We start from the raw sequence: 115,343 nt of genomic DNA on the forward strand, positions 1-115,343 counted from the left end.
AAGGACTCCATTTTAGGAGTCCTTCTTTTCGCTTTATGTAAACCCTTTAGCAGTTGTTTGATGCTTGTTATATAAAACAAAAAAAGATACCCGCTCTCTTGGGTATCTTGTCATTTTTGGACACGTAGTCTCGCTAATTTTTTTACTGTTTCACTGAACATTTCATCTAATTGCGTGAAGGAGGCATACTGTTTTGGGCTATTTTTGATAAACTGAAGCCTTTCCTTACCATTCAATGGTAGTGCTTCGAGCTGTTCAATCTGTTCTTCCGGTAAATGTTGAAGACCATGGCAGTGCTGCAGAAACTCAATATATAGGCCAAATCCTTCCAATAGGTCTTCGCCTACAGTATCTTCCCTCATCGCATGTAAGGCCAACAGATCCGTTTTCATCCGTTCCCAACGATTTAAATAAACTTGAATATTTTTTGGGCAAATATTTTCCTTTTCAACAATAATCATACACGTACATCCCTATTCTTCATCCTTTTTTTGCCCTCACGGCAAACATCGAGCAAAGGACAAACGGGACATTGAGGATTTTGTGCTTTGCAGTGATAGCGTCCAAAGAAAATCATTTGATGATGAGTTTTTGACCAAAGCTCTTTTGGGGTCTTTTTCATTAATGCTTCTTCTACCTGTAAGGGCGTATCTTTCCAACGGGCAAGCCCCAGTCTTTTCGAAACTCGTTCCAGGTGTGTATCAACAGCGATTGCAGGAACCCCAAAAGCCACTGACACCACTACATTTGCTGTTTTTCTACCAACCCCAGGTAAGGTGGTTAAGACATCTCGATCTGGTGGCACTTCTCCGTTGAACTGATCTATTAGCATCAGGCTAAGCGCTTGAATGTTTTTCGCTTTATTTCGGAAGAGGCCAATTGATCGGATATCGTTTTGTAATTCTTCAATCGGTACGGAGATGTAGTCTTCCGGTTTTTTATATTTTTGAAAAAGATCTTTCGTCACTTTGTTAACCAATGCATCTGTACATTGTGCAGAAAGGACAGTCGCTATCAGAAGCTCGAATGGATTGGAGTGAACCAATTCACAATGGGCATCAGGAAACATCTTGTCCATCTCTTCAAGGCAATGCGACCATTGGGCTTTCGTCATCATCGGTAAACTCTACTCCCTTTCTTCCAACCAATTGTAAAACGGTACTGTTTTTCTCTCTTCTTGTCTTTCCTGTCGAGGTGGCACGGTGGATGTACGGAAATGTCGAGCGTGGCGTTCAGCATCCGCTACCGTTTTAACATTCTTTTTCTTCCATTCAAACAAAATTCGGTCTATGTAACGCAAACTAAGTTTTTGCGCCAATACACCTTCTTTCAGCGCAGCCTTGATGACATCAGCTGTATGTCCGTCTTGGTCGAACCACATAGCGATTGTTTCACATTCCATGGGAGATAATAGTCTGCCAAATTCCTGTTCAAACAGACGGTAAATTTCCCCTTCTTCTTCTTTTTTCTGATCCGTAAATGTTTGGTTCTCTTCCACCACTACACAATCGACCAACCGATTCCAAAGTGGCATCAAGCTAAACCGTTCAAAAAGGACACCTTTCTCGTCAATTTCCTGGACGATGGAAAGGACATTTTTTTGAATCATCCGTTGTAATCCAGAAGATACCTCGTCAAGTGTTAAATTCATTCGAGAGGAGAGGTCTTGGGGGGTGGGAAAAAAATTCCCCTCGGAAGAATAAGCGATAATATGCATCATAAGCATCGCTTCGGAGTCAGTTATACCTATTTTTTTATAGTGGTGAAAAAAAAGCTGGGAAATGATTACATTCCCCTGCTCTGTCCAAATCTGGAGCCGATCGGTTTGCATATCCGAACTCCCTTTCTTATGGGGCCAACAGCTGAATGACGCCATTGGCCGTATCTATTTTAGTAATGTTCTTAGTTGATCCATTAAGGATATAATCTGTTCAAAAGACGTGGGAATGGGATGGATTCACGTACGTGTTCAGCTCCGCTGATCCATGCGACTGTTCTTTCAAGTCCTAAACCGAAGCCGGAATGTGGAACAGCGCCTTGGCGGCTTAAATCCAAGTACCATGCATACGCCTTTTCATCTAATCCATGTTCTTCAATTCGTTGTTTCATTAAGTTATAATCATAAATCCGTTCCGAACCACCGATGATTTCCCCGTACCCTTCCGGTGCAATCAAATCTGCACAAAGTACAACATCATCACGCTCTGGGTGCGGTTGCATATAGAAAGGTTTAATACCAATCGGATAATTGACTATGAAAACTGGTTTGTCATAGCTTTCTGCAATCGCTGTTTCATGCGGCGATCCAAAATCGTCACCCCATTGGATGTCATCGAAACCTTTTTCATGCAGAAATTCAATTGCCTCATCATAAGTAATGCGAGGGAAAGGAGCTTTAATATTTTCAAGTTTAGATGTGTCTCGTTCTAATCGTTCCAATTCAAGCTTGCAATTTTTAAGTACCGACTGAACGATATAAGAAACATATTCTTCTTGTACTTTCAACGATTCTTCGTGTTCAGTGAAAGCCATTTCTGGTTCAATCATCCAAAACTCGATCAAGTGACGTCTTGTCTTCGATTTTTCAGCACGGAATGTCGGTCCGAAAGAGAAAACTTTACCTAATGCCATTGCTGCCGCTTCCATATACAGTTGACCAGATTGGGAAAGATAAGCATCTTCATCAAAGTATTTCGTATGGAATAATTCAGATGTTCCTTCTGGAGCTGAACCCGTGAGAATAGGCGGATCCACTTTAACGAATCCCTGATCATTGAAAAATTCATATGTAGAACGGATGATTTCATTCCGGACTTTCATGATGGCATGTTGTTTCCTTGAACGTAGCCATAAATGACGATTGTCCATTAAAAACTCTACACCATGCTCTTTAGGGGTAATCGGGTAATCAACTGCTTCCTGGATCACTTCAATTCCCTTCACTTGTAGTTCATAGCCAAAACTTGAACGTTCATCCTTTGTCACTTCACCGATGACATACATGGAAGTCTCTTGTGGCATTGCTTTTGCTGTAGCAAAAATATCCTCATCCACTTCGGATTTCACAACTACTCCTTGGACAAATCCGGAGCCGTCACGTAGTTGAAGGAAAGCGATTTTACCGCTTGAGCGCTTATTTGCAAGCCATGCTCCAATTTTAACTGTTTCGCCGACATGGTTCGGCATATCGATAATCATGATTTTTTCCATAATAGCCTCCAAAAAAGTACTGCGATTAGTCTTGCCATTTTGTTTTGACAAATTCATCAATTCTCTTCACTGCTTTTTCTATCAGATCCAAAGACGTTGCATATGAAAGACGGATCGTGTCCGGTGAACCGAACCCAGAACCGGGAATGACGGCAACGTTCGCTTCTTCCAAAAGTGCTTGAGCAAAGTCATCCACAGAAGTATAGCCTGTTTTTTCAGCAGCTTCTCTTACTTCCGGCAATAAGTAAAATGCCCCTTGAGGTCTTAACACGTTAAAGCCTGGAATTGCTGCTACCTTCGGATAGATTTCCTTAAGTCTGCTTTCGAAAGCTCGTCTCATTTCCTCTACTGCATCTTGAGGACCGTTATATGCTTCAATCGCGGCATATTGTGATGTAGTTACAGGATTTGAAGTAGAGTGGCTGGCCAAATCGGTCATCGCTTTTACTATTGTTTCATCCCCAGCAATATAGCCGATTCTCCAGCCTGTCATCGAATGAGACTTTGACACGCCATTAATGATGAGCGTACGTTCTTTCGCATCATCGGATAGTTGTGCAATCGAAACATGTTTCGCGTTATTATAAACGAGCTTTTCATAAATTTCATCGGAAATGACCCAAATATCGGCTTCTTTGCAAACATCAGCAATTTGTTTCAATTCCTCTTCGGAATAGATCATGCCGGTAGGATTGCTCGGCGAATTTATTATTAGAGCACGTGTTTTTTCTGTAATTGCTGAACGGATCTGCTCTGCTGTTACTTTGTATTCTTGCTCTTTTGTTCCTTCGATGAAAACTGGGGTGCCGCCTGCCAGTTTAACTTGCTCCGGATAACTAACCCAGTATGGAATCGGAATGATCACTTCATCAGATGGGTTTAAAATCACTTGGAACAATGTATATAATACATGTTTCGCCCCTACCCCGACCATAATCTCGGAAGGTTTGTATGTAAGTTTCTGGTCCCGCTCCAGCTTCGCAATGATGGCGTTTTTTAACTCAGGCAAACCACCTGCAGGAGTATACTTCGTAAAACCGGCTTCCATCGATTCAGCTGCTGCTTTTAAAATGTTTTCTGGTGTATTGTAATCAGGCTCTCCAGCTCCCAAACCAATGACATCGATTCCGGATGCCTTTAGTTCCTTTGCTTTCGCTGTAATTGCCAGAGTCGACGACGGTGTTAAAGTTTTGACTCGTTCTGCCAAAGAATACTTCAAATCGATCTCCCCTTCTACAAGTTCAGTATGCGTTTCCACCAATTCCCGTTTTCAAACAGAATATACACATAGTTCAATTTATCATTTGTGCCGATATATGAGACTTCCCATACGGGACCGACCTCTTCCAATCCAAGCCGTATGTGTAGGACTTCCTTTACGTCCATCTCACTTTGTACAAAATTCAGTGTATCCTCTTGACTAATTCCTTCTTCAAGAAGCACAGTATACACCTCATTATTAGAGTCGCCCTCCGGAATAAGAACAGCTTTTGTACGTCCTTCTTCATCTTTCCCGATAACTGTCATATTCGAGGTGAGTCCTCGATATACATACGAGTCGGTAACTGATACAACTTCCCCTTCGTCAAGAGCTGTTTGCTCAGCAACCTGTTCAGCAGTCTTATAAGGACTTCGCGCCTGTACCAAAACAATGACAGAAATGACGAGAGCTAAACTAACTAAAAATACACTTATAAAAATTATCCAGTTCTTCACTTCATCACCCTTACGTCTTGTAGATCGTAAAGATTGCTTCTTTTTGGTCTTCCGGATTCAAAGCAAGACCGAACATCAAATTCTGTTGCTTCAATGTGCGGTTTAAAGCATCAACAATCTTATACAAATCTGGTTGATAGGAGATTTTCACTGTTGAGAGAACCTCTATTTTACTTTCCATCTAATGACCCCAATCTTCTCTTATACTAATTTAGTATACCAATTTTCCAATTCCAAGACCATATCTCCCAAAGAGACTTTTTTGACCGGAACTGGCGGCAGTGAGTTGATGAAGTCCTTACCGTATGATTTTCTCTCTATTCTACGGTCTAAAACGATGAACACACCTCTATCGTTAGAGGACCTGATCAATCTTCCGAACCCTTGCCTGAAACGCAAAATCGCTTCTGGAAGTGCATAAGCGGTAAAAGGTTGTAACCCCTTTTCTGACAGCAGTTCTGCACGGGTTTTAAACACGGGTTCATCAGGTGAGGAGAATGGCAGCCTTACAACGATTACAGCAGATAATGCTTCACCAGGTACATCCACACCTTCCCAGAAACTATTCGTACCAAATAAAACCGAATTACTGAAACGCTGGAATGATTTCAGAAGTCTCATCCTGCTTCCTGATGTCATGCCTTGGGCAATCAACATATATTCTGACAAGAGTCCTGAATCTTGGATCAAATCAACAGTCTTTCTTAACATATCTTGCGAAGTGAAAAGGACGAAACAACGTCCTTCCGTAGCAAGTACCGTCTGAATAACCGCATCAGCTACGGCTTCGATAAATTCTGACTGGGGAACTTGTTGGATGTCCGGCATATCCTCAACAATATATAAGCTCGCACCTTTATAAAAGCTTTCAGGTGCCGTATATTGGACGATCGGAACTGATTCAGGAAGGCCGAGTTGATTGGCAATAAACCGCTCATTCTCAGGAACAGTCATCGTGCCAGATGTCCAGATGATTCCCGCCTGTTCACGATGCTGTCCGAACAGAGCCTTTACAGAACCCTCTACGTCGATTGGCCGTTTAACGATCACGAGGCTCCCCGGGATGCTTCGTTTATCTTCTTCAATCCAAACAGAATAGTTTTCGTCGGGATTCAAGAAGATTTCGTCCCATTCCGAAGCCTTAATTTTCATTTCCCGTAGCCAATACAGCCATTCCGATCGGATAAGTGTATTTTTAGCATTCCACTCAATTTGGCTCTTTTTAAATTTCCTTTCAAACATTTCGGCATAATCAATCCACTTGTGGATTTTCTCCACAACATTACTCAATAATTCATGGGCAGTTTCAATATCTCGCAAGAGAACAGACCGTTTTGTCATATGTCTTTTAAACGGCTTTTGAGATAGAGATTCAACTATATTATCGATGGCAAGATCAAAAGATTCGACCATCTGTACATAGCGCCGTTCCAACTCATCTAAAGTGTTTAAATTCCCAATTCCCCATAATGTAGCCAATTCACGTATGGCTCTTAATAACTGGTCATCATCAAAAGTTCCGATTTGGCCAAATAAGTACTTCCACTGTGTATAAGAAAAGACTTTCTCCTCCCTTAACACAGAAGCCGATATGAATTGGTGGGCTTCATCAATCACCCATCCATCTGCATTTTTAAGTAACGGTTCATTGCGATTTAGTTCCGTCAATAGCATCGCATGATTCGTAATGATCAGTTCCGCGTTCCTGCCTTTTTCCAATGCATGCTCATAAAAATCATGGGCTCGCTCTCTATCATCGATTTTGGTATGTGAGTACTTTCGAATTTTATCAATGAAGAACTGGCCTCCACCTGATACATTCAATTCATCTAAATCGCCTGTTTCAGTTTTATATAACCATACCAATGTCTGCATAATTGCAAATGTTTCATCATAGGATTCATCCGTTCCGGACAACAACTCAGAGAACCGTTTCAGATCCACATAATGATTCATCCCTTTTAACATTGTTAAACGAATCGGTTCTCCCAAGACTAATTCCGTTTTTTTAATTTCTTCTTGTAAGAGTTGATCCAACAAATGAGTCGTATATGTGCTAATAATCACCTGTTTTTGCTCTGTTTTTGCATAAATCGTAGCAGGTAGTAAATAGGCAAGAGATTTCCCGATACCTGTAGAAGCTTCCACGACAATTTCCTTTCGACTCGTTAACGCTTTCCATACCGAGTCCATCATTTCGAATTGTCGTTCCCTTTTTTCATACTTCGGGAAAGATTTCTGCAATAAATCCAACTTTTCTTGGTCTTTGACCGGATAGTGCAGTTTGATTGTATTTTCACGATTCAAGGTTTCTTTTTTCTTCAGAGCAATGCCTGCATAATGGTCCGTATCTTCTGATGGAATAGTCCTTCGTTCCTTTAGAGCTAAATAGAAAAGATGAGACAAGTCCGACCTCAAACTAAAAGACCTTTTATGGAGCTGCTCCAAAGTTTCAGACGGCAGCTTTCTCATTTCATTCATGCATTCAATGAACAATTTAGCGGTAGCGAGTGCATCATCGTCAGCACGGTGAGCGTTTTCTAATGGAATTTGAAGATCAGCAGCTAAATCTTGGAGTTTATAGCTATAGGATGTGGGCAATAAAATCTTTGCCAACTCCACAGTATCGACTTTTTTACTCGCTAATCCTGGGAGTTGAGAACGTTTTAGTTCCGCCTGCAAGAATGTATAGTCAAAATCGGCATTATGCGCAACGATCGTACAATCCTTTAATAACTTATAAATTTCTTCAGCGTGCTTTTCAAACGGCAACGCGTCTTTAATATCCGCGTTCGTTATATTCGTCAGTTGCTGAATGAACACCGGAATATCCTTACCGGGGTGGATGAATGTAGAATAGCTATCGATAATCGTCCAATTCTTGACAAAGACGATGGCGATTTGGATCATCCGGTCACCCTTGGAAGGGGCGTGCCCGGTTGTCTCCAAATCGACGATTGCATATGTATGGTTTTCCAAAATATCATCATCTCGCAATCATGGTTCAGTAAAAGAAATTGTATCATATTTATGAAACTGAATCATTTTCAAGCTATCCTCCCTTAAACATGATGGATAAATGAAAAGCGGGATTCATTTCGAATCCCGCTTCTTGCACAGTCAGACTTAGACCTATTTAACATTAAATAGTATCGTCGTCTCCACAGTGCATCGGACAGCCCGGTGCATTTCCGCTGTTGAACAATTCTAATTGTGTTTGAATTGCTGAAGCTGCTGCATTAGTTGTGTTATTTGCTTCAGTTGTGGTAGCAAGGAAATTGTTTGCGATGATAATTTGCGCTTCTATGAACGGACAAGTTGCTCCATTCAGAACGTTCAAGTTAGCTGCTAATAACTGTGTATACAATTGTCTGAACTGTGGTGATGGACCTACAGTTCCTGTGATGACCGCATCATAGTTTGCACTTGTCACAGTAAGACTCAATCCTTGAGCATCGTTTCCTAATACGATAGAACCGCCTGCATCCGCCAACAATTGTAATCCTAAAGTACGTTGTCTATTTGCCCATGCGCCTCTAGTGAAGGTACAAGTAGTCGGAGGAGTTGTCGGACAGTTTGCTGTATTCGAACGAGGACCACAGAAGACATCTCCAAGAGTTGCGTTTGCATCAGCACCAATCTCGATTGGTACATTTACACAAACTACTTGTGAAACTCTAAATCTACATGTGTTGTTTACAGCACGAGTAAATCCAGGTAAGTCTCGGCATCTCTGCGTAAAGCTTGGGTTACCAACACATCTAACCGTAACATCACCAGTATCCACAGTAGGTGTGATGGTAACTTCGGCTTCAACACAAACAAGTTCACTGACTGTACTGTCGCACTGATCCAAATCCTGCAGTACTCCAATTGAAGTACCATTAACTTCAGTAACAGGTGTTTCTTCACATCCGCAAGGTTGTTTTAAGTTATCTGCCATTTAATCTCACCTCCTTTTCCTTATCATCCTATTCAGGTTGATAGAGAGAGGTATAAGCTAAATGGCCTGAGCAAATTGTTCTTTTCACTACTTTTTTCTTACGTTTATGAGATTTACCTTAGCAACATGGCCTGACGGGTGAACAGTCTATTCCACACGAATCAACTTCAGCCTTTGCTCCGAAGCGAACTGGAATTGAAACACGAACAAGTTGATTAATTACATACGAACATTCATCTGAACAACTGCACATTGAATCACAAGGATCCAACGAATAATCCAAACATTCCATCCTGACTCTACCGATTGTTACCTCAGGTGAAACATTAACTCTTGCTTCGATCATGATTTCTTCCTCTAAAAATGCAACATCAGCAGGGCCACAATGTTCTGCTGGTTGAATCAGGGGTGAATAGTACTTTCGCTTCCTTTTTCTTTGCCATTCACGGCACCGTTTTCTGGACATCTCCCTCCTCCTTCCAATCCTTTATATAGTTAGTAGATGCGAATTTCATATAAATTGTGTGGGATTAACTGAGTAAAATAGTAGAGGATTAATTAAAAAGCCCTCTCCAAAATAAGAGAGGGTAATATTGTTCAATTGAGAAAAATCCATTTTCTATCTAATTACTGTCGCTTCCGGCTCGTAATGGATGATTTCGCGGATCGAATTGTCTTCATTCATTATGGCAACAGTTGGTTTATGTGACGTAGCTAACTCATTCATAACATAGACATAGGAAAGGATAATGACGATATCCCCCTTCTGTACCAACCGTGCAGCGGCACCGTTGACACAAATGACACCGCTCCCTCTTTTTCCTGAAATGATGTATGTCTCGAAACGAGCTCCATTATTGTTATTTACAATATGGACCTTCTCATTCGGCAGCATTCCAACTGCGTCGAGAATATCCTGATCGATTGTAATGCTCCCAACATAATTCAAATCTGCTTCCGTAACTACCGCTCTGTGTATTTTTCCATTAAGCATCATTCTTAACATGTTGTCATCCCTTTTTAGTCGACATAATAATATTATCTATTAATCTCACTTTTTCAAAATAAACAGCTGTTGCTAATAACACCTGTTCCGTATCCTCATTCGCTGGTTGGAGTGAAGGATAATCCAACAGGGAAACATAATCGATTTTGCCGGAGGAATTTTCTTCAATTTTGGCAGCCACAACATGAATGGTCTTTTGTACGTCTTGAGTTGTTAAATATTCTTCCATGCCTTTTGATAGGGCTTGGTATATTATCGGTGCTTCTTGACGTTCAAGATCAGTCAATCTGACATTCCGGGAACTTTTCGCAACTCCATCCCCTTCCCTTACTATAGGTACCCTTCTAATCTCTACAGGGAAATCATAATCACGTACAAACGTTTCTACTATAGCCAACTGCTGGGCATCTTTCATCCCGAAATAGGCACGAGAAGGTGATACGATATGGAACAGCTTGGCAATGACTTTCAAAACTCCATCAAAGTGGCCGGGTCTTGACGCTCCACAAAGAGCTTTGGATTGATTGCCTGCAATAATTTGTATACCACCATCAAAAGGATACATTTCCTCGGCACTCGGGTGAAAAATGATATCCACTCCGGCTGTTTCCGCCATTTTCGCATCCCTTTCAAAGTCCCTTGGGTAAGTATCAAAGTCCTCAGTAGGACCAAATTGTGCCGGATTTACGAAAATGCTCATCACTACGATTTCATTTTCTTTTCTTGCATGTTCGACCAAAGACAGATGTCCCTCATGTAGAAAGCCCATCGTAGGGACAAAACCGATCGATTTTCCTTCTCGAATCAATGAAGATATTCTGTTGCGCATGTCTGTTTTTGTTGTATAGACGTTCATTCTTTTCCTCCATATAACTGCTGAAGCTCGTCATCCTTCATCGAAAATCGATGTCTTTCTTGAGGGAAGTTGCCGTTTTTAACACCTGCTGTATATTCCATTAATCCAGCACGGATTGCGTCCCCTACCTCTGCGTATGCTTCAACAAACTTCGGTATATGATGTGTCCCATATTTGACGGTGTCATGGAAGACCAATACTTGACCGTCTGTTTCTGCACCAGCTCCAATTCCAATTACAGGAATCGTCAAACGTTCAGTGATTTCCTTAGCCAGTTGGTAAGGTATACACTCAAGTACAAGCATACAAGCTCCCGCTTCTTCGCAAAGAATTGCGTCTTCAATCAGTTTCTTAGCTGCGTCAGCGGTCTTGCCCTGTACTTTATAACCGCCTAATACAGCTGCAGATTGAGGCAACAAACCTAAATGGGCAACAACCGGGATTCCTGTACGGACCAATAGCCTGATGGAATCAATGATTTCATCGGCTCCTTCCAGTTTCAAAGCTTGTGCTCCTGTTTCTTGGAAGATACGCACAGCATTGCTTAGTGTCCTATCTTGACTGCCATGATAGGTCCCGAACGGCAGATCAACGACCAAAAAAGTACTCTTGGCACCGCGTCTCACAGCTTTTCCGTGATGAATCATATCTTCTGTAGTCACTGATGTTGTCGAATCATAACCTAATACGACCATTCCCAAAGAATCTCCGACCAAAAGAACGTCGATTCCTGCTTCCTCCGCCAATTTAGCTGACGGGTAATCGTAAGCGGTCAGCATAGCAATCTTTTCTTTTTCCTTCTTCATTTTTAACAAATGAGCTGTTGTTTTCATCCGTTTTCTCCTCTCCAGGAGTTCACCAAAAAACCCTTCTATCCAAAAATGGACAGAAGGGTAGTGTAATCAATAATTTGGTTTCCTCCGTCCCTGTCTTTGCGATCAAGGCAGAACATTTAATTGTAAAGTTACAGTTAGATCATTCTTGGTGCAGTTCATAAATGATACTGCCCTTCGACATCAATATAACAGATGCAGTGAATCCTGACAATTCAATTTTCTATAAAAATATCAGCAGAATAGATGCCATGGATTTTTCCGTCATCTGTCTGTATTTGCAGAACGCCTTCTTCCGTAATTCCTATTGCTTTACCAATGATTTCACCATTGACCATTGAAGCACGAATCCGTTTTCCAAGCGTATCTGAATAACTTTCCCATAAGATCTTTAGGGGCCTGAATCCTTGCTCAATATACAAATCCGTGTATTTTTCAATGTACTCGAAAATTTTAGCTGTTAGTACTAAGCGGTCTACATCATTGCCTATTTCTATTTTCAAAGAAGTAGCAATAGACTTTAGCTCATCTGGAAAATCCTCGGTTGTTTGATTGACATTTACACCGATCCCTAAAATGATCGACTGTACGCGGTCCGCCTCTGCCTGAAGCTCTGTTAAAATACCTGTACATTTTCTACCATTAATAAGAAGATCATTTGGCCATTTGATAGAGGGTGTAACTCCTGTTTCGTCTGCAATTGCTCTTGTAATGGCAACCGCCGCCACCAACGTGAACTGTGGTGCAAGTTGCGGTGGGATATCGGGGCGAAGAATGATACTCATCCAGATTCCTTTCCCTTTTGTTGAAGACCAATTGCGTGCCAGGCGACCCTTACCAGCTGTCTGCTCTTCGCTGATTACAACTGTGCCATCCACTGCACCATTAGCTGCTTCTTCATGTGCAATCGATTGTGTAGTCGGGCAACTGTCAAAATAGTGGATTTTCCGCCCAACCCGCTCCGTACTCGTCATAGAATCTAACATCGCAGGATGGAGGGAGTCCATTCTCTTATGAAGTAAATACCCTTTTTTCTTAACAGAAATGATTTCATACCCGTCGTCTTCTAACTGTTTGATATGCTTCCAAACTGCCGTACGGGATATTTTTAATTGATCTGCAATTTGTTGCCCTGAAATCGGTTCATTTCCACTGTTTACTAGCTGCTTTAATATTTCACTTGTTAATGAATTCACGCTGGAACCAGTCCCTTATCTCTTCTCTGTCATTCTGAACTTCTTTTAACACAATCGATTCTTCAAGCCTGTTTAACCATTGCTTTACCCATGGACCGCCTCTTTGTCCGCTCCAGCCGATTAGGTCGTTTCCATTCACCACTATTTCTGAACGAGATTGAATCGGCAAGTTACGATATCCTTCCAAAAGAATCTCATCAGGCATGCGCTGAATTGAAGGATTCAGAATTGAAGTGAAAAATTCCGCTGCTCTTATCGTTTCTTTTGAGAAGTGATAATAATTCATAGGGGACCAAAATGATTGCTGACGAATTTGAACTGCATTCGCTATAGCTTGAATAGTTCTTTTTTCAGCGTTAGATAACTTATATCCTCTAACAAGGTCTTCTGTACGTTTACAACCTGAAATTAGGTTAACGAATGCCCAACCATATGCGGAATTTCCTAAAGCGTTGAAATGCCTCCAATGTTGAAGATTTTCATTAACTCGGTCAGAGTTTAATACCGGAAAGTGTAAAGTCAATGATGTTTCCTTTAATAATCTCATGCCGATTTCAGGATATTTACTGAGAAAAATCTTGTCAAGTTCTACTTTAATACGTTCCACTGCAATGAACGTAATAGATTGAGCTAATTTACGAATCGCTCTGAGGGTTTCGTTTTCTATATCAAAATTCAATTGTGCAGCAAATCTGACCGCTCGTAACATACGTAAAGCGTCTTCTGAGAACCGTTCTTCCGGATTTCCAACACATCGGATGATTTGATGGTGAATGTCTTCTTTACCGGAGAAATAATCCATCACATGTCCGTCAGAATTAATCGCAAGGGCATTCATCGTGAAATCCCTGCGCTTCAAATCTTCCTTTAGAGACTTTACAAAGTGAACCTCATCAGGACGCCGATGGTCAGAATACGAGCTTTCTGTCCGATAGGTGGTCACTTCCACCGGATGATCCGGATGCAACACCATAACTGTGCCATGTTCGATGCCGACGTCAGCTGTCTTTTGAAAGATCTGTTTGACGATCTGTGGTTCTGCTTCAGTAGCAACATCGACATCACCCGGATCCCTTCCAAGCAACAAATCACGGACCGCCCCTCCCACAATGACAGCTTCATAACCGTGTCTTTCCAATTCATCTTGTATTGACTGGGCAGCCGCCCACTTCCTCTCACTAGTCAATAGTAATAAGCCACCTTCTGGTATAATGCCTCATATTGGTCGACTATCTGTTCAGAATTAAACCGTTCTCGGACCGATCTCATCGCCTCTTCACTGAATCGTCGATGCAACCCTTCATCCTCCAGTATTCGTAGAGCGTAAGCCGAAGCGGTATCGGTATCACCTAATGGAGCAACATATCCATTTACTCCATGCTCAATCACTTCAGGTATCCCGCCAATTGCAGTCCCTACGCAAGGTACACCACATGACATCGCTTCTAACAAAACAAGTCCAAAAGATTCCTGCTCAGATAAGAGAAGTTTTAAATGACTGATTGAATATAATTCCGGTAAATCGTCACGTTTCCCTAAAAACATGACATCCTCTTGAATTCCTGCAAGCTCGACAGCCTCAATAGCAGTGGGAAGCTCAGGTCCGTCTCCGGCCAGTAAGAGCTTTGCTTTAGTTCTCTTCCTGATTTTATGGAAGGTTTCTACGATATCAGAAATTCTTTTCACTTTCCGGAAATTCGAAACATGGATTACAAGTTTTTCGTCACGGCTTAATCCGAGTTCATCATATAAGTAATCAGCCGAGCGTTTTCTGTACACGCGTTCATCGACAAAATTATAAATGGTTTCTATTTCCTTTTTTGGTTCAATCAATCTCATAGTATCTATGGCAAGTGCGTTGGAAACGGACGTTGTCGCCGAGGATTTATTGATTGCGTATTTTATACTCCCATTTAAAGCGGGATCATGCCCTAATACTGTTATATCGGTCCCATGTAATGTTGTGACAATCCCGACATCTACCCCTGACATATCTTTTGCAAGCACGGCACAAACTGCATGCGGTACAGCGTAATGTACATGGAGAACATTCAATTTTTCCTTAAGGATGACTTCAGACATTCGGTTCGCCAATGCGATGTCATATGGCAAGTACTGAAATACTGCATAACTTGAAACTTCTACTGGATGATAGAAGATGTTCGGATAATGTTTATTTAACCGGAACGGCCTGCTTGACGTAATGATATGTATCTCATGCCCTCTCTCCGCTAACAGCTTAGCCAATTCCGTAGCGACGACCCCAGAGCCGCCTAACGAAGGATAGCATGTAATTCCGATTTTCAATTTTTCCATCTTCACACCCCATTAACTACGGCTTGAATTTGACTTGATCAGCCGCCAATCAATAAAACCTTCTGACAATCCCTTTAAAAGAACTTCCGCAGTACCCATATTTGTAGCAAGCGGAATATGATACACGTCACATAACCTCATTAAAGCTGTAATATCCGGTTCATGAGGTTGTGCTGTCAAAGGATCTCGAAAGAAAATCACCATATCCATATCGTTATTTGCTATCATGGCACCAATTTGCTGGTCACCGCCAAGTGGACCAGATTGGAAGCGATGAACCTGTAATCCTGTTTCATCAATGATGCGCTGTCCAGTCGTACCAGTAGCATATAGCTGATGTTCCCCTAATATTTCTTGATAAGCGATGACAAATTGGATTAAATCATCCTTTTTGCGGTCATGGGCAATCAATGATATTTTCAAAAGTTACTCTCCTTTAAAGTAGTTTTTCCAATCCGTAAATGAGCTTGTTCAGTTCCATCACTTTACGGATGGCTATTTTAATACCCGACATAAACGATTTCCGATCAAATGAATCATGCTTTAGTGTAAGTAATTGGCCTTCGCCGCCGAATAGAACAGTTTGATGGGCAACCAGACCAGGTAACCGGACACTGTGAATCGGGATGCCGTCATAGTTCGCTCCTCTTGCACCTTCCATCGTTTCATGCTCATCCGGATGACCTTGCTTATGGCTTTCCCGTACTTCAGAAATCATCTGTGCAGTTTTAGCAGCGGTACCGGATGGAGCATCGAGCTTTCGATCGTGATGCAATTCAATAATTTCTACCTCCGGAAGATACTCTGCAGCCATTTTAGCAAATTTCATCATAAGAATAGCACCAATTGCAAAGTTAGGAACAATAAGTGCCCCTGTCTTTTGATCGCTCGCCATGCTTTCCAGTTCCATTAGTTCTGCATGCGAAAAGCCAGTGGTTCCAATCACAGGGCGAACACCACTCTTTAAAGCAATGATTGTATGTTCATAAACAGATTTAGGCGTTGTCAGGTCAAGAAATACATCGGGAGTTGTTTCCTCTATCAACAATTTTAGGTCTGTATAGATAGGAACTTCATAATCTGTTGGAAATATAGTCAGCTCATTTAACTGAGTGCCGACTTCTTTATAATCTAAAGCGGCCACTAATTCCATTTCAGCCTCTTCCATGATTGTACGGACGGCCTCTTGTCCCATCCGTCCACGAGGTCCTGCAATTGCTACTCGTATTGGCATAGTTAATCTTCCTTTCTTGTCCAACGATCACGATCACGTACATTGAATTTCTCGATAACGGCAGTTAACGCACGATCTAATTCAATGCTCTGCGAGTTCGCGAAACACACTAATACAAAAAAAAGGTCCCCGAGCTCTTCTTCCAAGTTCTTTTCCGCTTCGGTTTGTTTTTTCTTTTTCGTTCCATATACATGTTGCACCTCTCGAGACAGTTCCCCTAATTCTTCTGTGAGACGTGCGAGCATTTCCATAGGTTCAAAATAACCTTCCTTAAACTGTGATATGTATTGATCTACATCTAATTGTAACTCATGTAAGGATTTCTTTTGTTCCATTTTGATCACTCTCCATCCCTCTCATCGTAATAAAAATATGCGGTTGTTGTCAAAATACTGAAAATGGCTGATAATAGCTGTATCATAATCGACACAACATTGAGGTGAACTGTTTGCTTGAAGGAATCAAATTAAAAAATATACTATATATCTTGTTAGGCACTGCTATATATAGTTTCGGCCTTGTGCATTTTAATATGCAGTTTGAATTGGCGGAAGGCGGATTTACTGGGGTCACTCTTATTTTATATTTTGTCTTAAAGTGGGATCCAGCGATCATGAACTTGGTGCTTAATATTCCGATGTTTATTATCGGTTGGAAATTGCTTGGGAGAAAAGTATTTATCTATACTCTCATCGCTACAGTTTCTGTATCTGTTTTTCTTAAGCTATTCCAAGTTTACCAATTCGATTTGAATCTGGAAGATGATCTTCTCCTTGTTGCGCTTTTCTCCGGTGTCTTTTTAGGGGGAGGACTTGGTATTGTATTCAGATATGGCGGGACAACTGGTGGCGTTGACATTATTGCTCGGCTTGTTCAAAAGTATGCAGGCTGGAGTATGGGAAAAACCATGTTCTTATTTGATGCGGTCGTATTAATATTATCCCGTATTACCTATTTGGATAACCGGACTTTAATGTACACGGTCGTCGTGGTGTATTTATCTGCGAGAGTGATTGACTTTATACAAGAAGGTGCGTACGCAGCACGTGGTGCGATGATCATCTCTGATTATAATGATGAAATTGCACAACGGATCACGAAAGAACTCGACCGAGGTGTAACGGTTTTAATAGGTAAAGGACACTACACGAAACAGGACCGGGAAGTGTTATACTGTGTCGTCAGTAAAAGTGAAATTTTCAGGTTAAAGAATATTATCAATTCCGTTGACCCTTTCGCCTTTGTAACATTGATGGAAGTCAATGATGTTTTGGGTGAAGGCTTCACGCTTGATGAGTACCGCCAACCTGTTTCTTAAGATGTTAGCTATCCAATGCCATATTGGATAGCTTTTTTCTATTAATAGCAACAATAAGATTACATAATAAAAATATGAGTAACTAAAAAGAAAGTCCCTCATCCATTTCGGATAAGGGACTTATTTGTGTATTCTATTCGTCTCTTCCCATACCTGTGTAGATTAGAACAAGACGAAGCAATTCAAGAACGGCAACTGCAGCAGCAGCAACATAAGTCATTGCAGCGGCACTTAATACTTTCTTCGCATGACGTTCCTCTTCGTTTCGGATAATACCAAGGCTGACGATTTGATTCATCGCTCTGCTTGAAGCGTTAAACTCAACTGGCAATGTGACGATTTGGAATACAACACCTGCAGCAAGTAGAACAATCCCCAGTAACAACGCACCGGAAAGCTGAGCAAAAATCCCAATCATTACAAAAACCCAAGATAGATTAGACGAGATATTAGCAACCGGGACAAGTGCATGACGGAATTTCAAGAAAGAATAGGCTTCCTGATGCTGGATGGCATGTCCTACCTCATGGGCTGCTACAGCTGTTCCAGCTACAGATGAATTATGATAGTTGTCGGAAGACAACGCAACGATTTTGGTCATTGGGTTATAGTGGTCACTAAGAAACCCTCGCGATTCCACAACCTTTACATCATGCAGGCCATTTTGATCTAAAATTAGCCTTGCAACTTCTGCACCAGTCATACCAGAAGTAGAGCGAACTTTAGCATATTTTTTATAGGTACTTTTAACTTTAAATTGCGCATAGATCGGTAACAGCAACACGATAGCAAAGTAAACGATATATATTCCCATCCAACCATCCTTTCTATATCTATATACTCATTTTATCGGCTCTTAATGGGCTTGGTCAACCGATAGGTCAGCCTTTGATCGCCCGATATATTTAACACAGTAAAGCGCTAAAAGAATACAAGCGATGGAAAGCCAAAATGTAAAATAACCGATTTCACTCATAAAATCGAGTAAGACGGAATATGTCGGCATTTGCCCGAAAACATAATCGATGACATCATTATGTAATGTCCAAATAGCTGCAATGATAACATGAATATAAGAGAAGTCATACTTCGGAATATAGAGAACCGCTTGAAGAGCCATCGCAAAATGTGAGCCGACAAGCATCCATCCTTCCCAACCAATATCTCCAGTTTCCGCTAAAGTGAGTAGATTCATGACTACCGCCCACAAACCATATTTCACCAGTGTAATCAACGCAAATGCTTCGATTAAACGCCAATTCTTATTTAGCAGCCAACCGAATACAGCAATAGTAAAAAAAAGACTCGCGGTAGGGCTGTCTGGTACAAACAAGTAATAGATCGGGTCTGTCACTGACAGCTGTCCCTTATACCAGTAATACCCGAAAATCGTTCCTCCTAAATTGATGAAGAACAATAGCCATAAAAAAGAGCGATTATATAAAAGTATCGTTAGCTGCCGCCAAAAAGACATGAACATGACCCCTAACTAGTATGTATAAAAAAAGAGCCAGTTTCCTGACTCTTTTGTTTATCATTCAGATTTTAGACTTGCAATGTACTCTGCAAGCTTTTGTAGATCCTCTTCAGATCCTTCCCAAAGTCCTGGTGGCATACCGCCTCTACCGTTGTGAGCGATTTCCATAATTTCTTCAGGTTTTAAACCAGTGTCAACAAGCGGTAAACCTGCGCCACCTTCAAAGTTTTCACCGTGACAGTTAATACATGATGAACCTGCATAGATTTGATATCCTTCAGCTTCCTTATCAATTTCAACTTCGGCCACGATTTGACCTTGTGCTTCTGCTTTTTCCCAGTCATGGTTGACTACAGATTCATAAGTCAAGTAGAACATAGCTGCAATTGCAAGTAGCATGAAACCAGTTGGCAATGGACGTTTGAACGGGCGACGCTCAGGTCCTTTGTCGATGAATGGTGCCAATGCAAGTGCACCGAACGCTAGTCCAGGAACAATGATTGCTCCGATTACGTTATATGGACCAGACGCAAATTCATATTTCAATAGTTGATATAAAAATAGGAAATACCAGTCCGGTAGTGGAATATATGCAGTATCAGTCGGGTCGGCTTGACGTTCAAGCGGCGACGGATGGGCGACTGTAAGCAAGAGATAACCTACTAAGAATACCGCACCTACAAGCCATTCTTTCAATAGGAAGTTAGGCCAGAAAGCCTCAGTCTTTCCTGGATATTCAGAATAGTCTTTAGGAATGTTCGGTTTGCGATCTGCTCGAATACGAGAGTCGCCGACAAATTTCATCCCTTTTCCGCGATGCATAGTGTCCCCTCCTTTAGAAATAATCTTAGGAGCTGCCCCTCCTCGTATGATTCATGATCCGATTGGATCAAAGATCCTCGAGAAAGCGTACTCCTGACGCTGTAAATCACAATGGTCCAGAAATACCTTGTCGTCGAATCATGATAAAGTGTGCTGCAAGCAACCCAAGCAAAGCAGCTGGCAAGAAGAATACATGAATCGCGAAGAATCTTGTTAACGTTTGTGCACCAAGAATTGTATCATCTCCGGCAAGAAGAATCTTAATCGATTCACCGATAAATGGTACTGATGCGGCAATTTCAATACCTACTTTCGTTGCGAACAATGCTTTCATGTCCCAAGGAAGCAAGTATCCAGTAAATGCTAATCCAAGCATAACGCCGAAGATTCCAACTCCGACAAGCCAGTTAAGCTCACGCGGCTTTTTATAAGAACCGGTAAAGAATACACGTAGTGTATGAAGGAACATCATAACAACTACCAAGGATGCACCCCAATGGTGCATACCACGCACAATTTCACCGAATGCTACTTCGTTTTGAAGGTAGAATACGGATTTCCAAGCATTTTCAATATCCGGCACGTAGTACATAGTTAAGAACATACCGGAAAGAATTTGAATGACAGTAATAAAGAATGTCAAACCGCCAAAGCAATAGACAAATGCAGAGAAATGATGTGCAGGGTTTACGTGCTCCGGTACTTCGTGGTCTGCAATATCACGCCAAATAGGAGTAATATCAAGACGCTCATCAACCCAATCGTAGATTTTGTTCAGCACTGATGTAGTACCCCCTTACATTAAACTAAAGTATTTGGCCGTGTTTGACCGATATACAACAGACCGTCTTGCTCTTTTACTTGATATTCATCCAGCGGACCAAGAGGCGGTGTTCCTTTTACGTTTTGGCCATTCTTCTCATAGCGCCCACCATGGCAAGGACAGTAGAATTCATGTGGGTGTTCTTCAGAACCGGCCCAGTTTACTGTACAACCTAAATGCTTACATACAGGAGATAGTGCAACGATCTGATCACCATCTCTATACACCCAAGCAGAATTTGTTACGTCAGAAGTATACCATGCATCCACTTGTTCAAAAGTGAAGTCAACACGTGTTGGTTCTTCTGTGATATCCGCAACTTTAAGGTCAGTAGGAATGTAATCCCCACCCTCATGTTTCTGCAAAACAGGGTCAACTGCAAAACGAAGCATCGGCATCAACATGCCCGCAGCCATGAAACCGCCTACACCTGTTAACGTATAGTTAAGGAATTGACGTCTTGATACTCGATTGTTACTCATCCTTTTCCCCCCTCTAACTAAAAGGTCAGTCCATCGGACATAATTTTACAAATTGTAATACTAGGACATCTTTTATAATAGCTTAACCATAAGTGATGGTCAACAAAGGTCCTCATACATTAAAACGCAGAAAAGCGCACAGTTCATTAAACTGTCATAATTCATTCCATCTTTTTGACAAAAGCGGGATGAGTTGACGCAATTGGTCTTGAAGTACGGACTGCTTCACCTGCTTGTCCATATGTTCTAATGGAATTGATGGGATATGTACAGCCTCTGGTAATTCACCTGACTCAGACCAAGAACGGTCGGTTGTAAGAAAAATATAATGCTTAAAACCCGTTTTATCAAGCTCAGACTTCCACTCCGCTGAAAGTCTACCCTTATCGGATTCCGGAGTATAGGAAAATGGTGGAAATTGAACAATTCTACCTTTGAACTGTTTTTCAATGAACGGTGTCAAGTTCATAAGAAATTCAGCTGCGGAAGCACTTTGCTTCATTCCTTCCGGTGTGCCTTCTATCAATATTAGAGGAATCAGTGCACTATCGATGTATTCCTTCTGTTCAATAATCGTATCAATACTTTTCGCTTCCCAATTCACTTATGCATCCCTCCTTACTAATTCATAATGGATAGAGTTCGTCTAACCATCTAATCATATAACAGAAAAAACCACCGGACCAATAAAAAGGGCCGGTGGTTTATATTTCATTCGACTCTTTCATACTTTGCAGAACTGCTGACAATTCGAAAAATCTTTCCTTATCATTCTGGTCCAAAGCTTCATCAATTTGTTTAAGCAACTGCTCTTCCCTAAAAACCAACATGCTTTCCTTTAGCAACTCCTCAGCAAGTTGCCGATCCTTTTCATTAATCTGAAGGTATTTCGGCAAGTAAGGGTTATCTTCCAACACTGCTAAATATTCTGCACTTGGTGGGCTGATCGGGAAATTCAATTGGATATACATCTTTTCTTCCGGATGGAGGCGCAAATCATGAAAAGACTTCTCTGCATCGGCTGTCATCAAGTTCCCCTTATAAAAGCGGAAAGGAATTCCGTTTGAATCAGTTGTAGACATAACCATTGCTCTTGGACAATAATGTGCTTCTTCCACAAAATGCACATGATTCAACAGGTGGTCATGACTCAACAAATAATTTAAAATCCAAACACATTCACGCCGTTTTAGCTGGTAGCGTTTCAAAAACCAACGGACAAATTCCTTTTTTTCAACAACTGAAACAGACGCGGTCACAGTACTCCTCCTTTCATTCAAGTGAATCCATCAGCTCGATCCATCTCATATCCGGCGCTAAATTCTGAAGCTGCTTAAGTATTTCGATAGCCTCTTCCCTTTTTCCTTCTTCCAAAAGGAAATATACGTATTTCTCCAGGAAAGATGGATCTTCCTTATGTTCAGTATATGCCAAGGTGTAAATTTCGTATGCACGTTCAAATTGTTCGTTTCGTGAATAAGATTCAGCAACAAAAGGTAAAAGTGCCGGCCAGTCACTACCTTCATGTTTTAACTGTTCAAATAGCTCAATAACTTCTTCATCCCGTTCGTATTGATGTAGAAGAGACATTAGAGTATAAAGGGCCTCCATATATTCCGGATCAAGCGCAATTGCTTGTCGCAGATGGTCCTCTGCAGATTGGGTATCTCCCAATTTCAACGTTAGTTTTCCGGCGACTAAATAATACTCTTTTTCAAATGAATCACGTTGAATTCCATCCGTAATGACAGTATATGCTTTTTCGTTCTGTTCAAGCATCGCATGCGCTTGAGAAAGGAGAAGATATGCAGAAAAATAATCGGGATCCATCGACAACAATTCTTCCAAAGTTGAAATAGCGGTTTTATAGCGGCCAACTTGGAAAGCTGCAATTCCAAGACCGAAAAGGAGTTCCGGCGAGTGGTTGGAAGAGATGGCTTCCTCGTAATAAGGAATCGCTTCTTCGTATGCAGCTCCGGCACTGTAAACTTCAGCAAGTCGTTCAGAAAGGTTTACCCCGGTTAATTCAGCATTCCCCTTCTTCAATTCTTCGTACAACCGGGCGGCCTCTAAATAACGACCACTGTTTAGAAGCAATTCTGCTTTTGCAAAGATTAATAGGGGTTCATCGGGCAATAAACTCATCGCTTCATCGATTCTTTGCTCGGCTGCTTCATGTAAACCAATCATCTGATAATAATCAGCCAATGCCAATAAGGCAATCGGATAATCCTCGTCCGTCTTCGGCACTTCTGAAAGAATCAAAAGAGCTTCGTCTTCACGCCCAATTTCCATTAGTACTTGGGCTTTATCGATTCGGAGCTGGTTCTCCTCCGGGAACAGGAAAATTAAATGCTCATAAACACGGGCCGCTTCTTCCGCAAACCCATAATTCATAAGACCTTCTGCAAGTTCATACAGCAAATCGGGTTCAACTTCCAATAGGACGTTGTCAAGCAATCTCCCAACTTCAGCTTGATCCCCTTTTTCCATTGCCTCTGTTATATTATGGAGCAGTTCCATCCGTTTTCACCTCGTTTAAGTTCAATCATTATGCTACAGGACAAGTTTCAGGACGACAAGAAAAAACTCCTCACTGAGGAGGAGTCTATTTGCTAATTGTTTCGAGATGTTCAAAGAATTCGGGATATGAAATTGAAATGCAATCACTGTTATTCAGTACGACCGACCCCTCAGTAATTAAACTGGCAATTGAAGCCATCATCCCGATCCGATGGTCTCCGTACGAATCCACTTCTGCACCTGATAATTGGGTCGGTCCTTCAATGATCATACCATCCTCGGTCGCTTCGATATTAGCACCCATCTTTTTCAACGTTTCGACAACAGCAGTAATTCGATCTGTTTCTTTTACCTTCAATTCCTCTGCATCCCTGATGATCGTTTTTCCCTTCGCTTGCGTTGCCAGCAACGCAATGACCGGAATTTCATCTATTAACCTTGGAATAAGGCTTCCTTCGATGACTATACCTGTTAACTGAGAACTTCGAACATGTATAGTGCCTGATGGTTCCGCAGCTTCGCGATCTTCCATCTCGATTTCAAAGTCTGCCCCCATTTTTTCCATAACTTCTATGATGCCGTCCCTTGTAGGATTCAAACCGACATTTTCCAACGTTACACGACTGCCTTTTGCAATTGCTGCAGCGACTAAAAAGAATGCTGCAGATGAGATATCGCCTGGGACATCTACATGAGTTGCCTTCAACTCCTGTCCACCTTCTAAAGTGATCTTACGATTTGTGGATGTAATGTCCAGACCGAATTGTCGCATCATTCGTTCTGTATGATCACGGGTTGGAACAGATTCCAAGATCGTTGTCTTCCCTTCTGCACGAAGAGCTGCCAACAGTATAGCTGATTTTACTTGAGCGCTCGCAACAGGCATGTCATACTCAATTGCTTTTAATGCCGCTCCCTCAATTGCGAGTGGTGTGAATTTACCGTCTTCCCTGCCGCTGATTTTCGCACCCATTTTACGTAAAGGTGCTGTCACGCGCTGCATTGGACGTTTAGCGATCGAATCATCCCCTGTCATGACAGAAAAAACATTGGAACCTGCTAATATGCCCGCCATTAATCTGGTTGTCGTACCGGAATTTCCTGTATATAGAATTTCAGAAGGCTCATTCCAATCTGCTACTCCTGGACTCTCAATCGCAACGTCGTTTCCATCCAGTTCTATATGAACACCAAGTTTCCGAAAGCAATCTATCGTACTTAAGCAATCTTCACCTAAAAGAAATCCAGATACAGTAGTTCTCCCCTTTGCCAAAGAACCAAACATCACTGAACGATGGGAAATAGATTTATCCCCCGGAATTTTAATGTCCCCAGACAAGGAAGGCTTTTGATATGTTAATGTGATCGACTGGCTCATAATAACCCCTCCATTAAGAAATATACGTGTCAAATGTGGTGTAGGTTTTAATACATGCTTCTCCACGTTCCCGGTCCTTTGGAGTTTGGAAGCTGATGACCAAAACTCCGAACACATCTGTACGTGTTTCAATGATTCGCAAGTTCGTAATGCTGATTTCGTCTTTCGCAAGGTATCCTGTGATTTCCGAAATGACCCCAGGATAATCAGGAATATCGACGTACAAGTCATATTCGGTATAAACAGCACCGGATGTATTGACAGGTAAATCATCTCTGAATTTCTTTGCTGCTGAAAAGAATTCCTCAATTCTTTCCGGATCAGGATGCATTAAAAGATTTTTGACAGTTTCCATTTCCTCTTGCCAGTCCTCCAGCATTCCAATCAGTTTATCCCTATTCTGTAAAGTGATATCTCTCCACATCACGGGGTTGGAAGAAGCAATCCTCGTAATGTCACGAAATCCGCCCGCTGCCAAATGCTTTGTCATCGGAGAGACTTTATTCTTTTCTTTTAGTTGACGGACTAGGGAAGCGGCGATTAAATGTGGGAAATGGCTGACAACAGCAGTCATTTGATCATGCTCTTCTGCAGTTAACTTAACAAGCTTACCTTTAGTAGGAGCAAGTAATGATTCAAGTTTTGATAAACACGCAGGTTTAGTAGCAGGATGCGGTGTCAACACGTAAAAGGCATTTTCAAACAAGTGAGCCTTTGCCGCCGCTACTCCACTTTTGTGTGAACCTGCCATCGGATGACCGCCTATGAACTGATACCCCTCATTAATGAGTTGCTCGGCTTGTTTCATGATTAGTTTCTTCGTACTTCCAGTATCAGTTATAACGGTTGTATTGGAAACATTCCATTTCGGCAAATCCTTCATCAGCTCAATTGTGATATTTACAGGTGTAGCAAAAACGATATAATCTGAACAGTTAGCCGCTTCTTTCGGATGATTGACAATTTCATGGATAACCCCTAATTTCTTCGCCATCATTAAGGACTGTTCATCTTGGTCATATCCGTAAATTTTGATATCAGGATTCCTTTGTAAAGCTAAAGAAAGGGACCCGCCGATTAAGCCGAGTCCGATTATTAATACATTTGTATTCATGAAAGCACGCCCAATTCCTTTAGAACTTCATCCAGTTTTTCAAAGAATTCATCATTTTGTTCTTTTGTACCTACCGTGACACGGATATAGTTCGGGGCATCCAGTCCAGTTCCGCTCCTCACGATGAAACCTCGTTTCATCAATTGCAGAAATACTGTATCAGCGTCTGCTTTAACTTCCATCAACATAAAGTTTGCTTGCGAATCGAACAAATGAAGATTTCTCTTTTCACAATAAGACCTAAATTGTTCACGACCAGCTGCATTTTTCGTTCTGCACATTTCTATAAATTCATCATCAGCTAATGCAGCCTCCGCAACCCCTAAGCTGATGGAACTAACATTAAAAGGACTACGAACTGGATCCAGCATCGAAATAACGCTCTCCTGCCCTATTGCATACCCGACGCGGAAAGAAGCAAGACCATAAATTTTAGAAAATGTACGTAAAAGGAGTAAATTTTCAAAGCGATCAAGTAAACTGATCGGCTCATTGAAATCGGGCTCCGTTATGTAGTGGACATAAGCTTCATCAAGAACAACTAATACATCTGTGGGCACACGCTCCATAAACTTAATAAGGTCTTCAGTTTTAAGAAGTGTTCCCGTAGGGTTATTAGGACTGCATAGCCAAACTACAGTTGTTTGCCCGTCAATGGCGAGAAGCATTTTCTCAAGATCCTGAGCCCCTTCTTTAACAGGGATTTCGCGGAACTCAGCTCCTTCCACTTTAGCGTTATGCCGATATTGTACAAATGATGGCTTAGACATGATCGCATTTACTCCTGGTCGCAAAAGTGACCGTGAGATGATTGAAATGATCTCATCCGCTCCATCTCCAAAAAGCAATTGACCTGGACGGACATTTAATTTTTTTGATAATGCTTCGCGAAGTTTTCCTGCATACCCATCCGGATAAATATTGGCTTTCAGATCCACACGATTCAAATATTCTTCAACCGCAGTTGAAGAACCGTATGGATTTTCATTGGATGCCAATTTAACAATCTTTGTTAAACCGAAAGTTCTCTTCACTTCTTCTTCTGACTTTCCCGGCTGGTATGCAGCCATCCCCTTCAATTGTTCTTTCCATTTCATGGCAATGCCCTCCACTACAAATTAGGATTTTGCTACGAGATCTGGTCTAAGTTTTATAGCCTCATTTAAATAGATATGTTCTATTTGTTTCTGTGTTTTTGTTGAATTCACATGCATCATTACCCGGATGCAAAGCGGCAAGGATCCGGGTACATCCATTTCGTGTGTACTCATAACCGGTACGTATTTCCAACCTTCAATGCTTCTGACTGCCTTTGCAGGAAAAGCGGATTTGATATCCGTGGTCGCTGACAAGATGACAGAGGCGATATCCTCTGCCTGGATTCCATTCACTTCGGTCATCTTTTTTACTAATTTAGCGGTTTCATGTATGATCAAATCTTCACGGTCTTCAACAATCGTCGTTGCTCCCCGCACTCCTCTTACAGTCATTTTGTCTCCCCCACTCTATCTCTGAACTCTCGGTCAAGACGCTCCAATTCATCAGCATCAATCACTTGAAGAAACGGTTTACCGACTTGATCCAACAAAGCAAATTGAACTGCTCCAAAGGAAGCTTTCTTATCTTTTTCCATGTACTTAAGCAGTTCCACAAATGGCAAACGGTTAATTGTGGGAAACGGATAACCGAGATGCTTGGCGTAATCTATAAACTGATCTGTGAAACCTTTTTGAACATTGCCGAATCGTTCACTCGCAATGAGTTCGTAGACCATCCCAAGCATTACTGCTTCACCATGAGTAATTGACCCGTAGCCACCTGCTGCTTCAATTGCATGGCCATACGTATGTCCGAAATTCAAATATTTTCGAACGGATTGTTCTCTTTCATCTTCTTCTACAATTGCAGCCTTTACGGCGATTCCATATGCCAAATGACGTTTTAGCTCAACCATGGTCATGTCATCAAAAGAAGAAATCCCCATTAACTCATCAAGCCAGTCAGGGTTCGAAATGAGCGCGTGCTTAATCACTTCTGCCATTCCGGAACGAACTTCTTGTTCGCTTAAAGTAGTTAATACACGGACATCATAAATGACAGCTGCAGGCTGATAGAATGTGCCAATCATGTTTTTTCCGTCTTCATGATTTATCGCTGTTTTACCTCCAACCGCACTGTCATGAGCTAAAATCGTCGTTGGACATTGAATGAACGGTATTCCTCTCATGAAGGTGGAAGCGACAAAGCCGGCCAAGTCGCCGCATGCACCTCCTCCAAAAGCAACAATAACTGATTTACGCGTACAGTTTTGTTCAAGGAGGAATGTTTGACAATCATAAAAATTTTCTATCGTTTTGGCTTTCTCCCCTGCAGGAATACGCTTTACGGATAATTGACGAGCAATCGGCTTCAATTCTTGAAGAAGTAAGTCGAGGTGGATAGACGCCACTGTTTCATCAGTTAGAACGACAACCTGGTCGAAGGAGCGAATGAATTCATGATATTTTGTTCCAAAAAGGTGATATGCTCCTTCACCGATATGAACATCATACGAGGAACCATGTGTGTTAACTGTTATAGATTCCATAGTATCAGTACCCCTTTACATATCTGCGATATGCCTCGATTTCCTCCTTGAGCTGCGGCATCTGATCACTATGGAATTGCTCAGCAATGGCAGTTGCAATTTCCCAAGCAATCACATGCTCTGCTACAACTGATGCTGCTGGCACGGCACAGCTATCCGATCGCTCAATACTTGCTTTAAATGGTTCCTTTGTTTCAATATCCACGCTTTGGAGTGGTTTATATAATGTCGGAATGGGCTTCATGACACCGCGAACCACAATTGGCATTCCCGTTGTCATACCACCTTCTAAACCTCCAAGTCGGTTTGTACGCCGTGAATATCCATTTTCTTCGTCATACATGATTTCATCATGAACTTCACTGCCAAACTTTCTGGCCATTTCAAAGCCAAGACCGAATTCCACCCCTTTGAAGGCATTGATGCTTAGCATTGCACGAGCTAATTTACCGTCAAGCTTCCTGTCATAATGAACATAGCTGCCGATACCAGGAGGGCAGCCTTCGATAATCACCTCGACAACTCCACCGATGGAATCCCCTTTTTCCTTCGCTTCGTCAATAGCTGCTACCATTTGTTTCGAAGCTTCAGGATCGAGGCAATAAACCGGATCTTCCTCAACAATTTCACGAATGGATCCTACACTCTTGCCGGCATACTTTTCAGAATCTGCTTTAACTCCACCAATTTCCACTACATGTGCGACGACATTAATTCCTAACTCTTTAAGGAATTGCTTCGCTACAGCACCTACTGCAACACGTACGGTCGTTTCACGAGCAGAAGAACGTTCCAGAACATTCCGTAAGTCCCTGTGTCCATATTTCATCCCGCCGACCAAATCTGCATGACCCGGACGTGGTCTCGAAATTTGACGCTTAATATCTTCAGGATTGATATCTTCCGAAAGCGGTTCAATTCCCATCACTTTCGTCCAGTGCTTCCAGTCATCGTTATTTACAACAAGAGCTACCGGCGAACCGAGTGTCTTACCATGTCTAACTCCAGATGTGATGTCAACCGTGTCTTTTTCTATTTGCATCCTTCTACCCCGACCATGGCCGCCTTGACGCCGCTTTAATTCGTGGTTCACCACTTCAGTCGTCAAGTTCATTTGAGAAGGCAGTCCTTCAATTATTGCTGTAAGTTGGGGTCCGTGAGACTCCCCTGCTGTTAAGTATCTCATGACACTTTCCCCCTTCAACTCGCTAAAGTATTATGTATCACTATATCATATGTATGTTCCGTTTTGTGAGGTCAAATTTGAAAAAAAGCGAAAAATTCAATACTTATAATAAGAGACTGTCCCAGTAGAAAGCAGAACAGTCTTGGTTCTTAGATTTTACGATAAAAAAAGGTATCTTCTGATTCAAACTCATAAGTAGACGGAGTGAAAATTTGTTCTGTACTTCCTACGAACAAAATCCCCCCTTCCCTTAATGCCTTGCTGAAACCTTTGTAGATCAAATTTTTCGCTTCTTCAGTAAAATAGATCATGACATTCCGACAGACAATCAAATCAAAATTATTCCCATACGGATCATCGAGTAAGTTATGTTTTTGAAATGTGACAGTCCGTTTAATTTCATCCTTCACTTTAAACGAACCACCATCTTGGATAAAATAACGTTTTAACATTTCTTCAGGTACTTCAGCTATCGAACGTTCCGGATAGATTCCCAGTTTTGCACGGGATAACGCATTTTCGTCCAAATCTGTCGCTACAATAGAAACAGAGGAAAGAGGGACATGTTTCGATAGAACCATTGCTAAAGAATACGGTTCCTCACCTGTAGAACATGCCGCACTCCATATTTTCAGCTTGCGGTTCTGGCTTAGCAGCTTAGGGAAAATTTTCTGATCCAGTACTTCCCATCTTTTTCCGTTTCTATAAAACTCAGAAACATTGATGGTCATACGATCCAGGAACTCGTTTAACAATTCTTGGCTGTTCTCCAGACCTTTTGAAAACTCATCAAAATTTTGAAACCCTCGTTTCTCATAGAGTGAAACAAGTCTTCTTCGCATTTGCGCTTCTTTATATAAATTTAAGTCAATTCCAGTTTTCTTTTTTATTTGTTGTTTAAAACGTATGTAATCAGGCATGTTTCCTCGATCCCTTCTCTATTACTATTCATTATATCGGATAGTTATAAAGAAAAAAACAGCCGTTACGGCTGTTTTTTTAGGTTTAGATAATCCAGTTATTCATAGCTTTTTCATAGGAAACCAATTCCTCTTCTTTGAAGAATAGGCCAATTTCACGTGCAGAGCTTTCTGGAGAATCAGAACCGTGGATAATATTTTTGCCTACTGTAACTGCGTAGTCGCCACGGATTGTTCCTGGAGCCGACTCTTTCGGGTTTGTAGCTCCCATCATCAGACGAGCAGTTGAGATGACATTTTCACCCTCCCAAACCATTGCAAAAACTGGTCCAGAAGTGATGAAGTCGACCAATTCACCGAAGAATGGGCGTTCTTTATGTTCACCGTAATGCTGTTCAGCCAATTCAGTAGGGATTTGCATTAATTTTGCACCTACAAGTTTAAAACCTTTGTTTTCAAAACGGGATACGATTTCACCAATGACATTACGTTGTACGCCGTCTGGTTTTACCATTAAAAATGTACGTTCCATGTGACACTCTCCTCTTAGTAGGTTCTCTTACGGGCTTGTACCGCCGATACAAATAGTACCATTATTCCGAGCTAAAGTTCAATGATTGCGGTGTTAAAATTTACGTTTACCGATAAAAAGTGCTATTTGCTTCAAATGATTCTTAGCAGGAATCTCAGGAAGATTCTCTACTTCAAGCAAAGCTTTTTGTAAATAGAGGTCACTAATCTTCTTCGCCTTCTTCAAAGAATCAGAGCTTCTTATGTATTGAAGAAGGGTTTTCATCTCATTGTCCGAAATACTGCCGTTCAATGCTTTAATGATCAATGGTCCCGCAACTTGGTCATCTTTTAGATAAAGGATTGGAAGAGTAATATTACCGTTCGTCAAATCGCTTCCAGCTGGTTTCCCAAGTTCCTTTTCGGTTGCAGTGAAATCGAGTATATCGTCAACAATTTGGAAGGACATTCCGACAAAATATCCGAAACGTTTCAGCCTCCAAACGACTTTTTGTTCTGCTCCTGCAGCGATTGCCCCCATCTCACAGCTGGACGCAATCAGCAAAGCGGTTTTTCTTTTAATTCTTCTAAAATAATCTCGTATTCCTTGGTCAAGATTGAACTGGTCTTCAATTTGGATGAACTCGCCTTTTACAATTTCAATCATCGTATCAGCCAACGCCTGATGTAGACCTTCGTCCTCGATTGAAGAAATATATTGCAGCGAACGCGCGAGTATAAAATCTCCGGTGTACATGGCCACTTTGTTGTTCCATTGCGCTTTGACTGTCGGCATACCACGTCTCATGTCCGAATCGTCAATCACGTCATCATGGACTAGTGAAGCCATATGAATTAATTCCAAAGCGACCGCGGCTTTCGCGACCAAACTCAAATCGAAATTCCCGAATTTAGCGGATAGGAGGACAAACACCGGCCGAATCCTTTTTCCACCTGCATGCAATAGGTGCATGGATGCTTCGCGAAGAATCGGCGAATCTGACTCCAGTGACTTCTCCAATTCTTTTTCAATCAATTCGATGTCCGGACGGAAATCGGAATAGAGGTTTTTCAACTTCAATTTATCCACGATTTGATCCTTCCCATCACATTTTCTTGAATCCGAAGTGGGCGGCGGCGGCTCCCCCGCTATATGGTTTATATGTTACATCAACAAATCCGGTTTCTTTGAACATTTCCGCCAATTCCTTCATTCCCGGGAAAGTGCCGGCAGATTCCTGAAGCCAAGAGTACTGATCATAGCTTTTAGCAAATAATTTTCCAAAAACAGGCATAATGTATTTGAAATAGAATCGGAAAAGTTGACGATATACAGGCAATTCCGGCTGTGATGTCTCAAGACAAACAATCAGTCCGCCTGGTTTCAAAACTCGGTGCATCTCACTTAGCACCTTTCGATAATCGGGTACATTTCTTAGACCGAAACCAATGGTTACATAGTCAAAAGAATTCTGATCAAAAGGAAGTTCCATAGCATTACCATGTACTAAGTTCACTTGGGAATACTCGGTCGTTTTTTGTTCTGCCACTTTCAACATGTTTTGGCTGAAATCAAGACCCGTGATACTTCCTTCTGGTCCGACAGCTTCTGCAAGCTGAACGGTCCAATCCCCGGTACCGCAGCAGACATCCAAAGCTTGGCTGCCTTTTTCTACCGCCATCTTTTTCATGACATCCTTCCGCCACCCCTTATGGAGTTGAAAGCTGATAACAGAGTTCATTGTATCGTACTGTTCGGATATCGATTCAAATACTTCATGTACACGCTGTTCTTTCGATTTTGCCAAGACTTTCATCCTTCTCTCTTACATCACGCACATTCAAGTCAGCATAGGTGCCATCCTCTTGAGCAATAATGATTTTAGTTCTTTCGACAGGAATGCTGATTGTTCAACTTGTCGGTCTAAAGCTGCCGAAATTTCATTGATCCGATCATTTAATAATTGAAAAAGTCGATGACGCACAAAATTTACTTCTTCACTTTGAAGGAGGGCTTCAAGGAATTTGGTCTTTCGAGATTCCATGAAATTCAGTAGTTCTTCCTTCAAGCGTGCGAGCATTAACGCCATTTGAACGATCGGAATATATTGTTCATAACCAAAATGCTTGTAAAACGTTTCAATGGAGCTGCTCTCTTCAATTTCCACTGCCTGTAAGCAGTCCTTTAAGTATCGGATGGCGTTTTCATAGAAATACGCCTTACTCTCGCTTATTTTGGCAATTGTCGTTGAAAGTGATCGGATCAAACCGATATCCGGGATATTAGATAATATTTTATAGTGAACTCCACTATAATAATCACCAGCAAGAACAGTCAATTGTTCATTTGTCGTTCTGACATTAAATTCCTCAATGCTCTCATGAGCGTAAAGGGCGGAATATACAATTCCCACTGATACGGCAGCATCATGATGGGATTTTGTCCAATCCTCGCCATTGAGAAATGGTAACAGAAGATAGAACAACTTCTCATCACCAATGTCAGGAACATTCGTTTCTTGTAGGGTCCGATGGCTGATTTGAGACATAATAGCATTTTTTAAGTCCTGTATATGATCATTAATGAATAGTTCATTCATGTTATTATACTCCATTCTAAAAAGCCCATATTACTGTGCCATTATATCATAGACAGCCTGCCACTACACGGTTAAACTCATTTTTTCGACTCGCTCATAATGATTCCGTTAGCAGTATGGACTTCTGCTTTCCCACGGATTTTCATTGCTGATGTATGTTCTGTAAATTGGGCAAGCATAATTTCACCATGATCCAACTTCTCGGAATGATGAAACTTGGTGTCGTTTCCTCGCGTCAGGCCAATCACTTGCACACCGTCTTCCATTGCTTTAATGACCACATATTCTGTCTGGGACATAATCTTTCCTCCTTAACTATAATTTCGAACTACCTTCAAATTTTCAAGGAAAATATTTCACATCCGAATCATGTTAAGTATTTCTGTACGGAGCTGTTCATCTTGTTCAAAATTGCCTCTCGATACTGCTGTAATTGTTTTGGAACCCGGTTTCTTAATGCCCCTCATGGTCATGCACATGTGCTCTGCTTCTAACAACACATACACCCCATGTGGTTTTAACATCTCCATCATTGTATCCGCAATGGTAGAAGTAATTCTCTCCTGTAATTGTGGACGTTTAGCTGTCGTTTCTACTGCACGGGCAAGTTTGCTTAAACCTGCTACTACTCCGTCTCTCGGAATATAAGCAACATGTGCTTTTCCGAAAAACGGCACTAAATGATGTTCGCACATCGAGTAGAACGGAATATCTTTTACTAAAACAATTTCCTCATGATTTTCATGGAATACCGTTTCAAAATAGATTTTCGGATCTTGATGAAGGCCCTCAAATACTTCTTCGTACATTTTGGCCACTCTTTTCGGCGTTTCTAAAAGACCTTCACGATATGGGTCTTCCCCAATCGCTTCTAAAATCATCAATACTGCTTCTTGTATCTTTTTTGTGTCGATTGTTGCCATTTCATTTCCTCCCGAAGCGCATCAATGCGCCAATAAAAGCCGATTCACATAATTATGATGGTAGCATATAAAAAAGCCATAGTAAAACAGGCATTAGATGAATTCAAAAAATTGTCGTGAAATAAAAAGGACAGCCCGTTGTTTACACAACGGCTGTCCTATGTATCGCTCTGCTGAAATTATTTTACAGCATCTTTAAGCGCCTTCCCTGGTTTGAAAGCAGGAACCTTGCTTGCAGCGATTTCGATTTCTTCACCAGATTGAGGGTTACGTCCTTTACGAGCAGCACGTTCACGAACCTCGAAGTTACCAAAACCGATTAGTTGAATTTTCTCACCCTTTGCAAGAGCGTCTTGAATTGTATCAAATACAGCATCGACTGCTTTGGAAGCATCTTTCTTAGAAAGATCTGCAGCTTCTGCAACAGAGTTCACTAATTCTGTTTTATTCACACCATTCACCTCCTCTCAAAGGGGATGATTCACAATCATGTAAAAAGAGTATCACAACAAAAAACGCTTAGCAATAGTATTTCCACGGGTTTTGGTAAGATTATGCATGCGAAATGAAATTTCTAAATATTATTTCAACTCAACTAGCAAATCGTTTGTGATTTCCTCTAAAGTCAAATAGAATATAGGGTTCTGCTTTTGTTTTATAGTATTACTTTGAATGATATAGTAACAAGTTTTTTAACAAAATAATATTTTTAAGTAGTCAGTAATCAAAATAAACTTTGAGAACACTTCAGCAGGAAACTCAGGAAACTCAGGAAACTCAGGGACAACAGTTATTGAACAGAGGCTATGTAGTTGAACAAAGGCTAAATTAAGGAACAAAGGCTAAATAGTGGAACAAAGGCTAAGGGCGCCGCGTCCTGCTGCTCCACCGCTTCGCTCGTCGCAAAATTGCTGGGAAGCAGATTCAGGCAGCTATTTGGCAACGCCTTTGTGACCAACTTCCTGTTGGCCCGCGTCCTGCTGCTCCACCGCTTCGCTCGTCGCAAAATTACTGGGAAGCAGATTCAGGCAGCTATTTGGCAACGCCTTTGTGACCAACATCCTTTCCAAAGGAACAAAGGCTAAAGGCGCCACGTCCTGTGGCAACGCCTTTGTGACCAACATCCTGTTGGCCTCAAAAAAAGAGACGTTTCGCGTATCCGCGATCGGTCTCGTAGTGTCCATTTTTCGATTATAGTATGAAAGTAATCATGCCTTTATTTCCGTCGTTGACCATCTGCTCGACTGTTTCACGTAATCGGTTACGTGCCGTGCGTGGAACGGAAGCCGTTTTAAAACGGATACTTTCTTTCATGACCTCATGCAGAGGAGAGCCAAAAAGTTGTGTTCCCCATAGTGCTTCACGGTTATGCAAATACGCATGTTTTAAATCTTTCAATAATTGATGGCTATGGAACTCTGAACCGATCAGCGGCGAGAACTCCGCTTCCATATCAATTCTGAGGATATGAAGTGACGGTGCCTTTGCTTTCATCCGTACGCCGTAGAAATTATTCTGCTTGATCAATTCCGGGGCTGAAGGTTGGAAGTCGTCGATTGTCGGTAATGTGACGCCATATCCATCGCGCTTTGCCGTTTCAATAGCTTCCTCATACAAACCATAAGCTTTTTTTGCTTTGGTAGCTTCTTTGATGAACAAGAGCCATTCTTTTTTCGTTACAATCGGTTCTTCCAGCCATTCTTCACAAATTCCTTGGAATACCTCTGGCTTCAAATCGATCTTTATAACCGCTTTGCCTTGGCCGGCATCCACTTCAGTTACTTCGGAATCCTCAATATACTCCTCATTACGGAGTTTATCAGATAGTGCTTTCACATCCCGGATTTTCGATACTGATTCAATACCTTCTGTCAAAGCATTTTTCAATGCCACTTTTAAATAATGGTCTTCGTCAAGAACATCCATCCAGTCAGGCTTTAATAACTCAATCTCTGAAATTGGGAATTCAAATAGAGCCTCCTTCAGGATGAGTTGGATTTCATGGCCATTCAATTGATCAGCTGAAGCTGCAATAACAGGCACTTCATATTTTTGCATTAAGTCATTACGAAGTCTCATCGTATTTTCAGAGACTGGCATTTTACTATTTAATACGATGACAAAAGGTTTACCGATTTCTTTTAGCTTTTCGATGATTTCCGCCTCAGCCTTTTCAGCCGCAATACGTGGAATACCGTTTACAGTTCCGTCTGTTGTCACGACAATCCCGATTGTGGAATGATCACGGATCACTTTATCCGTTCCGATACGTGCCGCTTCCTGGAATGGAATCGGCTGATTATGCCAAGGTGTGTGAACGAACTTCGGACCTGATTCATCCTCGTGACCTTTCACTCCATCAATAACATATCCGACACAATCAGCAAGTCTAATCTGGAATTTAATCTGATCTTCTCCAATTGATACGGTCGTCCCCTGTGCAGGTACGAATTTAGGCTCAGCCGTCATTATTACCGGTCCAGGTGAACTTTGGGGCAACTCATCCTGCGCTCGCAGCCGATCTGCTTCGTCCTCCATGTTAGGAATGACTACTTCTTCCATTACCCGTTTGACAAAAGTGGATTTGCCGACTCGTACCGGTCCTACAACTCCGATATAAATATCGCCGTTTGTTCTTTTTGCAAGCTCCTGATATAATTCGCTGCTCACTCATAACCCTCCTTTTCTACGCACTCCATTCTATGCACAAAAAAAACGTTTCATGCCAGAGGCACAAAACGTTATAGAATGTTTTTCGGTTACATGTTTCGTAACCGATAGTTTATAAATCTATTTCCTTGGGCTTGCTCGTCATTTCTTTTCAGTCAAAAATATTGGCTCATTTTTTTCATTTACTGTATATGGCAGAGAATATGCAGGTACTACCGGGTACTTTTCGGTGAGGAGATACCTAATATCCTCACCTGTTTTTACATTCGGCTTGTCCTCTGTAAGGATCCGATTCAATTCTATGGAATAGTCGACATAGATTGTACCGTCCCCTGTTATCACGAGGGGCAGTTCGACATTGGAGTATGGACTTGGTACCGTCTGTTCCTTCTTGTAACCCATCATTTCATAATTCAGCTTATACACATTGTCTACGATCACATCTGAAATAGGTGCGAATCCATTTACTCCTTTTCGGATGTTTAGTTCTCGGATTTTTTCCGCTGTTCTTAGATCGACAAGCTTAACCGTAGGATTTTCCTCTACATCCATTAGCACATACTGATAGATCCCTCCGTTTTCAAACGCATTGGAAGGGATTTTTTCTGTATATGCAGGTACAATTTTAGAGAACTCAATGGGATACTTGATGAATTGATCTGTTTCCATATCTCTTGTCTTAATAGGTAAAAGCCCGCCTGTCGCCTCCTGGTAGCGATTTACTGCAGACTGTACTGTATTCAACTGGTCCTCATATGGAATCTGATTTTCCGCCTTTTGTTCATTGGGGTACATACAACCGGATAAAATCGTCAACATGACAGATAAAGAAATGAAAAATTTCAACTTATTGGCCATCTGTCATCACCTTCCTGTCGGTCCGCTAAACACGATATATACCATGGAAAAGAAAGCAAAGATTAATAATAGGTAAGCAGGTACAGCAAAAAGGAATTTCAATAATCTATTGTTTATTTTATAGCGGCTCGCATAGATCAGGAACATGGAAAACACCATTGCTCCCATGGCATAAAAAGAAAGCCACATTTTGTCCATTGATGACACAGCATTGTCCACCTTTCTTTCATTCGGACAGAAAAATCAAAAGAATAATTCTTCCATTTCTTGTTTTTTCATACGAAGCATCAACTTGTCCACTGCATCTTTGGGATGTTGACCCTCGAAAAGCACTTTATATAGTGCTTGGGTAATCGGCATTGGCACATCATATTCGAGTGATAGCTGTTGGGCAGCCTTTGTAGTCCGGACACCTTCAACCACCATTCCAACCATTTCCAATGCTTCTTCAAGAGAATGTCCCTTCCCTAAGAGACTACCTGCCTTCCAGTTTCTCGAGTGGACACTGGTGCAGGTTGCAATCAAATCTCCAAGGCCAGTTAAGCCGGAAAATGTTAAAGGTTGTGCACCCATTTTTACGCCGAGTCTAGAAATTTCTGCAAGGCCGCGAGTAATCAATGCGGCCTTTGCATTATCGCCATATCCAAGACCATCTACAATACCGGCTGCCAACCCAATCACATTCTTTAAGGCACCGCCAATTTCAACACCGATTACATCACTATTCGTATACACCCGTAAATACTGATTCATAAAAAGATCCTGAACAAACTCGGCCATTTCCAAATTTTCGCAAGCTGCCGTAACGGTAGTTGGATGCTTCAATACAACCTCCTCGGCATGACTCGGTCCGGAAAGAACGACTAAATCACGGATTCGTTCTTCAGAGATCTCTTCACGGATGATTTCGGAAATCCTTTTAAGCGAATCAGGCTCTATTCCCTTTGAAATGTGAATGAGGAGAACCCGTTTCTTCAACAAACTATTCAATTCTTTACAGACTTCACGAATCGCCTTAGTCGGAACTCCGATCACTATAACAGAAGAGTGCTCCGTTGCCTCGACTAGTGAATGTGTAGCCTGCAAATTCGAGGGAAGTTCGGTACCGGGCAAATATTGCCTGTTTGTATGGTGTGTATTAATTTCATCGCTTTGTTCTTTCCTTCTTGTCCATAGCAGACTGTCATGGCCATTTTCAGCCAAAACAGCCGCTAAGGCTGTCCCCCAACTACCTGCACCAAGTACAGTTATTTTCTCCATAATCCGTTCATCCTTTCAACCTTAAGTACGAGCCCGCGTAATGATCCGAATCGGTGTCCCTTCAAAATCGAAAGCTTCCCTAATCCGGTTTTCCAGGAATCGTTCGTAGGAGAAATGCATCAATTCCGGATCATTGACAAACACAACAAAAGTCGGCGGTTTTACGGAAACTTGAGTAGTGTAGTAAAGGCGTAGCCTTCTGCCCTTATCTGTCGGTGCAGGATTCATAGCTACCGCATCCTCAATAACTTCGTTCAAGACGCTCGACTGAACTCTCATCGAGTGATTTTCACTAACCCGGTTAATAACAGGTAAAAGAGCATGTACACGTTGCTTCGTTTTAGCTGATACAAAAACAATAGGTGCGTATTCGAGGAAACGAAAATGCTCACGTATTTCCTTCGTTACTTTATTCATTGTCTTTTCGTCTTTCTCTACAATATCCCATTTGTTATAGACAATAATTACTGCCTTTCCTGCTTCATGGGCATAGCCGGCAATTTTCTTATCTTGTTCTTGAATTCCTTCTTCCCCATTTAGGACGACCAAGACTACATCAGAACGCTCAATTGCACGTAAAGCTCGCAGGACACTGTATTTTTCGGTCGTTTCATATACTTTTCCTTTTTTCCTCATTCCGGCAGTGTCGATAATGACATATTCTTGTTCTTCATACGTATAAGAGGTGTCAATGGCGTCTCGCGTAGTACCGGCAACGTCACTAACAATTACGCGATCTTCTCCAAGGAATGCATTTACGAGTGAAGATTTGCCAACATTCGGACGTCCGATTAAAGAGAACTTGATGACATCATCAGGATACTCTTGTCCTTCATCTTTCGGAAAATTCTTGGCTACCTCATCTAATAGGTCCCCAAGCCCCAATCCGTGTGAACCGGATATCGGGAATGGATCGCCGAAACCAAGTGCGTAAAAGTCATAGATCATTTCACGCATATCTGGGTTATCGATTTTATTGACAGCTAACACGACAGGCTTTTTTGTTCGATATAGAATTTTAGCTACAATTTCATCTGCTGACGTTACGCCTTCCCTTCCATTTGTTAGGAAGATGATGACATCCGCCTCATCCATTGCGATTTCAGCTTGCTGTCGGATCTGCTCCAAGAACGGTTCTTCTCCTATGTCAATTCCGCCAGTGTCGATAATATTGAAATCATGGGTTAACCATTCGGCGGAACTGTAAATACGGTCCCGAGTTACTCCTGGTATATCTTCTACGATTGACACACGTTCCCCAACGATCCGGTTGAAGATGGTCGACTTGCCGACGTTCGGCCTGCCAACGATTGCTACTACTGGTTTTGTCATTCTATTCATACATCCTTCCGGCTTCTACTGTAGCATATTATACAACAAAAAGGATGATGGTGCGTCCCATCATCCCTCGAATCACCGTTACTATTTTACTGCTTGTGACAGTTTTTATTTATCAGAAAATCCTTTTAATTTATCTCCGATTACATCACTTAAAGAGAAGCCTTTGGATTCTTCTGGAAGTTCATAGTCTTCGATAGCGGATTCGTTTTCTTTCTCAAGTAGATCCTTGATGGAAAGAGAAAGTCTTTTTTCTTCTTTGTTCACATCTAAAACTTTCACATCAACAGTTTGACCTTCTTGAAGCACTTCGTGTGGAGTTCCGATATGTTTATGAGCGATTTGAGATATGTGAACAAGTCCTTCAACACCAGGGAACACTTCTACAAAAGCACCATAAGAGACAAGGCGTTTCACTTCGCCAGTCAATACAGAACCCTTAGGAGCCTTTTCTTCGATACCTTCCCATGGTCCTGGAAGAGTGTCTTTGATGGAAAGGGAAATTCTTTCGTTATCCCGGTCAACAGAAAGGACCTTCACTTTAACCGCTTGGCCTTCTTTCACTACATCTTCCACTTTTTCAACATGCTCATGTGAAATTTGTGAAATATGAACAAGCCCGTCCACACCGCCAAGGTCGACAAATGCTCCAAAGGATGCTATTCGTTGAACAGTCCCATCGATTACATCGCCTGGATTAATACTGTCCAATACCTCATCTTTACGAGATTCTTTTTGTGCCTCAAGAACAGCTCGATGCGACAGGATCAAACGATTTTTTTCTTTGTCCATTTCAACAATCTTAAATGTCATAGTTCGGCCTTTATAGTCATCGAAGGTTTCAACAAAATGATCTTCGACTAGTGAAGCAGGTACAAAGCCTCGTACTCCTAAGTCGACTACAAGTCCACCTTTTACTACGTCTTTCACTTCGGCCTCAATTACTTCACCGGATTCAAATTTCTCAGTCAATGAATCCCATGCCTGTTCAGCATCTACTTTCCGTTTAGAAAGAACAAAATTTTCGTCTTCCACTTTTGTAATGACCAGATCAAGCTCATCGCCGACTGCCACAACATCCGATGCCTTTTCGACATGTAAGCTGGACAATTCACTGATAGGGACTATTCCATCAAATGGAGCGCCATCGATTGTGACGACTACCGCTTTATCCTCGATTTTCTCAACTCGGCCCTGAACTCGGGTACCTTCATTAAATTCTTGGTTTTCCATCATGTTCATTTCCTCAGACATATGTAATCCTCCTTCTAAAGGTTCCTGCTCTTATTTCTATTTTATGCGAATGCATAGATAAAAACAAAATATTACACTTTTACTGTTACCCTGATTATGGATTATTTATGCTTCTTTAATAATTCTGCAATATTTCCCATGATGATTTCAGTTACCTCCTCGGAGGAGGCTTTCCTTTCCCGATAAGGTTTAATATCAATCGGCTTTCCGTAAATCACCTTTAATCGGCGGAATGGTTTGTATGGTCCAATAATCGCACACGGCACAACATCTGCATCTCCACGTAAAGCAAAAAAGCCAGCCCCTGAGAAGGCCTTTCCCAATTCCCCTGTTTTGTTCCTGGTACCCTCTGGGAAAAGGCCGACCACATTCCCCTCTTTTAACAGTTTGATAGCCATTCGAAGAGCATCACGGTCGCTCATCCCTCGCTTAACCGGAAATGCGTTAAGTCCAGGCAACAACTTCTTCAAGACCGGAACGTTAAACAATTCTCCTTTTGCCATGAAATGCACTGGGCGGGGAGCAGTAATCCCCACAACAGGCGGATCTAAATTATCGATATGATTGGCGCAAATGAGAATTCCGCCCTCTTTCGGAAAATGTTCAAGACCAATAATTTCGAAACGATACACAGGTTTCAAAATGCCATAAACAAAACCTTTTGCAAATTGATAAAGATTCATGCTCGTTCGATCCTTTCTCTTGCTAAACGGATTATTTCACCGGCAGCCTGCTCAATTGTCATCCGGGTCGTATCTATATAAATCGCGTCTTCCGCTTTTTTCAACGGTGATACTTCCCGTTCACTATCCATTTTGTCACGAAGTTCAATTTCTTGTTGCAACACTTCTATGGAGGAAGGGATTCCACGCTTTTCATTTTCAAGCTGCCTTCTTTTAGCCCGTTCCTCTACCGAGGCGGACATGAAAATTTTCAGTTCGGCATCCGGGATGACTTGTGTACCGATATCGCGACCATCCATAACAACCGAGCCATTTTTAACCATCTCTTGTTGCCGTTCCACCATGGCTTCCCTTACTTGTCGATGGCTAGCAACTTCTGAAACCGATGATGTGACCTCACGAGTACGAATATCTTCTGAGACATCCTCACCATCAAGCAGTACTGCCTGTCCGCTCAAAGAAGGAACTAATCTGATTTCCGTCCTATTTAATAATTCAGCAAGGTCTTCTGCCTGTCCTATATTTATGTTTTCCCTGATTGCTTTATACGTTATCGCTCTATACATTGCGCCCGTGTCTATATATGTATATCCAAGCGTCTCAGCAGCAAGCTTGGCAATCGTGCTTTTTCCTGCCGCAGCAGGACCGTCGATTGCGATTCGGATACCCTTTTCCAATTCGATCAATCCTTTCATACATTCAACTTATTTTAACATAGAAAAAAAGGAAAAGTCCTGAAACATGAGAAGGACTCCCACCGATTCAGACTGTTCCTTTTTTGCGATTTAACAGCTGTCGTTCGAAACAGAAACGGACGATGAATTGTCGGTCCGTATCTTCAATTTCATCAAATTGCAGAGAAGCAATTTGTTTACCCGCTTTCTCCCATATCCTAATCACATTTGCTGTGGCTTTGACATACTTCAGATCACCATTTGTGAAATGTAGAACGATTAATAATTCAATGTGATCATTTTCTCTAAAATGTACCGTCTGATTCAATAATAAGGCCATTCCACCTGCACTAATATCTTCAGCTACAAATTGAGACACGTCTCCATGGAAATTGACGGAAACATCAACCGGTGTTTCTACCCGGACATATTCTCGCCTTTGTATTTTGATCAGCTGTTCATCTCCCGGGTATGAAAGCTTGATCATTGGGATGTTTTTTCTAAGCCGTCCAAGTATTTCAGTTTTGAAGGCATATGCAGCATTCGTATTTTCTGAAAAGTTCACATGAAGCTGCGTACCTTCAAGAAAGAAAGCAGTCTTTTTTGTACTAATATGGATCGGATAATCAATCATGAAATAGTCTGCACCTTCTTCAATTTCAACAACTTTACATTTATAACGTTCCGTTGTTTCAGTGAAGGTCGTTTCGATTATTAATGTAGTACCGACTTTAAGTTTCATTCAGTTCGCCTCAGTCATAGAATTTCTCTTTTCATTATGTCATGAGGCGACTGAAGATTCCATATAAATTTACATTTCTCATTTTACGTTTTCGGATTTTAATACTTCCCCGGTTTCTGTGTCCACCATGATCCGATACGTAATTTGCTGTTCGTTTTCTTTCTTTGTAACAATAAGCTTATAACAGAGACGTTGCTCCATTTGTTCGTTTTCAGTGTAGGCAAGTTCTTCTTCCTCTACCTTAACGCCTTCATTGAAAAATGTCTTCCAGTCAAATTTATTGATTGGCTGTTCTTTCAGGTTTTCCTTTTGGATATACTCCATAGCGTTCATACCGAGCAGATCACCATTATCTTTTGCCACTTTAAATTGAATGGCATCCGAATAGACTTTTGCGTTGTATCGCGGCTCAACACGAACGAACGTCATATGCCATGCCGTATGATTTTCCCTTACCTCATCAAGAACAATGTCTGTAAAACCTGAATTCTGCTTAAACCGCTCCGCTAATTCTTTAACAAGTTGCGAATCTATCCGTTTGTCTTCGTTCGGCCGTTCAAAGAGAAGGGATAACAGATTTCCTCCCTTTTGTGTGATATCTGCATAGCCAAGTCCAACTCCATCCTGGAATTCCAGATGATAGAAAGGATAAGGTGCATCCTTTCGGCTCTCCGTAACATGGATTCTGGCATCTGCGTGGGCAGGGAAAATCTTTTTAAATACTGCTATCGCATCATTTTGTGTTATTTTTTTACCCTCCAACTGACGGAGGTCTTTCTTCTTTTGAGCATCAGATTCACTTGTCGTTAAAGGAAAATCACTTTCCCGGTATGTCTTCAAGGTCTTCCCCATGGACTGCCAATTGTTTGAAGGCTGTTTCGACTCAATATTCGCCATCCATTTCTCAACCGATACATCGTTTTGGAAGAATGAAGCAGTCGCCATTTCCCATTCGGTTGAAAAGTCTGAAAGATTATTGACCGTTTGCGCCATCACCTTCTGCCACTCCTCATCAGGAATTTGGCCATCAGACGTTAATTTTGCATAATTACCAAGCCTGCTTAAATAGTTCATCCATTCATTCGAAAATCCCTGGTCGAGCGGCAATGATGCAACTGAATCCCTAATTTCTGAAGACAATCTCCAAATATCCTCAAGCGGCTGCTGAATCGCTTGTTCATCTTGGAATAGTAACGTTTTCTGAACTGAATCTTTGAGGTCCGTCAACTTACCTGAAGCATCAGCCATTTCTTGCGTATACTGTCCTTGCAATAAATACGTAAGCTGTTCCTTATCCGTATTTACGGAGTTCACATAAACCAAAAGCGCTACAACTGCAAATGAAAGTACAAATAGTAAGCTTCTCATCATCTACCTCATAAGCAAAATATATGCTGACCGATTTTTTTGATTTGCGGACGAGTCCAGATCCATTCGGATGTTGCTGTTTCGGGATTGAAATAATAAATAGCATTTTCAGTCGGATCCCATCCATTTAACGCATCAATAACGGCTTGCTTTGCCCTTTCGTTTGGAGTAAGCCAGATTTGCCCATCAGCTACAGCGGTAAATGCAAGCGGTTGGAAAATCACCTCGCTGATTGAGTTAGGAAAATCAGAATGTTCTACACGGTTCAATATGACTGCAGCTACGGCCACTTGACCTTCATAAGGCTCACCGCGTGCTTCACCATAAACTGCGTTTGCCATTAGTTGAAGATCCTTATCTGTATAACTTCCCGGAAGCTGTGCGGTATTCTTTGTACCACCTCCACCACCACCGGCATTTCGTTTAGTCACTTGTTTTTCCATAGGTGTGCCACCAAAGTGTGTGAATTTATTTCCTTCTTTTATGTTTTGTTGGACAAAATCTCGGTGGTATTTGGATACTGATACTAACTTTTCCTTTGTACCCTTACCGGCAATCCCGTCTATTGGAAGTCCATACTGCTCTTGGAAGTTCCGAAGAGCCCAGTACGTACCATAACCAAACTTGCCGTCAATTTCTCCTGTGTAGTATCCAACATACTGTAATCTTGCCTGTAATTCGATGACATCGTCTCCGAAAGCGCCGCGTTCGATTACCTGATCTGAAAAAGCAGTCGTCTGTTCACTTCCGGTTACACTATAGATAAAGATAGCCATAATAGACAAAAACACAATTTTTAGCTTTGCTTTCATATCCAATATCCTCCTTTCACCATAGCTTGTGTAAAAAAAGGAAAAATATAAGCGATGAATAACGATGAAGATAAAATAAAGAGCACAAAAAAAAGAATCTGCACAAAATACAGATTCTCTAAGACCAGTTATATATTCGATTCTGTTTCTTTTCTATGAAAATGAAGCGTAACGAGATGCGCGCGTTTCACTTTTTTTAAACCGAACCACCATAAGAACAACATGAACGGCACCATGAAATATAACCAAACACCTTGGGAACTTAAGATTGTATTATAAATCATATGCAATAAAAGTGGTGCGAGTAAAGCGATCAGTAAGAGTTGTTGAGGCTGGAACGTGGAGAACTTAGCTTTCCCAATATAATAGCCCATAACCACTCCAAATAAGGCATGACTTGAAACTGGCAGTAATGCTCTAATGAATGCCGTATCCACGCCAAATGTTACTAAGTACAAAATATTTTCAACTGTAGCAAAACCCAAGGACACACTAACCCCATAGAGTATTCCGTCATAAGGATCTTCAAAATTCACATGCTTATAAATCGCAACGATTAAGATCAACCATTTAAAGAACTCTTCCAAACTACTTGTAAAAAGGACATTTTGAACAAAAGCTGATGAAAACGTCCCTTCCTCTTCAAAAACATATTGCAAGAACAATATCGGGAACGTCAATATTGCTCCATACAGAAATGCATGAAACAATGTCTTGGATGGTTCCCGTGCAATTTGTTTTCTTAGATAGAAGTAGCTGAATAACGCCAGCCCAGGGGCGATCGCTACTGATAAAAGTATTAGCATGTTCCGACCCCTTACATGACATTTACTCAAATTATACCATTTTGTCCGTAAGATAAGGAGGGGGCTTTTTAATTTTCAAATACGGTCTTATCAATCGTATTTCCACTCGCTAAAAGCACAGCCACTTTTATTCTGGCCTTTTTACTATTGTAATCGCCGCCAAGGACTACACCATTTCTCATTAAGTCTGCTGCACTACCCAAATAATCATAGGCAGGATATACCCGCCCTTCCTCTGCACTAGTAGTAACTACTACATGGACCCCTTTTGAAACCGCTTTGTTGATGGCGGGCATCATATAAGGCGAAACTTGACCACGTCCAACACCTTCCAAAATGATTCCTTCCACTCCATCATCTACTAACGCTTCAATAACGGTACCAGATGCACCCGAATAACATTTGATGATGTCAACCTTAGGTTCCTTGTGAAGGTTCTTATACACTTCTCGGTTAACCGGTTTTTGATATACCCGGACAACCCCGCTATCAATGATCCCTAAATAACCATGCCCAAATACATCAAAGGCCTGTAAATTTGAACTATGGACTTTCCTTATATATCTTGCAGAATATATTCGTTCATTAAAGACAACGACGGTCCCGCTCCCGTATGTAGCAGGTTCAGATGCAACCAGTATTGAATTGCTTAAGTTAGAAAAGACATCACTACCGACTTCAAAAGGAGATCTTTGAGATCCAGTTATGACAACTGTTCGTTCATCAGCAATCGTCAGGTCGAGAAAGTAAGCCGTTTCTTCCAAACTGTCTGTTCCGTGAGTGACGACAATCCCGCTAACATCTGGGTCTTCAAACTCATTTAAGATAACATCCCTAATTTTCAACATTTCTTTAAAGCCGATATGCATACTTGGAAGTTGGAATACATCAATTATTTTAATCTCAATTTCTTCAGGCAACTGGCACAAAGCAGCCAATTCTTCACCTGTGATGGCGCCGGAGTTCAGCAGTCCATTTTCAATTGGCTTACTAGCGATTGTTCCGCCTGTTGTTATGACTGATACTTTTCTTTTCATATGGAATTCACTCCTTCATCTCATTCTACACAAATTACTAAGTGAACCTATAATGTTTTAGCATTTAAAAAACGGATTGCCTCATTGACCGGGCAATCCGTTTATTTTATCTATAATGGATGTGGCTATCATTTCGCCATGAAATCGTCCATTTTCTATAAAGATTTCATTTGCATTATTACCAGCCGCTATAACACCCGCTATAAATAAATCCGGTACATTCGTTTCCATCGTTTCTTCATGATAAGAGGGTCTTCCTGTATGAGGGTCAATTTCTACGCCCATTCCCTCAAGAAATGAGTGATCCGGATGGTATCCTGTCATAGCAAACACAAAATCATTGCTGATTTCACGATGCTGCCCTTCCGTGTTCAAAGTGACCGATTTTTCTTTGATTTCCACTACATCTGTATTGAACAGCATAGTAATTCCGTTTGTTCGAACAAGCCCTTCAAACTCTGGCAAGACCCATGGTTTGATACTCGGTGAATATATATCACCCCTGTAGGCTACAGTGACATGTGCACCAGCCTTGTGCAATTCCAGTGCTGCATCTACCGCAGAGTTTTTCCCTCCAATTACGAGGACTTCTGTATCAAAAAAAGGATGACCTTCCTTAAAATAGTGATGTACTTTAGGCAGATTTTCTCCTGGTATGCCCATCATATTTGCATGGTCATAGTAGCCGGTTGCAACAACCACGTATGGTGTGGAGTAATCTCTTAAATTAGTTTCTACGGTAAATCCATTTTGGGTTTTGTTTACCTTTTTGACTGTTTCGAAACGATTAACCCGAATACCCTTTAATTTAACCACTTCCCGATAGTAGACAAGTGCCTGATTTCGCTTCGGTTTTCGATCTTGTGTGATGAAGGGAATATTTCCAATCGCCAGTTTGTCACTAGAACTGAAAAACGTCTGATGAGTTGGGTAATTGTAAATGGCATTCACGATGTTTCCTTTTTCTATGACGAGAGGAACGATCCCTGCCTCTTGCAGCGCGATTGCCGCAGCAAGACCGCATGGACCACCGCCTATAATAATTGCTGCTTCCTTTTGCATTATAACCCCTCAATTCTACTCGATGTTTCCGTTTAAACGGATGATATGGCATTCAGGACGGGCACCAAGTCTTAATGGAACCATGGATGTACCATACCCGTTACTGATTAATGAATAATATCCTTCTTCTTCCATCATCCTGCCTTTTTTGAACATCCCGAACGGCCCAAGACGAATTTGGCCGCCGTGGGTATGACCTGCCATCATCACATGTGGCTGATAGCGATTCTTTGCTTTTTTAAATACGAATGGGGAATGGGTGATGAAGATCGTAATATCAGAAGATTGTATGGAAGTGAAAGCTTGGTCTAAATTCAAATTGCCGCTAGATGTGTCGTCGACTGCACAAATCATCCATCGTTGCTTGCCCGTTTTTAGTACAGCTGAGCTATTCTCAAGTACATCTCCTCCGAAGGATTGGATAATTCCTTTTATATTCGCTTCTCCCACTTCCCGGTCGTTATTGCCCCATATGTAGTATATTTTCCCTAATGAGGACAAGCGCCTTACGTTTTCTTCTATTCGTTTAAGCGGTACCCCTTTTTCTGCTAAATCACCGCCGATGATCACTGCATCAAACTTTTCGTTAATTTGCTTTATCAGTGCTTCGGAAATTTTACGTCGATGAATGTCAGAAACAAAGAATAATCGAAGCGGCTTCTCTTCCTTTTTCACATGTAAGAAGAGATTATGCTCTTTAAGTTTAGTCGCTTTTGCATAGGCGAACATATATAGGAATAATCCGCCTACAAAAAGCGGTAAAAACCATAAATATTTCATTCTCTCTTCCCTTTCCTCGAACTGCTGTGACCATTCGTTACAGAAAAACAGAAAAGGCAAAGTAAAATACTCTGCCCCCTCTGTTTAATCATTAATCCTCTGCAATATGAAGTACCCTGAATCCAGAATCATCTAACTCGTTTAGGAACTTTTGAAGATTATCCCGCTTTTCAATCTTTAAAACAATGCGCCGGATCAGCTTATCCGTTTCATCGAATGTGACGAGTGAAATGACTGATTCGTGATATTTTTGAATGATATCCGAAAGTTTAGCAATCCGTCCGTCTGATTCAACGGATGAAAACGTAATACGAACTCCTGCTCTATCCATACCGAAGGCACTTTTAAATTGGTGAAGCACATCATATCTTGTGACAATCCCCAAGAATTTATCACCTTCTGTGACCGCAGCGATCGGGAAATCGTTTAATGCAATTAGCGCTTTTTCAAAGACATCTTCTAATTGCAACACAGTTTCGCGTTTTTTAATGATATCCGAGACAATCCGTTCCTCCAAAAAAGATTCCTTGTTCATGTCTAAATCGTAAAATGCACGGTACACATGAAAACGCGTTACAATCCCAACGTAATTTTGGCCGTCAAGTACCGGAAGGGCATCGACTTGCTTCATTTCGAGAATCTCAAGCACTTTCTGCACTGAGTCGCCGATTTGAATGGTAAAACATTTTTCCTTAGGAATCATCACACTTTTAACAAACAAAGGACCCACCCTTTCCCGCTAATAAAATATGGCCCATTATGAACGCCATCTCTATATTTATTCTGCGATTGAAAGAAATATCCTTCTTTTGATTCATAGTATTTACGGAATTCTTAAAGTTTGTCCAGCGGATATTTCATTAGAAGAAAGACCATTTGCAGATTTTATAGTTTCTACGCCATCAGGAGAACCGTAGTAATTCATTGCAATTCGGAACAATGTTTCACCAGGTGCAACTACATGTGTGCGTTCTTCCGCATCAGTTTCTTCAGTCTTCTCCGGCTCATCTTCTACAGGGGCAGGATCGACGTTTTCTTCTGGTTGAGCAGGGACAGTAGTTGAATCGGTTTCTGGTTGCTCTGCGTCTATATTTTCATTTTCGTCGGAAGGTGGATCCACTTCATCCGAGTCAGATGCAGAATCCTGATCTGGTGTATTCACTTCCATTTTAAACTGATTATCCTTTAATGCTGTTTCCGGCATTTGAGGCTCATAAAATGCGACAACGTATATCAGAAATCCAACAGGTATTAGTATAAATATACCAAACATCGTTGTCAGCAACTTGCTGGTCTTCTTCTTGGGAGTTTTCCCTTTACCGTTTTTACGCCCATTCCTATGTAGTTCTCTTCGAGAACGTACACGATCCTCACCGTTTTTATCAACATGAATCTCTTGTCGATGCTGTTCTATTTTTTCTAAATAATCATCAGGTTTCATGTAGTTCAGACTCCATTTCTTTCTAACATCTACACCTTATTATGACGAAAATTGTCGCAAAAGTAAATGACATCCCTTCAGATTGGAAAGAGCTGTCCAAGCCTTTCTTCCCAAGAGGAGAAAGAAGCTGAAGTTAATTCCTCTTTCTGCTTAGTCAACAGATTATTTAAGTTAACCCCACAAACTGAGCAGCAATTGAGAGGCTTTTTACTTTCATCCAGTTCTTGTCCGAAGTATGTTAGTATTTTCCCCCGGAGACAGGTCGTGTCCTCAATTAATTTTAGCATGTCTTGAATTTGTCGATTCTTGTCCATTCGTAGTCTTTCAACAATTTGAATGGTCTCAACAGGATCGGTTCTCTCTAACCAATAGGACAGTACTCGGAAGTCTGTTTCGTTCATGAATCCATCATCGACTAATCTTGCAGGGTTTTCGCCATTTGATTTCTTTTCGTTTATCATTTCTATAAAGTGCTTAATAGGGATTTCTTCATTTACTACAAACCGGGTCCGTTCTTCATCCCCTTCTGTATATAAAAGAAAAGCAACTGCGTCATTTCCGTTTCTTCCAGCCCTTCCGACTTCCTGAATGTAATTAGCAGGAGTGGCAGGTAGATGATCATGGATTACTTGCCGGATATCGTCTTTATGAATCCCCATACCAAAGGCATTCGTTGCACACACCCATTGTAATTCTCCGGAAAGGAATTGTTGTTGGACGAACACCCGGTCCTCTTGTTCCATACCTGCATGGTAAAAACCGCTGCGTGTCCCGCTTTCATTCAAAATAGCAGACAGCGCTTCAGCGCGTTGTCTTGACTGGGTGTAAATGATTCCTGGGCCTTCATAAGTTTTTGTGTGAGAGACCAGCCATTCTGTTTTTTGGTCCTGATTTTCAAGCTTTTCGATGACATAACGGATATTTGGACGGTCTAAGGAATGAATATGAATAAATGGTTTGTACATCTGTAAATATTCTTGGATGTCATGTACTACTTTACTTGTTGCAGTTGCTGTCAAAGCTAACACCGGCGGCCTTTGAAAAGTTTTTAGCCAATCACTTATCCTCAAATAATCTGGTCTGAAATCGAATCCCCATTGTGAGATGCAATGTGCTTCATCAGTAACGATCAATGATAGGTTTGTCTTGGCTAATTGGTCTCTCACGATCGGCTGAAAAATCATTTCTGGAGAAGTAAACACAAACCGGTATGATGAAAGATTAAACAGTATTCTTTGTTTGTCTTGATAGGAAAGAAAAGAGTTGAGGGCTACTACCCTTTTTTCCCCCAGCCGTTTTAATTGCTCGACTTGATCCTGCATTAAAGAAAGAAGAGGAGAAATGATTAAAACCGTTCCACCAAGCAAATAGGCCGGCAACTGATAACAAAGTGACTTTCCCATCCCTGTCGGAAGAATTGCGACTACATCTTTCCCCGCTAACACCGCTTGAATGATTTCCTCTTGACCTGGTCGGAGTTCATCATACCCGAATCTCTCTTTAAGAACGTGATGGAGCTTTTGTTTGTGCACTCTTTTCACCTTCCTTATAAGCCATACCCAGTCTTAACTGAAAATAAGAAAGGTTAGGTAATCTTTCTTTCAACAATCGGAGTTTTTTTGAATTTAATTCCTTCACGGCTTTTTGTACTTGTTCAAGTTCTGAATTTGTTAAGAATCTTGAAATTGGAAATGCCATTTCATTAATTGCCATCTCAACGAAATGATCCTCAATCGTGCTCATTTTAAGTTTTCGAATTTCGGTAATCTGTTCCATTGAAAATCCTTGAGAAAAGAGATGAGACGTTTTTGTGGCAGATTCAGTCAATGGTGTGCGCGCTTTAATATCATATGCAATCTCACGGAGAAGCGGGAACTTTGATGGTTCGAAAGTGAGTTGATCCAGCCACTTATGTAATGCCTCGATAAACGCAAGGTACACATCCATCTCAGCACAATCTGTCCGCTCCGCCATTTGACGCCATGTCCATCCACTAACACCTTTTCCTGTTAAACGATGGACAATCATGTTTTTTTGTTCGTCATTGAGTAGACCAGAAGAAATACTTTCAATCATTTCACATTTAAAATCGGAAATGAACCGATATTCTATGTAAGGCTTAGAAGATAGATAGACTTTGACAAACTGCTGGATTTTTTCATCTTTTTGTACCGGGACAAACTTCATATCTTTAGTGATCGCTTGTGATAACGTTTGAACAATCAAGGACAAGCGGTAGAAAAACTCCCATTCTTTGCCTCTGTATATCCAACCATTAAACATAAACTCTACGGGTTCTTTCGCACATTCTATTCCTTTTTGTGTTAAATGTGCAATAGAGTGTTCAATTTTTATCAAATCTTTGTTCACAAGATTTTCAATATATTTGTCGAACAATTCCTTCTTCAATTTTGGTAAAATAGAAAAGTACGATTTCATATTATAATATTCGACATCCTGTAAAGTCTGTCCAGAACGTTTACCGTTCAATAGATGAAAGACAGCAGATACAGTCCGCTCCCCTTGAAAAGATGAAATTAGCGTTAGGAGCAATCGGTCGAAATTTGTCATATCTCCCACCTCTTTACAAAAGTTTATAGGTTGAAAACGTGGAGAAACAGCATTAGAATGATTAACGTAAGCCGTAGGTCCGTACGGAGAAGGAAAAGGAGAGAATTTCATGGCTAAATTTACGATCGTCGATCAAGATACATGTATCGCGTGTGGCGCATGCGGCGCGGCAGCACCAGATATTTACGATTACGATGATGAAGGGATTGCCTTTGCTATCCTTGATGATAACATGGGTTCAACTGAAGTTCCAGAAGAACTGCTGGAAGACATGTTGGACGCATTTGAAGGCTGCCCGACAGATTCAATCAAAGTGGCAGATGCGCCATTTGAAGGTAACCCTTTAAAATTCGAAGAATAAACCAATAAGTAAAAAAGCGGAGCCTCTTGGCCCCGCTTTTTTATTTTATATCAAATTGGATTTGTTGTTTCTTGATGAACCCTTTCATACTGCGATAGATGAGTAGAGTCAAGACCATCAGTAGGATTCCCTTGACTAAGTTAAAAGGTAAAATTCCTAAAACGATCATTTCATACAATGCAGTGCCTGTAACTGCCTCCATGCCAAGGAAGTACGTATACATAGGTAGGAATAATACATAGTTCAACAAACTCATCCCGACAGCCATTGACACAGTCCCAACGACCAATCCCAGTGTCAAACCTTTCGCATTGAGTAATCTACGATATACAAAATAGACTGGTAATATGAACAATACACTTGTTGCGAAGTTCGCAAGATGTCCAACCGGTACCCCTGTTGGGCTTCCGGAAAATATCCAATCCAAGAAGTTCTTGAGCAGCTCCACTGTAATTCCGGCCATTGGCCCCATAATGATTGTTGCAATTAATGCAGGTACATCACTGAAGTCTACCTGTAAGAACGCTGGAAACGGCGGCAATGGAAAATTGAACAGCATTAATACAAATGATATTGCCCCCAACATACCAACCGCAATCAGTTTTCGTAGTTTTGTGTCTTTCATAATTTCCTCTCTCCTCCCATGATTCACTTTCTAAGAAGAAAGGGCGGACATCTGATCAAAATAAAATCCCTTAAGCTTCGCTTAAGGGAGAAAAAGGCACATTGAAAATAGCATCTGATCGTAGAAAAGACGTTCCGCACCTTCACCTTCTCCCATCCAGACTGTACTGTCGGCTTTGGAATCTCACCAAATCCTGCCTTGCGGCTCGCGGGCTTAAGAATTTCTTCTAATACCGCCGGTCGGGAATTGCACCCTGCCCCGAAGATGAATCATATTAATTTAGTTTTAATTCAAGACAATTATTACTATAACTCATAATAAGGGGAATGTAAACCATCTTGTTTACATCCCCTATAATGTCAGTTATTCAGATAGAAAGGGTTAGGACCGATCGGCTGTGGCAATGGCTGTGTAAGATCAAATCCATTCCATTCCGTTTGTTTTACATTTTCAAATTTAACCTTCAGATTGAAGCTTGCGGCCGTTAAAAGAATACCATCCATCATTTTTCCAGCTTCCTCTCGATCCATTGCCTCAAGGTCTACGGTTTTATCAAAGGTGATCGTAGCAACTTCTTTATCTTCGTTTACCGTAAAGTTTACATTTTTCGGAATGATAGGTTTGAAAAAATCACTTTGAGCTGATTTCATTTCTTTTAAAGCGGATGGTAGATCTTCAAATGTCTTTCCGGTCCAAGGAACTAACAATTGCTGATTGTTCTCTAATGTATACAAATAATAAGCAGTCTTTTTAAAAGGATTATTTAAAGCCACCGATTTAAGTAGACCCATATGTGCAAATTCTGCATTAGAACCATCCTTATTTATAACCTTTAAGAGATCATGCTCTTCCGAAAATGTCCATTCTATGGTTTGAAAATATTGATGTTCAGCTGCGCTCCCCATATCATATGGGTGATCTTTTGGAAGGGTGTGAATAATCAAGCCCTTTTCCTCTTTAAATTGTCCTATCATCGGGTGGTACTCACTGAATCCAAATGCATTTTCATTAATATCTGCTGCATATTTCCGGTAAAGCTCCAATTCCGATGGCCAATTGCCACCAAAATCTTCTGCAATCTTTTCTTTGCTGATTAAAAATGTCACAGGAATCGCTTCTGCTTGGGAAGAAAGCGCCAAACGGAATTCTTTGTATTCTTCCAAATCGGAAGGATACACTGCCATACGTGGCAGGCTTACATCTTGCATAGTAGTGGCGATTGAATTAGTTTCTGACTCTTCATCGGTGTAATCAGTTGATTCTTCTTTATACAATTTCGCCTCTACCGGTTCAGAGGATTCCGGTGATTCAGCAGCACGGTCTTCCATGCCAGCTTCTTGCGGAACCGAAATGTTCTCATTAAAGAATGAAGATACCAAAATGGTCATTGTTACGACTGCCGCTGCAGTGATAGAAGCAGGCATCCATTTCTGCCAATTTTTCTTCTTTTCCGGGCCATTCAGTCTTGGGTCGCTTTTCAGCTTGGCCAGTATGTCTTCTTTTGACCGTTCATCTTTGATTTTCGGTGCATTTGAAAGCAGCTGTTCAATTTGTTCATCGTCCCACTCATGATTCCCCATGTGCTTTCACCTCCTGTTTCAAATGCAAAAGATGCTCCCGAATTGCTTTAATAGCCCGATGTTGTGTCGTTTTGACTTTTCCTTCTGTCCATTGGAGGACTTCCGCAGTCTCAGTAATCGAGAGTTCCTGGAAATACCTCATGACAATGACCATCTTCTGATCTCCAGTACAATGATCCAAAGCATGGAGAACCTGCCTCATGTCATCATTTAGCTCAATGAGCTCTTCAGGAGAAGAAGTATTAGAAATGAGTTGTCTTGTTTCCCAGTCGAACGACTCGAATACATGCTTTTTTCGGACTGTATTTTTTCTGAAGAAGTCAATTGCTACATTCTTCGCAATTGAAAAGAGCCAAGTCTTTTCTGAACTTTTTCCTTCAAAGCGGCTATACGATTTAAATACCCGGACATATACTTCATGCATGAGGTCTTCTGCCTGCTGTCGATCCTTCACTAAATAGATCAAAAACTGGAAAACGTCCTGGTGGTATGATTCGTAGAGCCTATGGAAAACGGAGTCATCCATATACTCCCTCCGTTCATTAGATTAGTCGGATTTCAAACAAAAAGGTTACACATTCTTAAGAGGTAGATAAAAAGCGAAATGGGTACCACTATTTACTTCGCTATCCACTGTAATCGTTCCTTGGTGAGATTCAATAATTTTTTTTGCAATGGCAAGACCCAGTCCGGTTCCGCCTTTTCCGCGGGTACGTGCCTTGTCTGCTTTATAGAATCGTTCAAAAACATACGGAAGGTCCTCTTCCGGTATTCCAGAACCCGTATCAATGACGCTGACTTTTGCAAACAACTTATCTTTTTCAACACGGACTGTCACATTTCCTTCTTCCGGTGTATGTCTAATTGCATTATCGATTAAATTCGTAAGCACTTGTTCAATCCGATCCTCATCCAATTCCGCCATAAGTTGATCTTCCGCTTCGGATACAAAAGTCAATTCAATCTGTTCCTCTTTCGCCCTTTGCTGGAACTTATGTACAATTCGATCCACTACAGGTACAACATCTTGGCTTGATGTGTATAATCTCATGTGACCAGATTCAAGTCTCGCCAAATCTAACAAGTCGGTAACTAATCTCCCCATCCTCTGTGATTCTTCATAAATAATCTTAATGATTTCCTTACGCTCCACTTCATCCTCTACCACATCATCCATTATCGCTTCACTGTATCCTTGTAACATAGATATAGGCGTTCTTAATTCGTGCGAAACATTCGCAATGAAGTCGGAACGTAATTTTTCCAATTTATGCTGTTCCGTCATATCACGTAATACGACAACTGCCCCACGAATTGAATCTCTACTATACAAAGGGCTGATAGAGACAAAATAATAGCTCCCTATGATTTCAAGCTCATCTTCAATACCTTCTTCAAATGTCATAACATGATCAAGCATATGGTATATTTCAGCTGGGATCGGATGTTTACTTTCTGTCCCGCCTTTCAAAAACCATTTTTGCATGATTTTTTCTGCCTGCGGATTACTCAAAAGAATAGTCATATCCCGATTAAAAGTTACTACCGCATCGGTCATTGAAGTAAGGATATTTGACAGTTGTTCTTTCTCTTGATGAATCACTTCCAGGTGATGTTTCAATTGCCTTCCCATCTGATTGAATGCAGTCGCTAATTGCCCCATTTCATCATTCTGGCCGGCTGGAACTTTTGTTTCAAAGTTTCCTTTCGCCAGTTCGAATGCAGCTTCCCTCATCTTACGTAAAGGCGAAGTAATCTTTGTAGATAGGAAAAAGGCAAAGAAAGTCGTTAAAACGAATGCAATGAATGCCGATAAGAATACAATATTCGTTGTCTGTTTAGTAGTCTGATGGATTACATCAAGACTTTGGTAAATGAATACTGCGCCATGAGCTGAATTATCGGATTCTAGTGGAGACGCCAAGACAATATACGACTCCATCTGGTTCCCATCTTCAAGTGAAGGAAGCATCATTTCCTTCATCTCTTCTTTTTCGGACACAAAAGTAGAAGCTAAAACGGGATCACTTAAAATACGTCTTTGAACCTCTTCCTGATTTTGTCCTTCCTGATGAGTCATTCTGATTTCATTTGGACTAGCTGCAATGATCAAGTTCGTATGCTCTGCTAAAATATCTTTCACGATATTTGTGGATATTAGCTCCTCATCGTGATCTTCAAAAATCCGGATAATCGACTGTGCTTGCTGTGTCAAAGAAGATTCAGCTTGTTCCAAGTGAAAATCCTGAAGAAATTCTAAAATAAGCACCGTGACAATGAACAATACAAACGAAACGAGAAGCAATATGGTTCCCCATAGCTTCCCGACGATACTACTCCATATTCTATTCATTGATGACCTCGAACTTGTATCCGACTCCCCACACTGTCACAATCATCTTGGCAGCTTTTTCTGACACTCGATTAAGCTTTTCCCGAAGCCTTTTGACGTGAGTATCAACTGTTCTCAAATCGCCAAAAAATTCATAATGCCAAACTTCTTTCAACAGTTGTTCTCGGTCAAATACCTTATCAGGAGACTTGGCCAGGAAATACAACAGTTCATATTCCTTTGGTGTCAGATTTACCTCTACTCCTTCTGCAGTCACCCGATGTGCGTCATGGTCAATCGTCAAATACGGGAATACCACCAGGTCCTTTGAAGCAGTTGAAGACGTAGAATCAGAAAACGCAGCCGATCTTCTCAAGATTGCCTTCACTCGAAGAATCACTTCCCTCGGACTGAACGGTTTAACGATATAATCGTCAGCTCCAAGTTCAAATCCTTGCACACGGTTCGCTTCTTCACCTTTAGCTGTCAGCATAATGACAGGTGTGGATTTTTTCGAGCGCAGTTCTTCACATACCTCAAGGCCATCTTTCTCAGGCATCATTAAATCGAGAAGGATGCAATGATAATCATTTTCTAAAGCCATAGATAACGCTTCCACGCCATTTACAGCTTCGTCTACTACATAACCTTCACGTTCCAAATACATTTTCAACAATCGCCTGATGCGATCTTCATCATCAACTACAAGAATGGATATATTTTCAGACATAGGATCTGCCCCTCTCTTACACTCTCTCTACTATCATTGTACAAGTACTCGAAAAAAAAAGAAATGGTAGTGACTACTGAACGCTATATTTTTCACTATAGTTTGTGACTTTTACAATTCTTGATGCAGCAAATTATACTGTTTTCCCATAGAAAAAGCCCGGCGTATTCTACTACACCGGGCAATTGTATTTAAAAGTGATGTTATGCGTATGAGTGAAGACCTGCAATAATCAAGTTTACAAAAATTAAGTTGAACATGATGATAGTAAACCCAATTACCGCAAACCATGCTGATTTTTCACCTTGCCATCCTTTCGTAATTCGAAGATGCAAGAATGCCGCATAGAACAGCCAAGTGATAAGGGCCCATACTTCTTTCGGATCCCATCCCCAAAAGCGGGACCACGCTTCCTGTGCCCAAATCATTGCAAATACTAATGCTCCTAAACTGAAAACAGGAAAGCCGATGAGTACTGAGCGATATCCGATTTCATCCATTAGTTGATTATTGGCCCGTCTTACAAGCGGTTGTAACATAGCAGCTATCGGTTTTCTGCCAATTAGGCGAATAAGAATGTAAATGACTGTACCGAATATTAATGACCAAACAACTGTAGTCAGCTTTTTAGCATTAACATTTGGAGGCATTTCAGCAATCGGTTCCATTGTGCGATCCGTTAAGGTTTGGTATTCATTCATACCGAAAATCGGAGGCATCGTATACGAAATTTGAGCTTCCTTTCCATCTTTATTAAGGTAAGAGAAATCTGCTTCGTACCCCATTGCAGAGAATGTGATCGTCGATACAATGAAACCTACAAAAATGACAACGGTAAACATGACTGCTTCAATCCAAAATCTTTGCTTGGATTTTTTCGTCATATCGATATTTTTTAGTAAATAGACAAGACCTGCAACAGCACTAATCGCCAAAATGGCTTCACCTAAAGCAGCTGTAGTTACGTGAATGGTTAACCAGTAACTCTTCAGTGATGGAACAAGCGGGTTGATTTCCCTTGGGAACATTGAAGCAAAGCCAATAATTACAATTGCTATTGGTAATGCGAACAATCCTAAAGAAGGCACTTTATACATGAAATAGAATAAGATGAAAGCCCCTACTAAAAGCATCGCAAAAGCAGTCGTAAATTCAAATAGGTTACTAACAGGTGCATGTCCTGCTGCAATCCATCGGAATATAAAATACCCTATATGGGAAAGAAAACCGATGATGGTAACCGTGATGGCTGCTCTGCCCCATCTATTTTCTGAAGTAAATGATTCTTTGTTTTTGTTTGCTCCTTTGATAGCCCCACCAAATAGAAGTGTAGCTACAAGGTATGCAATGAATGCCACGAGCAATAAATTAGAACTGATTTCTACGTAATGCATGATCAGTCTTCACCGTCCTTGTCTTTCTCATCAAATTCTGGATCCTGCTGGTCCGTATAAGCTGGCAGTTTAGCGTATTCAGTAACTGCATCGAGCTCTTTCCGGAGAGCGAACCAGTTTTTATTCGTATGGCCGGCTACCAAAATCGTTCCATCGGCCGCTTTTTGAATCCAGAAACGTCTATGGTTCCAATATGATCCTTGTGCCACTCCTAAAAGGAAGATCAGCCCACCGATTCCTAATATCCAAAGGGTCTTATCCTTTCGAATGACCAAGCCGGAAGCATCCCTTGTTTCTACATCTTGGAAAGAAAGCTTGTATTGGTTTTCACCTAAAGGTTCAAGCGTTTCCCGTATTGCTACAAAACTCGATTCTCCCTCAGGAGTATCAGGAGTTTTCATTTCCACTAAAAATGCAGGATTATTAGGTAGCGGTGTTTTGGTTTGTGGTACACCATTTTTAAATCCGGAGAAGTCAGGTGCATAGTTTAAAATTCGAACTTGCGCGCCATTCCCCAAATCATATACCTTTTCTGGATTAATCAAGTCAATTGTAAACTCACCGAGTGACTCACCTGATTCTTTGTTCGTCAGTTGGAAAGTCATCGCTTTTAACTCATTTAGTGAATAATCCATCTGATAAACTGCATAGCCATCAAATTTGAGAGGGTCGTTTACAATAATTGAATCCTCTTTTACTTTTTCAAGATTATCTTCCCCTGGTATTGCACCTTCAGGTTTCTTGAACAACGTTACGTCTGTCTGGAAGTTTTTAGGGACTGTTCCGACGCGTTCAAGTGCCTCGCCATATACTTCCTTGTCTTCAGTAGAATAAGTTTCAAGTGTAAATTCTTCACTATGTAGATAATAGCCCGGTGCACCAGGAATTGCCCGGGTTTCTCCTTCACGAATCCACAACGTCTCATCCACATAAAAGCCAGGCAAGATTCGAAGCATCACCCCGAATAGGAATATAATCAGCCCTGTGTGATTGACATACGGGCCCCATCTCGAGAATCTGCCTTTTTCAGCTAGTAAGGCATTCCCATCACGTTTCACTTTATAGCGAAGCGTTTTCAATTTTTCTTCTGCAAGATCAATTGCTTTTTCACTTTGATTACTTTGTCCTCTGCCAAATAATCTTTGGCGCTTCATGAAGCTTTCATGACGGACTACACGCTGATTTTTCAGTGACTTAAAGAGTGGAATACCCCTATCTAAACTTGCCACGACAAGTGAGATGGCCAGCATTCCGATGAGTGCCTGAAACCACCAGGAACGGTACATTTCATGCAAACCAAGACCATAGTATATTTGACCGAAAATACCATATGTCTCTTCATAATATTTGGCTATTTCAGTCTCGACCGTTGCAGGAACATATAAAACTTGAGGTAAGAACGTTCCAAGAGCTGCCGCGACTAATATAATGACAATCAGAGTGACTCCTACCTTGACACTGGAGAAGAAATTCCAGACTTTATCAATAATTGTACGATTATATGTTTGGGACCGACGAGCTGTCCCTTCATATCTCATATCGGCAATTTCTTTCGTCTTAGCTTCTTCCGTCAATGGTCGTCCGCAGTTCTCACAAAGGACCGTACCTTGCGGATTTTCATGACCGCATTCACATAATATTTTGGCCATAGTTAATTACTCCTTACTCTGGTTTGATGCTCTCCATAAACTTGGCAATATTTTCGTCCGTCAATCCGCCGGTGTATATCTTTTCAATCTTCCCTTCGGGGTTCACAAGCACTGTAGCAGGAAGCCAAGTAACATTGTATGCTTCCATAACACTCTTGTTTTTGTCGATTACAATTGGGAATTTCAAATTGAGCTGATCACGGAAGCTGGACACTTCCATGTTGGATTGCGCAATATTCACCGAAAGCACATGTACACCTTGCTGCTCGAACTTATTATATTGCCGATCAATGGCAGGCATTTCTTCAACACAAGGTTCACACCAAGTACCCCAGAAGTTCAGGAATACACCTTGTCCTTTGTAATCGGATAATTTATGGCTATTGCCTTCCAAATCGGTCAATGCAAAATCTGGTGCTTGATCGCCGACTTCCAGCAATTTCACTTTATCCTTTGTAGCACTTATATATATAGTGTAAATGATAGCAGCCGCCAAAATCCCTAAGATGACTGTACGTATCACTGTACGTTTCTTTTTTCGATCCAACTGTCCTTCCCCTTCCTCAGCAAATGGTTTTGTATCACCTATTATAGCAAACATTTTCAAAGGACTTTTGTATGAAGATTGAAGGGTTTGTGAACAATACCAGTTGGAAAACAAGGCTTACAATTGTTAGTCTTATCCGATTTTCCCTGTCTCCGCCAATACTCTTAACTGTTTCACTTCATGTGGAGTCAATTCCCTCGATTCACCGGCATTCAAACTGTGTAGAGTCAAAAAAGCGAAACGCTCTCTACGTAATTTCTGTACTGGACAACCGATGGCATCAAACATACGACGGACTTGCCTATTACGGCCCTCGTGTATGGTAATTTCGATGATAGCCTTACCTGTCTTACGATCCGAAGATTGCAACTTTACCTTCGCAGGGGCTGTTTTTCCATCTTCCAGATCAATTCCTTTAGACAGCAGTTTTAGCTGCTCCCTTGTTGGAATCCCTTTAACCTTTGCGATATACGTTTTATCGATTTTGAATTTAGGTTGGGTCATTAAATATGAAAACTCTCCATCATTAGTCATCAGAAGCAGCCCTGAAGTTTCATAGTCCAGGCGTCCGACTGGAAATAGTCTTTCTTCCACGTGGGGAAATAGATCAGCAACCGTTTTTCTTCCCTTGTCATCTGTCACTGCTGAAATTATTCCCCTTGGCTTGTACAAGAGATAATATACTTTCTGTTCCTTCTCAAGCTTTACTCCTTCTACTTCCACTGTATCCGACGAACTCACCTTGGTTCCCAATTCAGTTACAACTTTCCCATTCACTTTCACTTTACCCTCTAAAATCAGTTGTTCCGCCTTTCGTCTGGACGCAACACCTGCATGTGCTAAAACCTTCTGTAGCCTTTCCATTCCTTCACCTCAAATACTTTCGTGTTCAAAAATTATGTCACATTTCACGCCAAATTAAAAGGAAGACCGCCATTAGTCCCCCTTTTAATACGGATTTCTTCACTTTTTGTTAATTGGCACAATCCTCGAGACAACTAATTCATCATCAATATAGACATGCCAGATTGCTTCATTTTTCCGATTCGGATCTCGGAATATTTTAACGACACTTTTCACCTTGTCTTCCTCTCCTTCTTTTAACAGGAGGGAAATCGGTTCTTCTAAAGTTCCTATCAATTTTGGTGTAACCTCATACTTACCTTTTTTAACTACCGTAGTCATTTCATATTCTGAAAATGCACGGTCAGCCATTTGCTTATGAACCTTCCAGTCATCACTGTTATTCAACGTAACGATAATAATCGAGCGATCTCCATCTTCGAAAAACGTCACTAATGTTCTACCGGCAGATTTTGTATACCCTGTTTTACCGGCAATTGCTCGTTTATCTTGCCTCACTAACCGATGCTTATTCTGCCAAGCGTTTGGTCCGGAATCATTATATCGATACAAAGGAGTTGAGGCAATCTTGCGGAATGTTTCATTTTCCATCGCTAATTTCATCATGAGAGCTGTTTCATAAGCTGTCGACAAATGCTCTTCGTCGTGCAAACCAGAAGGATTCGTAAAAACGGTATTTTCCAAACCAGAAAAAACCGCTTTTTCGTTCATCATATCTACAAATTCCTCAACTGAACCTGCAGTAAACTCGGACAAAGCAGTGGCCGCATCATTACCCGATCGAAGCATTAAGCCATACAACAGCTTTTCCACTTCAACTTCATCTCCACCCTTCAAGTAGATGGATGATCCTTCAGCACCTGCTGCTTTGTCGGACACAGTCACAATATCCTTCAAATCATTCTGCTCGATGGCAATCAAAGCTGTCCAAACCTTTGTAAGGCTTGCGATCGGTAGTCGTTCATGCGGATTCTCACCAAAAAGCAGTCTTCCGGTTTTTGCATCAATTACTGCATAACTATGATAAGCTGCCGATACATCCTGTCCCCTGAAATTTAGAGTGAAAATCACTAAACAACAAACAATCACGAATAAAATGAACTTTCTCAAACATTCATGCCTTTCCTCAATTTATTCTCCCTGGTCTTCAAAAACTTCCTGGAATTTCGTCATGAATAAGTCTGTTTCTTCTTCTCCTGAATCTTGTGACTCTGTCAGTTCAGGGAGTTCGTTTAAACTGTTCAAGCCGAAGTGATTCAGAAATTCACTGGTTGTTCCATATAAAATCGCTCTACCTGTACCTTCTGCCCGCCCTATTTCTGTAATAAGTCCACGAGTAGCAAGTGTATGGATGGGGCGTTCAGACTTCACTCCACGTAAATCCTCAATTTCAACTCTTGTAATTGGTTGTTTGTACGCAATGATTGCCAGTACTTCAAGAGATGCTTGAGTAAGTGCTTGATTTGTAGGGTTTTCAATCAATTTCTGTATGGACTCCGCATGTTCAGCCTTTGTTACAAGCTGATATGTACCCGCGAGCTCTTTCAACTCAATCCCGCGCATTTCGGTAGACTGATAGTCTTCCTTTAACATTTCGATTGCCTCAAGGACTTTTCGCTCCGGCTCTTCCGTCAAGAATACGATTTGTTTCATAGTCAAACCATCTTCTCCTGTAACGAATAAAAGACTTTCAATTTTGCTCATCAATTGTTTCATGTTCTCCAACTTCCCATTCTTCCTTCTGCAGTATCACCGTAGGATCTTCAAAATTCTGCTCTTGGACAACCGAGATCACTTGTCTCTTCATCAATTCCAAAAGTGAGAGGAAGGTTACGATAATTACTGATTTTTCTGTTTCATCATCAAACAAAGAAAAGAACCTAATCTTCCCGCCACGATCTTGTAGACGATAAAAAACATATTCCATCCGGTCTTTTATGGATATTTCGGCTTTTGCTATTTTAGTTGATAAAGGTTTTTGCAGTTGCTTCCGTTTGAGCATCTTTTGAAAAGCGCCGAGCATATCATATATACTCGCTGTTTCTTCAAATAAGACCGGTTGTTTTTTCAATTCAACATTTGTGAAATCACTGGGCGGTCTTGTAAAGAAGTGAGAGCGCGTTTGCTCAAATTCCTGAAGTTGTTGGGCAGCCTCTTTATATTTCCGATATTCAAGTAATTTGGTCACAAGTTCTTCGCGAGGGTCGGTTAAATCCACTTCAAAATCTGTTTCAAACGTTTCTTCTTCATGGATGGGTAGCAACGTTTTGCTCTTAATGGCAAGGAGGGTTGCGGCCATCACCAAGTATTCACTCACTTCATTAAGTTCAAGTACCTGCATTGCTCGAATATGTTCCATATACTGTTTCGTCAATTCGGCCATTGGGATATCATATATATCGATTTCCAAACGATTGATTAAATGCAATAATAAATCAAGGGGACCTTCAAAAGCGTCCAGTTTCACGTTATACATTAGCAACCACCTTTGCGTCTCTATCATTTTAGGGTTGGACGCAAAATTATTATAATTTTAGTATAGAGGAAAGGTGAGGAGAATGCATCCCTTGCTTCATCCGTTATTTATCAAATACATTGAGTATTTCAATGGAGAACGCGATTATTTCGAGTGCCATGAGGTGCTGGAAGAATATTGGAAAGAAGTGGACCCAGGAAATAAGGATCATCCGCTGGTCGCTTGGATTCAGCTTGCCACCGGCCTGTACCATTGGAGGAGAAACAATTTCAGTGGTGCAAAAAGAATGCTTGAAAAATCCCACTTGAAGATGTTCCGCCAACAAGGTTCGGAGTTTTTTGCCGGCATCGATCTGGAACATTTACTCTCGGATATAAGTCGATCCCTTAAAGCTGTTGAAAAACGTGAGGCTTTTATTCCGTTTAAGCTTCAACTCTCAACTTCTTTCTTTGGTGATGGAGTAGATACCGCGATTCTTGACGAGAAATTCAGGGAAGCCGAAAGCAAGTCGCTTATACATAAACATATGCGAAGAGACAGGAGTCATATTCTTCAAGAGCGGCAAGCGAATTTAGAAGCAAGAAAAAGGGACAGATCTTAGAGATCCGTCCCTTCGTTTGGATGTATACATTTTTCGATGAATGGTTTTGTTGTTTCGTTCGGACAGACTGTGCGGTTTCCAATTAGCGAAGACATCTTCAGGACCATTTCTTTCCCGATTCCCTCGTTACGGAAGGATGGATTGACGGAAACATGATGAACAATTGCCTCATCATCCAATAGTTCGACTCCGATCAGACCGATAAAGTCATCCCCTCGTTTATAAAGAAATAGCTGCCAATTTTCTTCAGTTTCATATAGTTGGATCGTTTCCTGCAGCTTCTTCAAATCTTTTCCTTCAGGCATGAAGGAAAGGAGACCCATTGCGATTTTCTCAAAAGTTTTTTTAAAGCGTATTAGCATCGTTCAGATCCCTCTTTTTCTAAAGCTCCAGAATTTATCCTAACTCATTCAACTCCAAATAGCAATTGAAGCTAATTTAATCATATAAATTCGGAAAAATGTATAAAATACTGACGGCTCCCCAGATTAATGCAAGCACTAAGATGACAAGAAACATGATGATATTACGCTTTCTCAATCCGGTCGCCCCTTTCCGTCATGGTAAAAGGTAAATCGTTTAAGAGTAAATCTTCATAGGTTTCCCGACGGATCACTAATTGGTGTTTACCATCTTCTACAAATACAACTGCCGGCCGCGGCAATCGATTGTAGTTGCTTGCCATTGAATAACCATATGCACCTGTACAGAATATAGCTAAAATATCGCCCGGAGAAGCTTCCGGTAATGAAATGCGATCAATTAGCTTGTCCCCACTCTCGCAGCATTTCCCAGCGATTGTATAATTGAAAGACCTTGGTTCATCTAACTTATTTGCAAGGACAGCATCATATTTTGCCCCATATAAAGCTGGGCGGATGTTATCGGACATTCCACCATCTACAGCTAAATACTCTCTAACTGAAGGCACTGTCTTGTTAGACCCGACAGTGTACAATGTTGTACCGGCGTCTCCTACAAGTGAACGACCTGGCTCAATCCAGATTTCAGGGAGCGGATAACCGGACTCCTCTGACAATTTACGGACAATCCCTACCATTTCTTCAACGTAGACGGATGGATTTAAAGGTTGATCTTCATCTGTATATCGTATTCCAAAGCCGCCACCAAGGTTTAATACCGTTGACGTATGAGCATATGTATCTTTCCATTGAATCATTTTCTGGATCAATGCTTCAGCTGCAAACTTAAACGCAATCGTTTCAAAAATTTGCGATCCAATATGGCAATGTAACCCTAAAACTCGAACGTAGCGGTGTTCTGATAACTGTTGTATAGCTTCATCAGCTTGTCCATTTTTTAAATCGAATCCGAATTTGGAATCTTCCTGTCCGGTTGTAATGTAGTCATGTGTATGGGCTTCAATCCCTGGAGTGACTCTTAAAAGTACATGCATTTCTTGACTGCGTGATTCCGCAATACTTTTAACTAACCCAATTTCATAGAAATTATCTATAACGATGCAGCCGATTTTTGCATCAAAAGCCATTTCAATTTCAGCAGGACTTTTATTGTTCCCATGGAAATGTATCTTTTCTGCTGGGAATCCAGCCTTCAATGCTGTATATAATTCTCCACCTGAGACGACGTCAAGAGAAAGACCTTCTTGTGCTGCCAATTGATACATCGCCACACTTGAGAAAGCTTTGCTGGCATAAGCAACTTGGGCATTAACCCCCATCTTTTCAAAAGTACCCAAAAAACCTCGTGCTCGTTCTCTTATTAGCGATACATCATATACAAATAGGGGAGTCCCATAAGTTTCGGCCAATTCTACCGCATCAACTCCGCCGATTTTTAGATGCCCCTGATCATTACTCATACTTCCATAGAAATTCAAATGCGCCCCTCCGTCCAATACGGTTTTGTTTTCACTTTACCATACGGGAAGAGGGGCGTGCAATTTGTCATACACGCTTGCGTTGTTCGGAATCAACAATATATGGCCTTAATGCGTCCGTTGTCATCGGCGACCTTAGAAGAACCCGCTTCATGGCTACAGGGAAGAAAGGGACGAGTGGCCATAAATACGGAACATTCATCGGTTTAATCGAACACATATACCAGAACAGGATGAGCAATGCCAAAAAGAATCCGTCTACACCAAGTAACGCAGTAGAAAGGAGTATGAACAGTCGGAAAGCCTTCATGGCCACACTCATTTCATATGATGGAATAGCAAATGTCATAATCGCACTGATCGCGGAGTACAATACGACCTCAGGTGTAAATAACCCAACATCGATTGCAATTTGTCCAATTAAAACTCCCGCAATCAACCCCATGGCTGTTGACAACGGAGTCGGCGTATGAATAGAGGCCATCCTCAAGAATTCCAACCCGATATCCGCAGCAAACAACTGGAAAATGAGAGGAATTTCCCCCGCTTCTTTTGTTCCTATAAAATTCAAAAAGTTTGGCAGATGCTCTTCATGCTTCACCAGAAGAAACCAAAGTGGTATCAGCATCAGGCTGGCAAAAGTCCCTATAAACCGAATCATTCGTACACCAGTACCGATGGCAGGGGCCTGCCTGTATTCCTCGGCATGCTGCAAGTGATGGAAGAAAGTTACCGGAACTAAAATGACGGAAGGGGAAGTATCTACAATAATCGCTATGTGCCCTTCTAACAAATGTGCAGCAGCAGTATCTGGCCGTTCTGTATAACGAACGAAAGGCAGGGGATGGTATCTCTGCTTAAAAAGCCATTCTTCAAGAGACTTATCGGCCATCGTTAACCCATCGTGTTTTATGTCCTTCAACCGTTTCCGGATATAATCTAAATGTTCTTCGCTTGCCACACCTTTCATAAAGGCAATGATCGTGTCGTTCTTGCTTTTAGTCGTTACTTTATGAAGTTCAAAGCGAAGAGACGTATCCCGAATTCTTCTACGGATCAAAGCTGTATTTTGAAGCATATTTTCGGTAAATCCATCTCGGGACCCTCGAATGACTTTCTCATTATCCGGTTCTTCCGGATTCCGACCGGGGTATGTCCGAACATCGATCGTAAATGAATAACCACGTGGTGTAATAAAACCCACTTGTCCACTTAAAATGGCAAACATCCATTCCTCACGCTCAGCCGTTGATGAAACCGCATGATAAGGGAAGTAACTTAGAAATTGCTTCACTTCGGATTCCGCCAATTCATATGGCGGAACTTCGCGTGGCTGGAGATCCGTCAATAGTGCCGTCATCGTCATACCATCAATCAATCCATTGATGTAAACGCAAAGTACCGGCATATTCCAAAGATGGACATCTGTCATTCCCACATCAAAACTCTCATTTTCCCCAAAAAGTCCGATTAGCCATTTCTTTGCTTCTTCTACATCCTGAAACATACGGTTAATTTCCATTAGTCTTTTTTCACCTTTGCCATTTCCTCAGTATTGGCCGGTTTGATCCAGCTCTTCAATTGACTTAAGATTTTCTTCTCTAAACGGGAAACCTGCACTTGTGAAATTCCTAAGCGCTCGGCAATATCACTTTGTGTACAGTCTAAGTAATAGCGCATGAAAATAATCGTCTGATCACGTTTATCGAGCTTTGAAATAACGTCTTTAAGCGGAATATGATCAAATATTCTTTCTGACCTGTCATCCTTCAGCTGATCCATCAAGGTCAAAGAGTCCCCTTCACTTTCGAACATCTGCTCATGAAGTGAAGCAGGGTCCCTCAACGCATCTGAGGCAACGATGACATCATCCTTACTGACACCAAGCATCTCGGCGATTTCGGAAATAGTCGGCGACCGTTCATGTACTTTTAGAAAGTCATCCGTCACATGCCTTATTTTAAAACTTAATTCGCGGATTGATCGGCTCACTTTAACCATTCCGTCATCACGTAGGAAACGCTGAATTTCTCCGATAATCATCGGCACGGCATAGGTTGAAAATTTCACATCAAACGAAAGGTCGAATTTATCGATGGATTTCATGAGCCCGATACATCCAATTTGAAAGAGATCCTCCAAATCAGCTCCCCTTGAGGCAAAACGTTGAACAATTGACCAAACAAGTCGGGTGTTCGCCTCTATCATCATCTGTCTTGCCACTTTGTCCCCTTCTTGGGAGAGCTTGATCAATTCCCTCATCTTTTCCTGAGTCAACACTTCAGACTGCTTCTCAATGGAGTTTTTCATTTCTCACCTCGCGGAAAGAGGCTCGGAAATGGCGGAAAATTGTTTTGTGAAAGTTACTGTTGTCCCTTTGTCCTGTGCCGAACTAACGGATAATTGATCAGTAAAACTTTCCATAATTGTAAAACCCATGCCCGATCGCTCCATATGCGGCTTTGACGTATACATCGGTTCCATCGCCTGGTCGACGTCCTCGATCCCCTTCCCCTCATCCGAGATGATCACTGTTACTTCACGGTCATTTCGAAGGGCTCGAATCGTAACAATTCCTACACCGTTTTCCTCGTATCCATGGATGATTGCATTAGTGACAGCTTCCGAAACAACGGTTTTAAACTCGGAAATTTCCTCGATGGTAGGATCGAGCGGGGTGATAAAACACGTCATGGCCATTCTTGCGAGAGCTTCATTTTCACTTACTGCCAAGAATGATAATGTCATTTCGTTATCCATTTAAGATCCCTCCTAAGCTGCGAATCGCCTCTTCTTCCGAACAGTCCCATATGTATGGACTTAACCCGGAAAAACTAAAAATTTTCTTCATTGTTTCAGAAGGATACAATATGACTGTCTGTCCGTTGACCGGAACCAAATCACGCATTCTTCCTAAAATTAGACCAATGCCTGCGCTATCCATAAATAAAAGATCCTGAAGGTTCCACACAATGGCTCGAAGAGATCCCTTGTATAGTGCAGAAGAGACTTCCTGTCTAATAACATTAGCTGCGTGGTGATCCAGTTCGCCGTGTAACTTAATAATTGCAATTCCCTCTTCCACCATTTCAATACGATGCTGCATACATTTCCCCTCCTTTTTCACTAACAGTTCAACATCTTCATATGAATTTCCTTTGCCATGACAATTAAAGAAAAAATAGAACAAAAGAAGAGGCTTTTCGACATAGCGAAAAGGAGGTCACATCTTAGTATGGGATTCGGCATTTAGTTCTAAACCAAATTTTGGCGAGTAATGACTTTCTTTTAAGGACAGTTAACCCTCTCCTCTCAGCCCGGACAATATAAAAAGGAACCTGCTTACTGTTCATATAGAACAGTTGCAGATTCCTTCAAGATATTACTATTACATAATCAGTTCGCCGATCAGTGGCGGTGCTTCGATCTTTTGTGCACTCACTTTAATATACTTTTGCAGACGAGCGATTACTTCATCTACGTCTTCTCGATTTGAATGGATTTCAGCAAGTGGTTCACCTTTAGCGACAGATTCCCCGATTTTTTTCTTCAATACAATCCCTACTGCCAAATCGATTTCAGAATCCTTTGTTGCCCTTCCAGCACCTAAAAGCATGGCTGCCGTACCGATTTCATCCGCTTCAAGAGATTCAACATACCCCTCGTTTTCAGATAAAAATTCAACGATATATTTTGCTTTTGGAAGCAGATCCGCATTATCTGCCACTTCGGGATTTCCTCCTTGAGCAGAAACAAATTGCTTAAAGACACTTAACGCTTTGCCGCTTGAGATTGCTTCCTTCAACATTTCTCTTGCCTCTTCTAAGTTGTTTGCTTTTCCACCTACCACAACCATTTGGCTGCCAAGTGTCAAACAGAGTTCCGTTAAATCTTCAGGACCTTGACCTTTTAATGTATCAATAGCTTCCTTCACTTCAAGTGCATTGCCGATTGCAAAGCCGAGCGGCTGACTCATATCCGAAATGATCGCCATTGTCCGTCGACCAACTGAATTGCCGATAGACACCATCGCTTCAGCAAGTTTACGTGCATCTTCTTTCGTCTTCATAAATGCACCTTCACCGGTTTTCACATCAAGTACAATTGCATCAGCTCCGGCTGCAATCTTTTTACTCATAATGGAGCTAGCGATTAACGGAATACTATTAACAGTTGCCGTTACATCACGAAGTGAATAGAGCTTTTTGTCAGCAGGCGTCAAATTGCCACTCTGTCCAATAACAGCCACTTTCAATTCGTTTACTTGTTGGATGAACTGCTCTTCCGTCAGCTCAATATGGAAGCCCTCAATAGATTCCAATTTATCCAACGTTCCTCCCGTATGGCCAAGTCCACGGCCACTCATCTTAGCGACAGGGACACCTACAGATGCAACAAGTGGGGCTAACACTAATGTAGTTGTGTCGCCTACCCCGCCAGTTGAGTGTTTATCCACCTTGATCCCTTCGATTTTACTAAGATTGATCCGATCTCCCGAATCCACCATAGCCATAGTTAAGGTGGCTTGTTCTTGGTCTGTCATTCCGTTGAAGAAGACAGCCATGGAAAAGGCGCTCATCTGATAGTCAGGGATTTCACCGTTTGTATACCCACTTATTACAAAAGCAATTTCCTCCGCAGTCAATTCTCCGCCATCACGTTTCTTTTCGATCAAGTCGACCATTCTCATACAACCAACATCCTTTTTATTTAACTAAAAGTAAGCAAATCATGCATCTATATTATTTCAATAAAGACAAGAAGCTCTTTCCATTCTCAGGTAGTTTAACACCGAAATTTTCAGCAACTGTAGCTCCCACATCGGCAAACGTTTCGCGAAGCGGAAGTTCCTTGCCACCTTTGAAACGAGGAGAATACACTAATAGTGGTACATATTCTCGTGTGTGATCTGTTCCTGGATGAATCGGGTCATTCCCATGATCTGCTGTAATGATCAGCAAATCGTCTTCATTTAGTGATTCTAACACTTCCGGAAGTCGTACATCATATTCCTCTAATGCCTTCCCATAACCGATCGGATCACGTCGGTGGCCAAAAAGAGCATCGAAATCAACGAGATTTAAGAAACTCAAGCCGTGGAAATCCTTTTTCACCACTTCTGCCAAACGGTCCATTCCATCCATATTGTCTTTTGTCCGGACCGATTCTGTTACGCCTTCACCATTGTAAATATCTGAAATCTTACCGATGGCAATGACATCGAACCCGGAATCTTTCAACTCATTCATCGTTGTACGTCCAAATGGTTTTAACGCATAATCATGTCGATTGGACGTTCGTGAAAAATTCCCCGGTTCTCCTATAAATGGACGCGCAATTATTCGTCCAACTAAAAATTCTGGAGAAAGTGTTAGCTCACGGGCAATCTCACAAATACGATACAATTCTTCTAATGGTACAACTTCTTCATGTGCCGCAATTTGAAGTACAGGATCCGCTGATGTATAGACGATAATTGCCCCAGTCTTCATGTGTTCTTCGCCAAGCTCTTCAATGATACCTGTACCACTAGCCGGTTTGTTTCCGATGACTTTACGCCCCGTTCTCTCTTCAAGCTGACGGATCAATTCATCCGGAAATCCATTTGGGTATACCTTGAAAGGTTGGTCGATATTCAACCCCATGATTTCCCAATGCCCTGTCATTGTATCTTTCCCAACAGACACTTCTTTCATTTTTCCGTAATAAGCCATCGGCTGTTCAACGGGTGTAATCCCCTTAATATTCCGGATATTCGATAGACCGAGTTTCTCCATGTTCGGCATGTTCAAACCGCCCATTTCTTCGGCTATATGACCAAATGTATCTGCACCTTTGTCGCCAAAAGATGCTGCATCAGGTGCTTCGCCGATGCCGACAGAATCCATAACGACGAGGTGGATGCGTTTAAAGGGTGTAATTGACATTGTAAAACCTCCAAAATAGTAGTTTTCAAGCCCTCGGGTGGAATTTTGTATATACTTCCTTCAACCGTGACTTGCTAACGTGAGTATAGATTTGTGTTGTAGAGATATCGGCATGTCCAAGCATTTCTTGAACAGCCCGTAAATCCGCTCCGTTTTCAATTAAATGAGTAGCGAAGGAGTGACGAAGAATATGTGGTGTAATCTCCTGTCGAATTCCAACTTTTTGGGCATACTCCTTTAATAACTTCCAAAATCCTTGCCTTGTCATTCTTTTTCCCCGTAAGTTGACGAATAAAGCATCCGTATTCCCGGCTTTTGCTATCAATTTTGGGCGGACATTTCGAATGTAATTCTCGCAGGCAGCAATGGCAGAATGACCTAATGGTACAATTCGTTCCTTACCACCTTTTCCATAGCATCTCACAAATCCCATAGATAGATGCAAGTCTTCTGCATTCAAATGGATACATTCGCTGATCCGCATGCCACTTCCATATAACAGCTCCAACATCGCACGGTCTCGAACTCCTTGAGGTTTCCGAGTATCAGTCGTTGAGATTAAGGCATCCACTTCATCAACCGATAATACCCGTGGAAGTTTTTGCTCAATTTTTGGTTGTTCCAGATGAATCGTCGGATCATGATCAATCATCTTTTCTCGAATCAGGAACTGATGGAACGAACGAATAGAGGAAATATGCCGCGCTATAGTCCTGGCGGATTTCCCGCTATCCTTCAATTGTTGTAAGTGCCTTAAAATATGGGGACGGTCAATTTCAGTAAGCGACCCCAAACTCTCCTGCTTTTCGAGAAATTCGATATACTCCTTCAAATCCCGTTGATAAGAGGACAAAGTATTCGGTGAAAGCTGCCGCTCGACTTTTAGAAAATGAATATAATCAGATAGTGCAAATGAAGCTTCCTTCATCAGTTGGTACCTCCGAAACAAAAAAGGATAGCTAAGTGCCATCCTAAGTTAGTTTTATTTGCTTACGTTAGTCATTGGTCTTTCCTTCTTGGCATCTCCAGCAAATTCCGTGAAATGTTAATCGATGATCTTTAATGATAAAGTTCCATCTTTTTTCAACTATTTCTTCCACATCTTCTAAAAGATCTTCCTGGATTTCATCAACCGCTCCGCATTCAATACATACTAAATGGTGATGGAAATGGGCAGCACCCTCTTGTCGAAGATCGTACCTTGAAACCCCATCACCAAAGTTTATTTTATCGACCACTTTTAGCTCTGTTAGTAGCTCGAGTGTACGGTAGACTGTTGCCAAGCCGATTTCAGGCGCCTTATCTTTGACTAAAAGGTAAACATCTTCCGCACTAAGATGGTCCTCTTCGTGCTCCAACAACACTCTTAATGTAGCTTCCCGTTGCGGCGTCAGTTTATAGCTTGCGGCATGTAGTTGTTTTTTGATTCGTTCCAAACGGCTTTCCATATGACGCCCTCCTCAAACTGCTTCCATTATATCAAAAGAGGGCTGAAATTTACAAGATAGAGAGAACGTTTTAAGAATGAATCTAATTTAATATTAATTCTTACAAAACAACCAATCGATATACCACAGTCTCAATAAGTGATATTCCAATAGCCAGCCCGGCAATTACTATAAGTACTTTCTTCTGATTGAATTCAAAATTGCGATGCAAGAAAAAAGGAGGAGCAACTACTAAACAAAACAGTATGAGCAGGAGTGAAACCATCAATTGAAATGGAAACCACCAAATCGCATATGGAACAATTGAACTTTGTTGCTCAATTAAAAAGCCGGATGTAAAACCAAAATAGACAGTCTTTCCAGTTCCTACAAGTAAAGTCAAAGGTGCAAGCCATCGATGTGTTGCAAAAAAGAGAATCAAGCCGATCAAAATAATGAGTGGTAGAAGTATTTTCCAAATCGGAAGCTCAGTTCCGAGGAAAACACGTTCATCAACAAGTTTCAATAATGCTACGGAAGTTTCGGCAGAAGTTTTTCGATAGAGCAGTACACCGCCTAAGTAACTAATGATTAAGATCACGAAGACATAAGCAACAAAATATGACCGGTTCAAGCTAAGCACCAACCTTCCTTCTAGAGCTTGTCCATAAAAGCCCTTTTGTCAGTTAGAATAACTTATGCTTGTCCCCATCTAATTATTTCTTTAAATACTGTTTCATCCATAAAACAGCAAAAGCCGTTTTTGCGTCATAAATCCTGCCATCAGCCATCATTTCCTCTGCCTCTTCTACCGAAATATCGATCATTTCAACAAATTCGTCGTCATCAGCAGGGGCTGATTCTTCTATTTTATACAGACCTGTTGCGCTATATATATGAATAATTTCATCAGCAAATCCAGGAGAAGTAGAAAACGAGGTAATATGCGTTAGTTCTTTGCAACCAAGACCGGTCTCCTCTTCAAGTTCTCTTAGAGCGGTCATCTCAGGTTTTTCACCCTGTTCCAACTTTCCAGCGGGTATTTCAATAATTGAACGCTCTAATGCTTTACGATATTGTTCAACCAGAATCATCGTTCCATGGTCAGTAATCGGGATGATTGCCACCGCTCCAGGATGTTTTACTATTTCGCGCTTAGAATGGTTACCGTTTGGCAGAACCACTTCATCCACTTGAAGACTGATCACTTTTCCTTTGAAAATATGCTCCGTACCTATCGTCTTTTCTTCAAACTTCTTCAAGAATAACACCCTTTCATTTGTCCAACCTTCTTCTTCCATTGTACCATTGAGGAAATAGGAGGTGCATGATATGAAGTATCGTGAATTAGGACATAGCGGATGTGCAATTTCTGAAATCTCTTTAGGATGCATGTCGCTCCCTTCTTCAGCTAAGGAAGTGCAAAACATCATTGATGCAGCTCTCGATTTCGGCATCAATTATTTTGATACCGCGGACTTGTATGACCGCGGCCAAAACGAGGAATTGGTTGGCAAAGCATTAAAGCACGTCAGGGATCAAGTCATCATCGCAACGAAAGTAGGAAACCGGTGGTTTGAAGGTAAAGAAGGCTGGCAATGGGATGCCTCTAAAGAATATATTGAAACTGCCGTAAAAGACAGTTTAAGTAGACTCGGCACGGACTATATCGATTTCTATCAATTGCATGGCGGAACGATGGAAGATGAGTTAGAAGAAGTTGTCGATGTCTTTGAAAAACTGAAAAAAGAAGGATTGATCCGTCACTATGGAATTTCTTCTATCCGTCCAAATGTAATACGACGGTTTTTGAAAAACGGTAATCCATCTTCTGTTATGATGCAATATAGCTTACTGGATCGTCGTCCAGAGGAATGGCTTACTATGATTCAGGAAAATGGTGCATCTGTCGTCGCAAGGGGATCTTTGGCTAAAGGATTATTGACGGCTGAGTGGACACGTCGATTGGATGGGGATAAATACCTTTCATATTCCAATGCCGAACTTAAAACGACCTTAGAGAATCTGAATGGACTATCTGCACCAATCCACAGTATCGCCCTGCACTATGTATTAAATCAATCTGCTATTGCGTCCTGTGTAACAGGAGCAAGTTCAACGGAACAATTAGCAGAAACGATGAACGCATACAATCAGATGGTTCCGGAGGATATCCTATTGAGGGCAGCTGATCTTTCCAAAACGGAAACTTATCAGCAGCATCGGGAATAACGCAAGAGAGCCGGTTGAAATTCATATTCAACCGGCTCTCTTCTTAATCAAACTTTTTCCCATCGAAACCATACTCACCAAGCAGTTCTTCAAACGATTTGTTCTTCTCCCGCTGCTTACGTTCGTAGGCAAGACGGGCCAGTCGTTCTTCCTCTTTTTTCTGCTCGACCGCCTCTAAATCCTTTTTTGCGGATTTTAGCTTGGCCAATACATTACCGTCCAACTGATCTGAAAGTGTCGGACGATGATTGTCTTCTTTCGGCTTAACAGTTGTAGCTTTTCTCTTTTTTGCCATTTTGATCTTCCTTATCGTTTAACGATCGTAGCAACACCTTGTCCGCCACCGATGCATAGTGTAGCAAGACCAGACTTTGCATCACGCTTTTCCATTTCATGAAGCAATGTCACAAATATACGAGCTCCACTTGCACCAATAGGGTGACCAAGGGCAATAGCGCCGCCGTTTACATTTAAAATATCGTGGTTAAATTTCAATTCACGGTCAACAGCAAGTGATTGAGCGGCAAACGCCTCGTTTGCTTCAATCAACTCAATCTCGGATAGATCTATTCCGGATTTATTTAATACTTTCTTGACCGCTTGTACTGGTCCTATTCCCATGATAGATGGATCGACACCAGCACTTGCATTTGCAACAATAGTCGCAAGCGGCTTCAAACCAAGTTCATCCGCTTTTTCTTTGGACATTACTACAACTGCTGCTGCACCGTCGTTAATCCCGGATGCATTCCCAGCTGTAACACTTCCATCTTTTTTGAACGCAGGACGTAATTTGCCAAGTTTTTCAGCTGTTGTCCCCGCTTTCACATATTCATCGGTATCGAAAACGATAGGGTCACCTTTCCGTTGTGGAATTTCAATAGGAATGATTTCATCCTTGAACTTTCCTTCTTCGATTGCCGCAGCTGCACGCTCTTGTGAACGGGCTGAAAATTGATCCTGCTCTTCTCGTGAAAGTGAATACGCATCACATAGATTTTCAGCAGTAATTCCCATATGATAATCGTTAAATGCACACCATAAGCCATCGCTGATCATACTATCAACGACTTTCTGATCGCCCATCCGGAAACCTTCGCGAGCATTTTTCAATAAGTATGGTGCCTGGCTCATATTCTCCATTCCACCAGCAACGACGATGTCGGCATCGCCTGCGACAATTGCCTGAGCAGCTAAATGAACCGCTTTCAGACCAGAACCGCAAACTTTATTTATGGTCATTGCAGATACTGCATGAGGAAGTCCTGCCATGATCGATGCTTGACGCGCAGGGTTTTGTCCTAGACCAGCTTGTAAAACATTTCCCATGATTACTTCATCAACTTGTGCAGGTTCTACTCCAGCTCTTTTCAGAGATTCTTTAATTACCTCAGCCCCTAATTTTGTAGCCGGGATATCTTTTAATGAACCCATGAATGATCCGATTGCTGTACGGACCGCACTTACAACAACAACTTCTTTCGTCATTGTACGAATCCTCCCTTTCCCCTATCTCATTTATTGCTAAAACACTCATCCCATCATTAGAATAGTATATTAGGAGGGGATGTTATGTTTATTTTACCAAAGAAAGCGACAATTATCGAGGTCGGACCACGTGATGGACTTCAAAATGAATCGATGATCGTACCGCCAGATGTTAAAGTCAGATTTATCGAAGCACTACAGCAAAGCGGGATTACGGAAATGGAAATCACATCGTTTGTTTCACCGAAATGGGTGCCACAAATGGCTGATGCCGTGCAAATCGTGTCTGAATCTCCAAAGAACGGAAGACAGATTGTACTGACTCCCAATGAAAAAGGTGTGGTAAGGGCTTTAGAATCAGGAGCAAATAGCGTGGCAGTGTTTGTCGGAGTAAGTGATTCGTTTAATAAGAAAAATATAAATAAAACTACAGCAGAAAGTATGCATGAGCTGAAACCAATTGTGGAACAGCTAAAGAAAGATGGAGTTTTTGTAAGAGCTTGTATTTCCACTGCTTTCTACTGCCCTTTTGAAGGGAAGATAAACAAAGAAAGCACATTGGCGATCTGCGAAGAATTCACGTCCTGGGGAGTCGATGAGCTAAGCGTTGCAGACACGATCGGAATGGCAGATCCGGTAGAAAGCTATGAGCTTTTCTCTTATCTCAAGGAAGAGTTATCAGAAACCGTTCTTTTAACAGCCCATTTCCACGACACACGCAAAATGGCGCTTGCTAATATTTTCGCCTCGCTACAAGCAGGAATCGACCGTTTTGATACTTCTGCAGGCGGGTTGGGCGGATGCCCATTTGCACCTGGTGCTACCGGTAATGTTGCGACAGAAGATGTCGTCCATATGCTACATCATATGGACATAGATACCGGCATTGATATTAATAAATTGTGTGAAGCTATTGACCTGATTGCCGGATACGTCTCAAAACCGATTGAATCGGGTATGTATCGTTTATATAAACAATAAGCTGGAGGGGGTCATATGAAACGCCGCCGAGTCCTTTGGATCACCACAATTGCGTCGAGTGCCATGACAGCCTTGACAACGATTGCGGGCTTCGCTTTGACGAACCGCATGATGTACATGAAAAAGAAGGATGATCAATTCATATTGGACCGGGAAACAAAAGCAAAACGATTCGACCAGAATTGGTATGCCTCTGTTCCCATGGACGACCAATGGATTGAATCACCGAATGGTTATTCGATTAAAGCCGTATTTTTGAAACCGTTGGAGACGAATAATTTCGTCATTATTTGCCACGGGGTAACCGAAAATAAAATCAATTCGATCAAATATGCACGTCTCTTTGAGCGGCTTGGTTTCAACTCCGTAATTTACGATGCAAGACGACATGGAGACTCGGGGGGGAAAACAACCAGCTTTGGTTTTTATGAAAAAATAGATTTGAAGGCGGTTGCGGATGCAGTAAGGGAACATGTAAATGATGAAAATGCAATCATCGGCATTCACGGAGAATCCATGGGTGCTGCTACTACCCTTCTATATGCGGGGTCGCTGAAGGATGAAGCCGATTTTTACGTGGTCGATTGCCCATTCTCCGATTTTACGGAGCAACTCCTGTACTTAATGAAAAAGGAAACGCCCCTTCGTACAAGCCTTGCGATTAAATTAGCGGACTTCTTTCTGAAATTTAGAGATGGCTATTCGATCCGTTCAGTATCTCCGAAAGAAGCGGTTCAGCACATCGAAAAGCCCGTGTTATTCATCCATAGCTTGGAAGATGATTTTATCCTGCCTGACATGACGAAGGAATTATACGAATTAAAGAACGGTCCGAAGCAATTGAAGCTATTCGAAAAAGGACCTCACGCACAATCCTTTAACCAAAATCCTATGGAATACGAAAAGGTAGTCACAGACTTTCTAAAAGAATACGGTTATATTAGACCAAAATGAAAACAGCACCCAATGGAGTGCTGTTTTCTTATTTTCCGCCCATTTTGTTCATTTGAGCCATCATTTGGTTGATTTTCTTTTGGGATGGGGTCATACCCATTTGTGCCATCATCATGCGAAGCATTTGTTCATTGATCGGCGGATTATCTTTCAAATATTTCATCATATATTGACGGGCTGCAAAGAAGCCAATTGCAACGCCAGCGATTAACGCTACGACAATCAATAAAATCCAAACCCAATTATCCATTATCTGTAGTCCTCCTCTTACTTGTCTATTAGAAGTTTACTGCACAATAGAGGATTTTACAACAATAGAATCGGTTTTGTCCCATTAGACGGTTCTCACTTCTCGCATGTATTGCATGCTTACTTGTTCTGATTTCACAGGCTTCAACCAACCGCATTCATGCTCATCATCCATGACCGCAAAGAAAGAACTACTGACATTGGACAAACTCACAAACAGGTCCAAATCAAGCATACGAGACCCATTGCATGTTGCTTCGAGATGCAATGGATGAATCTCGATGGTGATATCCCCTTTAATGGGATGGGAAAGTTCAAAGCTCCCCGTTTTCTTGATAATCGAAGGAAACAGATTCCCCATTTTCTGCATGATTGCTTGGTCAATCAGAGTAGGATCGATTGGTTCACATAGATAGTCTATTTCACGAGAAGATGTACCTACTTTTAAGGTTCCTTTCCCATTCAACAATTCAAAAAGAAGATGTTCCCTGCCGATGATGAACGGTTGGTAGTCGGATTTAATTTCAAAAATTGAGTACGTTCGCATGAAAACTCCCCCCAGCTTTTCTATCATCTTACTAAACTTAATAGAAGAAGTTTGTCAAACGGAGGAAGGAATAAGGCACTATTTTTGTCGAAACCGAAAAAGATCAGTTGCAAAATAAAGATATCCCAGACCTTAAATACTGTAGATAAGATTGATTTTTAATAACTGTAGATTTATAAGAAAATAGCAGTACCCGCCACTTCGCTTTCCGTGGGCTTAGGCCAACAGGATGTTGGTCACAAAGGCGTTTCCGCAGGACGCGGCGGCCTTAGCCTTTGTTCATTAACTGAACGTCACTTCGTTCCTGCGGGGTCTTCAGCTCAAGCTATTCCCACAGGACATTGTAATAGCTTCCTCGAAAAGACACCGCACGAAGGAAATGCGAAGCATTTTCGAGGAGTCTTCGTGGCGAGCACTGCTTGATATACAAACATGAACAAAGGAGAGTCCTAATACTCCCATTCAGAAATGAAATTTACTTGTTTTAATCACTTATTTAAAGTAGAGATAAAGAGCGAAAGGCGGCGACTCCTTAGAGGAAGGCGTCCTAAGTTCGCCACGTCCTGTGGCAACAGACGCATGACCCGCATCCTGAGGGCCCGACAGCGAGTCAGTCCAAGACCCCGCAGGCGTAGCCGAGGAGGCTTGGCGCGAGCCCGCGGAAAGCGTCCGCCTGGAGCGATGCTCCAATTATCCAGCGGAATCTTATTTATGCTTTGGTCAATAAAATGAGAGGCCTGCATAGCAGACCTCTCATTTCTTAATTGATATTCACTCCAACATTTCTTTAACAAGCGATACAACGTTTTCCGGACTGAAGCCGTATTCTTTCATCACGATTTCCCCTGGTGCACTTGCTCCGAAGGTATCGATTGAAAGGACTTGGCCTTCATCTCCAGTATATTTATGCCACCCTAAGGATGAACCCATTTCAATTGCTAAGCGTTTTTTCACGGATTTTGGAATGACGGATTCCTTGTAAGCTGCATCCTGTTTTTCGAAACGGTCCCATGAAGGCATGGATACAACAGAAGCTTCTATTCCATCTGCAGCAAGCATTTTTTGTGCTTCCACAGCGAGGCTAACTTCTGAACCAGTCGCTAATAAGACCACATCTGCATTTTCTTTAGCTGCCGGGGAAACAACATATGCCCCTTTGGTTACGCCCTCTTCTGCAAGGTTTGCCGTATGTTTTAGAACCGGCAAGTTCTGTCTGGAAAGGACCAACGCTGTCGGTACAGATTCGGAAGTAACTGCTATTTTCCAAGCAGCCATTGCTTCGTTAGCATCCGCCGGTCGAATGACAGAAAGATTTGGCATAGCACGTAAAGCAGCCAAATGTTCAACCGGTTCATGAGTAGGGCCATCTTCTCCTACTGCGATACTGTCGTGCGTAAATACATACGTAACAGGAAGTCCCATTAGTGCGGACAAACGAACTGCTGGACGCACATAATCACTAAATACGAAGAATGTCCCGCCAAATACTCGTAAACCTCCGTGAAGTGCCATTCCATTTAGAGCCGTACCCATAGCAAATTCACGTACACCAAACCAGATATTACGGCCGGCACCTTCTTCAGCAGTGAAGTCGCCTCCATCTTTGATGGTTGTTTTATTGGAACCTGCAAGGTCTGCACTTCCTCCGAAGAAGTAAGGTACTGCTTTGGCAATTGCATTTATGGCATCTCCAGATGAGGAACGTGTTGCTTGTGATTTCCCTTCTTCATATACAGGGAAACTAAGTCCTTCTGGCAGTTCCCCATTTAACGATGCTTTCAATTGAGCAGAAAGTTCCGGGAAATTCTGTTCATATTCATTGAATAGAGCATTCCATTCCTCTTCAGCTTTCCCTCCTAACGCATCGATTGACTTACTGAAAGTCTCATACACTTCATCAGGAACAAAGAAATCCTCTTCAAATGTCCATTTGTAATATTCTTTGGTTAATTTCATTTCATCTTCACCAAGTGGTGCTCCATGCACATCCGATTTACCGGATTTGTTGGGGGAACCATATCCGATCACGGTTTTCACTTCAATCAGTGTCGGTTTGTCGGAGGAAGATTTTGCTTCTTCTATCGCTTTCGATACAGCACCAATGTCGTTCCCGTCATCCACACGTAAGTAGTTCCATCCATAAGATTCAAACCGTTTGCGGACATTTTCGGAGAAGGACATGCCAAGTTCTCCATCTAACGAGATATCATTGCTGTCATAAAGTACGACCAATTTATTTAACTGTAAGTGTCCAGCAAGCGAAATGGCTTCACCAGCAACACCTTCCATCAGGTCACCGTCGCCACATAATGCATATGTAAAGTGGTCGACAATCTTATAGTTTTCCTTATTGTACAAAGAAGCTAAATGACGTTCGGCCATTGCCATACCAACTGCCATCCCGATTCCTTGGCCAAGTGGACCGGTAGTTGCTTCTACTCCAACTGTATGTCCATATTCCGGATGTCCTGGAGTTTTTGAATTCCATTGCCTGAAGTTTTTAATCTCCTCCATCGGGAGTCCATAGCCGCTCAAATGTAAAAGACTATATAAGAGCATTGAACCATGACCGGCTGATAAGACAAAACGGTCTCGGTTGAACCATTCAGGGTTTTTAGGGTTATGGTTCAAATGTTTCGTCCAAAGAGTATAAGCCATCGGTGCAGCACCCATTGGAAGACCCGGGTGACCGGAATTGGCTTTTTCAATTGCATCGATAGATAGAGTACGGATCGTATTAATAGCAAGTTGATCGACTTGATTTGTCATTAGTTAACATCCTTTCAAGTGACAAGAGATACATTCCTCTTATAGTGTAGTCAACGTTCTCCATAAATACAATAACGCCGCTATCAATTAGGGTACTTATTATTCCTGGATTGCTTTACTTTTTCTGGTGTTACGTCATTTCCATTCGGGTCGACTATTTTTACATTTTCAATCATATCTCTCATGGAGGACCGGAAAGTATCTAAGTACTCTTTTCTTAAAGCGGATTGTTCCTTCGCTTCTTCAACCGATAAGCCGATCGTTTTTGACTTTTTGGATAGTTCGCTAATTCGTTGGAGTTTCTTTTGTGGTAACAAGATCTCTCCTCCTTTCTAAGATGCCATTATTAAAAAGGTATGAAAAAAAGACTGAAAGCGCAAGAAATTAGCCTTTCAGTCCTTCTATAATTTCGGCATAACGGCGATGAACGGTCGCCTTGCTCACTTGGAAACCTAGTCCTCTAAGAGTTGAAGCGATTTCTTCAAAAGTTAACCCTTTTTCCCGTAAATTAATAATTTCATTCACTGGAAGGTCAATCCTTTCCCTACCCTCCGGATTCCCCTTTAGCTTCAAGTTTTTTTCAGGACGGTATCCCTTTTCAACTGCACGCCGCATCCCTCTTCTAATTTTAGCATTATGTATTTTACGTTGATATTCTTCTACAATGGCCAATATATTAAGCAGCATCGTATCCATCTCGTTAAGTGAAACAGGTCCAGCATCATTTAGTGAAAAGACTTCGGAACCCGATTTCTGCAGTAAGTGCAAAACCGCCATTCTGGCATTTCCTCTCCCAAGACGAGTTTCATCCTGTACCAAAACGACATCCACACCAGCACTTTTTACGAATTCCAATAAGCTCAGAAGTCCTTCACGTTCTACATCATAACCGCTATGTTTGTCCGTGAAGATTTTCGAAACCTTCAAATCCAATTTACCCGCAAATGATTTCAATTCCTCTTCTTGTCGTTCTAAAGAAACCTCTTGCGACTCTTTTTCCGTGCTGACTCTGCAGTAAATAACACAGCTTTTATTTTTCAATGATTCTCGCCTGCCAAATAGATTTCGCCTGCAATCTGATCAGTTTTCATTAGTGAACTTGGAATAACCAGCTTGCTTCCAGATGTGATTACTGGATGGTGTAAGTCGTTTGCATCCATGACTGAAGCGATCCATTCCTCGTGTGGAAGGTCACCCTTATATTGTTCTGCTAACGTCCAGAGTGTATCCCCTTGATGGATCACAATCGTTTTATTGGGCTCTTCTTCCCCCATTACAAGTCCGGCAATCAATGTAAGTATGGCACTTAAAGCAATAATGGATAAAATAAAAGAATTATTTTTAATGAAGTTCATCAAATTCAACCCCTAATAAGAATATTCGTTCGGAATGTATGTTCTTATTTTATTACGAACATCTGTTTCTTGTCAAGAATTTATTTCGAACCTATGTTTGCATTCTTATACGAACATTGCTATACTATATGTAAGAATAGACAGACCACATACCAAAAAGAGGTGAAGGAATTGAAGAAACTATCAAAAAGGCAGGAAGATATCCTTGCATATATAAAGGAACAAGTCCGCTTAAAAGGATATCCACCATCCGTCCGTGAAATCGGGGAAGCTGTTGGGCTTGCTTCCAGTTCAACAGTCCATGGCCACTTAGCCCGACTTGAAAGTAAAGGCTTGATCAGAAGGGATCCCACAAAACCAAGGGCTATTGAAATTTTGGATCCAGACTCTGACTTCACAGTAAAAGCAGGAGTTGTTCATGTTCCGTTGGTCGGTAAAGTTACAGCCGGACTTCCGATCACTGCCGTTGAAAACATTGAAGAATACTTCCCTCTACCTGAATCATTCGGAACGTCGGAGGATCATCTCTTCATGCTTGAAATTGTAGGTAATAGTATGATAGAAGCAGGGATATTAAATGGTGACTACGTCGTCGTCAAACAACAACAAACTGCTAATAACGGAGATATTGTAGTAGCTATGACAGAGGAAAACGAAGCAACTGTCAAACGATTCTTCAAAGAGAAATCTTATTTCAGGCTTCAACCGGAAAACTCCTCTATGGAACCCATTATTGTCGAACAGGTATCCATCCTCGGTAAGGTCGTTGGCGTGTACCGGCAAATTCATTAAGGAATCTTTGACCGCTTGATACTTCAAGCGGTTTTTTTGTTTGCGAATAACCCCCTCCCTTTTCCACAAAATACGGATGAATGAATGATTAAAGGAGATTGAGTCATGGGAATTTTAAGTGGAAATAAAGAAGAACCGTTACATTATGGCGAAGTATTTGGTGCCTGGTCTTGGCTCCTTCTTCCACCGCTCCACTAAAATCACCAAATGTATAAAAAAACAGCGTTGGAATCTGAACTGCGCCCTGTAAAATGGACAATTAAATAAAAGCAACCTGCCAATTAGGCAGCCAAAAGATGGCTTCGGTATTGTACCGGAGTCATCTTTTTTAAATCCCATTGATATCTCTGAGTATTGTACTCCTCGATATACTCCGCCACAAGTTTATAAAGAGTTTCAAAATCCTCTGCTTGTCTATAGTCTAACTCGTCTTTCAAATGGCCGAAGAATGATTCCATTGGGGCATTATCCAGGCAATTACCCTTACGGGACATTGACTGTGTAAGTTCCATTTTCCTCACTCGATTCCTGTATTCAGGATGAGTATAGTGGAATCCCTGATCTGAATGTAGGATGGCTTCAGGATGAATGTTTCCATTCAATGACTCTTTCAATCTGGCAAGAGTCCGATAGACAATCTCCATGGATAGGCTTCTTGAAAGATCAAACGATACAATCTCACGTGTCGCCAAATCTTTAACACAGGAAAGGTAAGCGGTTTGCCCATTCCTGTAGTGAAGATAGGTGATATCGGTTAAGAATACTTTCTGGGGTTCTTCCTGCTTAAACTCGCGATTCAGATGGTTTGACACCGTACGGTGTTCTTGGGTGGCCTTCGCCAGCTTTCTGTATGGGTTCATACGGCGAATCTTCGCGCTCATCCCAAACTTATTCGTTAGTCTCCGGATTTTCTTAGGATTCATGATGACACCATAGTCATTCTCTAAAATCATCCGGAGGACCCGATAACCTGCTTTTCCTCTCTTTGCATCATAGATTTGTTTTAGGAGAAGGTAATCCAGGAAATCTGATTCCTCCTTTACGGATCGGTTGTCCGACTGTTTCAACCAAGCGTAGTATCCGCTTCGGCTTACTTCCGTCACTGTACAAAGGTAGGCCGTCATGTACTGTAAATTATATTTGCGAATGATTTCATTGATCAATTGATATTTCTCATATGGCTTTAGTGTCTCTTCCTCGCCTGCCTTTCGAGTTCCTCGAGCTTTTTTAAAAGTTCAAGTTCAGCTTCCAGATATTTTATGCGCGCTTCAGCCTTTTCCAATCGCTTTTCCGCAGATTGATTTTTCACAGGAGGTCTCCCAGTACTGCCTTTTCCACGCCTTTCTATATAAAAGCCTTCCTCGCCGTAAACGGCATAGGTGGATCTCCAACGTGATAAGCATTCCTTCGGCTTCTTTGGACCGATGAGGTCCAACGTCAACCCTTGATTGATGAAGATATCAGAAGGCGATTTCCCTTGTTTGTATTCGTTAACTGCCTTGATTTTGAATTCAGGAGTAAACGAAATCGACCGATCGGTAACAGCTTGGACAGCCTCATTGCGTTCCAATATTCTCTGTTGAGATTCATTAAAAATTCTTTTACTCATATTCACTCACCCGTTTCATCTATTTGAACTATTATAACGGGGTTTTGAACAGACAAAAACCCCGAATAGGGTCACTTTTATTAAAGTGTCCACTATTCGGGGTTCAGTTCAAATCGAAGTGAACAGGTTCTTTTTATTCGTTCAATTGATCGTCAAAATAGCTTAGTAAGCCTTTGTAAATCCCGAGAGTTGCTTGTTCGCGGAATTGTTCAGTTGTCACATGACGTTCCTCTGATGGATTGCTTAGGTAACCAAGTTCGATCAGGACACCTCGTTGACGGTTTTCCCTCAACACTAAGTAATTTCCAGGCTGATTTCCACGATTCCGTAAAGTTATCGTTTCGCTCATTTCTTCGTTGATAGCCTTAGCAAGATCTCGTTGATAACTGTGCTGATAATAGGTCGTAAATCCATGAACTGAACTGCTATCTGTAGCATCGTAATGGAGACTTATGAAAGCATCGGCCCCTACTTGATGTCCTATAGCAACCCTTTTACGTAAATCCACATATACATCCGAATCCCTTGTTAAGGTAACGTCCGCGCCAGCAGCTCTCAATTTCTCAGCAAGCATTTCAGCTGTTTTCAATGTAATTCCTTTTTCTAAAGTTCCCCGTGCCCCTGTTGTTCCTCTGTCATTCCCGCCGTGTCCGGGATCAAGAACAATATCCAAACCGTGCAAAGTTCCTTTTTTGCGATTTGGCTCGTCCTGTTTCTTTTCAACAGAACCATCACCGGCTTTTACAACCCAATTTGCGACAAACGTTTTTCCGTTGTTTCCGGCAGCTACTTCATACCAATCGCCGCTAACAGATTTTACAGCAAATTGCTCACCAGCGTTAGCCCGATAGACTACTTGACTATCTGTAGTAGGCTCGGAGCGAAGGTTTGTCCCATTGTACAGAATCGTGACAGAATTTGGTGCATCAGAAGATGTTTCACCTGCTACCGCTTTGTCCGCTTTATCGACAAAAGTTCCATGGAAGGAATAGACCCATCCTTCCTTGTTCCCTAAATCGATTTTCACCCAGTTAGAGGATTGCTCTTTTACTTTGAATGATTGTCCTTTTTTGATCAAGTCCACTCGTTTTGAAGTAAGGTCAGGTTTTGAACGTACATTTAATGCGCTGACCGAAACTTCAAAGAAGCGGGTAGTCGCAATGTTCGTCTTATCATTTTCTTTTTTGCTCGATTCTTCTATGTATTGGGTTGATACCCAACCTGTAATACCGTTAAATACAATTTCAGTCCATTCCCCATTACTTTGGATCGCAACAGCTTCATCACCAGCAGACATTTGGGAAAGTACGGAGGTGGAAAGGGAAGGCTGTGAACGGATATTTAACCGATCAACTTGAGAAACAATGTTTTTACCTGAAGACTGCCCCTTTTTCAGTGATTCGGTATGCCAGGAAGCGATCCATCCCTTTATGGACCCATTCTCGACTTTCAACCAATCTCCAGACTTGTCTTTAACGCTAACCACATCATTTAATACGAGTGACCCCGTCACCTTGTAAGAAAGTCCGGGACCCGAACGGACCTTAAGGGACTTGACCATAACTTTGACTTCTTCATCGGCAGCTTGGACAGGTAAAGATAAAGGTGTAAAATAAAAAATAAGTACAGTAATGAGAATAAATTTTATGTATTTTGTTGAAACTAAAGATTTCACCGTATCCCTCCTTTACATCATTCTAAAATTTCCGACAAAAAAATACCATCCCTTTTTAAGAAAATTTGATTGACATTAAAAAAATGAGTCATTATGATTAGAGGTAATCTAAATGAGTAATCGCCTATGACCGGAAAAGTAGCTATATCGCAGAATGGCAAGAGATGGAAAGACTTGGCTGAAATCTTTCCTCCAGGAGCATATAAGTGAACAACAACCGAGAGGCTCCTTGTCGAAAGGTGGAATTCCATCTAGTAGGGAAGGACGGAACCGGCCGTTATCCGGATCGAGGTGGGTGCATTAAGCACCAACTAGGGTGGAACCGCGGAAGCTAATAGCTCTCGTCCCTTGCATATGCAAGGGACGGGGGCTTTTTATATTTTCTAACTCATTAACCAAGCGATCAAAACCACCTTAAGTATCAGTTGAATGGGAAAATAGACAGAAAGGCAGGAATGTATATGAGTTATCAAGTTCCAAGAGGGACAAAAGACATTCTTCCAGTTGAAACGGAAAAATGGCAGTCAATTGAGAGGCTGATCCAAGAAACTTGCAGCCTTTATCAATACAAAGAAATTCGTACGCCGATGTTTGAGCATACGGAGCTGTTTTTGAGGAGTGTAGGAGATACTACAGACATAGTCCAAAAAGAAATGTACACCTTCACTGACCGTGGGGATCGAAGCCTTACCCTTCGTCCAGAAGGAACTGCAGCGGTTGTCAGGGCCTATGTTGAGCATAAAATGTTCGGAATGCCGGACCAACCGGTCAAGCTGTATTATATGGGACCAATGTTCCGTTATGAACGTCAGCAAGCTGGACGTTATCGTCAGTTCTCTCAATTCGGGGTAGAGGCGATCGGAAGTGCAGATCCGGCAATCGATGCAGAAGTTATTTCTTTGGCAATGGATATTTGTAAAAAAGCAGGATTAACAAGTCTAAAACTTGTCATTAATTCATTGGGGGATGCAGAAAGCAGGGCTTCGCACAAGGAGTCACTCGTTGAACACTTTAAGCCAAGCATCGGTGAATTTTGTCAAGACTGCCAAAACAGGCTGGAAAAGAATCCGCTTCGGATCCTCGATTGCAAGGTTGACCGTAATCACCCGCTGATGAATACGGCACCAGCATTAAGCGATTATTTAAATGAGGAATCAAAGCAATATTTTGACAAAGTAAAAGAATACTTAACAGTAATGGGACTGAAATTTGAAGTGGACGTAAATCTCGTCCGCGGACTTGACTATTACACTCATACGGCTTTTGAAATCATGAGTACGGCAGAAGGGTTCGGTGCCATTACAACTCTTTGCGGTGGAGGACGTTATAACGGATTGGTGGAAAATATTGGTGGACCAACTGCTCCTGGAATCGGTTTTGGCATGGGTGTTGACCGTATCCTGTTAGCACAGGAGGCAGAAGGAGTTCCGTTACCGAAATTATCAACTCTGAATGTGTATGTGGTAGCTCTTGGTGAAGAAGCTAAAAAGAAAGCTGTTGAAGTCGTCCGGAATTTCCGTTTAAATGGCATTTCTGCCGATCTTGATTATTTGGACCGGAAGATGAAAGCTCAAATGAAATCAGCTGATCGGTTAAGTGCCGAGAATGTTTTGATCATTGGTGAGGAAGAATTGAATGAAGGATGCGCCGTCCTTAAGAATATGACGGACGGTACCCAACAGAAAGTATTATTCGATGAAATACTATCATTTTTAAAACGGAACTAATTAGTCAGGGGGAATCATCGTGACAAAACGGAGTCATTATTGTGGTGAAGTAACAGAAAGTCAAATTGGAGAACAGGTGGTCTTAAAGGGCTGGGTTCAAAAGAGACGTGATCTCGGTGGACTGATTTTCGTAGATTTACGTGACCGTTCAGGAATCGTGCAAATTGTATTTAATCCTGAAATCTCTGAAGAAGCTTTAAAAATTGGAGAACAGTTACGAAACGAATATGTGCTCCAAGTAGCCGGAAAGGTCATCGCACGTGAAGCAGCTCAAGTTAATAATAATTTGAAGACAGGGAAAATTGAAATACAGGCAGAAGAGGCAGTGATTATAAATGTCTCAAAAAATCCGCCTTTCATGATTGAGAATGATACAGATGTAAACGAAGATATCCGATTGAAATATCGCTATCTCGACCTTCGCCGCCCAGTCATGTATAACACATTCAAAATGCGTTCTGACATCATGAAAGCGATCAGGTTGTTCCTTGACGAGGAAGGATTCCTTGAGGTGGAAACTCCGATTTTGACGAAGTCCACTCCCGAAGGGGCAAGGGACTACTTAGTTCCAAGCCGTGTCCACGAAGGACATTTTTACGCCTTACCGCAGTCACCTCAACTCTTTAAGCAGTTATTGATGGTGTCTGGTTTTGATAAATATTATCAAATTGCTCGCTGCTTCCGAGATGAGGATTTACGGGCTGACCGGCAGCCTGAATTCACCCAAGTGGATATGGAAGTAAGTTTCATGTCTATGGATGAAATAATTGAAATGAACGAACGCCTTCTCCTAAAAGTGATGAAAGACGTAAAGGGCATTGAAATTAAAACTCCATTTCCTCGTATGCCATATTCGGAAGCCATGGACAGATACGGCTCTGATAAGCCGGATGTTCGATTTGGTCTTGAGTTAAAGGATGTTTCTTCCCTTGTAGAGGATACAGAATTTAAAGTATTCTCGGGAGCTGTCCAAACTGGCGGCCAAGTAAAATGTATCAATGTAAAAGGAGCAGCTTCCAACTACTCCCGAAAGGATATTGATGCTTTAGGGGAATTCGTGGGACGCTATGGCGCGAAAGGTCTTGCATGGTTGAAAGTCGAAGACGATGGGCTTAAAGGGCCGATTGCCAAATTCTTTGAAGAAGAACGTGCAGCAAAACTGAGCCAAAAAGTAGAAGCTGAAACTGGAGATCTACTCGTATTTGTTGCAGACAGCAAAGAAGTGGTGGCAAATTCCTTAGGTGCACTTCGTAATAAGCTCGGGAAAGACTTAGGTCTGATCGATGAGTCCCGTTATGAATTCCTATGGGTAACAGACTGGCCGCTATTCGAATATGACGCTGAAGAAGGCAGATATTATGCGGCTCACCATCCGTTTACGATGCCTTTCGTAGAGGATGTACACTTGCTCGAAACAAATCCTGGAGAGGCTCGCGCTCAAGCATACGACATTGTACTGAATGGTTTAGAGCTTGGTGGAGGTTCCATCCGGATTTATGAACGTGAAGTACAAGAAAAAATGTTCAGGACTTTAGGATTCACTACAGAAGAAGCGAAGGAACAATTTGGATTCCTTCTGGAAGCTTTTGAATATGGTCCACCTCCACATGGTGGTTTAGCGATCGGTCTTGACCGGCTGGTGATGCTTCTTGCAGGTCGCTCAAATATGCGTGAAACGATTGCTTTCCCTAAAACTGCAAGTGCAAACGATTTGATGACAGCGGCGCCTGGTACTGTATCCGAGAACCAAATGGACGAATTAGGACTATCGGTCAAGGTGAAGAATGAGTCTAATTCTCCAGAATGAACCAATTGAAAAATAATTGGTCATGTGCTAATATGTACTTACCACGAATCCTGATGTGTTCGTTATTTGACTTTCAGTTTTGACCGAACACTTTGATCGTCGGGAGTCCTTATTTCCAATTAGCTGACATGCCCCTGTTAGGGGAAGTCAAAAGATTGGGAGCGGACACCCACCTGCTGCGTGCGGGCTCAAAACGATTATATACGAAGACGGCACGATCGGGATTCGTACCGTTATAAATTTATCCTGATGTGTTCGTTATTTGCCCTTTGTTTTGACCGAATACTAATATCGTCGGGAGTCTTACATAACCGGACAGATGACATGCCCTGCCAAAGGGAAGTCAAAAAGTCGGATGCGGACACCCACCTGCTGACAGTAGGTGCAAAACGATAACTTGCATAGACGGCACGATCGGGAACAATTATTACTGACTAATCACCCTCTGGCTTATTGCCGGAGGGTTTTTTGTAGGTTAAAATTTGTAGTGCCGACTTTAAGTCACAAAGAAAGGATGCTAACTTATGCTACACCAATTTTCTCGGAACGAACTTGCAATTGGAACAGAAGGAATTGAAAAACTTAAACAAACGACTGTAGCCATCTTAGGCGTTGGGGGAGTCGGTTCATTTGCAGCTGAAGCGTGTGCAAGAAGCGGAATCGGTACCATTATCTTAGTCGATAAGGACGATGTGGATATTACGAATATTAACCGCCAGTTAGTTGCGTATATGTCTACCATCGGTAAGTCAAAAGCCGAAATCATGAAAGAACGGATTGCCGATATCAATCCAAATTGTAAGGTTGTATCGCTACACATGTTCTATACGGATGAAACGGCTGAAGAATTTTTTAGTTATAAACCGGATTATGTCATTGATGCCTCTGATACAATCATCTACAAAATCCATCTCATGAAAGAGTGCCTGAAGCGGGAAGTAAAGATCATTTCTAGTATGGGTGCAGCCAATAAGACAGATCCTACGAGATTTATGATCGAAGATATTTCTAAGACTCATACTGATCCAATCGCAAGAGTGATCCGTACCAAGCTTCGCAAGGATGGAATCAGAAAAGGCATTCCTGTGATCTTTTCGGATGAAAGCCCGATTGTTGTAAGAGAGGAAGTCGTTGAAACGGTAGGAAAACCGGAAGCGAAAATCCGGAAGGCCCAAATGCCTCCATCCTCAAATGCCTTCGTCCCTTCGGTCGTCGGACTCATTGCAGCGAGCTATGTATACAATGACATTACGAGAGATATTAATGTGAACCGTGTAAAACACTAATTTAAACAAAAAGGAACGAAGGGCTCATCGGAAAACAGAACCCTTCGTTCCTTATTTCTTTTTCATCGTTTTTAGTTTTTCATAGATTGCGCCCATCCGCTTTTCTTCTCCAGCGTTGACTGGCTTATAAAAAGTAGTGTGTTTTATATGATCAGGCAAGTATTGCTGATCGACCCATCCCCCAAATGTACCAAGCGGTTGATCGTGCGGGTACAAATAGCCTTCATGACCGAGTGACTTGGCGCCGGCATAATGTGCATCCCGCAAATGGGATGGAATATCACCCGTTTTGCCGCTCCGTATAGTAGAAATCGCATTGTCCAATGCTTTATATGCAGAGTTTGACTTAGGAGATAAACACATTTCAACGACTGCACTCGCCAATGGAATTCTTGCCTCCGGCAAACCGAGTCGATCTGCAGCCTGTACAGCTTGGAGAACATGGCCGCCGACAGCTGGGTTGGCTAGACCGATATCCTCATAAGCCATGACAAGGAGCCTCCTTGAGACTGCAGTTAAATCACCAACTTCCAGTAAGTGAGCCATATAGTAAAGAGCGGCGTCAACATCGCTTCCGCGAACCGATTTTTGCAGTGCAGATAAGAGATTATAAAAGTGCGAACCTTTTTTATCCCCATACACGCCGATCCTGTCCACCAAGTTATCGATGACGGAATCATCCACTATCGTTGCCCCGTCCTCCTCATCAGAGGCGTAAACGATCGATTCCAAAAGTGTCAACGCCTTCCGGGCATCTCCGTTTGCTCCACCGGCAATTTTATTGGTCTGTTCCTCAGTTATCATTATCTTCTGCTTTCCCAGTCCACGTTGTTCATCTTCAATTGCTCTCTTCAGCAATTTGTGAACGTCCTGTTGGGAAAGTCTTTTCAGTTGCTTGATTTCACCACAACGTGAACGAATCGCCGGATTCACATCATGGAATGGGTTTTCGGTTGTAGCACCAATTAGGATAATCGATCCGTTTTCAACATGCGGGAGGAGGGCATCCTGTTGCAGTTTGTTGAATCGGTGGATCTCGTCTAAAAATAATATGACTTTTCCAGTCATTCTGGATTCCGCTACTACTTCTTCAATGTCTTTCTTACCTGCGACTGTTGCATTCAATGGGATGAACGGCAAGTTCACTGTACCCGCGATGGCATGAGCAAGGGAAGTTTTCCCAACTCCGGGTTCTCCGTATAGCAGCATGGAAGGGACATGTCCATTTTTAATCATTTTATATAATGCAGTATGTGGTCCAATAACATCTTCTTGGCCTGCGATTTCGTCAATTGTTTTTGGTCGCATTCTGAAAGCTAAAGGTTCGTTTGACAATTTCCTTCCCTCCTAAAAACGTACATTCGTTCTCTTATTATACCTTGAAATGAAAAAGATTTGTTGAACAGCAAGCAAATGGTTTGAATCATTGGATGTTATTTAGTTTAATTATTTCTATTGTTCATTCAACCTTAGCCTATGTCCAAAGGCTTTTCGTAATTGATAGGGTTAATTATATCCGAGTAGATTAGGTGGAAATATGCTATACTATCATGAAGTATTGCTGAATAGTTTTGAGGTGTAAGGATTGAAAATTTCAACGAAGGGCCGTTATGGTCTGACGATTATGATTGAACTTGCTAAGAATTATGGTGAACGTCCACTGCCATTACGAAAAATTGCAGAAGAGCATAAGTTATCGGAACCTTATTTAGAACAGCTCATCTCTCCTTTGCGTAATTCCGGATTAGTCAGAAGTGTCCGCGGTGCAAATGGTGGCTATCTTTTGTCAAAGCCTCCATATGAGATTTCGGCTGCCGAAGTCATACGAGTATTGGAAGGTCCGCTTCAGATTGTCGAAGCTCTCGAGGACGAGGCACCGGCACAAAGGGAGCTGTGGAAACGGATCCGTGATGCAATCCGTGATGTGCTTGACCGGACGACAATTGAAGATTTGGCAAAATATGATGAACCTTCCGACGAAGGTTATATGTTCTATATATAATTTCTACATAGCTTATTAGATAAGGGAGTCTTGCAACAATGAACAGAATTTATTTGGACCATGCAGCCACTTCACCAGTACATCCAAAGTCTGCCGAAAAACTGGCGGAAGTGTTGACAACTGTATATGGGAATCCTTCCAGCATCCACGGAACCGGCAGGGAAGCACGGAAGCTGTTAGACGAATCTCGTGAGGTCCTTGCAAAAAGCATCGGTGCGGATGTCAATGACATCATCCTGACAAGCGGTGGTACAGAAGCGGACAATTTAGCCATTTTCGGTACAGCCTATGGTCGAAAAGATGAAGGAAAGCATATCATTACATCAGAAATTGAGCATCATGCTGTTCTGAATTCTTGCAAGAAGCTTGAAAAAGAAGGGTACGAGGTGACCTATTTACCAGTAGATCAAGCTGGAAAGGTTTCCATCGATGACTTTAAGGCTGCACTGAGACCCGATACCATTTTAGTTACCATTATGTATGGAAACAACGAAATCGGCACCATCCAGCCGATTAATGAAATCGGTGACCTTTTGGCTGACCATCCCGCAACTTTCCATACAGACGCCGTTCAGGCATACGGCATCGTTCCATTGGATGTAAAAAAACTGAATGTGGACTTGTTGAGTGTATCCTCCCATAAGGTGAATGGTCCGAAGGGGATCGGCTTCTTATTCCAAAAACCGAAAACCCTTCTTTACACACAATTGATCGGTGGTGAGCAAGAAAGAAAGCGCAGGGCTGGTACAGAAAACGTTCCCGCTGCTGCGGCGTTCGCCGAAGCCGTTAAAATTGCACAAGATTCATTGGAAGAAAAGCGAGAACGTTATGAGAGGTTCCGCAAAATCTTCATCGATGTGCTTGATGAATCGGGAATCGATTATCATGTCAATGGCGGCGTGCAACCGTATTTGCCCCATATTTTAAATATCAGTTTTAAAGGAACCGATGTAGAGTCATTTCTTGTCAATTTAGATTTGGAAGGGGTTTCTGCTTCAAGCGGTTCTGCATGCACTGCTGGTTCGATCGATCCGTCCCATGTACTAATCGCGATGTACGGAAAAGAGGCACGTGAACTGCGTGACTCGATCCGTTTCAGCTTCGGTTATGGTCTAACAGAAGAGGATGTACGTAAATCAGCAGAATCCACAGTGAAAATCGTCAAAAGACTTGTGAAATAACTAGATGAAAGAGTGAAGATAAATGAGTACAAATCAAGACAATTCCAAGACACGTGTAGTCGTTGGAATGTCAGGCGGTGTCGATTCATCAGTAGCCGCCTACTTACTGAAACAACAAGGATATGACGTCATCGGCATATTCATGAAAAACTGGGATGACACTGATGAGTTCGGAGTGTGTACGGCGACTGAAGACTATGAGGACGTCATTCGAGTTTGCAATCAAATCGGAATCCCTTACTATGCAGTGAATTTTGAAAAGCAATACTGGGACAAAGTATTCACTTATTTTCTTGACGAATACAAAGCTGGTAGAACTCCGAACCCGGATGTGATGTGCAACAAAGAAATCAAATTCAAAGCGTTCCTTGAGCATGCCTTAAGTCTTGGAGCAGATTATTTAGCAACAGGGCACTACGCTCAAGTTGATGTCCGTGACGGAGAAACTGTCATGCTTCGCGGAAAAGACAACAACAAAGACCAAACTTACTTTTTGAATCAACTTTCACAGGAACAGCTGTCGAAGGTGATGTTCCCAATCGGTCATTTAGAAAAGAAACGAGTGCGTGAAATCGCTTTGGAAGCAGGACTTGCTACTGCTACTAAAAAAGATTCGACCGGCATCTGCTTCATAGGGGAACGGGATTTCAAGCAATTCTTAAGCCAGTATTTGCCGGCGCAACCGGGTGAAATGGTGACCATGGACGGAGTGAAAATGGGCCGTCATGAGGGATTGATGTACTATACAATCGGCCAACGCCATGGTTTAGGAATTGGTGGAGCTGGGGACCCGTGGTTTGTTGTCGGCAAGGATCTGAAAAACAATATCCTCTATGTTGGCCAGAACTTCTACAATGATCTCCTATTTTCAGATAGCTTGGTTGCTGTCAATGTTGGCTTTACATCAAATAAGCCAAAGCCGCAAAATTTCAGCTGTACGGCAAAATTCAGATACCGTCAACCTGATGTGAAAGTAGATGTGGAGTTGTTGCCGGATGGAAAGGCTCACGTCACGTTTGCAGAACCGGTTAGAGCGATTACACCTGGTCAAGCTGTCGTATTCTATGATGGTGAAGAATGTCTCGGCGGGGGAACGATTGATGAAGTTATTAAAAATGGGATAAGACTGGACTACGTCGGGTAAGGGGTGCGTTGAATGAATTTTAATGAAGAAGGTATCCAATCGATTAAAGAACAGGAATTTGAGAAGGCTGCAGCTTCGTTCACGAAAGCGATCGAGAGTGACCCGTCTAATCCACTCGGCTACATCAATTTCGGGAATCTACTCGCTTCTATGAATGACGCAGAACGGGCAGAGCGTTTTTATCAAAAAGCGTTAACGTTGGATGAACAAGCGGCAACTGCCTATTATGGACTTGCTAATTTGTATTTCAACGCTGAACGGTATGAAGAAGCTGCAAAACTATATGATACGTCAATCCGGAACGGTATGTCTGATGCGGATGCTTTCTACATGTTGGGCAGAAGCTTTGAGAAGATGAGCAAACCAAAACTTTCCTTGCCTTATTATCTGCGTGCGGTAGAATTGAATCCGGATGATCATCAGATTAAATTGAGTTATGCGATCAATTTAGCGACATTGGAATTGTTTAAAGAAGCGGAACCGGTACTTGTGGAAATTATCGACAATGACCCTGCAAATGCTGACGCCCATTATAATTTAGGTGTTCTTTATGCTGTTTCTACAAGTCGTAAAGAAGACGCAGTCGACCATTTGAAAAAGGCTTTTACCATTCAACCTGAACATGAACAAGCACGAACCATTTATAATATGATTGTGATGAAATAACTCCGGAAAAGGAAGGCGACAGGTATGACCAACCAATACAACCTATTTGATGAAGAACCACTATTCATAATAGGACGGCCTGTCGTCACGATTTTTCATAACCCCCAAAACTTATTCTCCATTGTAAAACTGAAAATCCAACAATCGAACACAACCTATTCAGAAAAGGAAATCATCGTAACAGGTTATTTCCCCACCCTTATACCGGATGACCAATATAAATTCACCGGTACCATTAAACAACATCCAAAGTACGGCACACAATTCCAAGCTGATTCCTTTGCAAAAGAGGTGCCTGAGACGGAAGCTGGGATTGTCCATTATTTATCGAGTGACCTGTTCCCGGGAATCGGAAGAAAAACAGCAGAAACCATCGTTAAAAAGTTAGGGACGAATGCCATCCGGATGATTTTAGATGATCCATTTGCCCTCGATTCAATACGTATGCCGGAGGATAAGAAGGAAACACTTCGGTCAGTATTGGAGCAGAATTTAGGACTTGAACGTATTATGATCCAATTGAATGAATGGGGTTTCGGGCCTCAGCTTGGTATGAGAATTTATCAAACATACCGTGAAGAAACGATTGATATTTTAACAAAAAATCCATACCGCCTCATTGAAGAAGTGGAGGGAATCGGTTTCCAACGAGCAGATGAACTAGGCAGCAAATTAGGACTGACCGGCAAACATCCCGACCGTATCAAAGCGGCAGTCTTCCATATCTTAAATGCAGCTGCATTGTCGGAAGGCCATGTATACCAAGAGGCTGAATCGATACTGCCGATGGTGAAACAGATGTTAGAAACAAGTCAACCTGACGAAATACCTTTCGACTCCATTTCGCAGGCAATACTCGAAATGGAAGAGGAAGGAAAAGTCTCAGGAGAAGGAAAAAGAGTGTACTTACCATCCCTCTATTTCTCTGAAGTCGGAATCGCTTCTAAAATTGAAAAATTAGTGAAAATGAAGGATGAAATTCACCAGTTTCCAACCTCCGAAATTCGGAAGGCTCTTGGAGAGGCTGAGGACCGGCTTGAGGTTTCCTATGCTGAAACACAAATTAAAGCGATTGAGTTGGCACTTAACTCGTCCGTTATGATTCTTACAGGCGGACCCGGTACCGGAAAAACAACTGTTGTCCGAGGACTTGTGGAGATCTATGCAGAATTGCATGGTCTTTCACTTGATCCGAAGGAATATGCACAGAAAAAAGAACCGTTCCCGATTGTACTCGCGGCCCCTACTGGAAGGGCGGCTAAGCGGCTAAGCGAATCCACGGATTTACCCGCCATGACCATCCATCGTCTTTTAGGGTTCACCGGGCAGGAAAAAGAAGAGGAGACGGAGCGGGAGGTTGAAGGACGGCTTGTCATCATCGATGAGATGTCAATGGTGGATACATGGTTGGCCCATCAACTGCTGAAGTCTCTGCCAGATGATGTACAACTGATCTTTGTTGGAGACCAAGACCAGCTTCCCCCGGTCGGCCCTGGGCAAGTGTTGAAGGATCTTCTTCATTCCGGTAAGATTCCGATGGTGGAGTTAACTGATATTTATAGGCAAAGTGCCGGTTCTACCATTATTGAATTAGCCCACCAAATTAAAAAAGGGCAATTGCCGAATGATATCGTCAAGAAAACTTCGGACCGGTCATTCATAAAAGCGGGGGCGGAACAGATCCCGCAGGTTGTGGAGCTGGTTTTAAAAAGTGCCCTTTCGAAAGGGCAGTCCATTAAAGATATACAAGTATTGGCACCGATGTATAAAGGACCTGCTGGTATTGATGCGTTAAATAAAATGATTCAAGAGATGGTCAACCCGAATGATGGAAAGAGGAAAGAGATTGTATTTGGGGAAACTATTTATCGGATCGGGGATAAGGTACTTCAGCTAGTCAACCAACCAGAAAGTAATGTTTTTAATGGAGATATGGGTGAAGTGATCAGTATTTTTAAGGCAAATGAAACAGTCGAAAAACAGGAGACGCTGGTTGTTTCGTTTGATGGAATTGAAGTTACGTATCAAAGGCAGGATCTAAATCAAATAACACTTGCATACTGCTGTTCGATCCATAAATCGCAAGGAAGTGAATTTCCGACAGTGATTATGCCGGTTGTTCGGGGATATCGTAAAATGTTACGGCGGAATCTTCTGTATACAGGGATCACCCGAAGCAAGAACTTCCTCATTCTTTGCGGAGAACCTGAAGTATTCAAATATGGGATTGAACGGAATGACGATCAGAAACGTTTGACCAGCCTTTCCGAAAGGTTAAGTTTAGAAGAACTCCCTGTAGTTGAAGCTGAAGGGGAAAAACCGACAGAAGTTCAGGAAGATCTTTCACTGACAACAGAAAATTTTAAATCCATTCATCCTTTAATCGGAATGTCGGGAATTTCGCCTTATGATTTTTTAGAGGACGTGAATTGACAAGGTCAATTTTCTTGCATATAATTCGTACTATCATAAGAAATACGTTGATGGAGAAAGTAAGACGGCGTTAACCGTAAAGAGAGAAGTCCCTTGGCTGGAAGGACTTCCGGAGAGTCTGTTCTGAAAGCTACTCCTGAGTGCAGCTAATCCCTGCCGTTCGCCGCGTTAAGGCGTTTCGAGTGGCAATAGTCAACTATTGCAACTAGGGTGGTACCGCGAAGCATATAAATCCTTCGTCCCTTTTATGGGATGAGGGATTTTTTTATTTGCCTTAACCACAATAATCTTAAGGAGGAACCAAAAATGAGCATGCTAACAGCAGCGCAGATCAGAAAAATGTATATCGATTTCTTTAAAGAAAAGGGGCATGATGTTGAACCAAGCGCACCATTAGTACCTATCAACGATCCGTCTTTGTTGTGGATCAATAGTGGTGTTGCAACACTCAAGAAGTATTTTGACGGACGTGTAATTCCTGACAATCCGCGTATCGTCAATTCCCAAAAAGCAATCCGAACTAACGATATCGAGAACGTCGGAAAGACAGCTCGACACCATACGTTCTTTGAAATGTTAGGGAACTTTTCCATCGGGGATTACTTCAAGAAAGAATCCATCCATTGGGCTTGGGAATTTTTAACCGACAAGAAATGGATCGGATTTGATCCAGACAAACTGTCCGTGACGATTCATCCTGAAGATGAGGAAGCATATCACATTTGGCGGGATGAAATCGGTATTCCGGAAGAACGTATCATTCGTCTTGAAGGGAATTTTTGGGATATAGGGGAAGGTCCAAGTGGGCCGAACTCCGAAATCTTCTATGATCGCGGAGAGGCGTATGGAAATGATCCGGAAGATCCGGAAATGTATGCAGGTGGAGAAAACGAGCGTTATTTAGAAATCTGGAACTTGGTATTTTCCCAATTCAATCATAATCCGGACAATACGTATACGCCGCTGCCTAAGCAGAATATAGATACTGGCATGGGACTTGAGCGTATCACATCAGTTGTCCAGGACGTTCCAACAAACTTTGACACCGATCTCTTCATGCCGATTATCCGTGCAATCGAGTCTATTTCAGGCAAAGGCTACCGGAAAAATAATCAAGATGATGTAGCATTCAAAGTAATCGCAGACCATATCCGGACTGTTGCATTCGCTATAGGTGATGGAGCACTTCCATCTAACGAAGGACGTGGTTATGTACTTCGCCGCTTGCTGCGCCGTGCAGTCCGATATGCAAAACAATTAGGAATTGAAAAACCGTTCATGTATGAACTTGTCCCAGTTGTCGGTGAAATCATGGAAGATTACTATCCGGAAGTTTCAGCTAAAAAAGATTTCATCATGCGAGTCATTAAAACAGAGGAAGACCGTTTCCATGAAACCTTAAATGACGGATTAGCGATTCTAACGGATGTAATGGAACAGCAACGTAAGTCTGGCCAATCAGTCATTCCTGGCAAAGACGTATTCCGTTTGTACGATACTTACGGATTCCCGGTTGAACTGACAGAAGAGTATGCCGAGGAATCAGGCATGACAATTGACCATGAAGGCTTCGAGTCGGAAATGCAAGATCAGCGTGAGCGTGCAAGAGCTGCACGACAAAATGTCGATTCAATGCAAGTCCAATCCGAAGTATTGTCTAATTTGAAAGTACAGAGCAGCTTCGCTGGATATGAGACAAATGAAACCAACTCTACGGTACTTGCTATTTTGAAGGATGGACAACTGGCAGATTTGGCACATGAAGGCGATGAAGTGAAGGTCATCCTTGATGTAACACCATTCTACGCGGAAAGCGGAGGTCAAATTGCAGATGAAGGGTCGATTCAAAGCGATACCTTCCAAGCATTTGTAAAGGATGTACAAAAAGCGCCTAATGGACAAAACCTACACACCGTGGTAGTAACTTCAGGGGAAATGAAGGTTAACAGTCCAGCAGTTTCATTAGTCGACGAGAAGAGAAGAAGTTTGACAACAAAGAACCATACTGCAACCCATTTGCTGCATCAAGCACTAAAAGATACACTTGGCGGCCATGTAAACCAAGCCGGTTCTTATGTTGGTCCAGACCGTTTACGTTTTGACTTTACACATTTCGGACAAGTAACGAAAGAAGAATTAGAACAGATTGAGCGTCAGGTTAACGAAAAAATCTGGGAAGAGCTTCAGGTAGATATAGCTCATCGTGGACTGGAAGAAGCCAAACAAATGGGCGCAATGGCTTTATTCGGAGAAAAATACGGTGATGTTGTCCGTGTAGTTTCAATTGGCGACTATTCTCTTGAACTTTGTGGTGGTTTGCATGTTGGCAATACCTCGCAGATCGGACAATTCAAAATCGTATCTGAAGGCGGCATAGGAGCTGGTACACGGCGTATTGAAGCATTAACAGGTAAAGGTGCTTTCTTAGCTGCCAAGGATGAGGAAAAGATTCTTGAAGAAGCTGCTTCCTACCTGAAATCCAATCCAAAGGATATCGTTTCAAAAATTGTGTCGTTGCAAGCTGACATGAAATCTCTACAAAAGGATAATGAATCGTTATCCGCTAAAATGGCGAATAATGAAGCGGCTTCAATTATGTCCGCGGTACAGCAAGTGGGAGATGTGACTGTATTATCGGCAAAAGTTAATGCGAAGGATAACAATCAGCTTCGCCAAATGATGGATGACCTGAAGCAGAAAATCACTTCGGGTGTCATCGTATTAGGTGCAGCTGACGGTGAAAAGGTAATGCTTATTGCAGGAGTGACAAAGGATCTTAGCGGCGGAAAATATCATGCAGGGAACATCGTGAAATTTGTTGCAGAACAATGTGACGGGAAAGGCGGCGGCCGTCCGGATATGGCAATGGCCGGTGCAAAAAATCCTTTAAAACTTGAAGAAGCATTACATTCTGTGTATGATTATGTCAAATCCATTTAACTGACGGGTGCATTCAGTTATAATGAGTGGAGACGGGCAATGGCTAAGTTTGCCTGTAACAGGAAGCGGGGTGCTGATCATGAGCTCGTTCGACCAAACGATGAAATTTAACTTTCCGGAAGAATCGATGGAGAATGAGGTGAAGACGGTAATGCTTCACGTCCATCAGGCGCTTGAAGAAAAGGGATATAATCCTATCAATCAAATTGTCGGCTATCTTCTTTCCGGCGACCCGGCTTATATCCCTCGGCATCAGGATGCACGTAATATGATTCGCAAGCTGGAGAGAGATGAAATTCTTGAAGAGCTTGTGAAATACTACATCAAGAAAAATAACGAGGCTTGAGCATGAGAATAATGGGTCTTGATGTCGGTTCCAAGACGGTCGGAATCGCCATCAGTGACGCCTTGGGCTGGACAGCGCAAGGCTTGGAAACCGTCCGGATTGACGAAGAAAAAGAGGAATATGGCATTCATAGAATTACCGAGTTGGTGACACAATATGAAGTGTCTTCCTTTGTCGTCGGTTATCCGAAAAACATGAATAACACGGTCGGCCCAAGAGGCGAAGCCTCTGAACGCTATGCCGACCTGCTCCGTGAGACATTTTCCCTCCCGGTAACCTTATGGGATGAGCGGCTTACAACGATGGCGGCCGAGAGGATGCTGATTGAAGCGGATGTAAGCAGGAAAAAACGGAAATTAGTGATCGACAAGATGGCAGCAGTCATGATACTGCAAGGCTATCTTGATAGCAAAAATAATATGAGGTGAGAATGTATGGAACACGGTGGACATCAACACATTACAGTAGTAGACGATAACGGAAACGAACAGCTTTGCGAAGTGCTATTCACGTTTGAATCAGAAGACTTCGGAAAATCTTACGTACTTTACTATCCAATCGGAGCGGACGAGAACGAAGAGGAAGAAATCGAAATCCATGCTTCAGCTTTCATTCCAAGTGACGAAGGCGAAGATGGAGAATTGATGCCGATTGAAACAGACGAGGAATGGGCAATGATCGAAGAGATGCTAAATACATTCCTTGACGAAGAAGAGGAAGACGAAGAATAAAAAATAAGAAGAGAGGAGGCATTGCCTTCTCTCTTTTTCTTTTGTCGAACTTTCGTGTATAATGTGTGGGAATGAGTTAAAGGGGGAAACCCGATGGACAAAGAGACGAAAAAAGAGATTATGTTTAATAGGATGAAAGAGAAAAAACAAGAAGTTAAAGTTGTCCGCCGGATTGTATTGATTATCGTACTGATTTTGGTAATTGGCGGAGGCATTGCAGGGGTTTCCATTTATAATTATGTAGAGAAGGCTTTACAGCCGGTAGACCCTGAATCCGAAGAAACTGTAGATGTCGAAATACCGATCGGATCGAGTTTAGATACGATAGCGAGTGTCTTAGAGAACAATGGAATTATCAATGATGATCGAATTTTTAAATACTATGTCAAGTTTAATAATGAGACGAATTTCCAAGCCGGCTCCTATGCGTTGACTAAATCGATGACGCTCGATGAAATCATCCAGAGTTTAAAAACTGGAAAGGTTTACCGTGAACCGGTATTCAAAATGACTGTACCTGAAGGTTTGACATTGGACCAAATAGCGAATGTCATTGAAAAGAACACGGCGTACAGCGCTGACGAATTTATGGAATTAGTTACAGATGAAGCCTATATCGATGAATTAATGGTAAAATTCCCTGACATTTTAACAGAAGAGATTAAAGGGGAAAATATTAGATACGATTTGGAAGGCTATTTATTCCCAGCTACGTATGCATTCTATGAGGAAAAGCCGAGCTTAAAATCCATTGTTGAGGAAATGTTGACGGCTACTGCAAATAATGTTAACCCGTACACAGAAATCTTGGCAGAGGAAGGGAAATCGGTGCACTGGCTCTTGACTTTCGCCTCCCTGCTTGAAGAGGAAGCGACCCAATCAACAGATCGTCAAACGATAGCGAGCGTATTTTATAACCGTTTGGAGGAGGGCATGCCTCTTCAAACGGATCCAACTGTTCTTTATGCTTTAGGTGAACATAAGGATCGTGTGCTGTATGATGACCTTGAAGTTGATAATCCATATAATACGTATGTGATTACCGGCCTCCCTCCAGGTCCGATTGCCAACGCAGGAAAGTCTTCGATTGAAGCCGTCTTAGATCCGACCGATACGAATTATTTATTCTTCTTGGCAGATCATGAAGGCAATAACCATTTTGCCGAAACCTACGAAGAACATTTGAAAAACATTGCAGAACATCGAGGGGAATAACAAATTTTTGCACAAGAGTCCAGGAGAACTGGGCTCTTGTTTTTGATATGAATTCACTTCGATTCGCTTTCCAAGTATGAATGTGCTATCATAATTCATGGTTTTTTATAATTCGACATAAGGCGTGAAGACCAAAATGGATGATCAATATATTCAATCCTTCATACTTCCGAGGAGTCCTTTGGTTATGGAGATGGAACGATACGCAGAAGAACACCGTGTGCCAATTATGCAGCTACCTGGCATTGAAGGACTTCTCCAAATACTAAGAGTGCACAAACCCGAAAAAATATTAGAGGTAGGTTCAGCAATCGGTTATTCGGCAATCCGAATGGCAGAAGCTTTACCTTGCTCCTCCATCGTCACAATAGAACGAGATCCGGAACGTGCAGAAAAAGCGAGAGAATACATTGCAACTTCGGATTACCAGGAACGCATCTATCTGATAGAAGGAGATGCTTTGGAAGTTAAACAAGATCAATTGATCTTTCAGCAATTTGATGCCATCTTTATAGACGCTGCTAAAGGACAATACAGGAGATTTTTTGACCTATATGCACCTTTATTATCCGAGGATGGGGCAATCTACTGTGATAATATGTATATGCATGGGATGGCTGTAAAGGATGTAAATGATATTCCAAGAAAGAATCGGACAATGATCCGTAAACTCAAGGACTTTACCCAATGGATCTTGGATCATCCAGACTATCACTCCGCACTCTTGCCTGTAGGAGATGGACTGTTGATATGTACAAAAAAATAGAGAATACCGCAGAATTAATGGAATGAGGAAGGATAGTTTATGACAAATCGAAGACCTTTAGTTATTGGGATTGCAGGCGGGTCCGGCTCAGGAAAGACAAGTGTTACGAATTCAATTTATAATGTGTTCAAAGATCATTCGGTTGTCGTCATTGAGCAGGATTATTATTATAAGGACCAATCTCATCTGAAATTCGAAGAACGTCTGGAAACGAACTACGATCACCCGCTTGCCTTCGACACGGATTTACTTATCAAGCATATCAATGAATTACTAAAACATTGTCCGGTCGAAAAGCCGGTATACGATTATGCCCTCCATACGAGGTCTTCTGAAACAATTACAATCGAACCGAAAGATGTCATCATTCTTGAAGGTATTTTAGTTTTAGAAGATGCCAGGCTCCGTGATTTAATGGATATTAAGCTGTTCGTTGATACGGATGCGGATTTACGGATCATTCGAAGGATTCAACGTGATATTAATGAACGTGGCCGCACAATCGATTCGGTAATCGATCAGTATTTAAGTGTTGTCCGCCCGATGCATAATCAGTTCATCGAACCAACAAAACGCTATGCAGACATCATTATCCCAGAAGGTGGGCACAATGAAGTAGCGATTGACTTAATGGTAACAAAAATTAAAACAATTCTTGAATCTGAAGACGTTGTGTAATATGATGGAAAAGAATTAGCCAAATATCTACCAAACTATGTCGCATAGCCCTCGGCAACGCGGCATAGTATTTTTATTATTGTTAGTAACTGAAGGAGTTGTCATCAATGTCAAATGAAAAGAAATTTCCTATGACCGAAGCGGGAAAGAAAAAACTTGAAGAAGAATTGGAATTCCTGAAAACGGTTAAACGTAAAGAGGTAGTTGAACGGATCAAAATTGCACGCAGCTTCGGCGATCTCTCTGAGAACTCGGAATATGATTCAGCAAAAGAAGATCAAGCATTTGTGGAAGGAAGAATTTCTACACTTGAATCCATGATTCGAAATGCTGTAATCATTGAAGGTGAATTAGATAATGACGTCGTTCAAATCGGGAAAACTGTCACATTTGTAGAAATTCCGGACGGCGACGAAGAGACTTATACAATTGTTGGTTCTGCAGAAGCGGATCCATTCGAAGGTTTAATCTCAAACGATTCTCCGATTGCAAGGAGCCTATTAGGTAAGGCTGTAGGTGAACAAGTGAAAGTACTTACACCAGGCGGGGAAATGGACGTTAAAATCGTCTCCATCAAGTAATGAAAAAGCAGCCGGATCGGCTGCTTTTTTAGTAGATAATTTGAGACCTTGATTTTAAGAATTGAAACATAACCATAACGTAAACGTCATATTCATAACAGTCAACTTTTGATATGCTAAACAAAAGGGAGGAGATGGGTATGTCCAAATACACTCAAAGGTCCCGTAGATCAAACAGAGGGAACCGTACAAATAAAATCTTGAATATCCTGATTGGTATTGTTCTTTTATTAATCATCGTCACCGTTGCTTTTATATTTGTGGATGGCGGGGATGAACCAGATGACCAAGCAACTGTTTCAGACACTGAAAAGGTCGATACAGGAATTTCGGATGAAACTGAAGATCCTGAAGGAAATGATGAGCAACCAACTGAAGACGTCTCCACAGAAACATCATCCGATGGCGACACTTCCGGGGAAGAACAACAAGACGGACAAGATACTGAAGAGGCAGAAACCTCTGAAACCGTAACACTGCCAGATGATACACAAGCTGTTGAACAGCCATCAGATGATCCGATTGTTGAAAAGACTATTTCGAACCCGTCATGGCAACCGATTGGAACGTCCCAATCGGGTGAGCATGTCTCCAGTTACGACAGGGAGTCTGTAGATTGGGCTGAAAAGGAACAAGCCTTATCTTATGCTACCGGCTTAGCGCAAGACAATATGATTGTCTGGTTCCTTGGTAATGGAGGAAGCCCTCAAAAATCGATTGGTACGGTATCTTCCAAGGACAAGAAAGAAAAGTACCGTGTATATCTCCAATGGGTGGATCAGGAAGGTTGGAAACCTGAAAGAGTGGATGTTTTGAATACATTAGAAGATGTAAAATCTTAATAGATGTGGCTGCTTCTGCCTTTGCCTTTTTGGCGGTGAAGCAGCCTTTTTGATTGTAATGATTGACATCACCCGCAGGCTCCGATAATTTAAACATAGTGAGTCGGAAAGGTGTGTAGCATCATGAAAATAGGGATTATCGGAGCAATGGAGGAAGAAGTGGAACTACTTCGCAGTCAATTGGAAACTCCAAAGGTAACCGAGATTGCAAACTGTGAATTTACAACAGGAACGTATTTAGGTCATGAGATCATTCTGCTGAAAAGTGGGATTGGTAAGGTTAATGCAGCTATGTCAACTACGTTATTGTTAAACCAGTTCAAGCCGGAAGTGGTGTTGAATATTGGTTCAGCCGGTGGTTTCGACGAATCATTGGAAGTAGGTTCAGTAGTCATTTCTGACGAAGTACGTCATCATGACGTAGACGTCACGATTTTCGGTTATGAAATGGGTCAGGTACCTCAACTACCTCCTGCATTTAAAGCTGACGAGAGGCTCATTTCTTTAGCGAAGGAAACAGTTGAGGAAATGGATGAACATACATATGGCGTCGGACTCATCGCAACAGGAGATTCCTTCATGAATGATCCGGACAGGGTTGAAAAAGTCCGGTTACAATTCCCAGCTATGAAAGCATCGGAAATGGAAGCTGCAGCTGTTGCACAAGTCTGTCATCAGTTTGGGATTCCGTTCGTTGTGATCCGGGCATTATCTGATATTGCCGGAAAGGAATCGAATATTAGCTTCGATGAATTTCTTCCACTCGCCGCTAAGCATTCAACCGAGATTGTTCTAAAGGTGATTGAGAAGTTATAAGTAATGGGTATGGTAACATTTGGAATAGAATGGATTAAAAGAGTATGACAAGGAGGGTTAAGTATGCTGTGGATTACGGGTGCTGCGATTGTAGTTACTGGAATCATCGGACTGATTATGATGAATGAACTTCGGTCTGAGTAATGCTATTCTCTTAAAGCTCTTTCGAACGCTGAGGCTTCGAAGGAGTTTTTTTCATGTTTGAACAGCTGATACAGTTTAACAAGTGCTCTTTTTTCAATCCGGGACACGTAACTTCTCGATATATTGAGTTGTTCTGCAATTTCTTTTTGCGTCATCGGTTGATCATCAAGTAAGCCGTATCGACGCTGGATGATTTCCAATTCACGTGCATCCAATTTTCCTAAGTGATGGTAGAGTCGCTGAAACCTTTCCTTTTGTTCGATACTTTCTAATGCAGTTTCTTCATCCGTTTGTAATAAGTCCGTGATTTGAAGAGAATGTCCATCTTTATCGACTCCAATCGGTTCGTAAAGGGAAACATCCTTTTGAACTTTTTTCTGTGAGCGAAGGTGCATAAGGATTTCATTTTCAATACATCGTGCTGCATAAGTGGCAAGACGTGTTTTCTTATCAGGTGTGTAGCTACCGACAGCTTTCATTAGCCCGATTGTTCCGATGGAAATGTAATCATCGAGCTGTTCATGTTTCGGATGGAATTTTTTTACGATATGCGCAACCAAACGCATATTCCGTTCAATCAATTCGTGCCTTGCATCTTCATCGCCTTCAGCAAGACGCTGTAAGCATTCGGCTTCTTCCTTTGGGGAGAGCGGCCGGTGAAAGGCCTGCCCTTTCAAGTATCCAATCACTGCAGGGAAGTCGAACCAAAGCTGCAGCAGTGCAGTGACAAAACCACTAATGGAAAACACCTCCGATGTCGTTTATTGTCACTATATGCCGGATAACTCGGAAATATGAAAAAAAGACCGCGGTTGCGGTCTTTTATACCTTCCTTAATTTGAATGTGCTGATCATTAGGAACGATAGAAGTATGGTGATGAGAAGATAAAAGGATGACGGTACAAATTGGATGAAAAAGTACGTGAACGTCAACAGCGTACCTGCGACGGTAATCGGGAGACCAGTGAAATAGCCGTCTGATTCAGTAATATTGAACCTGGCAAGCCGGAACGCGCCCGATGCGATATAAATTATGGTGAAACCTGCACCTAATGTGCCAAAATCATTTAGAATAAGGGTATATATTAAAATTGCTGGTGCCATGCCGAATGAAATGATATCACTCATGGAATCAAGTTGTTTTCCAAGCTCGGATTCAGTTCCGAACTTCCTTGCAACCATTCCATCAAGACGATCCAAAAAAGCAGCAATGAAAATGAAGAGGACGCTATAACTATAATTTTCATTTAATGTAGAAATAATAGCTGCACCGCCGAACGATAAATTACCAATTGTCATGATATTGGCGGCATTACTTTTCATCTTTCGGATGGACTGATCGACACGATCAAGTAGATACAATGGAAACACTCCTTTACAAAAATCATATTAATTCATTATACTTTGTCGTGCTATTTCCGTCACGAACATTTAGAAAATGGTGGTAAAAAATGAAAGAAAAAACCTATCAACTGCTGATTGAACTTACGAATGGGAAATGGTCATCCATGCTTTTGAAAAAATTTTCTTCATCGGGCATAAGCCGTTATTTGATTCCAAGTTATATTAAAGTATACGGAATCGACATGGAGGAGGTTTCAACCGAACGTCCATTTTCTTCGCTTCATGATTTTTTTATCCGTGAGTTGAGTGACAACGCGCGACCGATTGACCGGGAGTATAATACAATCGTTTCACCTGTGGATGGATTTCTCGAAACGACAGGAGAAATTGAAAAGGGAGAAAAATTCTTTGTAAAAGGTAAGGAGTATTCTGTCAGCAGTTTGATGGGCTCCTTGGAAGCTGCCCAGCGTTATAAGGGTGGTACTTTTCTTGTTTTGTATTTAAGTCCGGCCAACTACCACTGGATCCATAGTCCAGTCAATGCGACAGTAGATCGCCAATACATACTCGGTAACAAATCGTATCCGGTTAATCGGACCGGGTTAACTTATGGGAAATCACCTATAAGTGGAAATTATCGGTTGATTAATGAGTTAACGATGGAAAACGGAAGAAAATGTGCTGTTATAAAAGTTGGTGCTATGTTTGTAAATTCAATTCATATGACCCATACGGAACAGGTATGGGGAAAAGGAGAAAGTATTGGATATTTCTCATTTGGATCAACTGTTGTCCTCCTATTTGAAAAGGGATCCTTTAAACTTGATGGGATCAGATCTGGAGAACCAGTCAAAATGGGAGAACGCATAGGGTTTATGGTATAATCATGAAAGAATTTTAGAGTAACGGAGTGAATCGTTTGCTAAATAAGTTCATGCCGAGTGAATATGTGAAAAATGTGTATCATATCACTCCTGACTATTTAAAAGATAATGGCATCAAAGGAATTATTACCGATTTGGACAATACGCTTGTCGAATGGGACAGGCCGGATGCGACACCTAAGTTGGCCACATGGCTGCAACAGATGAAAGAGGCTGGCATACAGGTAACTATAGTATCTAATAATAAGGAATTGAGAGTTAAATCATTTGCCGATCCATTGGGGATTCCTTTTATCTTTCAAGCACGGAAACCGATGGGAAGAGCATTCAGAAGAGCGTTAAAAATGATGGATGTAAAAAAAGAACAGGTTGTCGTAATCGGGGATCAGTTATTGACCGACATTTTTGGCGGGAATCGGAACGGTTTTCATACAATACTTGTCGTACCTGTTGCTT

Annotated in this window: 124 protein-coding genes, 2 other RNA genes, 1 riboswitch and 2 other annotated features (1 of these 129 only partly in view); of the genes, 29 read left to right on the forward strand and 97 right to left on the reverse strand. The window is 41.7% G+C overall.

From position 1 onward, the window contains the following. Nucleotides 1–110: 110 nt before the first annotated feature. The 19 genes from ACFOZY_RS10920 to ACFOZY_RS11010 form a co-directional block, all read right to left on the reverse strand. Nucleotides 111–461, reverse strand: coding sequence for a YpoC family protein (locus ACFOZY_RS10920; protein WP_378155323.1), 351 nt, complete (start codon nt 459–461; stop codon nt 111–113). Beyond that, a complete protein-coding gene (nth, locus tag ACFOZY_RS10925) occupies nt 458–1,117 on the reverse strand; it encodes an endonuclease III (protein WP_378155325.1) in 660 nt (219 codons plus the stop codon). Before nth ends, ACFOZY_RS10920 begins: the two co-directional genes overlap by 4 nt. A gap of 9 nt (nt 1,118–1,126) precedes the next feature. Further along, entirely contained in the window at nt 1,127–1,876 is a 750-nt protein-coding gene (locus ACFOZY_RS10930) for a DnaD domain protein (protein WP_378155327.1), read from the reverse strand. A 38-nt stretch (nt 1,877–1,914) separates the two neighbouring features. Continuing rightward, nucleotides 1,915–3,210 (reverse strand): asparagine--tRNA ligase, encoded by a 1,296-nt coding sequence (asnS, locus tag ACFOZY_RS10935; RefSeq protein WP_378155329.1) that lies wholly within the window; start codon nt 3,208–3,210, stop codon nt 1,915–1,917. Nucleotides 3,211–3,235: 25 nt separating this feature from the next. Further along, nucleotides 3,236–4,429, reverse strand: coding sequence for a pyridoxal phosphate-dependent aminotransferase (locus tag ACFOZY_RS10940; protein ID WP_378155331.1), 1,194 nt, complete (start codon nt 4,427–4,429; stop codon nt 3,236–3,238). 14 nt (nt 4,430–4,443) lie between these two features. Beyond that, nucleotides 4,444–4,926 carry a cell wall elongation regulator TseB-like domain-containing protein gene (locus ACFOZY_RS10945; RefSeq protein WP_378155333.1) on the reverse strand — a complete coding sequence of 161 codons (483 nt, stop codon included), beginning with the start codon at nt 4,924–4,926 and terminating at the stop codon, nt 4,444–4,446. Nucleotides 4,927–4,936: 10 nt separating this feature from the next. Further along, nucleotides 4,937–5,107: a YpmA family protein gene (locus tag ACFOZY_RS10950; protein ID WP_378155335.1), complete on the reverse strand. Its 171-nt coding sequence runs from the start codon at nt 5,105–5,107 to the stop codon at nt 4,937–4,939. 20 nt (nt 5,108–5,127) lie between these two features. Further along, nucleotides 5,128–7,923, reverse strand: coding sequence for an ATP-dependent DNA helicase DinG (dinG, locus tag ACFOZY_RS10955; RefSeq protein WP_378155337.1), 2,796 nt, complete (start codon nt 7,921–7,923; stop codon nt 5,128–5,130). A gap of 145 nt (nt 7,924–8,068) precedes the next feature. After that, nucleotides 8,069–8,869, reverse strand: a complete 801-nt coding sequence (locus ACFOZY_RS10960; protein WP_378155339.1) for a hypothetical protein — start codon at nt 8,867–8,869, stop codon at nt 8,069–8,071. A 118-nt stretch (nt 8,870–8,987) separates the two neighbouring features. Next, nucleotides 8,988–9,335, reverse strand: coding sequence for a hypothetical protein (locus tag ACFOZY_RS10965; RefSeq protein WP_378155341.1), 348 nt, complete (start codon nt 9,333–9,335; stop codon nt 8,988–8,990). 153 nt (nt 9,336–9,488) lie between these two features. Continuing rightward, nucleotides 9,489–9,875: an aspartate 1-decarboxylase gene (gene panD / locus ACFOZY_RS10970; RefSeq protein WP_378155343.1), complete on the reverse strand. Its 387-nt coding sequence runs from the start codon at nt 9,873–9,875 to the stop codon at nt 9,489–9,491. A 4-nt stretch (nt 9,876–9,879) separates the two neighbouring features. Then, a complete protein-coding gene (panC, locus tag ACFOZY_RS10975; protein ID WP_378155345.1) occupies nt 9,880–10,731 on the reverse strand; it encodes a pantoate--beta-alanine ligase in 852 nt (283 codons plus the stop codon). Continuing rightward, nucleotides 10,728–11,564: a 3-methyl-2-oxobutanoate hydroxymethyltransferase gene (panB, locus tag ACFOZY_RS10980; protein ID WP_378155347.1), complete on the reverse strand. Its 837-nt coding sequence runs from the start codon at nt 11,562–11,564 to the stop codon at nt 10,728–10,730. The genes panC and panB overlap by 4 nt, the downstream gene beginning before the upstream one ends. A 215-nt stretch (nt 11,565–11,779) precedes the next feature. After that, nucleotides 11,780–12,760: a biotin--[acetyl-CoA-carboxylase] ligase gene (locus ACFOZY_RS10985; RefSeq protein ID WP_378155349.1), complete on the reverse strand. Its 981-nt coding sequence runs from the start codon at nt 12,758–12,760 to the stop codon at nt 11,780–11,782. Then, nucleotides 12,741–13,946, reverse strand: a complete 1,206-nt coding sequence (locus ACFOZY_RS10990; RefSeq protein WP_378155351.1) for a CCA tRNA nucleotidyltransferase — start codon at nt 13,944–13,946, stop codon at nt 12,741–12,743. Before ACFOZY_RS10990 ends, ACFOZY_RS10985 begins: the two co-directional genes overlap by 20 nt. After that, a complete protein-coding gene (gene bshA, locus ACFOZY_RS10995; protein ID WP_378155353.1) occupies nt 13,943–15,076 on the reverse strand; it encodes an N-acetyl-alpha-D-glucosaminyl L-malate synthase BshA in 1,134 nt (377 codons plus the stop codon). Before bshA ends, ACFOZY_RS10990 begins: the two co-directional genes overlap by 4 nt. A gap of 12 nt (nt 15,077–15,088) precedes the next feature. Next, complete coding sequence (gene mgsA / locus ACFOZY_RS11000; RefSeq protein ID WP_378155355.1) at nt 15,089–15,499, reverse strand: methylglyoxal synthase; 411 nt, start codon at nt 15,497–15,499, stop codon at nt 15,089–15,091. 13 nt (nt 15,500–15,512) lie between these two features. Beyond that, nucleotides 15,513–16,310: a 4-hydroxy-tetrahydrodipicolinate reductase gene (dapB, locus tag ACFOZY_RS11005; protein WP_378155357.1), complete on the reverse strand. Its 798-nt coding sequence runs from the start codon at nt 16,308–16,310 to the stop codon at nt 15,513–15,515. Between the two features lie 2 nt (nt 16,311–16,312). After that, entirely contained in the window at nt 16,313–16,645 is a 333-nt protein-coding gene (locus ACFOZY_RS11010) for a nucleotide pyrophosphohydrolase (protein WP_378155359.1), read from the reverse strand. Nucleotides 16,646–16,758: 113 nt separating this feature from the next. Here ACFOZY_RS11010 and ACFOZY_RS11015 point away from each other — a divergent pair, with 113 nt between their 5' ends. Beyond that, the gene (locus tag ACFOZY_RS11015) at nt 16,759–17,628 is read left to right on the forward strand and encodes a YitT family protein (protein WP_378155361.1); all 870 of its coding nucleotides are present in this window, start codon (nt 16,759–16,761) and stop codon (nt 17,626–17,628) included. A 133-nt stretch (nt 17,629–17,761) separates the two neighbouring features. Here the strand turns inward: ACFOZY_RS11015 and ACFOZY_RS11020 are convergent, their stop codons facing one another. The 41 genes from ACFOZY_RS11020 to ACFOZY_RS11220 form a co-directional block, all read right to left on the reverse strand. After that, nucleotides 17,762–18,442 (reverse strand): zinc metallopeptidase, encoded by a 681-nt coding sequence (locus ACFOZY_RS11020; protein WP_378155363.1) that lies wholly within the window; start codon nt 18,440–18,442, stop codon nt 17,762–17,764. Nucleotides 18,443–18,484: 42 nt separating this feature from the next. Beyond that, complete coding sequence (gene lhaT / locus ACFOZY_RS11025; protein ID WP_378155365.1) at nt 18,485–19,102, reverse strand: lipoprotein heptaprenylglyceryl N-acetyltransferase LhaT; 618 nt, start codon at nt 19,100–19,102, stop codon at nt 18,485–18,487. A gap of 60 nt (nt 19,103–19,162) precedes the next feature. Beyond that, the gene (locus tag ACFOZY_RS11030) at nt 19,163–19,927 is read right to left on the reverse strand and encodes a menaquinol-cytochrome c reductase cytochrome b/c subunit (RefSeq protein WP_378155367.1); all 765 of its coding nucleotides are present in this window, start codon (nt 19,925–19,927) and stop codon (nt 19,163–19,165) included. 106 nt (nt 19,928–20,033) lie between these two features. Then, complete coding sequence (qcrB, locus tag ACFOZY_RS11035; protein ID WP_378155369.1) at nt 20,034–20,708, reverse strand: menaquinol-cytochrome c reductase cytochrome b subunit; 675 nt, start codon at nt 20,706–20,708, stop codon at nt 20,034–20,036. Nucleotides 20,709–20,728: 20 nt separating this feature from the next. Next, a complete protein-coding gene (locus tag ACFOZY_RS11040; RefSeq protein WP_378155371.1) occupies nt 20,729–21,232 on the reverse strand; it encodes a QcrA and Rieske domain-containing protein in 504 nt (167 codons plus the stop codon). 154 nt (nt 21,233–21,386) lie between these two features. Continuing rightward, complete coding sequence (locus ACFOZY_RS11045) at nt 21,387–21,836, reverse strand: DUF2487 family protein (RefSeq protein WP_378155373.1); 450 nt, start codon at nt 21,834–21,836, stop codon at nt 21,387–21,389. 100 nt (nt 21,837–21,936) lie between these two features. Beyond that, nucleotides 21,937–22,491 carry a ReoY family proteolytic degradation factor gene (locus ACFOZY_RS11050; protein WP_378155375.1) on the reverse strand — a complete coding sequence of 185 codons (555 nt, stop codon included), beginning with the start codon at nt 22,489–22,491 and terminating at the stop codon, nt 21,937–21,939. Nucleotides 22,492–22,504: 13 nt separating this feature from the next. Next, a complete protein-coding gene (locus ACFOZY_RS11055) occupies nt 22,505–23,755 on the reverse strand; it encodes a tetratricopeptide repeat protein (protein ID WP_378155377.1) in 1,251 nt (416 codons plus the stop codon). A gap of 85 nt (nt 23,756–23,840) precedes the next feature. Then, nucleotides 23,841–25,133, reverse strand: coding sequence for a 3-phosphoshikimate 1-carboxyvinyltransferase (gene aroA / locus ACFOZY_RS11060; protein WP_378155379.1), 1,293 nt, complete (start codon nt 25,131–25,133; stop codon nt 23,841–23,843). 13 nt (nt 25,134–25,146) lie between these two features. Then, a complete protein-coding gene (locus tag ACFOZY_RS11065) occupies nt 25,147–26,247 on the reverse strand; it encodes a prephenate dehydrogenase (RefSeq protein ID WP_378155381.1) in 1,101 nt (366 codons plus the stop codon). Further along, nucleotides 26,244–27,344 (reverse strand): histidinol-phosphate transaminase, encoded by a 1,101-nt coding sequence (gene hisC, locus ACFOZY_RS11070; protein WP_378155383.1) that lies wholly within the window; start codon nt 27,342–27,344, stop codon nt 26,244–26,246. Before hisC ends, ACFOZY_RS11065 begins: the two co-directional genes overlap by 4 nt. Nucleotides 27,345–27,365: 21 nt before the next feature. After that, nucleotides 27,366–27,737: a chorismate mutase gene (gene aroH, locus ACFOZY_RS11075; RefSeq protein ID WP_378155385.1), complete on the reverse strand. Its 372-nt coding sequence runs from the start codon at nt 27,735–27,737 to the stop codon at nt 27,366–27,368. Then, nucleotides 27,734–28,834, reverse strand: coding sequence for a 3-dehydroquinate synthase (gene aroB / locus ACFOZY_RS11080; RefSeq protein ID WP_378155387.1), 1,101 nt, complete (start codon nt 28,832–28,834; stop codon nt 27,734–27,736). The genes aroH and aroB overlap by 4 nt, the downstream gene beginning before the upstream one ends. Nucleotides 28,835–28,838: 4 nt before the next feature. Further along, entirely contained in the window at nt 28,839–30,020 is a 1,182-nt protein-coding gene (aroC, locus tag ACFOZY_RS11085) for a chorismate synthase (protein WP_378155389.1), read from the reverse strand. Nucleotides 30,021–30,169: 149 nt separating this feature from the next. Then, nucleotides 30,170–30,940: a CheR family methyltransferase gene (locus ACFOZY_RS11090; RefSeq protein ID WP_378155392.1), complete on the reverse strand. Its 771-nt coding sequence runs from the start codon at nt 30,938–30,940 to the stop codon at nt 30,170–30,172. Between the two features lie 85 nt (nt 30,941–31,025). Further along, the gene (gene ndk / locus ACFOZY_RS11095; RefSeq protein ID WP_378155394.1) at nt 31,026–31,472 is read right to left on the reverse strand and encodes a nucleoside-diphosphate kinase; all 447 of its coding nucleotides are present in this window, start codon (nt 31,470–31,472) and stop codon (nt 31,026–31,028) included. Between the two features lie 93 nt (nt 31,473–31,565). Then, nucleotides 31,566–32,540, reverse strand: a complete 975-nt coding sequence (gene hepT, locus ACFOZY_RS11100; protein ID WP_378155396.1) for a heptaprenyl diphosphate synthase component II — start codon at nt 32,538–32,540, stop codon at nt 31,566–31,568. 16 nt (nt 32,541–32,556) lie between these two features. Next, the gene (locus tag ACFOZY_RS11105; protein ID WP_378155398.1) at nt 32,557–33,267 is read right to left on the reverse strand and encodes a demethylmenaquinone methyltransferase; all 711 of its coding nucleotides are present in this window, start codon (nt 33,265–33,267) and stop codon (nt 32,557–32,559) included. Nucleotides 33,268–33,291: 24 nt separating this feature from the next. Next, on the reverse strand, nt 33,292–34,050 hold the full coding sequence (locus ACFOZY_RS11110) for a heptaprenyl diphosphate synthase component 1 (protein ID WP_378155400.1): 759 nt from the start codon (nt 34,048–34,050) through the stop codon (nt 33,292–33,294). 77 nt (nt 34,051–34,127) lie between these two features. Next, on the reverse strand, nt 34,128–34,349 hold the full coding sequence (gene mtrB / locus ACFOZY_RS11115) for a trp RNA-binding attenuation protein MtrB (protein ID WP_378155402.1): 222 nt from the start codon (nt 34,347–34,349) through the stop codon (nt 34,128–34,130). A gap of 57 nt (nt 34,350–34,406) precedes the next feature. Continuing rightward, the gene (gene folE / locus ACFOZY_RS11120; RefSeq protein WP_378155404.1) at nt 34,407–34,973 is read right to left on the reverse strand and encodes a GTP cyclohydrolase I FolE; all 567 of its coding nucleotides are present in this window, start codon (nt 34,971–34,973) and stop codon (nt 34,407–34,409) included. A 179-nt stretch (nt 34,974–35,152) separates the two neighbouring features. Continuing rightward, complete coding sequence (locus ACFOZY_RS11125) at nt 35,153–35,425, reverse strand: HU family DNA-binding protein (protein WP_378155407.1); 273 nt, start codon at nt 35,423–35,425, stop codon at nt 35,153–35,155. A 739-nt stretch (nt 35,426–36,164) separates the two neighbouring features. Then, nucleotides 36,165–37,643, reverse strand: coding sequence for a stage IV sporulation protein A (gene spoIVA / locus ACFOZY_RS11130; protein ID WP_378155409.1), 1,479 nt, complete (start codon nt 37,641–37,643; stop codon nt 36,165–36,167). Nucleotides 37,644–37,784: 141 nt separating this feature from the next. Then, complete coding sequence (locus ACFOZY_RS11135; RefSeq protein ID WP_378155411.1) at nt 37,785–38,501, reverse strand: hypothetical protein; 717 nt, start codon at nt 38,499–38,501, stop codon at nt 37,785–37,787. A gap of 6 nt (nt 38,502–38,507) precedes the next feature. Beyond that, nucleotides 38,508–38,699, reverse strand: coding sequence for a DUF2768 domain-containing protein (locus ACFOZY_RS11140; protein WP_378155413.1), 192 nt, complete (start codon nt 38,697–38,699; stop codon nt 38,508–38,510). Nucleotides 38,700–38,744: 45 nt separating this feature from the next. Further along, the gene (locus ACFOZY_RS11145) at nt 38,745–39,764 is read right to left on the reverse strand and encodes an NAD(P)H-dependent glycerol-3-phosphate dehydrogenase (RefSeq protein ID WP_378156130.1); all 1,020 of its coding nucleotides are present in this window, start codon (nt 39,762–39,764) and stop codon (nt 38,745–38,747) included. A gap of 18 nt (nt 39,765–39,782) precedes the next feature. After that, nucleotides 39,783–41,093 carry a ribosome biogenesis GTPase Der gene (der, locus tag ACFOZY_RS11150; RefSeq protein ID WP_378155415.1) on the reverse strand — a complete coding sequence of 437 codons (1,311 nt, stop codon included), beginning with the start codon at nt 41,091–41,093 and terminating at the stop codon, nt 39,783–39,785. Between the two features lie 114 nt (nt 41,094–41,207). Beyond that, on the reverse strand, nt 41,208–42,353 hold the full coding sequence (rpsA, locus tag ACFOZY_RS11155) for a 30S ribosomal protein S1 (RefSeq protein ID WP_378155417.1): 1,146 nt from the start codon (nt 42,351–42,353) through the stop codon (nt 41,208–41,210). Nucleotides 42,354–42,454: 101 nt separating this feature from the next. Continuing rightward, on the reverse strand, nt 42,455–43,036 hold the full coding sequence (locus ACFOZY_RS11160) for a lysophospholipid acyltransferase family protein (RefSeq protein WP_378155419.1): 582 nt from the start codon (nt 43,034–43,036) through the stop codon (nt 42,455–42,457). Continuing rightward, nucleotides 43,033–43,713, reverse strand: a complete 681-nt coding sequence (cmk, locus tag ACFOZY_RS11165) for a (d)CMP kinase (RefSeq protein ID WP_378156132.1) — start codon at nt 43,711–43,713, stop codon at nt 43,033–43,035. The genes ACFOZY_RS11160 and cmk overlap by 4 nt, the downstream gene beginning before the upstream one ends. An 85-nt stretch (nt 43,714–43,798) precedes the next feature. Further along, nucleotides 43,799–44,452, reverse strand: coding sequence for a flagellar brake protein (locus ACFOZY_RS11170; RefSeq protein WP_378155421.1), 654 nt, complete (start codon nt 44,450–44,452; stop codon nt 43,799–43,801). Between the two features lie 78 nt (nt 44,453–44,530). Then, nucleotides 44,531–45,823, reverse strand: coding sequence for a PepSY1/2 domain-containing protein (locus tag ACFOZY_RS11175; protein WP_378155424.1), 1,293 nt, complete (start codon nt 45,821–45,823; stop codon nt 44,531–44,533). Between the two features lie 5 nt (nt 45,824–45,828). After that, on the reverse strand, nt 45,829–46,632 hold the full coding sequence (gene sleB, locus ACFOZY_RS11180; RefSeq protein ID WP_378155426.1) for a spore cortex-lytic enzyme: 804 nt from the start codon (nt 46,630–46,632) through the stop codon (nt 45,829–45,831). Nucleotides 46,633–46,760: 128 nt separating this feature from the next. After that, nucleotides 46,761–47,438: a glutamic-type intramembrane protease PrsW gene (prsW, locus tag ACFOZY_RS11185; protein WP_378155428.1), complete on the reverse strand. Its 678-nt coding sequence runs from the start codon at nt 47,436–47,438 to the stop codon at nt 46,761–46,763. A 68-nt stretch (nt 47,439–47,506) separates the two neighbouring features. Further along, nucleotides 47,507–48,475: an asparaginase gene (locus ACFOZY_RS11190; RefSeq protein ID WP_378155430.1), complete on the reverse strand. Its 969-nt coding sequence runs from the start codon at nt 48,473–48,475 to the stop codon at nt 47,507–47,509. An 81-nt stretch (nt 48,476–48,556) separates the two neighbouring features. Then, nucleotides 48,557–49,537: a YpdA family putative bacillithiol disulfide reductase gene (locus ACFOZY_RS11195; protein WP_378155432.1), complete on the reverse strand. Its 981-nt coding sequence runs from the start codon at nt 49,535–49,537 to the stop codon at nt 48,557–48,559. A gap of 15 nt (nt 49,538–49,552) precedes the next feature. Further along, complete coding sequence (locus ACFOZY_RS11200; RefSeq protein WP_378155434.1) at nt 49,553–50,317, reverse strand: metallophosphoesterase; 765 nt, start codon at nt 50,315–50,317, stop codon at nt 49,553–49,555. A gap of 91 nt (nt 50,318–50,408) precedes the next feature. Beyond that, a complete protein-coding gene (locus tag ACFOZY_RS11205) occupies nt 50,409–51,020 on the reverse strand; it encodes a CBS domain-containing protein (protein ID WP_378156134.1) in 612 nt (203 codons plus the stop codon). 120 nt (nt 51,021–51,140) lie between these two features. After that, nucleotides 51,141–51,758: a LysM peptidoglycan-binding domain-containing protein gene (locus ACFOZY_RS11210; RefSeq protein WP_378155436.1), complete on the reverse strand. Its 618-nt coding sequence runs from the start codon at nt 51,756–51,758 to the stop codon at nt 51,141–51,143. Between the two features lie 77 nt (nt 51,759–51,835). After that, complete coding sequence (locus tag ACFOZY_RS11215) at nt 51,836–53,290, reverse strand: RecQ family ATP-dependent DNA helicase (RefSeq protein WP_378155438.1); 1,455 nt, start codon at nt 53,288–53,290, stop codon at nt 51,836–51,838. After that, nucleotides 53,259–54,329: a YpbB family protein gene (locus ACFOZY_RS11220; protein ID WP_378155440.1), complete on the reverse strand. Its 1,071-nt coding sequence runs from the start codon at nt 54,327–54,329 to the stop codon at nt 53,259–53,261. The genes ACFOZY_RS11215 and ACFOZY_RS11220 overlap by 32 nt, the downstream gene beginning before the upstream one ends. Nucleotides 54,330–54,438: 109 nt before the next feature. Here ACFOZY_RS11220 and ACFOZY_RS11225 point away from each other — a divergent pair, with 109 nt between their 5' ends. After that, nucleotides 54,439–54,690, forward strand: coding sequence for a ferredoxin (locus ACFOZY_RS11225; RefSeq protein ID WP_378155442.1), 252 nt, complete (start codon nt 54,439–54,441; stop codon nt 54,688–54,690). 40 nt (nt 54,691–54,730) lie between these two features. Here the strand turns inward: ACFOZY_RS11225 and ACFOZY_RS11230 are convergent, their stop codons facing one another. The 12 genes from ACFOZY_RS11230 to ACFOZY_RS11285 form a co-directional block, all read right to left on the reverse strand. After that, nucleotides 54,731–55,315: an ECF transporter S component gene (locus ACFOZY_RS11230; RefSeq protein WP_378155444.1), complete on the reverse strand. Its 585-nt coding sequence runs from the start codon at nt 55,313–55,315 to the stop codon at nt 54,731–54,733. A 140-nt stretch (nt 55,316–55,455) separates the two neighbouring features. Next, a riboswitch (FMN riboswitch) is annotated at nt 55,456–55,585 on the reverse strand. 89 nt (nt 55,586–55,674) lie between these two features. Beyond that, nucleotides 55,675–56,895, reverse strand: coding sequence for a hypothetical protein (locus ACFOZY_RS11235; protein WP_378155447.1), 1,221 nt, complete (start codon nt 56,893–56,895; stop codon nt 55,675–55,677). Further along, on the reverse strand, nt 56,882–57,421 hold the full coding sequence (locus tag ACFOZY_RS11240; RefSeq protein ID WP_378155449.1) for an RNA polymerase sigma factor SigX: 540 nt from the start codon (nt 57,419–57,421) through the stop codon (nt 56,882–56,884). The genes ACFOZY_RS11235 and ACFOZY_RS11240 overlap by 14 nt, the downstream gene beginning before the upstream one ends. A gap of 45 nt (nt 57,422–57,466) precedes the next feature. After that, nucleotides 57,467–59,248, reverse strand: coding sequence for an ATP-binding protein (locus ACFOZY_RS11245; protein ID WP_378155451.1), 1,782 nt, complete (start codon nt 59,246–59,248; stop codon nt 57,467–57,469). Then, nucleotides 59,241–59,957 carry a response regulator transcription factor gene (locus ACFOZY_RS11250; protein ID WP_378155453.1) on the reverse strand — a complete coding sequence of 239 codons (717 nt, stop codon included), beginning with the start codon at nt 59,955–59,957 and terminating at the stop codon, nt 59,241–59,243. Before ACFOZY_RS11250 ends, ACFOZY_RS11245 begins: the two co-directional genes overlap by 8 nt. Before the next feature lie 203 nt (nt 59,958–60,160). After that, entirely contained in the window at nt 60,161–61,351 is a 1,191-nt protein-coding gene (gene ccsB / locus ACFOZY_RS11255; protein ID WP_378155456.1) for a c-type cytochrome biogenesis protein CcsB, read from the reverse strand. Nucleotides 61,352–61,353: 2 nt separating this feature from the next. Further along, entirely contained in the window at nt 61,354–63,000 is a 1,647-nt protein-coding gene (gene resB / locus ACFOZY_RS11260; protein WP_378155458.1) for a cytochrome c biogenesis protein ResB, read from the reverse strand. Nucleotides 63,001–63,013: 13 nt separating this feature from the next. Next, nucleotides 63,014–63,601 carry a thiol-disulfide oxidoreductase ResA gene (gene resA, locus ACFOZY_RS11265; RefSeq protein WP_378155460.1) on the reverse strand — a complete coding sequence of 196 codons (588 nt, stop codon included), beginning with the start codon at nt 63,599–63,601 and terminating at the stop codon, nt 63,014–63,016. Between the two features lie 78 nt (nt 63,602–63,679). Further along, the gene (locus ACFOZY_RS11270; RefSeq protein WP_378155463.1) at nt 63,680–64,411 is read right to left on the reverse strand and encodes a pseudouridine synthase; all 732 of its coding nucleotides are present in this window, start codon (nt 64,409–64,411) and stop codon (nt 63,680–63,682) included. A gap of 99 nt (nt 64,412–64,510) precedes the next feature. Further along, on the reverse strand, nt 64,511–65,521 hold the full coding sequence (locus ACFOZY_RS11275) for a D-alanyl-D-alanine carboxypeptidase family protein (protein ID WP_378155466.1): 1,011 nt from the start codon (nt 65,519–65,521) through the stop codon (nt 64,511–64,513). Nucleotides 65,522–65,542: 21 nt separating this feature from the next. Then, nucleotides 65,543–66,127: an SMC-Scp complex subunit ScpB gene (scpB, locus tag ACFOZY_RS11280; protein ID WP_378155468.1), complete on the reverse strand. Its 585-nt coding sequence runs from the start codon at nt 66,125–66,127 to the stop codon at nt 65,543–65,545. Beyond that, nucleotides 66,102–66,887, reverse strand: a complete 786-nt coding sequence (locus ACFOZY_RS11285) for a segregation/condensation protein A (protein WP_378155470.1) — start codon at nt 66,885–66,887, stop codon at nt 66,102–66,104. Before ACFOZY_RS11285 ends, scpB begins: the two co-directional genes overlap by 26 nt. 91 nt (nt 66,888–66,978) lie before the next feature. On the opposite strand from ACFOZY_RS11285, the gene ACFOZY_RS11290 reads away from it, so the two are divergent. Then, nucleotides 66,979–67,488: a DUF309 domain-containing protein gene (locus ACFOZY_RS11290; RefSeq protein WP_378155472.1), complete on the forward strand. Its 510-nt coding sequence runs from the start codon at nt 66,979–66,981 to the stop codon at nt 67,486–67,488. Here ACFOZY_RS11290 and ACFOZY_RS11295 read toward each other — a convergent pair. The 12 genes from ACFOZY_RS11295 to ACFOZY_RS11350 all read right to left on the reverse strand — a co-directional run bounded on the left by ACFOZY_RS11295 (nt 67,485) and on the right by ACFOZY_RS11350 (nt 77,974). Further along, on the reverse strand, nt 67,485–67,850 hold the full coding sequence (locus tag ACFOZY_RS11295; protein WP_378155474.1) for a GNAT family N-acetyltransferase: 366 nt from the start codon (nt 67,848–67,850) through the stop codon (nt 67,485–67,487). The two genes, ACFOZY_RS11290 and ACFOZY_RS11295, sit on opposite strands and share 4 nt — an antisense overlap. Nucleotides 67,851–68,014: 164 nt before the next feature. After that, a complete protein-coding gene (gene lysA, locus ACFOZY_RS11300; RefSeq protein WP_378155476.1) occupies nt 68,015–69,331 on the reverse strand; it encodes a diaminopimelate decarboxylase in 1,317 nt (438 codons plus the stop codon). A gap of 85 nt (nt 69,332–69,416) precedes the next feature. Next, nucleotides 69,417–70,871 (reverse strand): spore germination protein, encoded by a 1,455-nt coding sequence (locus ACFOZY_RS11305; protein WP_378155478.1) that lies wholly within the window; start codon nt 70,869–70,871, stop codon nt 69,417–69,419. After that, nucleotides 70,871–71,659: a SigF/SigG family RNA polymerase sporulation sigma factor gene (locus ACFOZY_RS11310; protein WP_378155480.1), complete on the reverse strand. Its 789-nt coding sequence runs from the start codon at nt 71,657–71,659 to the stop codon at nt 70,871–70,873. The genes ACFOZY_RS11305 and ACFOZY_RS11310 overlap by 1 nt, the downstream gene beginning before the upstream one ends. Nucleotides 71,660–71,662: 3 nt before the next feature. After that, nucleotides 71,663–72,109 (reverse strand): anti-sigma F factor, encoded by a 447-nt coding sequence (spoIIAB, locus tag ACFOZY_RS11315; RefSeq protein WP_378155482.1) that lies wholly within the window; start codon nt 72,107–72,109, stop codon nt 71,663–71,665. Next, nucleotides 72,102–72,455, reverse strand: coding sequence for an STAS domain-containing protein (locus tag ACFOZY_RS11320; RefSeq protein ID WP_378155484.1), 354 nt, complete (start codon nt 72,453–72,455; stop codon nt 72,102–72,104). Before ACFOZY_RS11320 ends, spoIIAB begins: the two co-directional genes overlap by 8 nt. Before the next feature lie 282 nt (nt 72,456–72,737). Beyond that, a complete protein-coding gene (locus tag ACFOZY_RS11325; RefSeq protein ID WP_378155486.1) occupies nt 72,738–74,039 on the reverse strand; it encodes a pyrimidine-nucleoside phosphorylase in 1,302 nt (433 codons plus the stop codon). Nucleotides 74,040–74,091: 52 nt separating this feature from the next. Then, complete coding sequence (gene deoB / locus ACFOZY_RS11330; protein WP_378155488.1) at nt 74,092–75,276, reverse strand: phosphopentomutase; 1,185 nt, start codon at nt 75,274–75,276, stop codon at nt 74,092–74,094. Between the two features lie 25 nt (nt 75,277–75,301). Beyond that, nucleotides 75,302–76,204, reverse strand: a complete 903-nt coding sequence (gene xerD, locus ACFOZY_RS11335; RefSeq protein WP_378155491.1) for a site-specific tyrosine recombinase XerD — start codon at nt 76,202–76,204, stop codon at nt 75,302–75,304. 67 nt (nt 76,205–76,271) lie between these two features. Next, nucleotides 76,272–76,724, reverse strand: a complete 453-nt coding sequence (gene fur, locus ACFOZY_RS11340) for a ferric iron uptake transcriptional regulator (RefSeq protein WP_378155494.1) — start codon at nt 76,722–76,724, stop codon at nt 76,272–76,274. A 100-nt stretch (nt 76,725–76,824) separates the two neighbouring features. Beyond that, entirely contained in the window at nt 76,825–77,337 is a 513-nt protein-coding gene (locus tag ACFOZY_RS11345) for a hypothetical protein (protein ID WP_378155496.1), read from the reverse strand. 82 nt (nt 77,338–77,419) lie between these two features. Beyond that, a complete protein-coding gene (locus ACFOZY_RS11350) occupies nt 77,420–77,974 on the reverse strand; it encodes an NUDIX hydrolase (protein ID WP_378155498.1) in 555 nt (184 codons plus the stop codon). Nucleotides 77,975–78,035: 61 nt separating this feature from the next. Between ACFOZY_RS11350 and ACFOZY_RS11355 the strand changes: the two genes are divergently transcribed. After that, entirely contained in the window at nt 78,036–78,935 is a 900-nt protein-coding gene (locus tag ACFOZY_RS11355; protein WP_378155500.1) for an aldo/keto reductase, read from the forward strand. 43 nt (nt 78,936–78,978) lie between these two features. Here the strand turns inward: ACFOZY_RS11355 and ACFOZY_RS11360 are convergent, their stop codons facing one another. Continuing rightward, nucleotides 78,979–79,230: a YqkE family protein gene (locus tag ACFOZY_RS11360; RefSeq protein ID WP_378155502.1), complete on the reverse strand. Its 252-nt coding sequence runs from the start codon at nt 79,228–79,230 to the stop codon at nt 78,979–78,981. 11 nt (nt 79,231–79,241) lie between these two features. Continuing rightward, nucleotides 79,242–80,423: an acetyl-CoA C-acetyltransferase gene (locus tag ACFOZY_RS11365; RefSeq protein ID WP_378155504.1), complete on the reverse strand. Its 1,182-nt coding sequence runs from the start codon at nt 80,421–80,423 to the stop codon at nt 79,242–79,244. A gap of 84 nt (nt 80,424–80,507) precedes the next feature. Here ACFOZY_RS11365 and ACFOZY_RS11370 point away from each other — a divergent pair, with 84 nt between their 5' ends. Next, the gene (locus tag ACFOZY_RS11370; protein ID WP_378155506.1) at nt 80,508–81,404 is read left to right on the forward strand and encodes a hydroxymethylglutaryl-CoA lyase; all 897 of its coding nucleotides are present in this window, start codon (nt 80,508–80,510) and stop codon (nt 81,402–81,404) included. A 15-nt stretch (nt 81,405–81,419) separates the two neighbouring features. Beyond that, nucleotides 81,420–82,358: an alpha/beta hydrolase gene (locus tag ACFOZY_RS11375; RefSeq protein WP_378155508.1), complete on the forward strand. Its 939-nt coding sequence runs from the start codon at nt 81,420–81,422 to the stop codon at nt 82,356–82,358. Between the two features lie 28 nt (nt 82,359–82,386). Here ACFOZY_RS11375 and ACFOZY_RS11380 read toward each other — a convergent pair whose 3' ends face one another. The 6 genes from ACFOZY_RS11380 to yneA form a co-directional block, all read right to left on the reverse strand. Further along, nucleotides 82,387–82,608, reverse strand: coding sequence for a YneF family protein (locus tag ACFOZY_RS11380; RefSeq protein WP_378155510.1), 222 nt, complete (start codon nt 82,606–82,608; stop codon nt 82,387–82,389). Nucleotides 82,609–82,692: 84 nt separating this feature from the next. Further along, complete coding sequence (sirA, locus tag ACFOZY_RS11385; RefSeq protein WP_378155512.1) at nt 82,693–83,154, reverse strand: sporulation inhibitor of replication protein SirA; 462 nt, start codon at nt 83,152–83,154, stop codon at nt 82,693–82,695. A 771-nt stretch (nt 83,155–83,925) separates the two neighbouring features. Then, nucleotides 83,926–85,923, reverse strand: a complete 1,998-nt coding sequence (gene tkt, locus ACFOZY_RS11390) for a transketolase (protein WP_378155514.1) — start codon at nt 85,921–85,923, stop codon at nt 83,926–83,928. A gap of 83 nt (nt 85,924–86,006) precedes the next feature. After that, complete coding sequence (locus tag ACFOZY_RS11395; protein WP_378155516.1) at nt 86,007–86,240, reverse strand: DUF896 domain-containing protein; 234 nt, start codon at nt 86,238–86,240, stop codon at nt 86,007–86,009. A 67-nt stretch (nt 86,241–86,307) separates the two neighbouring features. Next, on the reverse strand, nt 86,308–86,964 hold the full coding sequence (locus ACFOZY_RS11400; protein ID WP_378155518.1) for a YneB family resolvase-like protein: 657 nt from the start codon (nt 86,962–86,964) through the stop codon (nt 86,308–86,310). Then, on the reverse strand, nt 86,961–87,278 hold the full coding sequence (gene yneA / locus ACFOZY_RS11405; RefSeq protein ID WP_378155520.1) for a cell division suppressor protein YneA: 318 nt from the start codon (nt 87,276–87,278) through the stop codon (nt 86,961–86,963). The genes ACFOZY_RS11400 and yneA overlap by 4 nt, the downstream gene beginning before the upstream one ends. Before the next feature lie 171 nt (nt 87,279–87,449). Between yneA and lexA the strand changes: the two genes are divergently transcribed. Beyond that, on the forward strand, nt 87,450–88,070 hold the full coding sequence (lexA, locus tag ACFOZY_RS11410; RefSeq protein WP_378155522.1) for a transcriptional repressor LexA: 621 nt from the start codon (nt 87,450–87,452) through the stop codon (nt 88,068–88,070). A gap of 281 nt (nt 88,071–88,351) precedes the next feature. Here lexA and ACFOZY_RS11415 read toward each other — a convergent pair. Continuing rightward, nucleotides 88,352–89,679, reverse strand: a protein-coding gene (locus ACFOZY_RS11415; RefSeq protein ID WP_378154576.1) for an IS3 family transposase whose coding sequence is annotated in 2 segments (ribosomal slippage) — nt 88,352–89,301 and nt 89,301–89,679 — 1,329 coding nt in all. Because the reading frame shifts where the segments join, the coding sequence is not laid out codon by codon here. Nucleotides 89,680–89,812: 133 nt separating this feature from the next. Beyond that, the gene (locus tag ACFOZY_RS11420; RefSeq protein ID WP_378155524.1) at nt 89,813–91,354 is read right to left on the reverse strand and encodes an N-acetylmuramoyl-L-alanine amidase; all 1,542 of its coding nucleotides are present in this window, start codon (nt 91,352–91,354) and stop codon (nt 89,813–89,815) included. Nucleotides 91,355–91,471: 117 nt separating this feature from the next. Beyond that, nucleotides 91,472–91,706 (forward strand) — a binding site (T-box leader). A 109-nt stretch (nt 91,707–91,815) separates the two neighbouring features. Between ACFOZY_RS11420 and hisS the strand changes: the two genes are divergently transcribed. The 5 genes from hisS to ACFOZY_RS11445 all read left to right on the forward strand — a co-directional run bounded on the left by hisS (nt 91,816) and on the right by ACFOZY_RS11445 (nt 96,174). Further along, nucleotides 91,816–93,081, forward strand: a complete 1,266-nt coding sequence (gene hisS / locus ACFOZY_RS11425; RefSeq protein WP_378155526.1) for a histidine--tRNA ligase — start codon at nt 91,816–91,818, stop codon at nt 93,079–93,081. A gap of 19 nt (nt 93,082–93,100) precedes the next feature. Beyond that, nucleotides 93,101–94,888 carry an aspartate--tRNA ligase gene (aspS, locus tag ACFOZY_RS11430; RefSeq protein WP_378155528.1) on the forward strand — a complete coding sequence of 596 codons (1,788 nt, stop codon included), beginning with the start codon at nt 93,101–93,103 and terminating at the stop codon, nt 94,886–94,888. 44 nt (nt 94,889–94,932) lie between these two features. Next, nucleotides 94,933–95,117: non-coding RNA, 6S RNA (gene ssrS / locus ACFOZY_RS11435), on the forward strand. A gap of 11 nt (nt 95,118–95,128) precedes the next feature. Then, nucleotides 95,129–95,313, forward strand: a non-coding RNA gene (gene ssrS / locus ACFOZY_RS11440) — 6S RNA. Between the two features lie 99 nt (nt 95,314–95,412). Beyond that, a complete protein-coding gene (locus ACFOZY_RS11445) occupies nt 95,413–96,174 on the forward strand; it encodes a tRNA threonylcarbamoyladenosine dehydratase (RefSeq protein WP_378155530.1) in 762 nt (253 codons plus the stop codon). Nucleotides 96,175–96,225: 51 nt separating this feature from the next. Here the strand turns inward: ACFOZY_RS11445 and ACFOZY_RS11450 are convergent, their stop codons facing one another. Beyond that, entirely contained in the window at nt 96,226–97,482 is a 1,257-nt protein-coding gene (locus tag ACFOZY_RS11450; RefSeq protein ID WP_378156136.1) for a replication-associated recombination protein A, read from the reverse strand. Between the two features lie 277 nt (nt 97,483–97,759). Here ACFOZY_RS11450 and cymR point away from each other — a divergent pair, with 277 nt between their 5' ends. The 15 genes from cymR to mtnN all read left to right on the forward strand — a co-directional run bounded on the left by cymR (nt 97,760) and on the right by mtnN (nt 112,515). Next, nucleotides 97,760–98,176, forward strand: coding sequence for a cysteine metabolism transcriptional regulator CymR (cymR, locus tag ACFOZY_RS11455; protein ID WP_378155533.1), 417 nt, complete (start codon nt 97,760–97,762; stop codon nt 98,174–98,176). Nucleotides 98,177–98,214: 38 nt separating this feature from the next. Continuing rightward, complete coding sequence (locus tag ACFOZY_RS11460; protein ID WP_378155535.1) at nt 98,215–99,357, forward strand: cysteine desulfurase family protein; 1,143 nt, start codon at nt 98,215–98,217, stop codon at nt 99,355–99,357. A gap of 22 nt (nt 99,358–99,379) precedes the next feature. Then, nucleotides 99,380–100,501 carry a tRNA 2-thiouridine(34) synthase MnmA gene (mnmA, locus tag ACFOZY_RS11465; RefSeq protein ID WP_378155537.1) on the forward strand — a complete coding sequence of 374 codons (1,122 nt, stop codon included), beginning with the start codon at nt 99,380–99,382 and terminating at the stop codon, nt 100,499–100,501. A gap of 12 nt (nt 100,502–100,513) precedes the next feature. After that, a complete protein-coding gene (locus tag ACFOZY_RS11470) occupies nt 100,514–101,167 on the forward strand; it encodes a tetratricopeptide repeat protein (RefSeq protein WP_378155539.1) in 654 nt (217 codons plus the stop codon). Nucleotides 101,168–101,191: 24 nt separating this feature from the next. After that, the gene (recD2, locus tag ACFOZY_RS11475; protein ID WP_378155541.1) at nt 101,192–103,600 is read left to right on the forward strand and encodes an SF1B family DNA helicase RecD2; all 2,409 of its coding nucleotides are present in this window, start codon (nt 101,192–101,194) and stop codon (nt 103,598–103,600) included. Nucleotides 103,601–103,638: 38 nt separating this feature from the next. After that, nucleotides 103,639–103,847: a binding site (T-box leader), on the forward strand. Between the two features lie 59 nt (nt 103,848–103,906). Then, nucleotides 103,907–106,540, forward strand: a complete 2,634-nt coding sequence (alaS, locus tag ACFOZY_RS11480; protein WP_378155543.1) for an alanine--tRNA ligase — start codon at nt 103,907–103,909, stop codon at nt 106,538–106,540. A 79-nt stretch (nt 106,541–106,619) separates the two neighbouring features. Then, nucleotides 106,620–106,886, forward strand: coding sequence for an IreB family regulatory phosphoprotein (locus ACFOZY_RS11485; RefSeq protein WP_378156138.1), 267 nt, complete (start codon nt 106,620–106,622; stop codon nt 106,884–106,886). A gap of 2 nt (nt 106,887–106,888) precedes the next feature. Beyond that, complete coding sequence (ruvX, locus tag ACFOZY_RS11490; protein ID WP_378155545.1) at nt 106,889–107,314, forward strand: Holliday junction resolvase RuvX; 426 nt, start codon at nt 106,889–106,891, stop codon at nt 107,312–107,314. Nucleotides 107,315–107,320: 6 nt separating this feature from the next. After that, entirely contained in the window at nt 107,321–107,617 is a 297-nt protein-coding gene (locus ACFOZY_RS11495) for a DUF1292 domain-containing protein (RefSeq protein ID WP_378155547.1), read from the forward strand. A 93-nt stretch (nt 107,618–107,710) separates the two neighbouring features. Continuing rightward, nucleotides 107,711–108,832 (forward strand): endolytic transglycosylase MltG, encoded by a 1,122-nt coding sequence (gene mltG / locus ACFOZY_RS11500; RefSeq protein ID WP_378155549.1) that lies wholly within the window; start codon nt 107,711–107,713, stop codon nt 108,830–108,832. 187 nt (nt 108,833–109,019) lie between these two features. Then, complete coding sequence (locus tag ACFOZY_RS11505) at nt 109,020–109,598, forward strand: O-methyltransferase (RefSeq protein WP_378155551.1); 579 nt, start codon at nt 109,020–109,022, stop codon at nt 109,596–109,598. 39 nt (nt 109,599–109,637) lie between these two features. Next, complete coding sequence (gene udk / locus ACFOZY_RS11510) at nt 109,638–110,276, forward strand: uridine kinase (RefSeq protein ID WP_378155553.1); 639 nt, start codon at nt 109,638–109,640, stop codon at nt 110,274–110,276. A gap of 107 nt (nt 110,277–110,383) precedes the next feature. Further along, nucleotides 110,384–110,857, forward strand: coding sequence for a transcription elongation factor GreA (gene greA / locus ACFOZY_RS11515; RefSeq protein WP_378155555.1), 474 nt, complete (start codon nt 110,384–110,386; stop codon nt 110,855–110,857). A gap of 140 nt (nt 110,858–110,997) precedes the next feature. Then, on the forward strand, nt 110,998–111,699 hold the full coding sequence (locus ACFOZY_RS11520) for a YrrS family protein (RefSeq protein WP_378155557.1): 702 nt from the start codon (nt 110,998–111,000) through the stop codon (nt 111,697–111,699). Nucleotides 111,700–111,822: 123 nt separating this feature from the next. Next, entirely contained in the window at nt 111,823–112,515 is a 693-nt protein-coding gene (gene mtnN / locus ACFOZY_RS11525; RefSeq protein WP_378155559.1) for a 5'-methylthioadenosine/S-adenosylhomocysteine nucleosidase, read from the forward strand. A gap of 146 nt (nt 112,516–112,661) precedes the next feature. On the opposite strand, the gene sigK is transcribed toward mtnN, so the two are convergent. Next, nucleotides 112,662–113,408 (reverse strand): RNA polymerase sporulation sigma factor SigK, encoded by a 747-nt coding sequence (sigK, locus tag ACFOZY_RS11530; protein WP_378155561.1) that lies wholly within the window; start codon nt 113,406–113,408, stop codon nt 112,662–112,664. A 73-nt stretch (nt 113,409–113,481) separates the two neighbouring features. Then, complete coding sequence (gene pssA, locus ACFOZY_RS11535) at nt 113,482–114,021, reverse strand: CDP-diacylglycerol--serine O-phosphatidyltransferase (protein ID WP_378155563.1); 540 nt, start codon at nt 114,019–114,021, stop codon at nt 113,482–113,484. Nucleotides 114,022–114,110: 89 nt separating this feature from the next. On the opposite strand from pssA, the gene ACFOZY_RS11540 reads away from it, so the two are divergent. Together ACFOZY_RS11540 and ACFOZY_RS11545 are read left to right on the forward strand one after the other, a co-directional pair. After that, nucleotides 114,111–114,887, forward strand: a complete 777-nt coding sequence (locus ACFOZY_RS11540) for a phosphatidylserine decarboxylase (protein ID WP_378155565.1) — start codon at nt 114,111–114,113, stop codon at nt 114,885–114,887. Nucleotides 114,888–114,913: 26 nt separating this feature from the next. Further along, a protein-coding gene (locus ACFOZY_RS11545; RefSeq protein ID WP_378155567.1) for a YqeG family HAD IIIA-type phosphatase crosses the window boundary here: on the forward strand, nt 114,914–115,343 show its 5' portion. 101 nt of this gene lie beyond the right edge of the window; the window shows 430 of its 531 coding nt (coding positions 1–430); it begins with the start codon at nt 114,914–114,916; the stop codon falls past the right edge of the window.

This window comes from Chungangia koreensis (assembly GCF_042651785.1).
GTDB lineage: Bacteria > Bacillota > Bacilli > Bacillales_A > Planococcaceae > Chungangia > Chungangia koreensis.

Excerpts from the sequence above, each read along its gene's own strand:
- deoB (WP_378155488.1), bottom strand. The coding sequence starts at position 75,276 with ATGTCAATTACACCCTTTAAACGCATCCACCTCGTCGTTATGGATTCT.
- prsW (WP_378155428.1), bottom strand. The coding sequence starts at position 47,438 with ATGCTAATACTTTTATCAGTAGCGATCGCCCCTGGGCTGGCGTTATTC.
- ACFOZY_RS11140 (WP_378155413.1), bottom strand. The coding sequence starts at position 38,699 with ATGGACAAAATGTGGCTTTCTTTTTATGCCATGGGAGCAATGGTGTTT.
- ACFOZY_RS11245 (WP_378155451.1), bottom strand. The coding sequence starts at position 59,248 with ATGAATAGAATATGGAGTAGTATCGTCGGGAAGCTATGGGGAACCATA.
- recD2 (WP_378155541.1), top strand. The coding sequence starts at position 101,192 with ATGACCAACCAATACAACCTATTTGATGAAGAACCACTATTCATAATA.
- ACFOZY_RS11310 (WP_378155480.1), bottom strand. The coding sequence starts at position 71,659 with ATGAAAAACTCCATTGAGAAGCAGTCTGAAGTGTTGACTCAGGAAAAG.
- ACFOZY_RS11495 (WP_378155547.1), top strand. The coding sequence starts at position 107,321 with ATGGAACACGGTGGACATCAACACATTACAGTAGTAGACGATAACGGA.
- ACFOZY_RS11365 (WP_378155504.1), bottom strand. The coding sequence starts at position 80,423 with ATGACGAAAGAAGTTGTTGTTGTAAGTGCGGTCCGTACAGCAATCGGA.
- greA (WP_378155555.1), top strand. The coding sequence starts at position 110,384 with ATGTCAAATGAAAAGAAATTTCCTATGACCGAAGCGGGAAAGAAAAAA.
- ccsB (WP_378155456.1), bottom strand. The coding sequence starts at position 61,351 with ATGCATTACGTAGAAATCAGTTCTAATTTATTGCTCGTGGCATTCATT.
- ACFOZY_RS11175 (WP_378155424.1), bottom strand. The coding sequence starts at position 45,823 with ATGATGAGAAGCTTACTATTTGTACTTTCATTTGCAGTTGTAGCGCTT.
- mltG (WP_378155549.1), top strand. The coding sequence starts at position 107,711 with ATGGACAAAGAGACGAAAAAAGAGATTATGTTTAATAGGATGAAAGAG.
- ACFOZY_RS11055 (WP_378155377.1), bottom strand. The coding sequence starts at position 23,755 with ATGGAACTGCTCCATAATATAACAGAGGCAATGGAAAAAGGGGATCAA.
- ACFOZY_RS11450 (WP_378156136.1), bottom strand. The coding sequence starts at position 97,482 with ATGCGACCAAAAACAATTGACGAAATCGCAGGCCAAGAAGATGTTATT.
- mtrB (WP_378155402.1), bottom strand. The coding sequence starts at position 34,349 with ATGTCCCAGACAGAATATGTGGTCATTAAAGCAATGGAAGACGGTGTG.
- lhaT (WP_378155365.1), bottom strand. The coding sequence starts at position 19,102 with ATGTCTTTTTGGCGGCAGCTAACGATACTTTTATATAATCGCTCTTTT.
- ACFOZY_RS11445 (WP_378155530.1), top strand. The coding sequence starts at position 95,413 with ATGCTACACCAATTTTCTCGGAACGAACTTGCAATTGGAACAGAAGGA.
- ACFOZY_RS11325 (WP_378155486.1), bottom strand. The coding sequence starts at position 74,039 with ATGAGAATGGTCGACTTGATCGAAAAGAAACGTGATGGCGGAGAATTG.
- ACFOZY_RS11200 (WP_378155434.1), bottom strand. The coding sequence starts at position 50,317 with ATGAAATATTTATGGTTTTTACCGCTTTTTGTAGGCGGATTATTCCTA.
- ACFOZY_RS10950 (WP_378155335.1), bottom strand. The coding sequence starts at position 5,107 with ATGGAAAGTAAAATAGAGGTTCTCTCAACAGTGAAAATCTCCTATCAA.
- ACFOZY_RS11250 (WP_378155453.1), bottom strand. The coding sequence starts at position 59,957 with ATGTCTGAAAATATATCCATTCTTGTAGTTGATGATGAAGATCGCATC.
- dapB (WP_378155357.1), bottom strand. The coding sequence starts at position 16,310 with ATGCCAATACGAGTAGCAATTGCAGGACCTCGTGGACGGATGGGACAA.
- ACFOZY_RS11460 (WP_378155535.1), top strand. The coding sequence starts at position 98,215 with ATGAACAGAATTTATTTGGACCATGCAGCCACTTCACCAGTACATCCA.
- resB (WP_378155458.1), bottom strand. The coding sequence starts at position 63,000 with ATGGCCAAAATATTATGTGAATGCGGTCATGAAAATCCGCAAGGTACG.
- ACFOZY_RS11210 (WP_378155436.1), bottom strand. The coding sequence starts at position 51,758 with ATGAAACCTGATGATTATTTAGAAAAAATAGAACAGCATCGACAAGAG.
- ACFOZY_RS11380 (WP_378155510.1), bottom strand. The coding sequence starts at position 82,608 with ATGGATAATTGGGTTTGGATTTTATTGATTGTCGTAGCGTTAATCGCT.
- aroH (WP_378155385.1), bottom strand. The coding sequence starts at position 27,737 with ATGACTGTAAGAGGAGTGCGGGGAGCAACGACGATTGTTGAAGACCGT.
- ACFOZY_RS11170 (WP_378155421.1), bottom strand. The coding sequence starts at position 44,452 with ATGAAACTTAAAGTCGGTACTACATTAATAATCGAAACGACCTTCACT.
- spoIIAB (WP_378155482.1), bottom strand. The coding sequence starts at position 72,109 with ATGGATAACGAAATGACATTATCATTCTTGGCAGTAAGTGAAAATGAA.
- rpsA (WP_378155417.1), bottom strand. The coding sequence starts at position 42,353 with ATGTCTGAGGAAATGAACATGATGGAAAACCAAGAATTTAATGAAGGT.
- ndk (WP_378155394.1), bottom strand. The coding sequence starts at position 31,472 with ATGGAACGTACATTTTTAATGGTAAAACCAGACGGCGTACAACGTAAT.
- asnS (WP_378155329.1), bottom strand. The coding sequence starts at position 3,210 with ATGGAAAAAATCATGATTATCGATATGCCGAACCATGTCGGCGAAACA.
- ACFOZY_RS11225 (WP_378155442.1), top strand. The coding sequence starts at position 54,439 with ATGGCTAAATTTACGATCGTCGATCAAGATACATGTATCGCGTGTGGC.
- ACFOZY_RS11295 (WP_378155474.1), bottom strand. The coding sequence starts at position 67,850 with ATGCTAATACGCTTTAAAAAAACTTTTGAGAAAATCGCAATGGGTCTC.
- ACFOZY_RS11370 (WP_378155506.1), top strand. The coding sequence starts at position 80,508 with ATGTTTATTTTACCAAAGAAAGCGACAATTATCGAGGTCGGACCACGT.
- scpB (WP_378155468.1), bottom strand. The coding sequence starts at position 66,127 with ATGAAACAATTGATGAGCAAAATTGAAAGTCTTTTATTCGTTACAGGA.
- ruvX (WP_378155545.1), top strand. The coding sequence starts at position 106,889 with ATGAGAATAATGGGTCTTGATGTCGGTTCCAAGACGGTCGGAATCGCC.
- panD (WP_378155343.1), bottom strand. The coding sequence starts at position 9,875 with ATGTTAAGAATGATGCTTAATGGAAAAATACACAGAGCGGTAGTTACG.
- ACFOZY_RS11240 (WP_378155449.1), bottom strand. The coding sequence starts at position 57,421 with ATGGATGACTCCGTTTTCCATAGGCTCTACGAATCATACCACCAGGAC.
- ACFOZY_RS11160 (WP_378155419.1), bottom strand. The coding sequence starts at position 43,036 with ATGAATCTTTATCAATTTGCAAAAGGTTTTGTTTATGGCATTTTGAAA.
- ACFOZY_RS10965 (WP_378155341.1), bottom strand. The coding sequence starts at position 9,335 with ATGTCCAGAAAACGGTGCCGTGAATGGCAAAGAAAAAGGAAGCGAAAG.
- resA (WP_378155460.1), bottom strand. The coding sequence starts at position 63,601 with ATGTTTGCTATAATAGGTGATACAAAACCATTTGCTGAGGAAGGGGAA.
- ACFOZY_RS10960 (WP_378155339.1), bottom strand. The coding sequence starts at position 8,869 with ATGGCAGATAACTTAAAACAACCTTGCGGATGTGAAGAAACACCTGTT.
- ACFOZY_RS11030 (WP_378155367.1), bottom strand. The coding sequence starts at position 19,927 with ATGCATCGCGGAAAAGGGATGAAATTTGTCGGCGACTCTCGTATTCGA.
- ACFOZY_RS11010 (WP_378155359.1), bottom strand. The coding sequence starts at position 16,645 with ATGGAACAAAAGAAATCCTTACATGAGTTACAATTAGATGTAGATCAA.
- ACFOZY_RS11040 (WP_378155371.1), bottom strand. The coding sequence starts at position 21,232 with ATGAGTAACAATCGAGTATCAAGACGTCAATTCCTTAACTATACGTTA.
- tkt (WP_378155514.1), bottom strand. The coding sequence starts at position 85,923 with ATGACAAATCAAGTCGATCAACTTGCTATTAATACGATCCGTACTCTA.
- hisC (WP_378155383.1), bottom strand. The coding sequence starts at position 27,344 with ATGAAATGGAAAGAACAATTGAAGGGGATGGCTGCATACCAGCCGGGA.
- aroC (WP_378155389.1), bottom strand. The coding sequence starts at position 30,020 with ATGAGATACTTAACAGCAGGGGAGTCTCACGGACCCCAACTTACAGCA.
- hisS (WP_378155526.1), top strand. The coding sequence starts at position 91,816 with ATGAGTTATCAAGTTCCAAGAGGGACAAAAGACATTCTTCCAGTTGAA.
- ACFOZY_RS11220 (WP_378155440.1), bottom strand. The coding sequence starts at position 54,329 with ATGACAAATTTCGACCGATTGCTCCTAACGCTAATTTCATCTTTTCAA.
- panB (WP_378155347.1), bottom strand. The coding sequence starts at position 11,564 with ATGAAAACAACAGCTCATTTGTTAAAAATGAAGAAGGAAAAAGAAAAG.
- ACFOZY_RS11020 (WP_378155363.1), bottom strand. The coding sequence starts at position 18,442 with ATGGGAATATATATCGTTTACTTTGCTATCGTGTTGCTGTTACCGATC.
- ACFOZY_RS11320 (WP_378155484.1), bottom strand. The coding sequence starts at position 72,455 with ATGCAGCATCGTATTGAAATGGTGGAAGAGGGAATTGCAATTATTAAG.
- ACFOZY_RS11285 (WP_378155470.1), bottom strand. The coding sequence starts at position 66,887 with ATGTATAACGTGAAACTGGACGCTTTTGAAGGTCCCCTTGATTTATTA.
- ACFOZY_RS11540 (WP_378155565.1), top strand. The coding sequence starts at position 114,111 with ATGAAAGAAAAAACCTATCAACTGCTGATTGAACTTACGAATGGGAAA.
- ACFOZY_RS11235 (WP_378155447.1), bottom strand. The coding sequence starts at position 56,895 with ATGGGGAATCATGAGTGGGACGATGAACAAATTGAACAGCTGCTTTCA.
- sleB (WP_378155426.1), bottom strand. The coding sequence starts at position 46,632 with ATGAAAGCAAAGCTAAAAATTGTGTTTTTGTCTATTATGGCTATCTTT.
- nth (WP_378155325.1), bottom strand. The coding sequence starts at position 1,117 with ATGATGACGAAAGCCCAATGGTCGCATTGCCTTGAAGAGATGGACAAG.
- sirA (WP_378155512.1), bottom strand. The coding sequence starts at position 83,154 with ATGCGAACGTACTCAATTTTTGAAATTAAATCCGACTACCAACCGTTC.
- aroA (WP_378155379.1), bottom strand. The coding sequence starts at position 25,133 with ATGAGCCAGTCGATCACATTAACATATCAAAAGCCTTCCTTGTCTGGG.
- der (WP_378155415.1), bottom strand. The coding sequence starts at position 41,093 with ATGACAAAACCAGTAGTAGCAATCGTTGGCAGGCCGAACGTCGGCAAG.
- udk (WP_378155553.1), top strand. The coding sequence starts at position 109,638 with ATGACAAATCGAAGACCTTTAGTTATTGGGATTGCAGGCGGGTCCGGC.
- ACFOZY_RS11270 (WP_378155463.1), bottom strand. The coding sequence starts at position 64,411 with ATGGAAAGGCTACAGAAGGTTTTAGCACATGCAGGTGTTGCGTCCAGA.
- ACFOZY_RS11065 (WP_378155381.1), bottom strand. The coding sequence starts at position 26,247 with ATGAATACAAATGTATTAATAATCGGACTCGGCTTAATCGGCGGGTCC.
- ACFOZY_RS11135 (WP_378155411.1), bottom strand. The coding sequence starts at position 38,501 with ATGGCCAATAAGTTGAAATTTTTCATTTCTTTATCTGTCATGTTGACG.
- ACFOZY_RS11305 (WP_378155478.1), bottom strand. The coding sequence starts at position 70,871 with ATGGAAATTAACCGTATGTTTCAGGATGTAGAAGAAGCAAAGAAATGG.
- ACFOZY_RS10920 (WP_378155323.1), bottom strand. The coding sequence starts at position 461 with ATGATTATTGTTGAAAAGGAAAATATTTGCCCAAAAAATATTCAAGTT.
- ACFOZY_RS11195 (WP_378155432.1), bottom strand. The coding sequence starts at position 49,537 with ATGCAAAAGGAAGCAGCAATTATTATAGGCGGTGGTCCATGCGGTCTT.
- ACFOZY_RS11090 (WP_378155392.1), bottom strand. The coding sequence starts at position 30,940 with ATGCCTGATTACATACGTTTTAAACAACAAATAAAAAAGAAAACTGGA.
- ACFOZY_RS11355 (WP_378155500.1), top strand. The coding sequence starts at position 78,036 with ATGAAGTATCGTGAATTAGGACATAGCGGATGTGCAATTTCTGAAATC.
- ACFOZY_RS11360 (WP_378155502.1), bottom strand. The coding sequence starts at position 79,230 with ATGGCAAAAAAGAGAAAAGCTACAACTGTTAAGCCGAAAGAAGACAAT.
- ACFOZY_RS11205 (WP_378156134.1), bottom strand. The coding sequence starts at position 51,020 with ATGATTCCTAAGGAAAAATGTTTTACCATTCAAATCGGCGACTCAGTG.
- ACFOZY_RS11375 (WP_378155508.1), top strand. The coding sequence starts at position 81,420 with ATGAAACGCCGCCGAGTCCTTTGGATCACCACAATTGCGTCGAGTGCC.
- bshA (WP_378155353.1), bottom strand. The coding sequence starts at position 15,076 with ATGGAAAAATTGAAAATCGGAATTACATGCTATCCTTCGTTAGGCGGC.
- ACFOZY_RS11230 (WP_378155444.1), bottom strand. The coding sequence starts at position 55,315 with ATGAAAGACACAAAACTACGAAAACTGATTGCGGTTGGTATGTTGGGG.
- ACFOZY_RS10930 (WP_378155327.1), bottom strand. The coding sequence starts at position 1,876 with ATGGCGTCATTCAGCTGTTGGCCCCATAAGAAAGGGAGTTCGGATATG.
- mnmA (WP_378155537.1), top strand. The coding sequence starts at position 99,380 with ATGAGTACAAATCAAGACAATTCCAAGACACGTGTAGTCGTTGGAATG.
- ACFOZY_RS11190 (WP_378155430.1), bottom strand. The coding sequence starts at position 48,475 with ATGAAAAGAAAAGTATCAGTCATAACAACAGGCGGAACAATCGCTAGT.
- panC (WP_378155345.1), bottom strand. The coding sequence starts at position 10,731 with ATGAACGTCTATACAACAAAAACAGACATGCGCAACAGAATATCTTCA.
- fur (WP_378155494.1), bottom strand. The coding sequence starts at position 76,724 with ATGGAAAGCCGTTTGGAACGAATCAAAAAACAACTACATGCCGCAAGC.
- ACFOZY_RS11520 (WP_378155557.1), top strand. The coding sequence starts at position 110,998 with ATGTCCAAATACACTCAAAGGTCCCGTAGATCAAACAGAGGGAACCGT.
- ACFOZY_RS11105 (WP_378155398.1), bottom strand. The coding sequence starts at position 33,267 with ATGAAAGTCTTGGCAAAATCGAAAGAACAGCGTGTACATGAAGTATTT.
- aroB (WP_378155387.1), bottom strand. The coding sequence starts at position 28,834 with ATGGAATCTATAACAGTTAACACACATGGTTCCTCGTATGATGTTCAT.
- mtnN (WP_378155559.1), top strand. The coding sequence starts at position 111,823 with ATGAAAATAGGGATTATCGGAGCAATGGAGGAAGAAGTGGAACTACTT.
- alaS (WP_378155543.1), top strand. The coding sequence starts at position 103,907 with ATGAGCATGCTAACAGCAGCGCAGATCAGAAAAATGTATATCGATTTC.
- folE (WP_378155404.1), bottom strand. The coding sequence starts at position 34,973 with ATGGCAACAATCGACACAAAAAAGATACAAGAAGCAGTATTGATGATT.
- ACFOZY_RS11485 (WP_378156138.1), top strand. The coding sequence starts at position 106,620 with ATGAGCTCGTTCGACCAAACGATGAAATTTAACTTTCCGGAAGAATCG.
- ACFOZY_RS11110 (WP_378155400.1), bottom strand. The coding sequence starts at position 34,050 with ATGAATGAACTATTCATTAATGATCATATACAGGACTTAAAAAATGCT.
- yneA (WP_378155520.1), bottom strand. The coding sequence starts at position 87,278 with ATGAACTTCATTAAAAATAATTCTTTTATTTTATCCATTATTGCTTTA.
- ACFOZY_RS11505 (WP_378155551.1), top strand. The coding sequence starts at position 109,020 with ATGGAGATGGAACGATACGCAGAAGAACACCGTGTGCCAATTATGCAG.
- xerD (WP_378155491.1), bottom strand. The coding sequence starts at position 76,204 with ATGAAGGAAGCTTCATTTGCACTATCTGATTATATTCATTTTCTAAAA.
- lysA (WP_378155476.1), bottom strand. The coding sequence starts at position 69,331 with ATGAGTAATGATCAGGGGCATCTAAAAATCGGCGGAGTTGATGCGGTA.
- ACFOZY_RS11470 (WP_378155539.1), top strand. The coding sequence starts at position 100,514 with ATGAATTTTAATGAAGAAGGTATCCAATCGATTAAAGAACAGGAATTT.